The 115,343-nt window shown below is 72.9% G+C and carries 98 protein-coding genes and 1 riboswitch (2 of these 99 running past the window's edge); of the genes, 37 read left to right on the top strand and 61 right to left on the bottom strand.

The genetic code is table 11. The features are described from left to right. The 3 genes from rocD to QP090_RS08365 form a co-directional block, all read left to right on the top strand. A protein-coding gene (gene rocD / locus QP090_RS08355) for an ornithine--oxo-acid transaminase (protein ID WP_285937957.1) crosses the window boundary here: on the top strand, positions 1–158 show its end. 1,036 nt of this gene lie to the left of the window's left edge; 158 of the gene's 1,194 nt are visible here — the last part of the coding sequence; its start codon lies off the left edge, out of view; the stop codon is at positions 156–158. A gap of 113 nt (positions 159–271) precedes the next feature. Beyond that, complete coding sequence (locus tag QP090_RS08360; protein WP_285937959.1) at positions 272–925, top strand: PadR family transcriptional regulator; 654 nt, start codon at positions 272–274, stop codon at positions 923–925. Continuing rightward, on the top strand, positions 922–2,559 hold the full coding sequence (locus QP090_RS08365) for a DHA2 family efflux MFS transporter permease subunit (RefSeq protein ID WP_285937960.1): 1,638 nt from the start codon (positions 922–924) through the stop codon (positions 2,557–2,559). The genes QP090_RS08360 and QP090_RS08365 overlap by 4 nt, the downstream gene beginning before the upstream one ends. 19 nt (positions 2,560–2,578) lie before the next feature. On the opposite strand, the gene QP090_RS08370 is transcribed toward QP090_RS08365, so the two are convergent. The 4 genes from QP090_RS08370 to QP090_RS08385 form a co-directional block, all read right to left on the bottom strand. Beyond that, complete coding sequence (locus QP090_RS08370; RefSeq protein WP_285937961.1) at positions 2,579–3,139, bottom strand: flavin reductase family protein; 561 nt, start codon at positions 3,137–3,139, stop codon at positions 2,579–2,581. A 14-nt stretch (positions 3,140–3,153) separates the two neighbouring features. After that, complete coding sequence (locus QP090_RS08375) at positions 3,154–3,789, bottom strand: DUF6113 family protein (RefSeq protein ID WP_285937962.1); 636 nt, start codon at positions 3,787–3,789, stop codon at positions 3,154–3,156. Positions 3,790–3,811: 22 nt separating this feature from the next. Further along, positions 3,812–4,711 carry an N-acetyl-1-D-myo-inositol-2-amino-2-deoxy-alpha-D-glucopyranoside deacetylase gene (gene mshB, locus QP090_RS08380; RefSeq protein WP_285937963.1) on the bottom strand — a complete coding sequence of 300 codons (900 nt, stop codon included), beginning with the start codon at positions 4,709–4,711 and terminating at the stop codon, positions 3,812–3,814. A 229-nt stretch (positions 4,712–4,940) separates the two neighbouring features. Continuing rightward, positions 4,941–6,398, bottom strand: coding sequence for a serine/threonine-protein kinase (locus tag QP090_RS08385; protein ID WP_285937964.1), 1,458 nt, complete (start codon positions 6,396–6,398; stop codon positions 4,941–4,943). 259 nt (positions 6,399–6,657) lie between these two features. Between QP090_RS08385 and QP090_RS08390 the strand changes: the two genes are divergently transcribed. Beyond that, positions 6,658–8,739 carry a S9 family peptidase gene (locus QP090_RS08390; RefSeq protein ID WP_285937965.1) on the top strand — a complete coding sequence of 694 codons (2,082 nt, stop codon included), beginning with the start codon at positions 6,658–6,660 and terminating at the stop codon, positions 8,737–8,739. Positions 8,740–8,848: 109 nt separating this feature from the next. On the opposite strand, the gene QP090_RS08395 is transcribed toward QP090_RS08390, so the two are convergent. Both QP090_RS08395 and QP090_RS08400 read right to left on the bottom strand, forming a co-directional pair. Further along, on the bottom strand, positions 8,849–10,657 hold the full coding sequence (locus QP090_RS08395; RefSeq protein ID WP_285937966.1) for an ABC transporter ATP-binding protein: 1,809 nt from the start codon (positions 10,655–10,657) through the stop codon (positions 8,849–8,851). A 130-nt stretch (positions 10,658–10,787) separates the two neighbouring features. Then, the gene (locus tag QP090_RS08400) at positions 10,788–12,494 is read right to left on the bottom strand and encodes an ABC transporter transmembrane domain-containing protein (protein ID WP_285937968.1); all 1,707 of its coding nucleotides are present in this window, start codon (positions 12,492–12,494) and stop codon (positions 10,788–10,790) included. 362 nt (positions 12,495–12,856) lie between these two features. Here QP090_RS08400 and QP090_RS08405 point away from each other — a divergent pair, with 362 nt between their 5' ends. The 6 genes from QP090_RS08405 to QP090_RS08430 all read left to right on the top strand — a co-directional run bounded on the left by QP090_RS08405 (position 12,857) and on the right by QP090_RS08430 (position 21,183). After that, a complete protein-coding gene (locus QP090_RS08405) occupies positions 12,857–14,068 on the top strand; it encodes a PP2C family protein-serine/threonine phosphatase (RefSeq protein ID WP_285937969.1) in 1,212 nt (403 codons plus the stop codon). Positions 14,069–14,295: 227 nt separating this feature from the next. Beyond that, positions 14,296–14,985 carry a succinate dehydrogenase cytochrome b subunit gene (locus QP090_RS08410; protein ID WP_285937970.1) on the top strand — a complete coding sequence of 230 codons (690 nt, stop codon included), beginning with the start codon at positions 14,296–14,298 and terminating at the stop codon, positions 14,983–14,985. A 2-nt stretch (positions 14,986–14,987) separates the two neighbouring features. Then, complete coding sequence (locus QP090_RS08415; protein ID WP_285937971.1) at positions 14,988–16,925, top strand: fumarate reductase/succinate dehydrogenase flavoprotein subunit; 1,938 nt, start codon at positions 14,988–14,990, stop codon at positions 16,923–16,925. 2 nt (positions 16,926–16,927) lie between these two features. Further along, a complete protein-coding gene (locus QP090_RS08420) occupies positions 16,928–17,680 on the top strand; it encodes a succinate dehydrogenase/fumarate reductase iron-sulfur subunit (RefSeq protein ID WP_285937972.1) in 753 nt (250 codons plus the stop codon). 237 nt (positions 17,681–17,917) lie between these two features. Beyond that, positions 17,918–19,840, top strand: coding sequence for a glycine betaine ABC transporter substrate-binding protein (locus tag QP090_RS08425; RefSeq protein ID WP_285937973.1), 1,923 nt, complete (start codon positions 17,918–17,920; stop codon positions 19,838–19,840). Between the two features lie 215 nt (positions 19,841–20,055). Beyond that, a complete protein-coding gene (locus tag QP090_RS08430; protein ID WP_285937974.1) occupies positions 20,056–21,183 on the top strand; it encodes an SMP-30/gluconolactonase/LRE family protein in 1,128 nt (375 codons plus the stop codon). Positions 21,184–21,248: 65 nt separating this feature from the next. Here QP090_RS08430 and QP090_RS08435 read toward each other — a convergent pair whose 3' ends face one another. The 6 genes from QP090_RS08435 to QP090_RS08460 all read right to left on the bottom strand — a co-directional run bounded on the left by QP090_RS08435 (position 21,249) and on the right by QP090_RS08460 (position 27,960). Further along, the gene (locus tag QP090_RS08435) at positions 21,249–22,277 is read right to left on the bottom strand and encodes a LysR family transcriptional regulator (protein WP_285937975.1); all 1,029 of its coding nucleotides are present in this window, start codon (positions 22,275–22,277) and stop codon (positions 21,249–21,251) included. Positions 22,278–22,408: 131 nt separating this feature from the next. After that, entirely contained in the window at positions 22,409–23,098 is a 690-nt protein-coding gene (locus QP090_RS08440) for a Crp/Fnr family transcriptional regulator (RefSeq protein ID WP_285937976.1), read from the bottom strand. Positions 23,099–23,408: 310 nt separating this feature from the next. Further along, positions 23,409–24,179: a succinate dehydrogenase/fumarate reductase iron-sulfur subunit gene (locus tag QP090_RS08445; protein ID WP_285937977.1), complete on the bottom strand. Its 771-nt coding sequence runs from the start codon at positions 24,177–24,179 to the stop codon at positions 23,409–23,411. After that, positions 24,176–26,161: a fumarate reductase/succinate dehydrogenase flavoprotein subunit gene (locus QP090_RS08450; protein WP_285937979.1), complete on the bottom strand. Its 1,986-nt coding sequence runs from the start codon at positions 26,159–26,161 to the stop codon at positions 24,176–24,178. Before QP090_RS08450 ends, QP090_RS08445 begins: the two co-directional genes overlap by 4 nt. Positions 26,162–26,174: 13 nt before the next feature. Further along, a complete protein-coding gene (sdhC, locus tag QP090_RS08455) occupies positions 26,175–27,005 on the bottom strand; it encodes a succinate dehydrogenase subunit SdhC (RefSeq protein ID WP_285937980.1) in 831 nt (276 codons plus the stop codon). A gap of 343 nt (positions 27,006–27,348) precedes the next feature. Next, positions 27,349–27,960, bottom strand: a complete 612-nt coding sequence (locus QP090_RS08460) for a helix-turn-helix domain-containing protein (protein ID WP_285937981.1) — start codon at positions 27,958–27,960, stop codon at positions 27,349–27,351. Between the two features lie 155 nt (positions 27,961–28,115). On the opposite strand from QP090_RS08460, the gene QP090_RS08465 reads away from it, so the two are divergent. The 3 genes from QP090_RS08465 to QP090_RS08475 are packed head-to-tail and all read left to right on the top strand — an operon-like array spanning position 28,116 to position 30,510. Continuing rightward, on the top strand, positions 28,116–28,766 hold the full coding sequence (locus QP090_RS08465) for a hypothetical protein (protein ID WP_285937982.1): 651 nt from the start codon (positions 28,116–28,118) through the stop codon (positions 28,764–28,766). After that, a complete protein-coding gene (locus QP090_RS08470; protein WP_285937984.1) occupies positions 28,763–29,329 on the top strand; it encodes an OmpA family protein in 567 nt (188 codons plus the stop codon). Before QP090_RS08465 ends, QP090_RS08470 begins: the two co-directional genes overlap by 4 nt. A 5-nt stretch (positions 29,330–29,334) precedes the next feature. Then, complete coding sequence (locus QP090_RS08475; protein WP_285937985.1) at positions 29,335–30,510, top strand: OmpA family protein; 1,176 nt, start codon at positions 29,335–29,337, stop codon at positions 30,508–30,510. 132 nt (positions 30,511–30,642) lie between these two features. Here QP090_RS08475 and QP090_RS08480 read toward each other — a convergent pair whose 3' ends face one another. Continuing rightward, positions 30,643–31,008, bottom strand: coding sequence for a hypothetical protein (locus QP090_RS08480; RefSeq protein ID WP_285937986.1), 366 nt, complete (start codon positions 31,006–31,008; stop codon positions 30,643–30,645). A gap of 130 nt (positions 31,009–31,138) precedes the next feature. Continuing rightward, entirely contained in the window at positions 31,139–31,993 is an 855-nt protein-coding gene (locus tag QP090_RS08485; protein ID WP_285937987.1) for a serine/threonine-protein kinase, read from the bottom strand. 206 nt (positions 31,994–32,199) lie between these two features. On the opposite strand from QP090_RS08485, the gene QP090_RS08490 reads away from it, so the two are divergent. After that, positions 32,200–33,684, top strand: a complete 1,485-nt coding sequence (locus tag QP090_RS08490; protein WP_285937988.1) for an LCP family protein — start codon at positions 32,200–32,202, stop codon at positions 33,682–33,684. Between the two features lie 6 nt (positions 33,685–33,690). On the opposite strand, the gene QP090_RS08495 is transcribed toward QP090_RS08490, so the two are convergent. From QP090_RS08495 to QP090_RS08520, 6 genes are all read right to left on the bottom strand, one after another. Further along, positions 33,691–34,323 carry a prepilin peptidase gene (locus QP090_RS08495; RefSeq protein ID WP_285937989.1) on the bottom strand — a complete coding sequence of 211 codons (633 nt, stop codon included), beginning with the start codon at positions 34,321–34,323 and terminating at the stop codon, positions 33,691–33,693. 25 nt (positions 34,324–34,348) lie between these two features. Next, positions 34,349–36,130: a substrate-binding and VWA domain-containing protein gene (locus QP090_RS08500; RefSeq protein WP_285937991.1), complete on the bottom strand. Its 1,782-nt coding sequence runs from the start codon at positions 36,128–36,130 to the stop codon at positions 34,349–34,351. Between the two features lie 1,075 nt (positions 36,131–37,205). Then, positions 37,206–37,811 carry a hypothetical protein gene (locus QP090_RS08505; protein ID WP_285937992.1) on the bottom strand — a complete coding sequence of 202 codons (606 nt, stop codon included), beginning with the start codon at positions 37,809–37,811 and terminating at the stop codon, positions 37,206–37,208. Beyond that, entirely contained in the window at positions 37,808–39,418 is a 1,611-nt protein-coding gene (locus QP090_RS08510) for a hypothetical protein (RefSeq protein ID WP_285937993.1), read from the bottom strand. Before QP090_RS08510 ends, QP090_RS08505 begins: the two co-directional genes overlap by 4 nt. Before the next feature lie 171 nt (positions 39,419–39,589). After that, positions 39,590–39,988 (bottom strand): hypothetical protein, encoded by a 399-nt coding sequence (locus QP090_RS08515; protein WP_285937994.1) that lies wholly within the window; start codon positions 39,986–39,988, stop codon positions 39,590–39,592. 108 nt (positions 39,989–40,096) lie between these two features. Next, on the bottom strand, positions 40,097–41,605 hold the full coding sequence (locus QP090_RS08520; RefSeq protein WP_285937995.1) for a hypothetical protein: 1,509 nt from the start codon (positions 41,603–41,605) through the stop codon (positions 40,097–40,099). Between the two features lie 467 nt (positions 41,606–42,072). Here QP090_RS08520 and QP090_RS08525 point away from each other — a divergent pair, with 467 nt between their 5' ends. Then, positions 42,073–42,774 (top strand): hypothetical protein, encoded by a 702-nt coding sequence (locus QP090_RS08525; protein WP_285937996.1) that lies wholly within the window; start codon positions 42,073–42,075, stop codon positions 42,772–42,774. A gap of 59 nt (positions 42,775–42,833) precedes the next feature. Here the strand turns inward: QP090_RS08525 and QP090_RS08530 are convergent, their stop codons facing one another. The 11 genes from QP090_RS08530 to QP090_RS08580 form a co-directional block, all read right to left on the bottom strand. Continuing rightward, positions 42,834–44,387, bottom strand: coding sequence for a C40 family peptidase (locus tag QP090_RS08530; protein ID WP_285937997.1), 1,554 nt, complete (start codon positions 44,385–44,387; stop codon positions 42,834–42,836). Positions 44,388–44,474: 87 nt separating this feature from the next. Next, a complete protein-coding gene (locus QP090_RS08535) occupies positions 44,475–44,816 on the bottom strand; it encodes a hypothetical protein (protein WP_285937998.1) in 342 nt (113 codons plus the stop codon). Between the two features lie 74 nt (positions 44,817–44,890). Beyond that, the gene (locus tag QP090_RS08540) at positions 44,891–45,649 is read right to left on the bottom strand and encodes a response regulator (RefSeq protein WP_285937999.1); all 759 of its coding nucleotides are present in this window, start codon (positions 45,647–45,649) and stop codon (positions 44,891–44,893) included. Continuing rightward, entirely contained in the window at positions 45,646–46,911 is a 1,266-nt protein-coding gene (locus QP090_RS08545) for a sensor histidine kinase (RefSeq protein ID WP_285938000.1), read from the bottom strand. Before QP090_RS08545 ends, QP090_RS08540 begins: the two co-directional genes overlap by 4 nt. After that, positions 46,895–47,797 carry a type II secretion system F family protein gene (locus QP090_RS08550; protein WP_285938001.1) on the bottom strand — a complete coding sequence of 301 codons (903 nt, stop codon included), beginning with the start codon at positions 47,795–47,797 and terminating at the stop codon, positions 46,895–46,897. Before QP090_RS08550 ends, QP090_RS08545 begins: the two co-directional genes overlap by 17 nt. Continuing rightward, a complete protein-coding gene (locus QP090_RS08555; RefSeq protein ID WP_285938002.1) occupies positions 47,797–48,729 on the bottom strand; it encodes a type II secretion system F family protein in 933 nt (310 codons plus the stop codon). Before QP090_RS08555 ends, QP090_RS08550 begins: the two co-directional genes overlap by 1 nt. 2 nt (positions 48,730–48,731) lie before the next feature. Further along, positions 48,732–50,090: a TadA family conjugal transfer-associated ATPase gene (locus tag QP090_RS08560; RefSeq protein WP_285938003.1), complete on the bottom strand. Its 1,359-nt coding sequence runs from the start codon at positions 50,088–50,090 to the stop codon at positions 48,732–48,734. 3 nt (positions 50,091–50,093) lie between these two features. Next, on the bottom strand, positions 50,094–50,462 hold the full coding sequence (locus QP090_RS08565; RefSeq protein WP_285938004.1) for a TadE/TadG family type IV pilus assembly protein: 369 nt from the start codon (positions 50,460–50,462) through the stop codon (positions 50,094–50,096). 82 nt (positions 50,463–50,544) lie between these two features. Then, the gene (locus QP090_RS08570) at positions 50,545–52,149 is read right to left on the bottom strand and encodes a CpaE/TadZ family protein (RefSeq protein WP_285938005.1); all 1,605 of its coding nucleotides are present in this window, start codon (positions 52,147–52,149) and stop codon (positions 50,545–50,547) included. Further along, positions 52,146–52,841, bottom strand: a complete 696-nt coding sequence (gene cpaB / locus QP090_RS08575) for a Flp pilus assembly protein CpaB (protein ID WP_285938006.1) — start codon at positions 52,839–52,841, stop codon at positions 52,146–52,148. Before cpaB ends, QP090_RS08570 begins: the two co-directional genes overlap by 4 nt. Beyond that, on the bottom strand, positions 52,838–53,911 hold the full coding sequence (locus QP090_RS08580) for a hypothetical protein (protein ID WP_285938007.1): 1,074 nt from the start codon (positions 53,909–53,911) through the stop codon (positions 52,838–52,840). The genes cpaB and QP090_RS08580 overlap by 4 nt, the downstream gene beginning before the upstream one ends. Before the next feature lie 372 nt (positions 53,912–54,283). On the opposite strand from QP090_RS08580, the gene QP090_RS08585 reads away from it, so the two are divergent. The 5 genes from QP090_RS08585 (at position 54,284) to QP090_RS08605 (ending at position 61,314) form a co-directional block, all read left to right on the top strand. Further along, positions 54,284–54,769, top strand: coding sequence for a DUF4282 domain-containing protein (locus QP090_RS08585; RefSeq protein ID WP_285938008.1), 486 nt, complete (start codon positions 54,284–54,286; stop codon positions 54,767–54,769). A 231-nt stretch (positions 54,770–55,000) separates the two neighbouring features. Next, positions 55,001–57,313: a protein kinase domain-containing protein gene (locus tag QP090_RS08590; protein ID WP_285938009.1), complete on the top strand. Its 2,313-nt coding sequence runs from the start codon at positions 55,001–55,003 to the stop codon at positions 57,311–57,313. A gap of 84 nt (positions 57,314–57,397) precedes the next feature. After that, complete coding sequence (locus QP090_RS08595; protein ID WP_285938010.1) at positions 57,398–58,567, top strand: response regulator receiver protein; 1,170 nt, start codon at positions 57,398–57,400, stop codon at positions 58,565–58,567. A gap of 78 nt (positions 58,568–58,645) precedes the next feature. Continuing rightward, the gene (locus tag QP090_RS08600) at positions 58,646–60,562 is read left to right on the top strand and encodes an AAA family ATPase (protein WP_285938011.1); all 1,917 of its coding nucleotides are present in this window, start codon (positions 58,646–58,648) and stop codon (positions 60,560–60,562) included. Next, on the top strand, positions 60,559–61,314 hold the full coding sequence (locus tag QP090_RS08605; RefSeq protein WP_285938012.1) for a 4Fe-4S single cluster domain-containing protein: 756 nt from the start codon (positions 60,559–60,561) through the stop codon (positions 61,312–61,314). Before QP090_RS08600 ends, QP090_RS08605 begins: the two co-directional genes overlap by 4 nt. A gap of 74 nt (positions 61,315–61,388) precedes the next feature. On the opposite strand, the gene QP090_RS08610 is transcribed toward QP090_RS08605, so the two are convergent. After that, complete coding sequence (locus QP090_RS08610; RefSeq protein ID WP_285938013.1) at positions 61,389–62,105, bottom strand: hypothetical protein; 717 nt, start codon at positions 62,103–62,105, stop codon at positions 61,389–61,391. 39 nt (positions 62,106–62,144) lie between these two features. Between QP090_RS08610 and QP090_RS08615 the strand changes: the two genes are divergently transcribed. Beyond that, positions 62,145–62,537, top strand: coding sequence for an FHA domain-containing protein (locus QP090_RS08615; protein ID WP_285938014.1), 393 nt, complete (start codon positions 62,145–62,147; stop codon positions 62,535–62,537). A gap of 188 nt (positions 62,538–62,725) precedes the next feature. On the opposite strand, the gene typA is transcribed toward QP090_RS08615, so the two are convergent. Beyond that, on the bottom strand, positions 62,726–64,579 hold the full coding sequence (typA, locus tag QP090_RS08620; protein ID WP_285938015.1) for a translational GTPase TypA: 1,854 nt from the start codon (positions 64,577–64,579) through the stop codon (positions 62,726–62,728). 190 nt (positions 64,580–64,769) lie between these two features. Then, positions 64,770–64,902, top strand: a riboswitch (cyclic di-AMP (ydaO/yuaA leader). 46 nt (positions 64,903–64,948) lie between these two features. Between typA and QP090_RS08625 the strand changes: the two genes are divergently transcribed. After that, the gene (locus QP090_RS08625; protein WP_285938016.1) at positions 64,949–65,959 is read left to right on the top strand and encodes a C40 family peptidase; all 1,011 of its coding nucleotides are present in this window, start codon (positions 64,949–64,951) and stop codon (positions 65,957–65,959) included. Here the strand turns inward: QP090_RS08625 and QP090_RS08630 are convergent, their stop codons facing one another. After that, entirely contained in the window at positions 65,960–67,165 is a 1,206-nt protein-coding gene (locus tag QP090_RS08630) for an MFS transporter (RefSeq protein ID WP_285938017.1), read from the bottom strand. Between the two features lie 104 nt (positions 67,166–67,269). Here QP090_RS08630 and QP090_RS08635 point away from each other — a divergent pair, with 104 nt between their 5' ends. Further along, on the top strand, positions 67,270–68,250 hold the full coding sequence (locus QP090_RS08635; RefSeq protein ID WP_285938018.1) for a LysR family transcriptional regulator: 981 nt from the start codon (positions 67,270–67,272) through the stop codon (positions 68,248–68,250). Here QP090_RS08635 and QP090_RS08640 read toward each other — a convergent pair. Then, on the bottom strand, positions 68,247–68,669 hold the full coding sequence (locus tag QP090_RS08640; protein WP_285938019.1) for a (deoxy)nucleoside triphosphate pyrophosphohydrolase: 423 nt from the start codon (positions 68,667–68,669) through the stop codon (positions 68,247–68,249). The genes QP090_RS08635 and QP090_RS08640 overlap by 4 nt on opposite strands. 24 nt (positions 68,670–68,693) lie before the next feature. Further along, positions 68,694–69,470: a Mut7-C RNAse domain-containing protein gene (locus tag QP090_RS08645; protein ID WP_285938020.1), complete on the bottom strand. Its 777-nt coding sequence runs from the start codon at positions 69,468–69,470 to the stop codon at positions 68,694–68,696. Between the two features lie 252 nt (positions 69,471–69,722). Between QP090_RS08645 and QP090_RS08650 the strand changes: the two genes are divergently transcribed. Continuing rightward, positions 69,723–70,181: a guanyl-specific ribonuclease gene (locus tag QP090_RS08650; protein ID WP_285938021.1), complete on the top strand. Its 459-nt coding sequence runs from the start codon at positions 69,723–69,725 to the stop codon at positions 70,179–70,181. Between the two features lie 126 nt (positions 70,182–70,307). On the opposite strand, the gene QP090_RS08655 is transcribed toward QP090_RS08650, so the two are convergent. The 9 genes from QP090_RS08655 to QP090_RS08695 all read right to left on the bottom strand — a co-directional run bounded on the left by QP090_RS08655 (position 70,308) and on the right by QP090_RS08695 (position 84,680). Continuing rightward, positions 70,308–71,369: a C40 family peptidase gene (locus QP090_RS08655; protein WP_285938022.1), complete on the bottom strand. Its 1,062-nt coding sequence runs from the start codon at positions 71,367–71,369 to the stop codon at positions 70,308–70,310. Next, positions 71,366–72,001 carry a hypothetical protein gene (locus QP090_RS08660; RefSeq protein ID WP_285938023.1) on the bottom strand — a complete coding sequence of 212 codons (636 nt, stop codon included), beginning with the start codon at positions 71,999–72,001 and terminating at the stop codon, positions 71,366–71,368. The genes QP090_RS08655 and QP090_RS08660 overlap by 4 nt, the downstream gene beginning before the upstream one ends. Continuing rightward, positions 72,001–74,487, bottom strand: a complete 2,487-nt coding sequence (locus QP090_RS08665) for a type IV secretion system protein (RefSeq protein ID WP_285938024.1) — start codon at positions 74,485–74,487, stop codon at positions 72,001–72,003. The genes QP090_RS08660 and QP090_RS08665 overlap by 1 nt, the downstream gene beginning before the upstream one ends. After that, entirely contained in the window at positions 74,484–76,973 is a 2,490-nt protein-coding gene (locus QP090_RS08670; RefSeq protein WP_285938025.1) for an ATP-binding protein, read from the bottom strand. Before QP090_RS08670 ends, QP090_RS08665 begins: the two co-directional genes overlap by 4 nt. 193 nt (positions 76,974–77,166) lie before the next feature. Then, a complete protein-coding gene (locus QP090_RS08675) occupies positions 77,167–80,547 on the bottom strand; it encodes a TcpE family conjugal transfer membrane protein (protein ID WP_285938026.1) in 3,381 nt (1,126 codons plus the stop codon). A 161-nt stretch (positions 80,548–80,708) separates the two neighbouring features. Next, positions 80,709–80,993, bottom strand: coding sequence for a hypothetical protein (locus QP090_RS08680; RefSeq protein WP_432763019.1), 285 nt, complete (start codon positions 80,991–80,993; stop codon positions 80,709–80,711). 72 nt (positions 80,994–81,065) lie between these two features. Continuing rightward, a complete protein-coding gene (locus tag QP090_RS08685) occupies positions 81,066–82,073 on the bottom strand; it encodes a conjugal transfer protein (RefSeq protein ID WP_285938027.1) in 1,008 nt (335 codons plus the stop codon). A 447-nt stretch (positions 82,074–82,520) separates the two neighbouring features. After that, on the bottom strand, positions 82,521–83,612 hold the full coding sequence (gene ychF, locus QP090_RS08690; RefSeq protein ID WP_285938028.1) for a redox-regulated ATPase YchF: 1,092 nt from the start codon (positions 83,610–83,612) through the stop codon (positions 82,521–82,523). Positions 83,613–83,672: 60 nt separating this feature from the next. Then, on the bottom strand, positions 83,673–84,680 hold the full coding sequence (locus QP090_RS08695; RefSeq protein WP_285938029.1) for an alpha/beta hydrolase: 1,008 nt from the start codon (positions 84,678–84,680) through the stop codon (positions 83,673–83,675). Positions 84,681–84,815: 135 nt separating this feature from the next. Between QP090_RS08695 and QP090_RS08700 the strand changes: the two genes are divergently transcribed. Both QP090_RS08700 and QP090_RS08705 read left to right on the top strand, forming a co-directional pair. After that, positions 84,816–86,162 (top strand): DNA recombination protein RmuC, encoded by a 1,347-nt coding sequence (locus QP090_RS08700; protein ID WP_285938030.1) that lies wholly within the window; start codon positions 84,816–84,818, stop codon positions 86,160–86,162. A 56-nt stretch (positions 86,163–86,218) separates the two neighbouring features. Then, complete coding sequence (locus QP090_RS08705) at positions 86,219–86,773, top strand: DUF6542 domain-containing protein (RefSeq protein WP_285938032.1); 555 nt, start codon at positions 86,219–86,221, stop codon at positions 86,771–86,773. A gap of 21 nt (positions 86,774–86,794) precedes the next feature. Here the strand turns inward: QP090_RS08705 and QP090_RS08710 are convergent, their stop codons facing one another. Beyond that, positions 86,795–87,760: a 4-hydroxy-3-methylbut-2-enyl diphosphate reductase gene (locus tag QP090_RS08710; RefSeq protein WP_285938033.1), complete on the bottom strand. Its 966-nt coding sequence runs from the start codon at positions 87,758–87,760 to the stop codon at positions 86,795–86,797. Between the two features lie 245 nt (positions 87,761–88,005). On the opposite strand from QP090_RS08710, the gene QP090_RS08715 reads away from it, so the two are divergent. Next, complete coding sequence (locus tag QP090_RS08715; protein ID WP_285938034.1) at positions 88,006–88,683, top strand: DUF8129 domain-containing protein; 678 nt, start codon at positions 88,006–88,008, stop codon at positions 88,681–88,683. Between the two features lie 141 nt (positions 88,684–88,824). On the opposite strand, the gene QP090_RS08720 is transcribed toward QP090_RS08715, so the two are convergent. Continuing rightward, positions 88,825–90,054, bottom strand: coding sequence for an MFS transporter (locus QP090_RS08720; RefSeq protein ID WP_285938035.1), 1,230 nt, complete (start codon positions 90,052–90,054; stop codon positions 88,825–88,827). A gap of 19 nt (positions 90,055–90,073) precedes the next feature. Next, positions 90,074–90,499, bottom strand: coding sequence for a MarR family winged helix-turn-helix transcriptional regulator (locus tag QP090_RS08725; protein WP_349666478.1), 426 nt, complete (start codon positions 90,497–90,499; stop codon positions 90,074–90,076). A gap of 128 nt (positions 90,500–90,627) precedes the next feature. On the opposite strand from QP090_RS08725, the gene xseA reads away from it, so the two are divergent. Further along, on the top strand, positions 90,628–91,842 hold the full coding sequence (gene xseA / locus QP090_RS08730; RefSeq protein WP_285938036.1) for an exodeoxyribonuclease VII large subunit: 1,215 nt from the start codon (positions 90,628–90,630) through the stop codon (positions 91,840–91,842). A 212-nt stretch (positions 91,843–92,054) separates the two neighbouring features. Further along, positions 92,055–92,282 (top strand): exodeoxyribonuclease VII small subunit, encoded by a 228-nt coding sequence (locus tag QP090_RS08735; RefSeq protein WP_329519584.1) that lies wholly within the window; start codon positions 92,055–92,057, stop codon positions 92,280–92,282. Positions 92,283–92,351: 69 nt separating this feature from the next. On the opposite strand, the gene QP090_RS08740 is transcribed toward QP090_RS08735, so the two are convergent. Together QP090_RS08740 and QP090_RS08745 are read right to left on the bottom strand one after the other, a co-directional pair. Continuing rightward, complete coding sequence (locus QP090_RS08740) at positions 92,352–93,107, bottom strand: DUF4245 domain-containing protein (RefSeq protein ID WP_285938037.1); 756 nt, start codon at positions 93,105–93,107, stop codon at positions 92,352–92,354. 20 nt (positions 93,108–93,127) lie between these two features. Beyond that, a complete protein-coding gene (locus QP090_RS08745; RefSeq protein WP_285938038.1) occupies positions 93,128–93,796 on the bottom strand; it encodes a TetR/AcrR family transcriptional regulator in 669 nt (222 codons plus the stop codon). Between the two features lie 180 nt (positions 93,797–93,976). On the opposite strand from QP090_RS08745, the gene glpX reads away from it, so the two are divergent. Continuing rightward, positions 93,977–95,011 (top strand): class II fructose-bisphosphatase, encoded by a 1,035-nt coding sequence (gene glpX, locus QP090_RS08750; protein WP_285938039.1) that lies wholly within the window; start codon positions 93,977–93,979, stop codon positions 95,009–95,011. Between the two features lie 125 nt (positions 95,012–95,136). On the opposite strand, the gene QP090_RS08755 is transcribed toward glpX, so the two are convergent. After that, complete coding sequence (locus QP090_RS08755) at positions 95,137–95,745, bottom strand: DUF1707 SHOCT-like domain-containing protein (protein WP_285938613.1); 609 nt, start codon at positions 95,743–95,745, stop codon at positions 95,137–95,139. 167 nt (positions 95,746–95,912) lie between these two features. Here QP090_RS08755 and QP090_RS08760 point away from each other — a divergent pair, with 167 nt between their 5' ends. Further along, positions 95,913–97,142 carry an MFS transporter gene (locus QP090_RS08760; protein WP_285938040.1) on the top strand — a complete coding sequence of 410 codons (1,230 nt, stop codon included), beginning with the start codon at positions 95,913–95,915 and terminating at the stop codon, positions 97,140–97,142. A 108-nt stretch (positions 97,143–97,250) separates the two neighbouring features. Here the strand turns inward: QP090_RS08760 and QP090_RS08765 are convergent, their stop codons facing one another. After that, entirely contained in the window at positions 97,251–97,484 is a 234-nt protein-coding gene (locus QP090_RS08765) for a hypothetical protein (protein WP_285938041.1), read from the bottom strand. A gap of 30 nt (positions 97,485–97,514) precedes the next feature. Beyond that, on the bottom strand, positions 97,515–98,993 hold the full coding sequence (gene pdxR, locus QP090_RS08770; protein WP_285938042.1) for a MocR-like pyridoxine biosynthesis transcription factor PdxR: 1,479 nt from the start codon (positions 98,991–98,993) through the stop codon (positions 97,515–97,517). Positions 98,994–99,106: 113 nt separating this feature from the next. Between pdxR and QP090_RS08775 the strand changes: the two genes are divergently transcribed. From QP090_RS08775 to QP090_RS08790, 4 genes are all read left to right on the top strand, one after another. Next, the gene (locus tag QP090_RS08775) at positions 99,107–100,057 is read left to right on the top strand and encodes a DMT family transporter (RefSeq protein WP_285938043.1); all 951 of its coding nucleotides are present in this window, start codon (positions 99,107–99,109) and stop codon (positions 100,055–100,057) included. Between the two features lie 38 nt (positions 100,058–100,095). Then, complete coding sequence (locus QP090_RS08780) at positions 100,096–101,736, top strand: fumarate hydratase (RefSeq protein WP_285938044.1); 1,641 nt, start codon at positions 100,096–100,098, stop codon at positions 101,734–101,736. Positions 101,737–101,837: 101 nt separating this feature from the next. Then, a complete protein-coding gene (locus tag QP090_RS08785) occupies positions 101,838–103,115 on the top strand; it encodes a serine/threonine-protein kinase (protein WP_285938045.1) in 1,278 nt (425 codons plus the stop codon). Between the two features lie 79 nt (positions 103,116–103,194). Further along, a complete protein-coding gene (locus tag QP090_RS08790; RefSeq protein ID WP_285938046.1) occupies positions 103,195–104,595 on the top strand; it encodes a class II fumarate hydratase in 1,401 nt (466 codons plus the stop codon). 258 nt (positions 104,596–104,853) lie between these two features. Here the strand turns inward: QP090_RS08790 and QP090_RS08795 are convergent, their stop codons facing one another. The 6 genes from QP090_RS08795 to abmR form a co-directional block, all read right to left on the bottom strand. Then, positions 104,854–105,378: an aggregation-promoting factor C-terminal-like domain-containing protein gene (locus QP090_RS08795; RefSeq protein WP_285938047.1), complete on the bottom strand. Its 525-nt coding sequence runs from the start codon at positions 105,376–105,378 to the stop codon at positions 104,854–104,856. A 194-nt stretch (positions 105,379–105,572) separates the two neighbouring features. Next, positions 105,573–106,586: an aggregation-promoting factor C-terminal-like domain-containing protein gene (locus tag QP090_RS08800; RefSeq protein ID WP_285938048.1), complete on the bottom strand. Its 1,014-nt coding sequence runs from the start codon at positions 106,584–106,586 to the stop codon at positions 105,573–105,575. Between the two features lie 561 nt (positions 106,587–107,147). After that, positions 107,148–108,464, bottom strand: coding sequence for an RNA 5'-3' helicase PhoH2 (phoH2, locus tag QP090_RS08805; protein WP_285938614.1), 1,317 nt, complete (start codon positions 108,462–108,464; stop codon positions 107,148–107,150). 141 nt (positions 108,465–108,605) lie between these two features. Continuing rightward, a complete protein-coding gene (locus QP090_RS08810) occupies positions 108,606–109,478 on the bottom strand; it encodes an isoprenyl transferase (protein WP_285938049.1) in 873 nt (290 codons plus the stop codon). 153 nt (positions 109,479–109,631) lie between these two features. Next, positions 109,632–110,180, bottom strand: a complete 549-nt coding sequence (locus tag QP090_RS08815) for a hypothetical protein (protein WP_285938050.1) — start codon at positions 110,178–110,180, stop codon at positions 109,632–109,634. A gap of 140 nt (positions 110,181–110,320) precedes the next feature. Continuing rightward, positions 110,321–110,842: an ATP-binding transcription factor AbmR gene (abmR, locus tag QP090_RS08820; RefSeq protein ID WP_285938051.1), complete on the bottom strand. Its 522-nt coding sequence runs from the start codon at positions 110,840–110,842 to the stop codon at positions 110,321–110,323. Positions 110,843–110,957: 115 nt separating this feature from the next. Here abmR and QP090_RS08825 point away from each other — a divergent pair, with 115 nt between their 5' ends. Beyond that, on the top strand, positions 110,958–112,532 hold the full coding sequence (locus QP090_RS08825) for an MFS transporter (RefSeq protein WP_285938052.1): 1,575 nt from the start codon (positions 110,958–110,960) through the stop codon (positions 112,530–112,532). Beyond that, entirely contained in the window at positions 112,513–113,151 is a 639-nt protein-coding gene (locus QP090_RS08830) for an acyl-CoA-like ligand-binding transcription factor (RefSeq protein ID WP_285938053.1), read from the top strand. Before QP090_RS08825 ends, QP090_RS08830 begins: the two co-directional genes overlap by 20 nt. Positions 113,152–113,198: 47 nt before the next feature. On the opposite strand, the gene QP090_RS08835 is transcribed toward QP090_RS08830, so the two are convergent. Continuing rightward, on the bottom strand, positions 113,199–114,413 hold the full coding sequence (locus QP090_RS08835) for a C40 family peptidase (protein ID WP_285938054.1): 1,215 nt from the start codon (positions 114,411–114,413) through the stop codon (positions 113,199–113,201). 215 nt (positions 114,414–114,628) lie between these two features. Continuing rightward, positions 114,629–115,343 carry the 3' portion of a thioredoxin domain-containing protein gene (locus QP090_RS08840; RefSeq protein WP_285938055.1) on the bottom strand. The gene runs 1,271 nt beyond the window's last position, so 715 of the gene's 1,986 nt are visible here — the last part of the coding sequence; its start codon lies off the right edge, out of view; it ends in the stop codon at positions 114,629–114,631.

Genomic DNA, 115,343 nt, shown 5'->3' on the forward strand with positions numbered 1-115,343 from the left:
GCGGCAGGGCGCGGCCGGTGAGCGAGCGGCTGATGGAGCTCGGCGTCCTCGCCAAGGAGACGCACGAGACCACGATCCGGCTGGCGCCGCCGCTGGTGATCAGCCGGCAGGACCTGGACTGGGCGCTGGACCAGCTGGAGATCGCGCTCAAGGACTGACCCGGGGGGGGCCGGCCACCTCCCACTCTGTCCTGGAATGCAAAATAGGTGATGGGTTCCGTCGGGATGGATTAGTCTAAGTGGATTAATCCGTCCCGACCATAAGGCTGCCCGTGTCCAAACCCCTCACCCCGCTCGGGCTGACCGTGCTGCGGATGCTCTGCGACGGGCCGATGCACCCGTACGAGATGCAGCAGCGCATCCGCAACCACGCCTACGACGTGGCGGTCAAGATCACCCACGGCTCGCTCTACCACTCGGTGGAACGGCTCGCCGCGGCCGGGCTGATCGAGCCGCTGGAGACCAGCCGCGAGGGCCGCCGCCCCGAGCGCACCGTGTACGCGGTCACCTCGGCGGGCCGCGACGCCGCGCGCATCCGGCTGGCCGAGCTGCTGTGCAAGCCGGCCGAGGAGTTCCCGCTGTTCGGCACCGCGCTCGCGTTCATCAACCTGCTGCCCGAGGCCGAGGTGGCCCGGCAGCTCCGCGGCCGGCAGGTCGCACTGGAGGCGTTCCTCGCCGGCCAGCAGACCGCGCGCGACTCGCTCATGAAACGCGGGATCCAGCGCTACAAGCTGATCGACCAGGAGCTGAGCATCGCGCGCGTCCGCGCCGAGCTCGACCTGGTCCGCGACCTCGCCGACGACCTGGACTCCGGGCGGCTCACCTGGAAAGACGACGCGACCTTGAACACCTGCGACCCCCACCACCAGACCGCGGACCGGTCACCGCACGACGCGGGCGCGTCCACCGAGGAGAAGAACCTGTGAGCAGATGGCGCGGCAACCCCTGGGCGATCCTGATCACCCTGTCCCTGGGGTTCTTCATGACCCTGCTCGATCTGACGATCGTGAACATCGCGATCCCGAACATGATCGACAAGCTGGACGCCTCGCTGGACCAGGTGCTCTGGGTGAACAACTCCTACATCCTGGTGCTGGCCGTCCTGCTGATCACCGCCGGCCGGCTCGGTGACCTGTGGGGCAAGCGCAACCTGTTCATCGCCGGCGTGGTGCTGTTCACCCTGGCCAGCCTGGCCTGCGGGATCTCGCAGGACCCGACCCAGCTGATCGCCGCGCGCGCGGTGCAGGGGCTCGGCGCGGCGCTGCTGATGCCGCAGACGATGTCGATGATCATCGACACCTTCCCGGCCGAGCGGCGCGGCGCGGCGCTCGGCATCTGGGGCGCGGTGGCGGGGGTGTCCACCATCGCCGGCCCGACCATCGGCGGCCTGCTGGTCACCTCGCTGGACTGGCGCTGGATCTTCTTCGTGAACCTGCCGATCGGCATCCTGGTGCTGTTCATGGCGGTGCCGATCTTGCCCGGCAACGCGCGCTCGGTCCGGCACCGCTTCGACCTCGTCGGCGTGCTGCTCGCCTCGGCCTCGCTGTTCTGCCTGGTGTTCGCGCTCACCGAGGGCCAGAAGTACGAGTGGAACGGCTGGATCTGGGGCCTGATCGGCGTCGGCGCGGTACTGCTGGCGGCCTTCCTGCTGCACCAGCGGACCAAGCAGGCGGGCGAGCCGCTGGTGCCGTTCGCGCTGTTCAAGGACCGCAACTTCGCCATCCTCAACGTCGTCGGCGCGATCGTGTCGATCGGCATGATCGGGATGTTCCTGCCGATGACGATCTACCTCCAGTCGGTGCTCGGCTTCAGCGCGCTGAAGGCCGGTCTGGTGATGGCGCCGTCCTCGCTGATGTCGATGTTCCTGGCGCCGGTCGCGGGCAAGCTGTCGGACCGGATCGGCGGCAAGTTCATCCTGATGACCGGGCTCACCCTGTACGCGGCGAGCATGCTGTGGATCATCGCGATCGCCGAGGCCGGCACGTCGTGGACGGCCTTCATCGCGCCGCTGGCCGTCGGCGGCCTCGGCATGGGCGGGGTGTTCGCGCCGATGGCGACCGAGGCCACCCGCAACGTCCCCCGGCACCTGGCCGGGGCGGCCTCCGGGGTCAACAACACCGTCCGGCAGATCGGCTCGGTGCTCGGCAGCGCGGCGGTCGGCGCCGTCCTCCAGAACCGGCTCGCGTCCTCGCTCAAGGACGAGGCCGCCGCGCGGGCGGCGGGGCTGCCGCCGGACGTGCGGCCCCAGTTCGTCGACGGGTTCGCCGGGGCAGCCAAGGGCGGGCTGGAGGTCGGCGCGAGCCAGCACGGCGCCGCGCAGCACCTGCCTCCGGGTGTCCCGCCGTCGGTGGCGCACCATGTGCAGGAGGCGGCGGCGCAGGTGTTCGGCCACGGGTTCGTGTCCGCGATGAAGCCGACCATGGCCCTGCCGGTCCTGCTCGTCTTCCTCGGCGCCGCCGCCTGCCTGGGCATGAAGGCGTACCGGGCGCCGTCCGCCCCCGTCGACACGCCCGACACGCCCGACATCGCCGACACCGCCGGCGCGACCGCCGCGGGCTGACCGCGGGCTGACCGCGGGGTCAGCCGAAGGTGCGGTAGCCGTCCCGGTAGACGATCAATGGCCCGCCCTGGACGTCGGGAGCGTCCAGGGCGAGGACCTCGCCCACCACGAGGCTGTGGTCGCCGCAGTCGTGGACGGCGTGGGTCCGGCACTCCAGGGCGGCCACCCCGCCAGTGAAGATCACCGCACCGGTGACCGCCCCGCGCCCCTGCCCCGGACCGTCGACCTCCGGACGACCGACCTCAGGGGCGCTGGCGTCCGGGGCGGCGGTGTCCGGGGCGGCGGTGTCCGGGGCGGCGGTGTCCGGGGCGGCGAAGCGCTCGGCGATGGCGCGCATGTCCTCGGACAGCACCGAGACCGCCCACCGGCCGCCGCGCAGCACCGCGCCGTGGAACGGCGCGGCCTTCGCCACCGAGACCATGACCAGCGGCGGGTCGAGCGAGACCGAGGTGAAGGCGGTCACCGTCAGCGCGTGGTCGGCGCCGCCCGCGACGGTGGTCACGACCGTGACCCCGGTGGCGAACCGCCCGGCCACCTGCCGGAGCAGCTCCGCGTCCACCACGGGCGGTCCGGGACGCATCGGGGGAACGGCGCTCACGGGCGGCGGGCGTCGCGCGGGGCGCCTGCCGTCAGCCAGGCCCCCGACGGGTTGCGGGCCGGGACCAGCGACACCGCGACCACCGCCGCGACCAGGCCGCCCACGATGTAGACGTATCCGGCCGTGGTCCCGGGGACGACCAGGTCGCCCTCGGGCTGCTGCATGGACATGACGAACGTCACCACCGCCCAGACGATCGCCGGGATCAGCGCGCCGAGCCGGGTGCCCATGCCCCAGCCCGCCGCGCGCACCATCACGAAGACCAGCCCGACGAGCACGATCGCCGCGACCGGCACCGATCCGGACGACCAGTCCTGGGAGAACGACCCGATCAGGCCCGCGATGCCGCCCAGCAGGCCGAGCGCCGCGTAGGCCGCGCCGGACACGAACGCGTCGAGCGCCACCTCGCCCGGCGGCCCTTCGGGGGCGTCGGCGGGCGAGGCCCCCGGCTCGGCGGCGCCCCCGGAGCCGGGGGCGGAAGCGGAGGCGGGGGGCGCCCCGGGGTCCGCGGCGTCGCCGCGGGAGTCGTCCGGACGGTCGTCCTGGGCCGGCCGCGCCGCGCTCCGGTCCGGGTTCGCGGCCCGGTCCGGTTCGGGCGCCCGGTCCGTCGAGGGTTCGTCGTCCTTGTCCACGGACGTCAGCGTATCCAGCCGGTCAGCCCTGCGGGCCCGCCAGCCCGGCGAACAGGTCGGTCTCCCGCTTGGACGCCCCCACCGGGCCGCGCTCGCCCGCCTGGAGGATGAAGTACTCGGTGCCGAACGCCTGCTGGCCCAGGTTGTTGGACAGGGCGAAGTACGGCCCGACCCGCTCGGGCGCCACCACCACCTGGGTCCGGTGCGCGCGCAGCGCCGCGAGCTTGGCGGGCAGGTGCGCGCGGGCGTCCACCGCCGTGGTGACCTGCCCGTCGGCCACCCCCGAGCCCAGCTCGTCGAGCCCGGCGACCCGGGCGAACGGGAGCCGCGCCTCGCGCATCACCGCGATCGCGCGGGCCAGCACCGTCCGGGGCGTGGCGTAGGCGTAGAACTTGGCGGCCTGCCAGGGCTCGGCGCCGTCCTCGTGCGCGGGGTCGGCGGCCAGCTCGAACGCACGGGTGGCGACCCGGTGCGCCTGGATGTGGTCGGGATGCCCATAGTTGCCGCGCTCGTCATAGGTGACGATCACCTGCGGCCGGACCTCCCGGACGACCGCGGCCAGCGCCCCGGCGGCCTCGTCGACTTCGGCGCGCCAGAAGCAGCGCGGGTCGTCGTTGGTGGGGGCGCCCATCATCCCCGAGTCGCGCCAGTGGCCCGGCCCCCCGAGGAACCGGTGGTCGCGCACGCCGAGGGCCGCGCACGCCTCGGCGAGCTCGCCGATGCGGTACTCGCCCAGCCGGTCCTCCTTGCCGGAGGCCAAGTGGCGCAGCTCATCGGGGATGATCTCGCCCTCCTCGCCGAGCGTGCACGTGACGAGACAGACCTGGGCGCCCTCGGCGGCGTATTTGGCCATGGTCGCCCCGGTCCCGATGGACTCGTCGTCCGGATGGGCGTGGACGAACAGGATCCGCGGCTCCTTCATAGTCGACGAGCCTACTCAGCGCTGGGACCGGGACGGATGACCACCCTGCCCGGCCTAGGGTCTGTTTCAAAAATGCCTCGGCCGTCGCGCGAGCGCGTTACCCGCACGGTGGGGCGATGCCGGAGGCGGGCCTCAGCGGGCGGATCGCGAAGCGATGCCGCGCTCGCCAAGGCCCGGTAAGGCACGAGCCGCCAGGCGAGCGCCGTAGGCCGGGACTTTGAAACACGGCCTAGTCGCCGTCCCCCGGAAGACCGCCGTGCCCACCGCCGCCATTGCCGCCACCGCCGCCGCCGGAGCCGGGGCCGCCGGTGCTGGTGCCGCCGGTGGACGGCGGGGTGACCGGGCCCGACGACGGGGGCTCCGGCGAGGTCGGCGGCTCCGTGGTCGGCGCGGACGTCTCGGGCATGCTGGTCCGCGGGGTCGTGGTCCGCGGGGTCCGGGTGGGGATCTTGGTGGGCTGGGGCTCGGGCTCGGTGCCCTCGTCGGTGGTGGGGGTCTCCGAGGGGGACTCGGATTCGCTCACCGAGGGCGAGGTCGGCGTTTCGGGGGTCTTCCCGCCGCGATTGGCCAGCACCACGCCGCCGATGATCAGCAGCGCGAGCACCGCCAGGACGCCGATCACCAGCGGCGCCTTGGACCGGTGCTCGGGCTCGTACGGGGCGCGGTGGCCGCCGCCGGCCGGACGCCTGCCACCGCCACCGCCGCCGCCTCCGGGACCGTAGCCGGGCGCCGGGGGCAGCGAGCCGCCGTACTCGGCCGGCGAGACCCGCTGGGTGCGCGCGACCGGCTGCGTCGAGCCGGGGACCGCGGCACCGCCCGCCATGTGCGAGCCCTCGGCCAGCAGCGCGGTGGCCTGCGCCGGGTCGTCCATCCGGGTCTGCGCGGCCGGGCCGCTGCCGATCAGGGCCATCATGAGCTGCTGCGCGGTGGGCCGCCGCTCGGGCTCCTTGACCAGGCACGCCGCGATCAGCCGGTGCAGGTCGGCCGGCACGCCCTCCAGCGACGGCGGCTCGTTCATCACCCGGTTGATCACCGCGACCACGGTGTCGTCGCCGAACGGGGGGCGCGCGGTCGCCGCGTACACGATGGTGGTGGCCCAGGCCCAGACGTCCACCGCCTCGGTGAGCGTCGCGCCCGCCACCTGCTCGGGCGCCATGTAGGACGGGGTGCCGATCGCCTTGGTCGCGGCGGTCTGCCCGGTGTCGAGGGCCCGCGCGATCCCGAAGTCGATCACCCGCGGCCCGTCCGGCGCCATGATCACGTTGTGCGGCTTGAAGTCGCGGTGCACGATCCCGGCCTGGTGGATGGCCACCATCGCGGTCGCGGTGCCGATCGCGAGCCGGTCGAGCGCGGCGCCGGTGATCGGCCCGCTCTCGGTGATCTGCTGGTAGAGCGAGGGGCCGGGGACGTACTCGCTGGCGATGTAGGGCTGGTTGCCCGCGGCGTCGGCCTCCAGCACCTGCGCGGTGCAGAACCGGGCGACCTGCTTGGCCGCCTGCGCCTCGCGGACGAACCGGTTGCGGGCGGAGGTGTCCTCGACCAGGTCGGCGCGCAGCAGCTTGATGGCGGCCTTGTTCCCGGAGGCGTCGGCTCCCAGGTAGACGACGCCCTGGCCGCCCTCACCCAGCCGTTCGAGGATCTCGTAGGACCCCAGCCGCCGGGGATCTCCCGGTTGCAGCTCCGGCATGGACCCACTCCTTAGCGCGGCGACAAGTTGTTTCGGGGGAAGCTTTGAGCTTACGCGAGCGAACTCTTGAGCACGGGTCGTTCCCCGCCCCGGGGCACGATTCGTGATCAAGACCTCGCCCGGCGTGCCCGGCCGCGCGGGACCCCCTCCACGCGCGGCACCGCACTGCACGACACGCGCGGCGCCATGCGGCGCCGCGCCGTGCAACACACGGCACGCGCCGGAATCATAGGGGGTCCGGCTGACAGACTCGGCTGTCATGAGCATCAGCTATCCGCGGCAGAGCGCCCGCACCCGTCGGTTCACCCTCGGCGTCCCGCGCGCCTTCCAGATCGCGCCGGACGGCACCCGCGTCGCCTTCCTGCGCACCAAGGCCGGCGACGACCCGGTCACCTGCCTGTGGAAGCTGGACACCGCGACCGGCGAGGAGCGCCTGGTCGCCGACCCCACCACGCTGGACGTGCCGGGCGAGGAGAACCTGCCCGCCGAGGAGCGGGCCCGCCGCGAGCGCGCCCGCGAGCAGGCCGGCGGCATCGTCGGCTACGCGGCCGACCGGGACCTGCGGCTCGCGGTCTTCACCCTCGGCGGCCTGCTGTTCGTCGCCGACCTCGAGTCCGGGAAGGTGCGGGACCTGCCCGCGCGGGCGCCGGTGTTCGACCCGCGTCCCGACCCGGCGGGGCGCCGGGTGGCGTACGTGTCGGGCCGGACCTCGCGGGTGATCGAGATGGACGGCTCGGACGACCGGGCGCTGGTCCAGCCGGAGACCGACCAGATCTCCTACGGGCTCGCGGAGTTCATCGCGGCCGAGGAGATGGGCCGGATGCGCGGGCACTGGTGGTCCCCCGACGGCGGCACGCTGCTGGCCGCCCGGGTCGACGAGACCCCGGTACTGCGCTGGCACATCGCCGACCCGGCCAACCCCGAGCGGACCCCGGTGGAGATCGCCTACCCGGCGGCGGGCACGCCCAACGCGATGGTCTCCCTGGTGCTGCTCAAGGTCGACGGCGGCCGGCTCGCGGTGGCGTGGGACCGCGGCGAGTTCCCCTACGTCGTCACCGCCGCCTGGGACCGGCACGGCCTGCTGATCGTCACCCAGTCGCGGGACCAGCGGTCCCAGCGGATCCTCAAGGTCGACCCCAGCAACGGCGCGACCACCCTGCTGCACAACGCGCACGACCCGGTGTGGACCGACATCGTCCCGGGCCTGCCCGCCCGCACCGGCAAGGGCGGGCTGGTCTGGGTCGCCGAGGACCGCGAGACCGGCACCCGCCGGCTCACCGTCGCGGGCGAGCCGGTCACTCCGGCCGGACTGCAGATCCGGTCGGTCCTCGGGGTGGAGGGCGACACCGTCCTGTTCACCGCCTCCGAGGAGCCCACCGAGACGCACCTGTGGTGGTACGCGCCGGAGAAGCTGGTCCGGCTGAGCGAGGGCCGGGGGGTGTTCGGCGGCGCCCGCTCCGGCGAGGTCACGGTGGTGACCGGGTCGCGGCTGGACCGTCCCGGCGCCACCACCGAGGTCCGGGCTCCCGGCGGCACCCACCTGGTCGCCTCGCTCGCCCAGACCCCGGTGATCACGCCGCGGGTGGAGCTGCTGCGCGCGGGCGACCGCGAGATCCGCACCGCCGTGGTGCTGCCGACCGGGTGGGAGCCCGGCGCGGGCCGCCTGCCCGTGCTGCTCGACCCGTACGGCGGCCCGCACGCGCAGCGGGTCGTCGCCGTGCAGCGCGCCTACTACGAGGCGCAGTGGCTGGCCGACCAGGGCTTCGCCGTCGTCATCGCGGACGGCCGCGGCACCCCCGGGCGGGGCCCGATCTGGGACCGCGCCGTCCGCGGCGACTTCGTCGAGCCGGTGCTCCAGGACCAGATCACCGCGCTGATGGAGGCGGCCAGGCTGCACCCGGCCGCGCTCGACCTGGACCGGGTCGGCATCCGCGGCTGGTCGTTCGGCGGCTGGCTCGCGGCGCTCGCGGTGCTGCGCCGCCCGGACGTGTTCCACGCGGGCGTCGCGGGGGCGCCGGTGACCGACTGGCGGCTGTACGACACCCACTACACCGAGCGCTACCTCGGCCACCCGGACGAGGACCCGGAGTGCTACGACGCCAACTCGCTCATCGGCCTCGCCGGGAAGCTGGAGCGCCCGCTCCTGCTCATCCACGGCCTCGCCGACGACAACGTGGTGGCCGCGCACAGCCTGCGGCTGTCGTCGACCCTGCTGGCGGCGGGACGCCCGCACACCGTGCTCCCGCTCTCGGGCGTCACCCACATGACCCCGCAGGAGGTCGTCGCGGAGAACCTGCTGACCATCCAGGTCGACTTCCTCAAGAACGCCCTCGCGCGCTGAGCGGCCGGGCCGCTGCGTCGCCGCGCCGTGCCGCCCGCCCGCCCGCCCAGGATCTTGGGCGGGCACGACGCAGCGGCGGACAGCGGCGGACGCGGGTCCCGGGGGGCGCTCAGCCGTCGGTGGCGGGTGCCTTGCCGCCGTGCCAGGACGACCAGAGGGCGGCGTACGAGCCGTCCGCCGCGATCAGCTCGTCGTGCGTGCCGAGCTCGGTGATGCGGCCGTCCTCCACCACCGCGACACGGTCGGCGTCGTGCGCGGTGTGCAGGCGGTGCGCGATGGCCACGACCGTGCGGCCGTCCAGCACGGCGGCCAGCGAGCGCTCCAGGCGGCGCGCGGCGCGCGGGTCGAGGAGGGCGGTCGCCTCGTCCAGCACCAGCGTGTGCGGGTCGGCCAGCACCAGGCGGGCCAGCGCGAGCTGCTGCGCCTGGGCCGGCGACAGCGTCTCGCCGCCCGAGCCCACCACCGCGTCCAGGCCGGGCCCGTCGAAGCCGACGGCCTCCAGCACCCGCGTGATCGCGGCGTCGGCGGCGTCCGGGCGGGCCATCACCAGGTTCTCGCGGAGCGTGCCGCGGAACACGTGGTGCTCCTGGGTGACCAGAGCGACCTGGCCGCGCAGCTCGTCCAGCGGCAGCTCCACCAGCGGAACCGGCCCGCCCTGCCCGCCCTGCCCGTCCCGCTCGTCCCGCTCGTCCGGCCCGCCCGGGGGGACGGGATCGGAGCCGACGGCGACCGAACCCGAGCGGGGGCCGTCGACGCCCGCCAGGAGACGGCCGAGCGTCGACTTGCCCGCGCCGCTCGGCCCGACCATCGCCAGCCGTTCCCCCGGCCGCAGGTCGAGGTCGACGCCGTGCAGCACGTCCTGGCCCGGACGGTAGGAGTAGCGCACGTCGCTGGCGGTCAGCCGCTCCCCCACCGGACGGCGGCCGTTCGGGACGCGGTCGGGCGGCACGTTGCCCACGCCGAGCAGCCGGGCCAGCGACGCGCCGCCGAGCTGGAGCTCGTCCAGCCAGTCCAGCAGTTGCTCGACCGGTCCGATGAGCTGCTGCACGTACAGCGTCGCAGCCGTCACCTGCGCCAGCGACGCCATCCCGCGCGTGTAGAAGTAGCCGCCGATCAGCAGGGTGGACGCCACCGGCAGCACGAAGCTCATCCCGATCACCGGATACAGGACGGTGCGCAGCCCCAGCGTGTAGCGCTCGACCGCGTAGCTGCCCGCGATGTCGGCGTCGCCGCGCCGGTGCCGGCGGTCCGCGAGGCCGAACGCCTCGACCGTCCGGGCGCCGTGCACGGTCTCGGCCAGGCCGTCGGCCAGCTCGGCCCACGCCTCGTTCTCCCGCAGGTACCCGGAGTGGGCGCGGCGCAGGTACCAGCGCATCACGCCCCACAGGAACGGGACGGCGATCAGGCACGGCAGCGTGACCAGCGGCCCGGTCAGCAGCAGCGCGCCGAGCGTGAACACCGTCGCGACCAGCGCGACGAGCGTCTCGGGCACCGCGTACCGGACGGACGTGCCCAGCGTGTCGACGTCCCGCGAGGTGCGGCTGACCAGGTCGCCGGTGCCCGCGCGCTCGACGGTCGACAGCGGCAGCGCGAGGACCCGGTCGACGAACTCCTCCCGCAGCTCGGCCAGCACCCCCTCGCCGAGCCGCGCGGACGCGTAGTAGGCGTACCGGGTCAGCACGCCCTGCGCGATCACGAACACCGCGATGGCGAGGCCGACCGCGTTGATGTCGGCGCCTCCGTCCCGGACGCCCTCCACCAGGTCGCCGAGCAGCCGCGGCGCGACCAGGCCGGTCACTGTGGCCAGTCCGTGCAGCGCCAGCGCGCCTCCCAGCGCGCGCGGGTGCCGCAGCATCAGCCGCCGCGCGTACGCGCGCACCTGCGCGGACGTCGCCACCGGCAGGATCTCCGTGCTCACCGCTCCCCCAGTCCCTGGTATCGATCGGATGATGAACGGGCGCGGCGTCGCGATCGCCGGCGCCTCGCTCATGGGTGCCTCTCCATAGGCACCTCTCCACAGGCACCTCTCCACGGGCACCTCGCCGCGGTCATGGACGGGCCGCGGCCTCCTCCCTCGTGACGGTGGCCGCGTAGCGCGGCTCGGTGTCCAGGAGGTCCCGGTGCGCGCCCTCCGCGACGACGCGTCCGCGCTCGACGAACACGACGTGGTCGGCGCGGTCGAGCACGAGCGGGCTGGTCGTGCACACCACCGTGGTGCGGCCCGCCCGCGCCGGGCCGAGCCGGCCCGCGATGCGCGCCTCGGTGTGCGCGTCGACCGCGCTGGTCGGCTCGATCAGGACGAGCACCTCGTGGTCGGCGGCCAGGGCGCGCGCGAGCCGGAGCCGCTGCCGCTGCCCGCCGGAGAACTCCCGCCCGGCCTCGGCGACGTGCCCGTCCAGCCCGGACGCGGCCACGATGTCCTCGGCGCTCGCGGTGCGCAGCGCCCGGCCGAGCAGGTCGTCGCCGGACGCCTGCGTGCCGGTGCCGGTGGCCAGCGAGTCCCTGAGCGTCCCGGAGAACAGGCGGTCCTCGTTGACGGCCACCAGGATGCGCTCGCGTATCCCGGCGACGTCGGCGAGCGGCACGCCCCCGTAGGTCACCTCGCCGTCGGCGTACCGGCCGAGCCGGTCGGCGATCGCCTGCGCGTCGCGCGGCTCGGCCGCCGCGACGGCGGTGAACACGCCCGGTCGGACGACCAGGCCGGACGCGACGTCGACCAGCTCGGCCGGGCCGTCCGGGCGGGCGGTGCCAGTACCGGGCAGCTCGGGGTCCATCGCCAGCATCCGGACGACCCGCGCGGCCGACACGTGGGCCTTGGTGAACTTGCCGGCGGCCTCGCCGAACGTCTTCAGCGGCTGGATCAGGAACACCGCGTAGCCGTAGAACGCGACCAGCTGCCCGACGCTGAGCGTCCCGTCCGCCGTGAACCGGGCGCCGACCCAGGTGACCAGCGCGACCAGCAGGCCGGGGAGCAGGATCTCGGCGCCGCTCAGCATCGACTCGGCCCGCGCCACGTCCACGCCGGCCCGCCGCACCCGCTGCGACTCGGCCCGGTAGCGGCCCGCGAACAGCTTCTCGCCGCCGACGCCGCGCAGCACCCGGAGCCCGGCGACCAGGTCGGTCGCGTGGGTGTTCAGCTCGCCGATCAGCTCGCGGTGGCGGTGCTCGCGCTCGCGCAGGGGGCGCAGCAGCGGGGCCGCCGCCAGCAGGATCAGCGGCACACCGACCAGCACGATCAGGCCGAGCGGCGGCGAGGCGGCCAGCAGGATGATCGCCACCACCACGACGGCCACGACCGAGCCCGCCCCGCGCGCCAGGATGTCGAGCGCGTCCCCGATGTGCGCGACGTCGGAGATCCCGACGCTCACCACCTCGCCGGCGCTGAGCCGCCGGTGCAGCGACGCGCCCAGCCTGGTCGACTGCCGGGTGACGACCTGGACAGTGCGGTACGCGGCCGACAGCCAGTTGAAGACCGCGACGCGGTGCCGGGCGACGCCGCTCAGGGCCTGGACGACGCCGAGCGCGACCATCGCCCCCGTCCAGGCGAGCAGCGCCCGGGTGTCCTTGGCCGCCACCCCCTGGTCGATGGCCCGGCCGACCGCGGCGGGCATGAGCGCCTGGCTGAGCATCCAGACCACGCCGAGCAGGCCGCCCCAGGCGACGCCGCGCCGCTGGACACGGGCCAGCCAGAGCAGGTAGCGCGCCGGCGTCCGCTGGTCCGGCGTCCCAGGATCTTCGACCGGCAATGGCTTCACGGCTCGCAGACTATTTCGCCGCGGCCTGGGAACTCGACTGGTTTTCCGGCCCGGCGGGCGGGCCGGACCACGGCCGCCGCGGCCCCCCGAGCAGGGCCGGAACGGATGGGGATCAAGGGACGGGAGAGCTGGCGGAACGGTCCGGGTTCACGGTCCCGGGGGTGCGGGGGCACGAGCGGAGGCGCTAGGGTCAGAGCGTACGGAGCGACGCTCCTCCGCTCCTTGAGCCGGGACCACAGGCGGCTAGGCAGATGCCGCTGCCCGGCGCGGTCCGGCCCGCCGGACCCGCTCCGCGCGGGTCCCCACGGGACGGTCCGGCCGTTGCCAGTGCCGCCGCCCAGCCGACAGTCCGGAAGCTTTCTGTGAGCACCACCAGCCATCAGGCGCATCCCCTCACTCCGGGGACCGAGGACAGGATCGACCTGCTCCTCATCGACGAGGACCCCTCCGACGTGTTCCTCGTCGAGAAGATGCTGGCCGAGAGCGGCATGGACATCACGATGACCATCGCCGACGGCCTCGGCGCGGCGCGGGCCAAGCTGACCCGCCGCACCCAGTGCATCATCGTCGACCTGTCCGCCCCCGACACCGACCGGCTGGAGGGGCTGCGCGAGGTCCTGGCCATGTCCGGCTCCGCCGCGGTCGTGGTGCTGACCGGACTGAACGACAGCCACCTGGGCGTCCGCGCGGTCGCCGCCGGCGCCGAGGACTACCTGGTCAAGCAGGAGGTCGACGGGCCGCTGCTGGCCCGCGCGATCCGCTACTCGATCGAGCGCAAGCGGGCCGAGGAGACCGAGCGGCGGCTGGTCGAGGCGCGCATCCTGGGCCGCGAGAACGCGCGTTTGGAACGTGGCCTGCTGCCCGTCCCGCTGATCGACGACCCGACGCTGCAACACCACGCCCGCTACCGGCCGGGCCGTCGCCGGGCGCTGCTCGGCGGCGACTTCTACGACACCGTGCAGACCGAGGGCGGCGCGGTGCACCTGATGATCGGCGACGTGTCCGGGCACGGCCCGGACGAGGCCGCCCTCGGCGTGCAGCTCCGGATGGCCTGGCGCACGCTGGTGCTGGCCGGGCACGGCGGCGAGCAGCTCCTGGGCACCCTCGACACCGTCCTCGGGCACGAGCGGCGCAGCGAGGAGATCTTCACCACGCTGTGCATGATCACCATCGCGCCGTCCGGCCGCACCGCGCGGATGCACCTGGCCGGGCATCCGGCGCCGCTGCTGTTCCGCGACGACGGCGGCCCCCTAGTGGCCGCGCTGCCCGAGTACGCGCACGGCCCGGCGCTCGGCCTGGTGACCGGCGCCGAGTGGCCCACCACCGAGATCGACCTCGGCGAGGACTGGGGCCTGATGCTCTACACCGACGGCCTGATCGAGGGCCGGATCGGCGCGGGCGCGGCCCGGCTCGGCACCGACGGGCTGGTCGGGCTGGCCCGCCGGGCCCGCGAGCGCGGCACCCGCGGGCGGGCGCTCATCGACGAGCTGGTCGCCGAGGTCGAGCAGCTCAACGGCGACGCCCTCACCGACGACCTGGCCGTGCTGCTGCTCACCCGGCGGCCCCCGTCCTGACGGCCCGGCCGGGTGTCCGGGGCGTCCTGACCCGGGCGCCCTGACCCGCGAGTGTGCCGCGCGTCACGGAAAACCCGAGTTCCCGATGGAGTTGTGAGGTCACTCACCTCCGCCCTCGTCCCTGGTGGCGCGGCACCCCGTACTGCACTGCTCATAGCCTGCGGCTATCGGATCAAGTGCTGTGATGACTTGGAACTCTTCACCGGGGCGGACATAACGTTCGCGACGTGGCTATAGCGATACCTGCGATCTACCGCTCGACCGTCGGCAAGAAGGCCGTCATGGCCGTGACCGGCGGCATCCTCGTGCTCTTCCTGCTCATGCACATGATCGGGAATCTCAAGATCTTCCTTGGTGCCGAGGACTTCAACCATTACGCGCACTGGCTGCGCACGGTCGGCGAGCCCGCGGTCCCGCGCCGCACGGTGCTGACCGTCACCGAGATCGTGCTGGGCCTCGCGGTCGTGCTGCACATCTGGTCGGCGGTGTCGCTGGGCCGCCGGGCCCACGAGGCGCGGCCGGTGAAGTACCAGGCGAAGAAGAAGTCGCACGCGCAGGGCTACGCCATCCACACCATGCGGTACGGCGGGGTGACCATCCTGCTGTACATCATCTGGCACCTGCTGGACCTGACCTTCTTCGTGGTCAACCCCAAGGGCGGCGACGCCACCCCGTACGAGCGGATGGTCGCCGACTTCGACCCGTCCCGCTGGTTCATCACCGTCTGGTACGTCGTGGCGATCCTGCTGGTCGGGCTGCACCTGCACCACGGCGTCTGGAGCGCGTTCCAGACGCTGGGGCTGCGCACCCCCCGCAGTGAGCGGGCCCTGCGCGGCCTCGCCGTCGCGGTCGCCGCCGTGGTGACCGCCGGCTTCATCTCCGTCCCCGTCTCCATCACCGCCGGATGGGTGAGCTGAACATGAGCGAGAGCTTCTACGAGCCGGGCGAGCCGCTGCGCGACGCCAAGGCGCCCGCGGGCCCGATCGAGGACCGCTGGACCACGCGCAAGTTCGAGGCCAAGCTGGTCAACCCGGCCAACAAGCGCAAGAAGAAGATCATCATCATCGGCACCGGGCTGGCCGGCGGCTCGGCCGGCGCGACCCTCGGCGAGGCCGGCTACCAGGTCCAGCAGTTCTGCTTCCAGGACAGCCCGCGCCGCGCCCACTCGATCGCCGCGCAGGGCGGCATCAACGCCGCCAAGAACTACCGCAACGACGGCGACAGCGTGCACCGGCTGTTCTACGACACCGTCAAGGGCGGCGACTTCCGCGCCCGTGAGTCCAACGTGCACCGGCTCGCCGAGATCTCCACCCAGATCATCGACCAGTGCGTCGCGCAGGGCGTCCCGTTCGCCCGCGAGTACGGCGGCCTGCTCGACAACCGCTCGTTCGGCGGCACCCAGGTCTCCCGGACGTTCTACGCCCGCGGCCAGACCGGGCAGCAGCTCCTGCTGGGCGCCTACCAGGCGCTGATGCGGCAGGTGGACGCCGGGAACGTGGAGCTGTTCGCGCGGCACGAGATGCTCGACCTGATCATGGAGGACGGCCGGGCCCGCGGCGTCGTCGTCCGCGACCTGATCAACGGCGAGATCAAGCACTACACCGCCGACGCGGTGGTGCTGGCGTCCGGCGGCTACGGGAACGTGTACTTCCTGTCCACCAACGCCATGGGGTCCAACGTCACCGCGTCCTGGCGGGCGCACCGGCACGGCGCCTACTTCGCCAACCCCTGCTACACCCAGATCCACCCGACCTGCATCCCGGTCAGCGGCGACCACCAGTCGAAGCTGACGCTGATGTCGGAGTCGCTGCGCAACGACGGCCGGGTGTGGGTGCCGGAGAAGGCCGGCGACACCCGCAGGCCGTCCGACATCCCCGAGGGCGAGCGCGACTACTACCTGGAGCGCATCTACCCCTCCTACGGCAACCTGGTCCCCCGCGACATCGCCTCCCGCGCCGCCAAGAACGTGTGCGACGAGGGCCGCGGCGTCGGGCCCGGCGGCCTCGGCGTCTACCTCGACTTCGCCGACGCGATCGAGCGGCTCGGCCGCAAGAGCGTCGAGGCCAAGTACGGGAACCTGTTCGAGATGTACGAGCGGATCACCGGCGAGAACCCCTACGACACGCCGATGCGGATCTACCCGGCCGTGCACTACACGATGGGCGGGCTCTGGGTCGACTACGACCTGTCGTCCAACATCCCCGGCCTGTTCGTGATCGGCGAGGCCAACTTCTCCGACCACGGCGCCAACCGGCTCGGCGCGTCCGCGCTGATGCAGGGCCTGGCCGACGGCTACTTCGTCCTGCCGAACACCGTCGGCGACTACATCGCCCGCACCTCCCTCCCCCCGGTCGGCGACGCCGCCGTCCAGGAGGCCGCGGAGCGCGTCACCGGGCAGATCGACAAGCTGCTCTCGATCGACGGCGACCGCACCGTCGACTCCTTCCACCGCGAGCTCGGCCACATCATGTGGGAGTACTGCGGGATGGAGCGCACCGACGAGGGCCTGCGCAAGGCCCTGGAGCTGATCCCCGCGCTGCGCGCGGAGTTCTGGACCCGGGTCAAGGTCACCGGCAAGGGCGAGGAGCTCAACCAGCAGCTGGAGAAGGCCGGCCGGGTCGCCGACTTCCTGGAGCTCGGCGAGCTGATGGTCATCGACGCGCTGCACCGCTCGGAGTCGGCCGGCGGCCACTTCCGCGCCGAGAGCCAGGACGAGGACGGCGAGGCCAAGCGCGACGACGACAACTTCGCCTACGTCGCCGCCTGGGAATGGGGCGGAACGGGCGAACGGCCCGTCCTCCACCAGGAGGCCCTCGAGTTCGAATACGTCAAGCCCACGCAGAGGTCGTACAAGTAATCATGAAGCTCACACTGCGCGTCTGGCGCCAGCAGGGCCCCGAGGACAAGGGGTCGATGGTCGAGTACAAGATCGACGGCATCTCCGCCGACGCCTCGTTCCTGGAGATGCTGGACGTCCTCAACGAGAAGCTGATCGCGGACGGCGCCGACCCCATCGCGTTCGACCACGACTGCCGCGAGGGCATCTGCGGCATGTGCTCGCTGGTCATCAACGGCACCCCGCACGGCCCCGAGCGCGCCACCACGACCTGCCAGCTGCACATGCGCAAGTTCAAGGACGGCGAGGTCATCGACGTCGAGCCGTGGCGCGCCAAGGCGTTCCCGGTGGTCAAGGACCTGGTGGTCGACCGTTCGGCGTTCGACCGGATCATCCAGTCCGGCGGCTACATCAGCGCCGCCACCGGCACCGCGCCCGAGGCCCACTCGACCCCGGTGCCCAAGCCGGACGCCGACGCCGCGTTCGAGGCGGCCGAGTGCATCGGCTGCGGCGCCTGCGTCGCGGCGTGCCCGAACGGCTCGGCCGCGCTGTTCCTCGGCGCCAAGGTCACCCACCTCGGCCTGATGCCGCAGGGCCAGCCGGAGCGCTGGGACCGCGTGGTCGGCATGCTCGACACCCACGACGACGAGGGCTTCGGCGGCTGCACCAACACCGGCGAGTGCACCATCGCCTGCCCGAAGGGCATCCCCCTGGACGTCATCGGCCGCCTCAACCACGACTACCTCAGGGCCACCGTGGGCGGCAAGAAGAAGTAGCCGCCCGACCCCCAGAGCAGCCCCGCCCGGCGATGCCGGGCGGGGCTTCCACGTTCCAGGGCCCCGGGCCTGGCCCCGTGCCTGGCCTTATACCCCCACCTGCACGTGTCGTCATGCTTCGTGTGCGTCTCGGCCGGTCTGCGTACGGCCGAATACGGTCGCAACCGGTCGGCCCGGGAACCAACCCCTCACGGACGGTGTCCAACAGAGCACACTCCGAGGAAGAGGTGGTCCGCGATGACGGTCGAACCCCTGCGATCGGGAGATCCCGAGAGCATCGGCGGCTACCGCCTGGCCGGCCGTGTCGGCGAGGGCGGCCAGGGCGTCGTCTACCTCGCCGAGCCGGCGGAGGCGCCCGGGAGGCGGGTCGCGCTGAAGGTCCCGCACAGCGCTCCCGGGGGCGGCGCCTCGATCGACCTCGACGAGATCGCCATCATCCAGCGGGTCGCGCGGTTCTGCACGGCGAGGGTCCTGGACGCCGGGATCGACGGCGACCGTCCCTACCTCGTCAGCGAGTACATCGACGGCCCCTCGTTGCAGAGCGTGGTCGAGTCGGGCGGCGCGCTGCGCGGGTCCGAGCTGGAGCGGCTGGCCGTCGGCACGATCACCGCGCTGGCCGCCACCCACGGCGCGGGGGTGGTGCACCGGGACTTCAAGCCGCACAACGTGCTGCTCGCCGCGGACGGCCCCCGGGTGATTGACTTCGGCGTCGCGACCACACTGGGCCGCTCCGGCGAGGGGCGGTCGGGGCCGTCGGGGACGCCTCGGTACATGGCGCCGGAACAGGTCCGGGGCGCGGCGGTCGGCGCGGCGGCGGACGTGCACGGCTGGGCGGTCACGATGACGTTCGCGGCCATCGGCAGCCGGGCGTTCGACGACGTCCTGCCGACCGGTTCGCACCGGCCCCTCCAGGTGGACCGGTTCCTGGTGGACCTCCCCTTGTGGCTGCGCACCGTGGTGGCGCCGTGCCTGGACGAGGATCCCGAGCAGCGCCCGCGCTCCCGCGAGCTGCTCCTCCACCTGCTCGGGCACGACCAGGAGGCGCTGCGGAGGTCCTCCGAAGAGCGGTCCGAACCGCCGGTGCGGCCCCCGGTGCCGGAGGCGGCGCCCCCGCTTCCGCGCGCGCCCACCGTCGGCCGCCGCCGGGCGGCCTCACCCCCGCGCCCGCCACATCCGGGCCCGGCGGACATGCTGCCGGGGCTGTGGCGGAGGTATCCGGCGGTCACGTTCGTCGCCGCGCTGGTCCTCGCCGGTGCGCTCGCCGCCGGTGTCGGGGCGCGGCTGGGGTCCCCGCCCGCCGGCCACCGGACGCGGGCGGCGGGCGCGGCCCCGGCGACCGCCCCGTCCCCGCGGCTGACCGTGGGATCGGCGGACTTCCCCGAGAACGTGCTGCTGAGCGAGATCTACGCGCAGGCCCTGGTGACCGCGGGCTTCAAGGTCACCCGGATGCGGAACATCGGCCCCCGCGAGGTCTACTTCCCCAAGGTGCTCTCCGGCGAGGTCGACGTCGTCCCGGAGTACAACGGGGCGCTCGCCTCGCACCTGGGCGGCCTGGGGGGCGACACCCGCGAGCCGATGACCACCGGGCGGGTCAACGGCAAGCTCGGGCGCGTGCTCCCGGACTCGCTGAGGGTGCTCGACTCGGCCAGGGCCGAGAACAACGACGCGATCGCCGTCACCCGGGAGACCGCGCGGAAGAACGGACTCCACTCCCTCGCCGACCTCAAGGGCGTGTCCGGGGACCTCGTGCTGGGCGCCGCGCCCGAGTTCGAGACCCGGCACCAGGGGCTGGTCGGGCTGAGAGAGGTCTACAAGGCGGCGTTCAAGGACTTCCAGCCCGTCCGGCCGGAAGACCACACGATGCTCGCGGAGCAGCTCACCAAGGGAACGCTGGACGTGGTGCGGCTGTTCACGACCGATCCGGCGATCCGCACCAACGACCTCATGGTGCTGACGGACCCGAAGCACATGTTCAGCGCGCAGAACGTCACGCCCCTGGTGGCGGCCGACGTGGGCGCCAAGGCAGCGGCGGCGCTCAACGCGGTCTCCGCGAGGCTGACCACGGAGGACCTGCTCTACATGAACACGCGGATGGCGGTCGACAGGAGCCGGGTCGAGGCGATGGCCAAGGCATGGCTCGTCCAGACCGGTCTCGGCTGAGCGCGGCACGGGGACCGGGCCGGGGCGGTCACCGCTCTGGGCGGCCCTCGGATGGGAGCGCCGGTTCGATTGCATACAACTCCCTGACAATTTGCCGCCAAAGACTGGATTTTGCCCCGAATTGCGTGCAATCTAGCGCGTGGTGGGTGACGCGCTCCGCGGACGAGTCCGCGTGGCCGGCCCCGCCTGCGCGACGGCATGAAGGGTGGCTGGACATGAGCACCGGCGTATCCACGCCAGACGACACCGCGGAACCGCCACAGCGGCGGTTGACGCGCCGAACGATGATCTCCGGGCTCGGCCTGACCGCCGCGAGCGCCACCATCATGGGCGCCGCCGGCGGCACGGCCGCCGCCGCCACCCGGCCGGGCGATCGCCCGGACCCCCGGCACCACCCGCGAAAGGCGAAGAAGATGAAGCTGACCACGCTGGCCGACGGCCTGCTGTTCCCCGAGGGGCCGGTCGCCCTGCCCGGCGGCGACGTGCTCGTGGTGGAGATCCACCGCGGCACGCTCACCCGGATCAAGCCGGACGGCACCACCTCGGTCGCGGCCCAGGTCGGCGGCGGCCCCAACGGCGCCGCGCTCGGCCCGGACGGCCGCGTCTACCTCGCCAACTGCGGCGGCCTGCGCCGCTTCGAGGTGGGCGGCTTCGTCTTCGCCGGCGGCATCCCCGACGACTACGAGAGCGGCAGCATCCAGGCGGTCGACCTGACCACCGGCGCGGTCGAGACCCTCTACACCGAGGCAGACGGGCAGCAGCTCCGCGGCCCGAACGACCTGGTCTTCGACGCCCACGGCGGCATCTACTTCACCGACTACGGCAAGAGCGACGGCGTCACCGCCGACAAGGGCCGGCTGTACTACGCGAAGGCCGACGGCTCGTCCATCAAGATGATCGCCGGCGGGATGGAGGGCCCCAACGGCATCGGCCTCTCCCCGGACGGCAAGCGGATGTACGTCAGCGAGACCTACACCGCGCGGGTCTGGTGGTGGGACGTCACCGGCCCGGGCCAGATCGAGGGCGGTAGGTCGCTCGGCGGGTCCGGCGGCGGCAACTTCCTGTACACCGCGCCCGACTACACCAACTTCGACTCCCTCGGCGTCGACGGGCACGGCAACGTCTGCGTCGCCTCGATGATCCACTCCGGGATCTCCGTGGTGAGCCCGAAGGGCAAGCTGGTGGACTTCGTCGAGATCGACGTGGACGACGACCCCGGGATCACCAACATCTGCTGGGGCGGCCCGGACATGCGCACCGCCTACATCACCGCGTCCAGCACCGGGAAGCTGCTGAAGGCCGAGTGGCCCCGTCCGGGCCTCAAGCTCAACTACGGAGGCTGACCCCGCCGGGACGGCCACCCGCGGGGAGACCAGGGCGGAGCGGCCGGGGCGGAGGCCCGCGAAGGTCAGGCGCTGACCAGGGTCTCCACCCCGGCCGGGAGGCTGCCGGCCAGCGCCGCCTCGACGAGGAAGGTCATCAGGGTGTCCTGAAAGGCCCGCGCCGCATGGGTGGGCTGGACGTCCTTGCGCCGCGCCAGCGCGATCGTGCGCAACAGGTCGGGCGGCGGCTGCGCGCGCCGGAGCTGCTGCCCGCCCACGGCGCCGGCGTCCGCGGGGACGTCCGGGCCGGGGCCGTTGGACCGTTCGGTCAGGACGAGCGGGGTCCCGCGCAGGCCGGGGCGGCCGGCGAGCACCATGCTCGGCACCACCGCGATGCCGAGGCCCGCCTCCACGAAGCGCAGCACCGCGTCCATCTCGCCGCCCTCGACCGCGAACCTCGGCTCGAACCCCGCCGCCCGGCACGCGCCGATGGTCGCCTCGCGCAGGTCGTAGCCCGAACGGAACATCACCAGCGGACGGTTCCGCAGGTCCTCGATCCGCAGGTGCGCGCGGCGCGGCACCTGCGCGGGCGACGTCCCGGCCGGGGACGCCACGACCAGGTGCTCGCGCAGGATCGGGGTCGTCTCCAGCGGCGGATCACCGTGCAGCGGCAGGATCACCAGCGCCAGGTCCAGCGACCCCCGGGTCAGCTCCCGCACCAGGTCGCGCGAGCCCCCCTCCTCCACCAGCAGCCGGATCCCGGGGTAGGCGTCGTGGAAGCGGCGCAGCACGTCGGCGAGCAGCCCCGCGCACAGCGAGGGCGTCGCGCCGAGACGGACCCGTCCGCGCCGCAGTCCCGCCAGCTCCTGCACCTCAAGCCGCGCGGTATCGACGTCGGCCAGTATCCGCTTGGCCAGCGGGAGCAGCGCCTCGCCCGCCGGGGTCAGCGTGATGTTGCCGCGGGCTCGGCTGAACAGCGAGGCGCCCAGCTCGGTCTCCAGCGCGCGGATCTGCTTGGACAGCGAGGGCTGCGCCACACGCAGGATCTCCGCCGCCTGGGTGAAGTGCCGCACCTCCGCGACCGCGACGAAGTAGGAGAGCTGCTGTAGCTGCATCCTGCACAGGGTACGGCCCCCGTCCCGGCCCACTTTGCGGCGCCCTGCCGTTACGCCAGGTCAGACACGCCCGTCTGCATGTCCGGCGCGGAGGCCCGGCCGGCCCGCGCCCCGGGAGGCGCGAGGCGGGGTCAGCGGGCGTGGCGGCGGAGCGCCTGGAGGTCGTGGACGATCACCCGGCGCCGGCCGGTCTCGATCCAGCCGTATCCGCGCAGGGTGCGCAGCGCCTTGCTGACCGCCTCGCGGGACGCGCCGACCCAGCCCGCCAGCTCCTCCTGCGACAGGTTGAGCGTGATCCGCACGCTCTCCTCGCCGGTGGTGCGGCTCCGGTACGGGGCGCCGAAGCGCTCGGCCAGCTCGACCAGGCGCTCGGCCACCCGCCCGGTCGCGTCGAACATGCCGAACTCGATCCGCTTGCGGTCGGCGTCCCGCCACCGCTGGCACAGCATCTGCATGATCAGGATCGAGACCCGGCCGTGTGCGCGGAGGAAGGCCATGAACTCGTCCGCGGTCAGCACGAGCGTCTGCACCGGCTCCAGGGCGGCCACCGTCGCCGAGCGGGGCAGCCCGTCGATCGCCGCCACCTCCCCCAGAAGCGAGCCCACGCCGCGCACCGCGAGCAGTGCCTCGCCGCCGTTCTCCCGGTAGGAGAACGCCTTCACCCGGCCTTTCAGCAGGACCGCCACCCAATTGGACTCCTCCCCCTCGCCGAAGAGGGTCTCTCCCCGATCGAAGTCACGGACCCGGGCGCGTGATTCCAGGTCGTCGCGTTCCACCGGGGTCAGCTCGGTGAGGAACGAGCCCGGTTCGAGGGCGCTCATGCCGACCACGCTAAAGGGAACCCAGCCGCCCGGGGCGCGGACCGCAATCACGAATGCATCACGCGTTGTGTGCACTTCTCCCTATTCACCGCTTGTCGGACGCGCGAGAGTGAATCGCGACGTATGGGGCCGTGAGGCCGTTAGCGTCCACGGCGTTCTGGGGAACGGCGGTACGGCGGGCGGCGGTGACGGGGGCACGCCGCCCGCCGTCATCATGGGGGAACGACCACGCCCCCTGCCACCGGGGGCGGCAGGGGGCGCGATCGTGCGGCGGGCGTCCGGACGCCCTCGGGCGGTTCCGGGGCGGCCGTCAGGCCGAGGGGGTGTCCTGGCCCTTCTTGACGATGCCGAGCTTGCTGCCGAGCCACACCACCGGGTCGTACTTGCGGCCGACCACCCGTTCCTTCAACGGGATCAGCGCATTGTCGGTGATCTTGATGTGCTCGGGGCAGACCTCGGTGCAGCACTTGGTGATGTTGCAGAAGCCGAGACCGTGGTCCGTCTGCGCGATCTCACGCCGGTCGCCGACGTCGGCCGGGTGCATCTCCAGCTCGGCGATCCGCATGAGGAACCGGGGCCCGGCGAAGTCGGGCTTGTTCTCCTCATGGTCGCGGATGACGTGGCAGACGTTGTTGCACAGGAAGCACTCGATGCACTTGCGGAACTCCTGCGAGCGCTCGACGTCCACCTGCTGCATGCGGATGTCGCCCGGCGCGACGTCGCCCGGGTCGAACGAGGGGATCTCCCGCGCCTTCTCGTAGTTGAACGAGACGTCGGTGACCAGGTCCCGGATCACCGGGAAGGTGCGGATCGGGGTGACGGTGATCGTCTCGTCCGGCTCGAACGTCGACATCCGGGTCATGCACATCAGCCGCGGCATGCCGTTCACCTCGGCCGAGCACGACCCGCACTTGCCTGCCTTGCAGTTCCACCGGACGGCGAGGTCGGGGGCCTGGGTGGCCTGGAGCCGGTGGATGATGTCGAGGACGACCTCGCCCTCGTTCACCTCCACGGCGTAGTCGGTGAGCTCGCCGTCGCCGTCGTCGCCGCGCCAGACCTTGAACTTGGCCTCGTAGCTCATCGGTCGCCCTCCTGGTTCTCGGCTCCGGCGGCCGTCGCCCCGCCGCCGTCCCCCGCGGCCCCGGCCTCGGCGGCGGCTCCGGCCGGCACCTCCTCGGGGGTGAGGTACTTCTTCAGCTCGTCGTTCTCGAACAGCCCGAGCAGGTCGCCGCGCATCGGCTCCATCGGCTGGTGCTTCAGCTCGACGTGCGGGGCGGCCGGGTCGCCGGCGAGCCGGCAGACCAGGTTGACCTTGCGCCACTCGGGCGACATGCCCGGGTGGTCGTCGCGGGTGTGCCCGCCGCGGCTCTCCTGCCGCTCCAGCGCCGCCTTGGCGATGGCCTCGGAGACCAGCAGCATGTTGCGCAGGTCGAGCGCGAGGTGCCAGCCCGGGTGGTAGCCGCGGCCGTCGTTCACCGCGACCGGGTCGACGCTGACGTTCGCGACCCGCTCCCTGATCTTCTCCAGGGCCTCCAGGGCCTGCTCCAGCTCGCCCTCCTTGCGGATGATGCCGACCAGCTCGTTCATGGTCTGCTGCAACTCGGCGTGCACCGCGTAGGGGTTCTCGCCGCCCGCGCGCTCGAAGGGGGCGAGCGCCTCGGCGGTGGCCGCCTCGACCTCGGCCCCGGGCACCGTGGGACGCTCCGGCAGCGAGTCGACGTACTCGGACGCGCCGAGCCCGGCCCGCCGGCCGAAGACCAGCAGGTCGGTGAGGGAGTTGCCGCCGAGCCGGTTGGAGCCGTGCATCCCGCCCGCGACCTCGCCCGCCGCGAACAGCCCGGGGACGAGCGCGGCGGCGGTGTCGGGGTCGACCTCCACCCCGCCCATCACGTAGTGGCAGGTCGGGCCGACCTCCATCGCCTCGGTGGTGATGTCGACGTCGGCCAGCTCCTTGAACTGGTGGTGCATCGACGGCAGCCGCCTGACGATCTCGGCGGCGCCGCCCGGCATCCGGTCGACGACGGTGAGGAACACCCCGCCGTGCGGCGAGCCGCGGCCGGCCTTGACCTCGGAGTTGATCGCGCGGGCGACCTCGTCGCGGGGCAGCAGCTCGGGGGGCCGCTTGTTGTTCTCGGGGTCGTCGTACCAGCGGTCGCCCTCCTCCTCGGAGGTGGCGTACTGGGTCTTGAAGACCTCGGGGATGTACTCGAACATGAACCGCTTGCCGTCGGAGTTCTTGAGCACCCCGCGGTCGCCGCGGACCGACTCGGTCACCAGGATGCCCTTGACCGACGGCGGCCAGACCATCCCGGTCGGGTGGAACTGGACGAACTCCATGTTGAGCAGCGTCGCGCCCGCCAGCAGCGCCAGCGAGTGACCGTCGCCGGTGTACTCCCAGGAGTTGGAGGTGACCTTGAACGCCTTGCCGATGCCGCCGGTGGCCAGCACCACGGCCGGGGCCTCGAACACCACGAACTTGCCGGTCTCGCGGACGTAGGCGAACACGCCCGCGATCCGGTCGCCGTCCATGAGCAGCCGCGTCACCGTCGTCTCGGCCCACACCCTGAGCCGCGCGTCGTAGTCGCCGTGCTCGGCGTGGTCCTGCTGCTGGAGCGCGACGATCTTCTGCTGCGCGGTGCGGATCAGCTCCAGGCCGGTCCGGTCGCCGACGTGCGCCAGCCGCGGGTACTCGTGCCCGCCGAAGTTGCGCTGGCTGATCTTGCCGTCCTTGGTGCGGTCGAACAGCGCACCCCAGTGCTCCAGCTCCCAGACCCGGTCGGGGGCCTCCTTGGCGTGCAGCTCGGCCATCCGCCAGTTGTTGAGGAACTTGCCCCCGCGCATGGTGTCGCGGAAGTGCACCTGCCAGTTGTCGTTGGGGTTGACGTTCCCCATCGCGGCGGCGGCGCCGCCCTCGGCCATCACGGTGTGGGCCTTGCCGAACAGCGACTTGGAAATGATCGCCGTCTTCTTGCCCTGGAGGCGGGCCTCGATCGCCGCGCGCAGCCCGGCGCCACCGGCACCGATCACCACGACGTCGTAGGAGTGCCTTTCGATCTCGGTCATCTTGCGCCGCCTCTTAGTTGAAGATTCGCAGGTCGGAGATGGTGTTGCTGGCGACCAGCGCGACGTACAGGTCGGCCACCACCAAGGACCCGAGGGTGATCAGGGCGTAGCTGCCGTGCTTCTGGTTGAGCTTGGAGACCTGGCCCCACATCCAGTAGCGGAACGGGTGCTTGGAGAAGTTCTTGAGCCGTCCGCCGACGACGTGCCGGCAGGAGTGGCACGAGAGCGTGTACAGCCACAGCAGCACCACGTTGGCGACCAGGATCAGCGTGCCGAGCCCGATGCCGAACCCGCCGTCCTCGCCGTGGAAGGCGCGGATCGCGTCATAGGTGTTGATCAGGGAGACCAGACCCGCGGCGATCCAGAAGTACCGGTGCAGGTTCTGGCCGATCAGCGGGAACCGCCGCTCGCCGGTGTACTTCGACCGCGTCTCGGCGACGCCGCACGCCGCCGGCGAGCGCCAGAACGAGCGGTAGTACGCCTTGCGGTAGTAGTAGCAGGTCAGCCGGAACAGCAGGAGGAACGGCAGCGACAGCGCCGCGAACGGGATCCAGCCCCTGGTGGCCGCCGGGAGGAACGTGCCGAACTCCGCCGCGTCGCCGGTGTGCCCGTCGAGCGTGACACTGCTACAGATGTCGTTCAGGCAGGGGGAGTAGAACGGCGTCAGGTAGTGGAACTCCGGGACGTAGAACGCGGCGCCCCAGAAGGCGCGCACGGTCGCGTAGATCACCCACGCCGAGAAGATGACGACCGTGGTGGTCGGATAGAGCCGCCAGTCGTCCTTGCGGAGCGTGCGTTCCTTGATTTGGGCGCGAGCTTGGGCCGGCGCCTCCACAGTGCTCATCGATCGCTCTCCTGAGCTCGGGTCATCGGGATCCCCCGTCACACGGGCGAGCGCACTCTCGCGGCCGTCGCGCCCCGGCCGGAGACGGCGCCGCATGCGGGCGGTGACGCCTCGTGTGCGCTTCCAGCGAAGCGACCCTATTCCACCCGCGCGGCACTGTGACATACATAACAGCCACACCCGGCTGTGACCCTGACCACAGACTTTGTCCTCGTGAAGCCCCGTATACACGGCGGGACTCTCATAACCAGTCGTTATGGCCGAGGAGAATCGACACGAGCGTGAACGGGCATGAATGGATCACGCCGCCCGCGCCCCGGCGCCGGCCCGCCCCGCCCGGACGTCACCTGCCGAGCGTCCGGAGGAAGTGCGCCTCGGCCTCGCTCGTGCGGCCGTTCCCGTAGATCCGGAGGATCTCGGCGAGCTCGGGGAAGTCGGTGTCGATGAGGCCGGCCGCCGCCTCGATCTCGGTCGCGGAGGCGACCTCGCGCAGCAGCGCCTGCACCTGGCGGGCGGTGGATTCGCCGGCGGGACCGGCCGCGGGCCGGCCGCCGCCGGAGGCGCCGGCGGCGGCACCGACGGCGACCGGGCGGGCGTTCGACGCCTGATCGGAGGTGGCCATCCGGACGCCGGAAGTGGTCGCCGCCACCTCGGCACGGATCGTCCGGAGCCGCTCCTTCACCTCGGCGGCGGGCAGCGCGTCGAACTCGGGCCCGCAGGCCAGCTCCTCGGCGGCGAGCAGCCGGTTCAGCACGACCGGATTACTGATCTTCGCCCGCTGGGCGGACATCAGCTGGGAGAGCATCGGCGGCGACAGCCCGAGCACGCCGGCCAGGCCCGACTGGGACAGGCCGAGCCGGTCGAGGAGCCGGCGCACCCGGTCTCCGAGCGGCTCTCCGTACCACTCCGTCTGCAACGCGCGATTCCGGACGATCGTGTCCTCGGGCACAGTCACCCGGACACCCCCTTGACGATTCGCATTTGCAAACACTATATTCTCGCTTGCACAGGATCGTTCCCCTTGATCCATGGTGCCACGCACGCAGAGATTTGCACATGCGACGCTCCGGTTCCCATCGGCGTCCATCTCCGACCGGAAGGAACGAACCCATGCGCCTGAGGTACCGCGCGGCCACTCTGACGGCCGCCGCGCTGATGCTGACCGGCGGGCTGACGGGGTGCTCGATGTTCGACGACTCCGGCGACGGCGGGTCCAAGTCCGGCGGCTCCAAGACGGGCGCTTCCACGACGGGCGGTTCCACAGCGGGCGGTTCCACGGCGGGCGCTTCCACGGCGGGCGGCGCCGTGTCCGGCGGCATCGGGGTCGAGGGCGGCAAGCCGAGCGTGGACGGCACCGGCGCCGCCGTCGTCAAGGCGACCTTCGACTCCCCCATCTACCCGGGGGCCAAGGTCGACATCGCCGTCATGGGCCTCAAGGCGAGCGGCAAGCTGGCGACGCTGACCGTGCAGTTCGCCCCGCACATCCCCGCCGGCGGGCCCGACAACCCCAACCCCTACAACCTCAACGGGGGCAACAGCCTGGGCACCGCGCTGATCGACCCGGTCAACCTCAAGCGGTACGTGGTGGTGGCCGACTCCGACCACAAGAAGTTGGAGAGCGACGACATCTTCACGCACATCGCCAACAACCAGACCGCCACGCTGGCGTACACCTACGCGGCGCCGCCGGAGAACGTCAAGGCGGTGGACGTCCAGATCGGCTCGTGGCCGACCTTCCGCAACATCCCGGTCGCGCGATGAGCCTCCCGCGCCGTCCGGCCGTCGTCGGCGCCGTGCTCGCGCTCGCCCTCGGGATCCCGGGCGTCGCGGGCGCCGACCCGACCGTGCCCGACGTCAACATCGCCCAGGCCGTGCACTCCCTCAATCCGGACGCGCACGTGTTCGACATCCAGCTCGCCGAGAACATCCTGCCACTGGAGACCGAGGAGAAGAGCGGCGCCGGGGTCACCGTGCGGCTGTCCTCCGACGTGCTGTTCGACTTCGACAAGGCGACGCTCACCGACTCCGCGCGCCGCCGCATCGCCGAGCTGGCCCCCCGGCTGCGCGGCACCGGCGACCCCGTCCAGGTCTCCGGCCACTCCGACAGCATCGGCGCCGCGTCCTACAACCTGCGCCTGTCCGAGCAGCGGGCCGAGGCGGTCAAGGCCGAGTTGCAGCGCGCGCTGGGCGGCGCGAGCGTCCGCATCGAGGCCAAGGGCTACGGCTCCACCAAGCCGGTCGCCCCCAACCGCGAGGGCGGCAAGGACAACCCTGAAGGCCGTGCCAAGAACCGGCGCGTCGACATCACCTTCCAGAAGAGCTGACCACCATGAAGCACAGCGTGCGCGGCCGTACGGCGGCCCTGTCCGTGGCCCTGTCCACCGTCCTGCTCGGCGCTGCCTGCGGCGGCGACCCCGAGCCGGTCGCCGGGCCTCCCAGCACGGCCCGCACCGCCTCGTCCGCACCAGCGCCCGCATCGTCCGCGCCGTCGACGCCGTCGACGCCGGAGCCGACCTCCTGTCCCGGCGGAGGGCAGCTCATCCAGGCGGTCGAGATCCCCGCCGTGCACACCGCCCCGGTGCACATCCCCGAGGCGACGGTCGGCGACCAGAAGGTCCCGGCCGCCACCGTTCCCGGCGTCGACATCCCGGCCCAGCGCGTCCCCGCGCAGTGCGTCCAGGTCTCGCCGGCGCCCGGCGGCTGCCTGGGCGCGCTGGCGATCCCGGCGACGGGCATCCCCGGCGTGACGATCCCGGAGGCGCGGCTGCCGGCCGTCCATGCCCCCGGCATCGACGTCCCCGAGATCATCCGTCCCGAGGTCTCCCGGCCTCCGTTGCAGCGCGCGGGCGTCACCCGCAACGAGGTCTGCCAGAGCAAGCCCTCCGGCGACGGCCGGTACATCGAGGCGGTCACCCGCGACGGCCTGATGCGCGACGGCGTCGTCCGCGACGCCCTGGTCCGCGACGCCGTAATCCGCGCAGCGGCCTGCAACGACCGGCGGCAGTGCGTCCCCGCGGTCAACGTGCCCGCCGTCAGGGTCCCGGGCGTCGCCGTCCCCGGCGTGCGCATCCCGAGCAGCGTCCTGAAGGGCTACCAGTCCGGCCGGAGCCAGGTGTTCAAGGGCGACGACCAGGTCGCCTACAACATCGAGGCGGACGTACTGTTCGACTTCGGCAAGGCCGACATCAAACCGGCCGCCGCCGCCGACCTGGCGAAGGTCGCCGCCTCGCTCGCCCAGGAGGCCCCCGGCGGCGGCATCGTCCAGGTGGACGGCCACACCGACGCCAAGGGCGACCCCGGCCCCAACCAGCGGCTGTCCGAGAAGCGCGCCCAGGCCATCGTCGACTGGCTGGCCACCAAGGGCGGCATCGCCCGCGCCCGGCTGAAGGCCACCGGCTACGGCGAGACCAAGCCGGTGGCCTCCAACACCAAACCGGACGGCTCCGACGACCCCCAGGGCCGCGCCAAGAACCGGCGCGTCGTGATCTCCACCGCACAACACTGATCCCGGCGACCCACCCGATCCCGGCCGTCCCCGCCCCACCCGGTCCCGCCGTCCCCCGCCCCCGCCCCCGCCCCCGGCCCTCGTCCGCGTTCCTCGTCTCCTGCGGCCGTGGCTCGTGGGCGGGGCGAGGGGTCAGTTCGAGATCTTGCGCCACTCACAGTCGTCGGGGCCGTAGGAGGAGATGCACAGGTTCATGTACTTGATGTCGGGATCCAGCGGGCCGCCCCACTCGCAGCCCTTCTTGGCGCCGTTCGTGTCGCGGTGCTCGGTGTAGCTACCGCCCGACTTCCAGCTGAACCCGCCGTAGACCTTGCGGCCGTCGGCCTTCTCATCGCACACCTTCCAGTCCTTCTCCTTGGTGTCGAACACGATCCGGCCCCAGTTGTGGTCGATGGTCTGGTAGCGGCTGGCGGCGGAGGCCGACGTGGCACCCCCGGCCAGGAGGACGGTGGCGGCGGTCACCGTGCCGGCAGCGAGGGCGGCGGCGCGTAGCTTCACTGGTTTCTCCCCTGTGCGTCCTACGGACTGGTGGAAGTCACCGTACGAAGAACCCTTATCTCCCGGTTATCGTCCGCTTATCGCCGACTAATCGCCCGCTAATCACCCGGGCACGTACGGACGGTGGCCGTCAGCGGGGCGCGGGGGGCGGGCCCAGGTGGTCGAAGATTTGCAGGGGTTCGCCGTCGAGCGTCCGGGCCGGGAGCCGGAGGGGGAACCGGGGGGCGGCGAGCGCCCGCCGGGCGGCGTCGGCGTCCACCGGGCGGTCCCGGGGGTCGGGCGCGCTGATGTGGGCCACCACGGTCCAGAGCACCGGAGGGACTCCCGGCGGCGGGGCGCCGATCCGCTGCCGCGGCACCGGGTCGCCGGCGCCGGTCAGCATCCGCCAGCAGACCATGCCGGCCGCGTAGAGGTCCTGGCGCGGTCCGGGGCGGTTCCACTCCAGTACCTCCGGGGCCAGGTAGCCGGGTGTGCCCACGGTGAAGCCCGTCGTGGTGAGGCGCACCCCGTCGTCGCCGAGGGCGATCCCGAAGTCGGCCAGCCGGACGTGCGGCGCCCCGACCGGGCTGGGTTCCAGGAGGAGGTTGGCCGGCTTGACGTCGCGGTGCACCACGCCCGCCCGGTGGATGTGGCTCAGCGCCGCCAGGAGCTGGTCCAGCACCTCGACGGCGTAGGCGGGCGGCAGGCGGCCGTAGTCCCCCAGCAGCGTCTCGAGGGATCCGCCGCGCACCAGGTCCATGGCGAGCAGCACGTCCTCGTCCGCGGCGCACGACGCGTACGGGGTCAGGACGTGCGGGTGCGCGAGCCGTAGCGCCCGTTCCCGCACGGCGCGGAGCATCGAGGTCGGGCCGCGCCGGCGGACGAGCTTGGCGGCGCAGTACCGCGCCTCCGCGTGATCGTAGGCGCGCCAGACGCGGCTCGACCCGCCCGCCCCGATCCGGTCGAGCATCGTGAACCGCCCGTCGATGACCCACCCCGTGCTCACGACAGAGATCGTACGGAAACCGCGGACGCGCCACGTCCGGAGGGCCACGGTGGGCGGCAAAGGGGAATTTTGGGGGCCGTGTCAACACTTTGGGCGGATTAAGCATCCAACTAGGGGTGGCGCTCCCAGCGGGTGGTGGTGGGTGCGCGGCCTTGGTGAACACGCAGACCATGTGCCTCGACAGGGGCCGGCCGAGACGGGACCGGATGAGCGACGAAGACCCCGCGAGGGACACCGATGCCCCTGGCGGCGATGCCGGCGCGGTCCCGGCGGAGAAGGCCGGCGGCGATGCCGGCGACGTCCCCGCGGAGAAGCCTGGCGGCCGGAAGAAGTGGACGCGGCGGCAGAAGGTGGTGCGGGGTTCCGCGCTGGGGGCGGCCGTGGTGCTGCTGGTCGCGGGGGCCGGGGTCACCGGGCTCTACTTCGACTTGATGGGCGGCATCTCCCACGAGGACGCCGCCGGGCAGCTCGGGCACGACCGGCCCGAGAAGCTGAACAAGTCGCTCAACGTCCTGCTCATCGGGTCCGACACGCGGGACGGCGAGAACGCGCGGTACGGGGCCTCGGCGGGGATGACGGGGGCGCGGTCCGACACCGCGATCCTGCTGCACCTGTCGCCGAACCGGGACCAGGCGGTGGGGATCAGCTTCCCGCGCGACTCGATGGTCAGGATCCCGGCGTGCAAGAAGACGAAGGGCGGCACGATCCCGGCGCAGTTCGGCATGCTCAACGCCGCGTTCGCGTTCGCGGGCCCGACGTGCACCTGGAAGACGCTGGAGTCGCTGACCGGGATCCACATCGACCACTTCGTGCAGGTCGACTTCACCGGGTTCAAGCGGATGGTGGACGCGCTCGGCGGTGTGGAGATCTGCGTCGACAAGCCCGTCAACGACCCGCGGGCCGAGCTGTCGCTGAAGGCCGGGAAGCAGACGGTCAAGGGCGACGACGCCCTCGGCTACGTGCGGGCGCGCTACTCGCTCGGCGACGGATCGGACCTGGAGCGGATCGAGCGGCAGCAGAAGTTCATGGCCGCGGTGGTCGACAAGGCCACCAGCGGCAGGGTGCTCGCCGACCCGGCCAAGACCTACACATTCCTCAAGGCCGCCACCAAGTCGATGACGACCGACGACGACCTCGACCTGTCCGCCATGAAGAAGCTGGCGGAGGGGGTCAAGGGGATGAGCGCCGGGCAGGTGCGGTTCGTGACCGTCCCGGTCAAGGGGTACGCGCCCGACCCCAACCGGGTCCAGTGGGACCGGGAGAGGGCCGAGCCGCTGTTCGAGGCGATCCGGCACGACAACGACCTGCCCGCCGAGCCGGCGGCGCCGGCCGAGGAGCGGCAGAAGCCGGCCGAGCCCGGCGACGTCCGGGTGACGGTGGTCGACGCGGGCGGCTCGGACGAGGAGGTCGAGCGGACGGTGAAGCAGCTCGGGCGGCGCGGCTTCCGGGTGGCGAAGAAGGTCGAGGCCGGACCCGACGTCCCGGAGAGCCGCATCGTGTTCGCGCCGGTGGCCGAGGGGCAGGCGTCCGCGCTCGCCCGCGTCCTGCCGGACGCCCTGCTGTCGCCCGGCGGCAACGGGCCGGAGGACGGGGTGCGGCTCGTCATCGGCAAGAACGGGGCGCGGCTCGCGCCACCGCCCATCAACAAGATCACCGGCGGCGTCGCGGCCGGGCGGAACCCCTGTGCCTGAGGGCGGTCAGGGGGTGGCGAACAGGAGCGCCAGCAGGGCGCCGGCCAGCATGTACGGGCCGAACGGAATCGTGCTCCGCTCGCGCCGGACGATCAGCCGGGCGGTGCCGGCGACGCCGCCGAGGACGAACCCCAGGAGCATTCCCGCCACCCACGTCGACGACCCGAACCAGCCCAGGTACAGGCCCAGCACGCCGGACAGCTTCACGTCCCCGGCGCCCATTCCGCGCGGCACCAGCCAGTGCTGGACCAGGTAGATGAGCCAGAGCGCGGCCATCCCCGCCAGCGCGTACCCGAACCTGCGGAGGCCGTCGTCGGTGAACGGCACGGCGAGCGCGAGCAGCGCGGCGCCGATCCCGTACGACGGGAGCGTGAAGCGGTCCGGCAGCCGCTTGACGGCGGCGTCGACGAAGGCGAGCAGCGTGCCCACCGCCGCCAGGTACAGCAGCGCCACCAGGACGGGCGCCGGGCCGAACCGCCAGCCGAGCACGCCGCACGCCGCGGCCAGGACCGCCGCCATCGCGAACCCGCGCCGGCGGGACGGCTCCCCCGCGTAGGGGGCCGTCATCGGCGCGAGCCGCAGCCCGAGCAGCAGTCCGGCCGGGAGCGTCACCACGGCGGTCCAGAGATGCGCGTTCATCAGGCGCTCAGCGGACGGGTCCGCATCACTCCGCCGCCGGGCAGTTGGCCGGGTCGTCGCACATCTTGAACGCGGCCGACCGCTGGAACAGCGTCCGGATCTCCATCGGCTTGTTGATCCGGTACGCGGCGCCGCCGGTCGACCTGGCGATCCGCTCCAGGGCGGCCATGTCGACGTCCGGGCCGAACGCCAGGCCGACGACCTGGACCGGACGCGACGGGTCGTACTCGCGCTTCAGCCCGGCCAGCAGCGTCTGCTCGTCGATGCCCCCGGCGAAGTCGTTGCGGCCGTCGGTCAGCACCAGCGCGATGTTGATCATGTCGTCGCGGTAGCCGGACTTCACCTTCCGGTAGGCGGCGAGGACGGTGTCGTACAGCCCGGTGTCACCGTCGGGCTTGGCCCGGATCCGGCCGAGGGCCTGCCCGACGCTCGCGCGGTGGGTGCCGCCGTCGGTGGTCTGGCCGAGCGGCGCGATCGGCGCCAGTTCGCGGTACGGGCGCGGCCCGTCCATGCCGGTGGAGAACGACCACACGCCGATCTCGGTGCCGTCCGACAGCATCGCCATGCCGTGCTCGACCTCGCCGGCCGTGATCTGCATCCGGGTCCTGCCGGTGCCGGGCACCTGCTCCAGCATCGATCCGGACACGTCGATCACGGTCAGCATCCGGGTGCCGAGCCGCATCCGCCGCCACATCTCCAGCGACTGGACCGCCAGGCCCGGAGTGGCCCCGGACGGCCCCGACACCTGCGGGGCGACGCCGGTGACCGCCGAGACGGTGCGCGCGGGCGGTTTGCCGGCCGCCCGGAGCCCCACCTTGGCGAGCTCCGCCGCGCCGCGCTCGGTGCCGATCGCGCGGAGGAACGCGCCGGCCGCCTCGGCCTTGCCGGGGGCGGGGACGATCAACGGGTAGTCGAGGCTCATCGTGCCGTCCGCCGGGATGACCGGCGTGATCGGCGCGCCGCCCGCGCGGGCCTGCTTCCAGAGGGCCTGCTCCGACGCGGCGAGGACGGGGGTCCGGTTGCCGGCCTGGGCGAGCGCGGCGAACCCGCTCGCCACGTCCGGCGCCACGGCGTCCTTGCCGCCGTCGAGGATGCTGGCGAACCCGGACGCGGACCGCTCGCCGCCGCCGGCCGCCTCCCGCACCTTGATCAGCGCGGCGAGCCCGGTGGCGTCCCGCTCGGGGTCCACGATGCGCAGCGCGTACGGCGAGCCGCCCGGTCCGGGTTGCAGGCTGCGCCAGCTCAGGGCCGCGCCCGCCGAGGCCGCGTTCTTGGGCCGGACGAGCACGACGGGCGAGGTGGCCACCGAGCCGGCCGGCTTCGGGACCGCGATCCGGTTCCGTTCGGCGGCGCGGGCCGCGGGCTCCAGCCAGAGCGAGGAGTCCGGGACGTAGACGTCGGCCGCGAGCCGGACCGCCGGGCCGTCCCCGCCGATCGCCATGGCGATGGACGGTGAGGGCGCGGCGTTCACCGTGACCTCGACGCACTTGCCGTCGACCTTGTTGCCGTCGTCCTCGTTAAACCGGCGGCTCAGCTCGGTGAGCGCGGGCGCCACGCCGGAATCGGCGGCGATGCTCAGCCGCATCCGGGAGCCGCAGCCGCCGCCCAGGGTGGACACACCGATGAACGCGCCCGCCGCCAGCAGCAGCGCGGCGACCGTCCCGACCAGCAGCGGCATCGACGCCCAGGTCGGGACCTTGATCAGCCAGCCCGACACCTCGACGGACTTCGGGCGGTTCTTCGGCTTCCGCTCCTTCGGGCGCTTCTGCCGCTTGACCGCCCCCGAGGGCGGAGCGCCGCCTGGCATGGGGGGCCCGAACGAGGGTCCGGGTGGGGCTCCGGGCGGGGTCGCGGACGTCCCAGGCACGCCTGGCATCCCGTGCATTCCCGGCGTTCCTGGCGTCCCCTGATGAGAGGACGGGGCCCCGGGCCCGGCTTGGGGTCCCTGGCCGGGTCTCCGCATTGGGACTGGTGGAGGGACGGCCTGCGGGCGGGGCCGCGAGCTCGGGTGAGGAGTGGGGGCGGGGCTCGGTGGGGGTGGGGGCGTAGGGGTGGGTGCAGCCATCGGTGGCGGTGGCGGCGCGGGCGGCGGGCGGTTGGGACCTGCGGCACGCGCCGGCGGAGCGAGCGGGGGCACGGGCGCAGGCCCCCGCGGGGGCGCGGAGTCCTGCGCGGGCGCGGAGTCCTGCGCGGGCGCGGGCGTGGATGCCTGCGGAGGCGTGGGGCCTTGGCCCGGCTCGGGCGCAGGCGCGGGTGCTGGGGCTTGCGGGGGTGTGGGCGGCTGCGGGGATGCGGAGCCTTTCCCCACGGGGAAGGAGAGGGTCGGGGTCCGCGTGGAGCGCGGCGGCGGAGCAGGCGGCGGGGCGGAGGCCGCCGGTGCCTCGGGCGCGGCGGGCGGCGATGCCTCCGGGGCGGCGAGCGCCGGTGGTTCCACGACGGGGGGCGCCGGTGCTTCCACAACGGGGGCCGCTGGTGGTTCCGCGGCAGGAGGCGCGGGTGGTCCCGCGACGGAGGGCGCCGGTGGATCTGCGGCGGGGGCGCCGTACGCCGGGGCCGGCGGCTCGTCGTCTCCGGAGTCACCTTCGTCGGACGGCGGCCATGCCTGGGGGGCGGGGGGCGGCTCCGCGGACTCCGGGCGTGGGGGCTCTTGACGTGCGGGTTCTGGACGTGCGGGTTCTGGCGATGGCGCGGCAGGCGCCTCGCCGGGCTGCTCGGCGCCGCCCTGGCCAGCGGGGCCGCCGGGCAGGTTGAACGGCATGGGCGGGATATCGGCGCCGTCGTCTCCGGTGGACATGATGCTGATCATTGAAATGGCCACCGGCGTCCGACACAAGGGCCCCGAGGTCCTTGACCGAGCGGCTTGACAGCCGTTCGGACAGACCTCACCTGGGTCGGAAGGAGGAAACGATCGACCGGATGAGCGGAGCGGTGTCGTTGTAGCGGTCGGCGGTGACGGTGACGCGCACATCCACGAGCCGCTTCTTCGCCGTCACCGCGAACACGTCCACCTGGCGGACCGGCAGCGTACCGCCGCCCTTGCGCTCGATCCGGTAGGAGGTCCGCACCTCGTAGGCGATCACGTCGCTGACCAGCAGTTGTCTCTTGGATTCGAGCTTGAAGTCGGCCAACCGGGTGCCCACCTCGAGCCAGTCGTCGACGAGGACCGACAGCGGGAACGCGGCGTTCCCGACGAGCACGTCCAGCGAGGATTCGGGCCCGAACTCGGGCGAGCGCAGCACCCCGACCTCGAACTGCGCGTCCTGCACGACGGTCAGGCCGCTGAACTTCCGCCAGCCGCGCGGATAGCTCACGCTGAATCCATCGCCCTTGTACGGGACCAGCGTCGTGTCCAAGGTCACAGCGGCCGGACGCTGTTTCGAGGGCTCGTCGTCACCGCCCGAGCACGAGACGGCCAGCACCGCCGTCACGACCAGCACGACCACGGCCGCCACCGCGGCCACGATGACGCGGCGGCGCCTCCGCGTCATCGTCCGCAGTCCTTCCACGGAACCTTCTTCCCCGTCACCGGGTCGATGAAGAAGGCGTCCCGCTTCTTGAGGTTCTCGATGTCGTGCAGCTCCACCTTCTTGTAGAGCGTGACGTCCCAGCCCTTCTTACCGCCGTTGAGGGCGAACTCGGAGCCGTCGTGCTCGTTGTAGCGGTCGAACTCGGTGACCGCGACCCGGCCGGTGTCACGGAACGCCTTCCGGAGCACCTCGGCCTCCTTCGGGGTCAGGTCCTGGCCCGCCGCGGGATCGCGGGTGCTCACCCCGCTGACGTTGTTGATCTTCTCGGCGATCTTCGCGAGCTCGGGGTTGCCGGTGAGCGGGATGTCGGTCTGCTCGAACGACATCTTGCCCCAGGAGAGCGGGATCAAGGACTTGCCCCCCGAGCCGCTGCCCTTCCCCTTGCCCTTCGGCTGCACCTGACCGTTGAACTTCGCGCTCCCGCTGACGGACAGGTTGACCGTCCAGCCGTCTTCCCGGTAGAGCATCAGGTTGACCGGCTTGCCCAGCTTGTCGCGCTGAACGCCGACGATGTACCGCTTGGTCGTGTCGTAGCGGCCCGACGCGCTGAAGCCCACCCCGGGCTCGATACCGGCCGGCGCGAGCAGCTTCCCCAGGTCGAACTTCTTCTGCGTGGTCAGCTTGGCGTCCTTGCCGAAGCCCACCTCGATCGAGTTGCCGCCGAAGTAGCGCTTGTAACCGGTGTAGGAGCCGTCGGTCTTGCCGTCCGGTGCGAGCAGGGCGTCGCCGTCGATGTAGTACCCGTCCATGGCGCCGCCGGCCTGCCCGGACTTGTAGCTGGCACCCGCGTTGAAATGGGGGTTGGTCCCCTCGCCGTAGTACCGCTTGTACGGGATCTTCATCCGCTTGGCGACGTTGTACGCGGCCTCGTCGGGGTCGATGACCTCTTCCTTCGGGCTTCCGTCCGGCCGGAGCTGGAGCCCCCGGTACTGCTGGCGGGCGCGGGCGCCTTCGAGCTTCTTCCGCTCCACCTCGGTCTCCCGCTCGAACTCGTCGCGCTGCGCCTGGTTCTTGAACATCCACTCGTCGTAGTCGGCGGCGACCCACTTCTGCCCGACGCCGATGGTGATCCCGCCGTCGCCCTTGCCGAAGCCGCCCTCGATCCCGGCGCCGTTGCCCACGCCGTCCCAGCTCTGCACCGCGATGGACTCGCCCTTGTCGTCCGGGGAGTCGTCGTTGGGGTCGTTCGGGTCGTCGTTGGGGTCGTCGGGGTCATCCGGGTCGTCCTTGAAGCGGGTGGCCAGCTCCCACTTGTCCTTTTCCCGGTTGTAGAAGAGGTACTGGCTGCTCACCATGTCGGTGTTGAAGGTGCGGCCGGAGATGCAGGGCAGCGGGGCGAGCTGCGAGGGTCTCTGCCCCGGCGCCGAGACGGGGTCGCCCACGTCCCCGTTGCCCGACTCGCAGTCCTCGCTCATGCCGCCCGCGCTCAGCAGCTTGCACACCGCGACGTTGATCCCGCCCTTGAAGGTCCCCGGCACCGCGGCGGTCACCACCACGCCCGTGATGGCCAGGACGAGCATCAGCACACCGATGTAGCCGGCTCCCGCACTGCCGCGATCCCGGTACACGAATGCCTCCGCGGTGTTAATGGCGCACGAATATCAGTTCACACCATCGAATCCGTGAGCGACATCGGGGCGCGCGAGCCTCAGGACCCAAATGTGGACGGTTCCAATAGGGTCTCGGGTCCTGGAGCCCCGGACCTGGGAGGCGCGGGCCGGAGGCACTGCCCGCGAGTCTCAGCCCCTGGGCCGCTTCCGGCGCGGCGCGGGGAGGATAAGGGCCGCGGCGGCGCCGAGCACCGCCGCGCACATGGGGAGCACCCCGGCCGTCACCTCGCCCTGGACCGCGAGGCCGAGGTGCGCCGCGACCGCGACCAGCACGGGCCCGGCCCCGGCGACCGCGCGGGGCGGCTCGTACAGGTCGGACGCCGAGTACCGCAGCGGCCGTCGGGTGCCCGCGTAGCCGAGGCCGAGTTGGAGCAGCACGGCCGCCACCGCCGAACCCCACCAGAACCCGTCGGACACCGCGAGGCCCGGCGCGGCGACCGCGACCAGGACCACGACCGCCGCGGCGACCGCGAGACCGGCGAGCGAGATCGCCGCACCGCGCGCCACCAGCCCGGCCGCGCGCCGCAAGGACGAGTACCGCCCTGACGAGTACCGCCCTGACGAATGCCGCCTGGATGAGCGCCGGTTCGTCATGTCAGCCTCCGGGCCGCTGCCGGGGACCGGGGATCCGGTCGCTCAGTGGCAGCGCGTCCATGGCACCCACCCCCGGTCGGGCTTGTAGTACTCGGCGCTCTGCACTGTGTGCTTCTCCCGTTCGCGGGCGACCTCGTAGACCCCGAGGTGACTGCGCCGCTTCCCCTTGGCCGCGCCCTTGGTCCCGCCCTTGGCCTCCTCCTTCTCGGTCTCGCCGGTGTTGTCGTAGGTCAGGCGGGACATCGTGCCGCCACCGACGGCGAAGTAGGCGTCCAGCATCCGCTCGTCCCCGGTGCGCCCGTACTCCTCGATGACCCTGCGGTCGGCGGGGTCGGAGTAGGACAGCGCGCGGTCGGTCTGCGTCCGCTGCGCGTGGATAATCCACTGCCGGCCGGCGGTGCCCTCGGCGTGGACGCCCTCGCCGTCGACCTTGGCCTTGCCGTCCGCCCTGAAGTAGACGACGTCCTGGCCGTAGGAGGTCCTGACCAGCCGGACCGGGCGGCCCTGCCGGTCGACGGTGAACGACGCGGTCGCCCCGCCGCGGTGCTTGTAGTTGAGGCCGCCGCTCGGGTTCACCCTGATCGCCTTCTTGATCTCGGCGCGCTGCCGGGGCGGCATCACGAACCCGTCGCCGAGCTCCTGCCCGAGCCGCTTCACGATCAGGGTCATGGCCAGGTCGAGCGCGTCGTCCATCCCGGCGGCGGCCCGCTCCTCCACCCCCTTGGGCAGCCCCCGCCAGATGCTCGCGAGATCGATGGAGACCCCGATCTCGGCCTCCCCGCGCTGGGTGACGTAGGTGGTCTTCTGCCCGCTCTCACGGTCGTTCTGGGTGCCCTGCACCCACCAGCCCCGGCCCTTGAAGGGGAACTTCACCGGGCCGAGGTCCAGCTCGCCCTTGCCCCCGCCGGTGATGCCGCCGTCCACGTAGTCGATCGCGGCCTCGCCGTCCGGCTCGCTCCCGCCGATCCAGCGGTCGTAGGCCTTCCCCACCTTCGGGATCTTGCCGAGCAACCAGGACAGCCCGCCCGTGATCGGATTGGTGCGCACGGTGAACTTGGCGGCGTTCCCGATCCGGTGGCCGGTCAGGTCCTTGAGAAACGCGCGCGCGGCGGCCTCATCGGTGAAGCGGTAGCCCTTGCCGTTGGTGACGTCGAGCCCGCCCCACACCCCGTACTTGAACTTCGAGTCGCCGATCTCGGGGCTGGACACCCCCGCCTCGCCCCAGGTGAAGTCCATGACGTCCCAGAACCGCCGGCCGTCCGGCCCGACCTTCTCGATCAGCTGCACGGTGCCGCGGCTGTTGGTCCGCACGTCGATGCGCTTGGTCGGGACCGTCAGCGTCTCCTCCAGGTACGCCGACTCCATCCCGGCCACGCAGGGGGTGATGGGCTCGTCCGGGTCCCGCGCCGCGCCCGAGGGGCGGGACGGGCCCGTCCCCGCGTCGCAGACCGCGTCCAGGCCGCCGACCTCCAGCAGGCGGCAGATCGCGACCTGGATGCCGTGGGCGAGCCGGATGCCGACGGCGCCCGAGACGAGAGTGACAGTGATCACAACGACGAGGAGGAGGAGGGCCAGATATTCGGCCTGTCCGGAACCCGAATCCGGCGGCCCTGGCGGCTGCTTCTCGGTCGTCTGAAGGGCGTGCACGCGAAGCAGGCTCGCATGATCATCGCGGTCGGCCATGGGCCCAGGGACCCAAGCCGGCCCGCCGCGCCAAGGGTTAATTCCCAGTTAAGAGGCTGTTTTCAGGACGTTAATCGGCGGCCACCTGTGCCACTCACCCCCGGGATCCCGGCACGAACCGGCACACCCCCGCCTCTTGCTCACTGATCATGTACTCACCTACATTGGTTTCATCCATCTGTAAACAGGTCATTTCTGGGTGAAGGCGGGTGGCCCCTATGGAATCCTCTGCCCCGCTGGATGAGGTCCCGCCGGCCCCGTACCAAGTCGGCGGCGATCCGGCGCCGCCCCAAGTGCCGCGGCCCGCGCCGGTCCCTCCCCTGCGGCCGTCCGCCGTGCCCGAGCCGGTGCCCGAACCGGCGTCCGCGCCCCAGCCGGCACCGGCGTTCGCGTCCGCTTCGGCGTCCGCGCGCACGTTGACGGCGGCCGGCGGCTCGCGGCCGGTGAGACCGCGCCGTCCGGGCTCGCCGTCCGGGCTCCCCGCCCGCAGGCCGGACCTGGAGGGCAGGCGGGAGCGGACGAGCATCGCGGTGGCCGCCGCGCTCACGGTCGGCGTGCTGATCGGGTCAGGTGGCTGGGCGCTGCTCTCCCACGGCTCCGGCACCGGGGAGGACGGCTCCGCCTCGAAGGGCGGGCCGTCCGGGTCCGCGGCCCCCTCGGGCGGCGCCCCCTCGCTCGCGGGCGCGCAGCAGGCACCCGTCCCCTGGCCGGGGGCCGGGTCCCAGTCCGGTGACATCCTTCGCACGCCCACCCGGGTGCGGGCCATGGCGACCGGCGGTGCGACCATCACCGTCTCTTGGGCGGAGGTCCCCGGCGCGATCAGCTACCTGATCGTCCCGATCGGCGCGGGCGCGGCCCGACTGGAGCCGCGCACGGTGCCCCCGGGCGACCCGACGGTCATCGACGGCGCCGCCGTCCAGACGACCGTCTACCCGGGCGCCCGGAGCGGCGTGCAGTACGGCTTCACCATCACCGCGATCGACGACGCGGGCCGCAGGAGCGCGCCGAGCACTCCCGCCGTCACTCCCGCCCGCTGACCCGCGCCCGCCGGACCCACCTGGCCCCGCCGTCACCCGCCGTCCCGCGTCCCCCTCGGTCATGCGGCGGCGGAACGGGTCAAGGGGCGGGTGAAGCCGACGATGTGGGAGTTGCCCTTGTACGACGAGAGCTGGACGTTCTTGCCGGGACGCGGCGCCTCGATCATCTGGCCGTTGCCGATGACCAGGGCGACGTGGCCCGGGTAGATGCTGCCGCCGTAGTGCAGGAAGATCAGGTCGCCGGGCTGCTCGGTGCCGTTCGGGATGTGCGGGGTCTGGTTCCACTGCGGCGTGGTGACCCGGGGGATGGCGATGCCCGCCGCCCGGTACGCCTGCATGACCAGCCCCGAGCAGTCGAAGGAGTTGGGACCGGCGGCGCCCCACACGTACGGCTTGCCGAGCTGCGCGCGGGCAAAAGCGATGATCCTGCCGGCGATGCCCGGCGGGATCTTCACGTCGGCGCCGACGAACCCGCCTGAGTCGCCGCACTCGACCGCGACCGGCGTCGCCGGGGACACCCCGAACCCACCGCCGCCGTAGCGCCTGGCCCAGGACAGGACGTCGTCGGCGTACTTGGTGGAGTGGTTGTAGGCCCACAGGGCCTTGCGCTCGTTCTGCGGCGCGCCGGACGCCTTCAGGTAGTTCGCGGCCCCGGGGATCGCGTCCGCCGGGTCGTAGCGGTTCTTCTTCCCGTCGTTGTTCCCGTCGACGCCGTACGACGACCAGGTCGGCGCGAGGAACTGCATGGGGCCGCCGGCGCCGGCGTAGTTCTCGCCGCCGTGCACGCCGGGCAGGTTCGACCGGCCGTGGTCGGTCTCGATCTTCCCGACGCCGGCCAGCAGGGTCCAGGGGATGCCGGACCGCTTACCGGCGTCCCGGTAGATCTTGAGGTAGTCGGCGGGGATGTCGGAGGCGTCGCCGCCGGCCGCGGGCTGCGCCGCCGAACCACCGAACGAGCAGTCGTCCTCGCGCTCCACCAGCCGCACCTTGAACAGGGGGGAGACCGCGGAGTAGTTCGTGGGACCGACGTCGGACCGCCAGACCGTGACGCCTCCGCACACCAGCGCGGTCGGGTCGATCTGGTTCTCGTCCTTGTGCTTGCGCGGACGCGCCTCGTACATGCAGCCGGGCAGGGTCAGCCGGGCGATCGCCGCCGCCGCGCCCCTGCGGCCCTTGCCGTCGCGCCCGTTCTCGTCGGCGCACCGCACCGACTCGGACGACTTCTCCCCCCGCTCGAGGGGCTGGCAGTCCTGGGTCACCACCGTGGCCTTGGCGGTGTGCCCGAGGACCCCCGACACGAGCGGCTGGCCCACCAGCGTCGTGCCGTTCCGCCAGGCGTACTCGCGCGACTTCGCCGCCGAGCCGTCCGCCGCCCAGAACCCGATCCCGGCCGGATCGGTGCCGCTCCGGGCCAGCCTGATCGCCTCGTCGCGGAGGGGCGCCAGCGCCCCCAGCGCTGCCGCGTCCGCCCCCGTCTGAGCCTTGGACCGCATGTCGTTCGCGTGCGCGACGCGGACGACGAGAAGGACGAGGAAAAGCACCCCCACCATGGCGAGAAGGAGGGTCAGCTGAGCGCCGCCCTCGTCCTCACCACGCAGAATGCGTCGTCTCACTACGCCCACTCTTGCTTCTTTGTATCCCAGGTCTTCGGCCGGCGTTCACAAGGCCGGACGGCGGCCGCCGTTCAGGCCGCCGGTCCGCTAGTTGGTCGAAGAAGGCGAGGGCTTGGGCGTGGCCGACCCGCTCTCCGCCGGCGCGGGCTTGTCTCCGCCGCTGTTGACGATCTTGTCCACCGCGCCGCCGATCCCGTTCTTGAACTTCTCGCCGATGCTGCCGGCGCCCGTCGTCACGACCGCCGTCGTGATGGCCACGACCAGCAGGAGCACACCGAGGTACTCGCCGAAGGCGCTGCCGCGGTCACCGGCCGCCCGGAACACCCGTGCGCACTGGCCGGCCAGGCCACGTGCACGACCGCCGCATTCAGCCAGGAGATTTCCCATGTCATCCTCCGCTTTCCCGAACCCGTCCAAGTCCGCTTCCAACTGGACTCAGAGTAGAAAAGATGGGAAAAAGTCCCCAGAGTCCCAGGACCCACTTCCGGGCCCAACCTCGGGACCTAGCCATGGCGTCTCCGCAGGTCCCTCATGGAGCCCCCGGAGAGTCCCTTCCAGCGGCCCCGCGACGCCGCCGCCGACCGCTCCGGAATATTGCCCGCGGTGCCGAGCCAGTGCGCCACCGCGGCGGCCCTGTTCTGCACGCCGAGTTTCGCGTAGATGCGGTTCACATGGTTCTTCACGGTCTTCTCTGAAAGCACCAGCAGGCGGGCGATGTCGCCATTGGAGTGGCCCTGGGCGATCAGGTCCATGACGTCGGTCTCCCGGGCCGAGAGCCCGAGCGAGTCCTGCTCCCGGCGCGGGTCGCCCGGCTCCTCGACCGAGTCGTGGATGGCCGAGACCACCGCGCGGCTCGCGGCCGGCGACAGCGGGCTGGACGCGCCCGACACCGCGTCCCGGACCGCGCCGGCGAGGTCCTCCCCGGCGAACGAGCCGTGGATCAGGTACCCGACCGCGCCGTTGCGGATCGCCGACCTGATCACCACCGGGTCGTCGGTGTAGGAGAGCATCAGCACCTGGGTGAACCCGCTGAGCAGCCGGGCCGCCTCCACCCCGTCGACCAGCGGCATCCGGACGTCCAGCAGGACCAGGTCGGGGCGGAGCCGGCCGGCCAGGTCGACCGCCCGGCGCCCGTCGGCGGCCTCGCCCGCCACCTCGATGCCGTCATCGATCTCCAGCAGGGCCACCAGCCCCGCGCGGACGACCGGGTTGTCGTCCACCACCATCACCCGCAGGACGGCCCGGTCGGCGGAGGCGGTCATGCGCCCGCCGCCCGGCGGAGGCCGCCGCCCGGCGCGCCGCCGCCCAGAGGCACCGAGACCATGACCGTCGTGCCCCGTCCCGGGAACGACGACACCGCCAGGTCCCCGCCGGCGCGGCGCGCGCGCTCGGTCATGCCGACGACCCCGTAGTGCCCCGCATCCGCCAGCGCCTCCAGCCGCTCGGTGGTCGCCCCGAGCGAGCCCGATCCGTGCCCGTCGTCCCGCACCGCCAACGTCATCAGGTCTCCTTCCATGCCGATCCACACCTCGACCTGGGCGGCCTCCGCGTGTCTGGCCACGTTCTCCAGCGCCTCCTTGAGGATCGCCACCACCTCGTGCCGCGCGTTCGGCGGCGGCTCGACATCGCCGTCCGGCAGCTCGGTCCGGACCGGCACGCCCGTCGCCCGCCCCCACGCGTCCGCGATCTGCGCGACGACCACGCCGAACGGCCGGTCGCCGGGGTCGTCGCGGAGGTCGGCGATCAGCGCGCGGGCCTCCTGCCCGGCGACCCGCACCGCGGACGCGATCGCCTCCGCCTGCTGTTCGGCGCGCTGCGGCGACTTGCGCAGCACGACGGGCAGCGCGGTCGCGGTCAGCCCGATCCCGTGCAGGGTCTTGGCGAGCGAATCGTGCATCTCCCGGGCCAGCCGGGCCCGCTCCTCGGCCGCGGCGACCCTGGTCTCGGCCCGGTGCCGCGCCTCGATCGCCACCGCGTACTGCTCGAACAGGCGGTACAGCCCGACGCCCGCGCAGACGGCGAACGGATAGAAGATCGGCAGCCCGATCATCGTCTCGGCGCCGGGCGGCGGGTCGGTCCGCGCCGCCGCCATGAAGAACAGCGACATCTGGAGGGCGCACACGCACAGCAGCGCCCGCCACTCGTACAGCACGCCCGCCACCGCGGAGGTGATCACGGTGAAGAGGAAGAACGGGCCGGAGACCCCGCCGAGCGCGAGCACCGCGTAGGCGACGAACGCGTCCAGGCAGAGCAGCACCGGATGCCGGGCCACGCGCGGCAGGAACCTCTCCCACGCGTGCGCCACCAGCCACGACAGGACGCCGACGACCGCGAGCAGGAACAGCAGCGCGGGTGTCACCCGGTCGTGCGGGATCAGCACGGTCGTCATCGCGACCAGGAAGACCCGGAACTGCATCAGCATGCGGAAGGTGATGCCGACCCGGGACCACAGGGTGAGGTCGGCCTCGCCCGGCGCCTCCGCCCCGTCCGGCGGGGCGGGCCCGCGCTCAGCCGCCGAAGACATTGCTCAGTTCCTTGGCGGATCCGAAGGCCAGCGCCCCCACCAGCAGGATGAGGACGGCCGGCATGATGACGAACGCGGTGACGAGGGTGAGCCGGGGCTCCACTCGCTGCGCCCGCCTGCGGGCGAACTGCGCCGACTCCCTGCGCATGTCGATGCTGATGTCGGCCAGCGCCTGCACCAGCGACGCGCCGAGCTCCTCGGCCTGGAGGATCGCGGTCACGAAGCTCGACAGCGGGTCGCAGTCATTGCGGCGCCGCAGGTCCTCGAACGCCTCGCGCCTCGGCGTGCCGATCTCCATCTGCCGCAACGTCACCCGCATCTCCTCCGCCAGCGGCCCCGGCATGCTCTCCACCACCCGCTCGAGCGCGTGCCGGAAGCTGAGGCCCGCCGATACGGTCACGGCGAGAACGTCGAGGAAGTCGGGCAGCGTCCGCTGAATCTGCTCCTGCCGCGTCCGCCCCTGTCCCCAGAGGGTGACGTCCAACTGTAGACAGCCGACGACGATCAGGGCCACCCCCAGCAGGCCCTGCCCGCTGAGCAGCATGAACAGCCCCACACCCCCGAAGATCACCACGTTGCCGGCGAGCTGCCGCGCGTACCGCTCGACGGTCAGGCCGCCCGGACGCCCGGCGAGCTCGATCCGCCGGCGGACGCCCTCGCGCAGCGCGCCGCCCATCGCCCGGAGCAGGTAGGGCGCCATCGGCGTCCCCACCCGCTCGGCCGCGGCCGACAGCCGCGCCGGCACGCCGCCCGGCGACGTCCGGCGCGGGTTCTTGACGGCGTCCATCGTCACGGGCCGGTCCCCGGTCACCAGGTTCCAGCCCCAGATCAGGGCCAGCACGCACAGCGCCGCCAGCGCCGCCATGAACAGCGGTGAGCCGGGCATCAGGGCTCGATCCGGCTGAGCATGCGGGTCAGCACCACGCCCACCGTGAGGAGCAGGAACGCCACGATGAGCAGCACCTGGCCGAGCAGGCTGGAGGCCATCCGGCCGAGCACCCCGGGTTCGACGAAGTTCATCCCGAACATCGACACCAACCCCATCCCGACCACCGAGTAGGCCGACACGACCGAACCGCCGACGATGGTCCGCACCTCGCGTCTGGTCTCCTTGCGCTGCTCCAGCGCGTCGACGATATTGCGCAGCGCGGTGACCAGCGAACCGCCCGAGCGGGACGCGACCACCAGCGTGCTGACCAGCACCGCCAGCTCCCTGGACGGCATCCGGTCCGACAGCTCGCGCAGCGCCTCGTCCAGCGGCTGGCCCACCCGCAGCGCCTCGGCGGTGCGGGTCAGCTCGGTCCGGGCGGGCTCCTCCAGCTCCTCGGCCGCCATCTCGATCGCGGTGCGGATGACCAGCCCGGCCGCCGTCGCGTTGGTCAGCACCCGGGTCAGCTCGGGGAGCTGCGCGATGAACTCCTCGCGGCGGCGCCCCTCCTCCCGGCGCAGGTAGCCGAAGAAGCCGACCACCACCAGGCCCGCCGAGATGAACCCGAACAGCGGCGCGAAGACCCAGCTCATCACCAGGATCGCGAGCAGCACCGCCAGGACGAGGCCGATGACGAACGTCGACACCCGCACCGGCACGCCGGCCGTGCTCAACTGCCGGGCCACCCGGCGTCCGACCGCGGTGCGGCGCAGCCGGGCGTCCAGCCGGTCGTGCAGGCCGTGGCCGCCGTCCACCACCCCGCCGAGGGTGCCGCGGGCCGACAGCCGGCGCCGCTGGTCGGCGCCGCCCACAATGTCGCGGAGCCCGAAGACGGCGAAGCCGAGCACGACCGCGAGGACGCACAGGATCACCGGATAGGGGACCGCCATCGTCAGGACACCTCCCGGACCGGGGTGAACTCGTCCATCGCGTTCTCGCGTCCGGCGCCGTCGTCCGCGGCGACCTGGACGCCCGCGGGGATCGCCTGGCCCGCCGCGATCACCCGGGACGCGACCTTGGCGGGCAGCGCCGCCGACAGCCAGCGGCCCCGCACCACCCGGTCGGCGCCGAGGGGATCGGCCTCGAACCGGACCAGCGGCTTCAGCCGGAACCGCTCGCGGCGGGTGGACACGACCACGGCGATCTCCACGACGCGGCGCGACCCGTCCTCGCCGCGGCCGAGCTGCACCACCGCGTCGACGGCGTTGTTGATCTGGTCGCGGATCGCCTCGAACGCGATGTTGACCTCGCTCATGCTGGCGAGCGTCTCCAGCCGGTACACCGCGTCGTCGGGGCTGTTGGCGTGCACGGTCACCATCGACCCCTCGTGGCCGGTGTTCATCGCCTGGAGCATGTCGAGGGTCTCGGCGCCGCGGACCTCGCCGACCACGATCCGGTCCGGGCGCATCCGCAGCGCGTTGCGGACCAGATCGCGGATGGTCACCGCGCCGGCGCCCTCGATGTTGGACGGCCGGGACTCCAGCGAGATCACGTGCTCCTGCATGAGCTGGAGCTCCGCGGAGTCCTCGATCGTGACGATGCGCTCCCGGGACGGGATGAACTGCGACAGCGCGTTCAGCAGGGTCGTCTTCCCGGTGCCGGTACCACCGGTGATCACCAGGTTGAAGCGGGCCCGGACGAACGCGCCGAGCAGCTCGGCGGTGGGCCCGTCCAGCGCGCCCATCCCGACCAGGTCCTCCAGCCGGTAGGCGCGCGGGAAGCGGCGGATCGTCAGCACCGGGCCGACCAGCGACAGCGGCGGGATGATGACGTTCACCCGCTCGCCGGTGGGCAGCCGGGCGTCGACCATCGGGGTCGACTCGTCCACCCGCCGGTTCACCCGCGACACGATCCGGTCGATGGTCTGGTAGAGCTGATCCTCGGTCGCGAACGTGACCCCGACCCGCTGGAGCCGCCCGTCGCGCTCGACGTAGACGCTGCCGGGACCGTTCACCATGATCTCGGTGACGGACGGATCGGCGAGCAGCGGCTCGAGCACGCCGAGCCCGAGCGCCTCGTCGACCACCCGGCGGATCAGGTCGATCCGCTCCCGGGTCGACAGCACGGGGCCCTCGCGGCCGATGATGTGCCCGATGACCTTCTCCAGCCGGGCCCGCCGCTGCGGCAGGTCCAGCACAGCCAGGTCGTCCAGGTTGATCTCGGCCAGCAGCCGCTGCCGCCAGTACGACACGCCCCGGTCGGCGCCCGGCGCGGGGACGGGCTCGCCGGCCCGCCTGTCCTTCAGTCCCATCGGTCAGCCCACCGGCATCTCGACGCGGCGCGTGACACCGAAGTCAACGGGGATCCCCTTCCACAGCAGCGGCACCTGGGCCCGGACGGTCACCTGGATCCCGCCGCCCCTGGACCAGCCGGCCTGCACGGACTCGTCGTTGACCCAGCCCGGCATCGCCTCGCCGGCCGCCGCCCGTCCCGCGTCGGTCGACCCGCGCATGCTCGCCACCCGCGCGCCCGCGCGGGCGGCGTTCTCGACCCGCTCGACGACCATGAACGCCACGATCGCCTCGAAGCACATGCAGATGACCAGCATGACGAACGGCATCGTCGCCATGAACTCCATGGCCGCGGCCCCCGCGTCCCGCCGCAGGTCCGGCCGCGCTTTCACCCGAACCTCCGGCCGCGCGTGCGACCGGGCGCCCAGGCGCCCGGGCGTGCGCCGAGCCGCGTGCCGGGCCGCGCCGGCCGGTTCATGCCGGGACTCCCACCGGCACGTCCCGCTCAGAAATGATTTTGGAGCGGGAGCCGATCGTCCAGGGCAGGAAGACCCCGGGGAACAGCAGCGGCGCCTTGATCTCGACGCGGACGTAGCCGTAGTCGGGGTTCTTCGGGTTGGTCGTGTAGTGCACCTTGGCGTGCTTCGCGTCGCCCCACATGCCGGTCATCCGGCCCAGCGAGTCCTTCTCGATCCGCGCCCGGTCGCCGCTGACCGCCGCCGTGCGGGCGCCCTCATTGGCGCCGTGCGAGGCGTAGGTCGCGCTCATCCCGAGCACGAAGATCTCCCAGACCGCGACCAGGACCATGCCGATCAGCGGCAGCATCCCGGTGAACTCGACGAACCCCCCGTCCCGCGCGCCGTCGCCGCGGGCGAACAGCCCGCCCTTCGGGAACCGGCCGCCGCCGCCCGCCGGCGCGGTCTCCTTCACCGCCGGGGCCGCGTCCGCCGCGAGCCGCTGGACGGCGCGCCGGAAACCGCCGTCGGTCACCGCGCCCGGCGCCCCGGTGTTCGCGGCCTCCTCCAGCGCCCGGAACGCCGCCGGGACGGTGACGTCCGACAGCGGGATCCCGAGGATCTTGCGGGCCAGGTCCGGCTGGATCTCGTTCTTGCGGCTGTGCCGCACCAGCACCGCGGTCACGTCCTCGGGGTTGCGGACGTCCAGCCGCTCCCACAGCCCGGCCAGCCGCTTGGCGCCGCGCAGCGCGGGCAGGTCGGGGGTCACGGTCACCAGCACCCGGTCGGCCAGCTCGACCCCGGTGATGCTCGCGGCGGTCATCAGCGTCCCGCAGTCGACCACCACCAGGTCGTAGCGGGCCCGCAGCGCGCCGAGGACCAGCCGCGCGGTCTGCCCGGTCACGTCGTCGGCCCGCTCGCCGTCGGCGGGCGCGAGCAGGATGTGCGGCCCGGCCGGGTGGACGTAGAGCGTCTCGGCGAGCATCGAGCCGCCGATGTCGCCCGCGGCCTCGGCGAGGTCGGCGATGCTGCGCCGGTGCGCCAGGTCCAGGTAGGCCGGGACGTCCCCGGCCTGGAGGTCCAGGTCGACCAGGCAGACCGACCGGCCGGGGCCGACCGCCGAGAGCGCCAGATGGACCGCGAGCGTCGTCGTCCCCGTCCCGCCCTTGCCGCCGCTCACCGCGAGGATCTCGCCGCGGCGGGACGACAGCGCCGCACCCGGCGGGCCGTCCGGCGAGGGACGCATGCTGCGGGTCCACTGCGCGGCCGAGGCGATCCGGGACCGCAGCTCCTCCAGCGACGGCCGCCGCGACAGCACACCCCGCGCGCCGACCTCCATCGCCAGCGCCAGCACGTCGGCGCTCGCGGTCTCCGCGATCATGACCACGGCCAGGTGCGGGCGGGCGAGGGCCAGCTCGCGGATCAGGTCCCGGGCCGGCAGCGGCCCGAGCCGCTCGTCGATCAGCACCGCGTCCAGCTGCGGCTCGCCCGCGACCAGGCCGATCAGCGCCGCCGAGGTCGTCTCCACGCCCGCGATCCGGACGTCGGGGAGCTCCTCGACCTGGGTCCGCAGGCCGGTGACGAGCTCGTGGTCCGCGGCGCCGATGAAGATCTCGAAGCTCATCGCGCGGCCTTGGGCGTCTTGCAGAGCTGGTTGGTTGGCGGTTTCGCGTCGCTCTGCCCGCCGACCAGCGCCAGCCGCACCTTCCCGGCGAAGCTCTCGGCGTAGGTCAGGCTGAGCGTCGCGTCCGGATCCAGCGCGAACGTCACCGGGACGACCGTGGCGCCGCCGCCGCCGGCCTCCTTGCCCTGCTCGGTGCGGAGCTGCCCCACGTCGATGATCTGCACCCGGTTGAGCACCCGGACCGCGCAGGACGCGCTGTTGCCGCCGCTGAACGTCGCGTAGACGTCCACGATCGCGCCCGGGTACACCTTGCCCGCCACACCGGTCTCCGCGTCGATCGTGATCGCGATCTCGCGCTGGCCGGGCTTGAGGTCGGGCGCGTCCGACAGCATGCCCTGCTGGAGGTAGGCGCCCTTGGGGAGCACGGACGCGGCGACCTTGCCCTGGATCTCGGCCGGATCGGCGATGAACGTGGCGGGCAGGTACTTCTCCGGCACCTGCACCCGCCGCAGCATCCCGTCCTGGATCGGCTGGAACGGCTCGACCTCGGACTGGAGCTGGAGGACGCCCGTCATCCGTCCCACCTCGGAGCGGACCTGGTTGACGTATCCGAGCACCATCACGAAGACGGCCGCCGCGCCGACGACCGCGACGGTCATCAGCAGCACCCCCCGCCGCTGTCGCGGGTTCATGACACTCCACTCCTCGCCTCGGACGGCGACTCTGCGTGCGTCCCGGCCCCGCCCACACGAGACCCGGCGATCTGGGGCCCGACGGCCCGCGGCCGGTCGAGCTTGGACTCGGCGGCGGGCCCCGTCACGAGCGACATCGTGGCGGCCCTCTCGTCCCGCGCCATCTGCACGACCCCGCCGGAAGCGGGCGCGGGCCGACCCGCGTCCTGCACGATGCCCACCGCCTGCTCCTGGGGGACGCCGCCCGGCCCGGGCGGCGGACACGTTCCGCAGAAGGGGCATCCGGCGGGCCCGCTCGGCTCACCGCACCACGCGCAGGGTTCGCACCGGGTCGCGGCCACCGCCCGCGGCATCGCCTTGGGATGCCCGCTGAGGACGACGAACTCCACGTACTTGCCGCTTCCCCAGAACTTCCTGCCGAGCGGCTGCGCGTCCACGAACGTGACCGTCGCGGCAGCCGCGGCTGGGACGAACCGCTCGTTGAACCACTCGCCGTCGGCGCCCTCGCGCGCGGCCAGGATGTGCACCGGGTCGGCGGGACGGAAGGCCGCCGGGGGCACGGGCCCGTTCTTGACCAGCCGCCGCACCTCCTGGTGGGGCGAGGCCGACACGAGGAACCCTCCCCCCGGAACGTACGACGCCACATGCTGGCCGAGCCCCGTCGGGATGTGCTCCAGCCCCGCGACGCTCCGGAGCCAGGCCCCCGAATGGATCTCCTGGCCCAGCCGTCCCGCCAGGGCCGCCAGCTTCCCGGGCGCGATGTAGGGGGCGACGAAGGTGAGCTGGTCGCCGATCAGGGACAGCGCCAAGGGCGGCAGGTTCAGAGAGATCCCGGCGATGCGGTCGGTCGAGAGCGCCAACCGGGCCATCCGCACGGCCTTCGCGCCGAGACCGTCCAGCCAGGCCGGACGGAGCACCAGCACGGCCTCGTTCGTCTCGGACAGCCGGCACAGGCGCTCGACGGCGTCGTCCAGGGGCTCCCGGGCGGCCGGTGGGGCGATCCGCTCCGCCTCCTGCCCGGTGAGGAACCCGGTGCTCGGAATGTCGGCGAGCACGACGACGGCCGTCACCCTCTCCCCCGGGCTCTCGGTCTGCTCCGTGTCCCCATGTGCCCGACTGTGCCAACCCGGGCCAGGTCGTCCCTAGGGCCCAAGAACCCAAACCCTTGCGGATTCGACTGGGCCCCAGGACCTACCGTCGACATAGGCCCAGGTCAGCCGTGCCGGTGTTTCCCCCTCCGACCCCCGGTGAGCCCTCTGGGCGGCCCAACCGCGCCCGGGTCTAGCCCACCGCGACCGCCCGTCCCGCCCATGGGCCAGCGGCAGGGTCCTGCACCAAAGGCCCGAACCACCGTAGAGGCGTTCCCGCGTCCCACGGGGGAACCGTTCTAGAGTCGCTTATTGCCCTTCCAGCGGACGGTCCCCAAGCACCAGGAGACGGCGATGACGAACCCACCGGCCCCCGGTCAGCCACAGCGCCCGCCGGGTCCCGGCGGACCGGGCGGACCCTACGGCCCGCCTCCCCCACCCCACCCGGCCTCCGTCCCAGGCCCCCGCCCCCAAAGCCCCGCTCCTCCCCCGCAGTACCAGCAACCGCAGCAACCCGAATGGGCCCCGCCGGAGCGCACCGATAAGGGGCTCGTCGGGGCACTGTTCGACGCCAACTTCAACTACATGGTGACGCCGAAGCTCATCAAGCTCTGGTACATCCTTTCGATGCTGCTGGTCAGCTTTCAATGCCTGGTCTTCTTCTGCATCGGGCTCTGGATCGCCGCCCAGGACGACTTCTGGGCCTGGGGCATCCTGATGGTGGTCGCGTCGCCGCTGGTCTGGCTCTTCGAACTGCTGCTGGTCCGGATCCTGATGGAGGCGGTGGTGGTGCGGTTCAAGGGGGTCGAGTACCTCCGGATCATCAAGGACAAGATCTAGAGGTGGCGTTAGGCTCGCCGGGAGTCACGCGACACAGACGGGGCAGCGCAGGTGGCCGACTTCGAGGAGCCAGGGCCGGGAGACGGCGTCCCCCCGCGGGAGACGCGGCGCGATCCGGGTGTGACGCGGCGCGATCCGCGCGTCCCGCCGCCGCGGCCTCCGCAGGGTGCGCCGCCCTCAGGCGGGACGACCCGGCGGGACGTGCCGGGGCAGGTGCCGGGGGGTCCGCTGATGCGGCTGCCCGCGGTGCTGGCCGAGCGCTACGAGGCGGTGGCCGAGCTGCCGGTGCAGGGCGCCGAGTCGGATCTGCTGCTCGTCCGGGACGCGCTCGGTGGCGAGTACGTGGTGAAGGTGTTCCGCCGCGGCTACCACGCCGACCGCGAGGTGTGGGCGAAGCTGCCCGCGCTCGACTCGCCGCACGTGCTGCGGATCCTAGAGACCGGGCACGCCGACGGCCGTGACTACGAGGTCACCGCCTACGCGCCGGACGGGAGCCTGCGGGCGCTGATGGCGGGGCCGCTGCCGGTGGAGGCGGTCGCCGAGATCGTGGCGCAGCTCGCGCGGGGACTGTCGGCGCTGCACGGGACGGGGGTCGTGCACCGCGACCTCAAGCCGGAGAACGTGCTGGTGCTCGGGGCCGATCCGCTGCGGCTGGCGATCGCCGACTTCGGGTTGAGCAAGGCCGTCGACCAGAGCATGGTGTTCGCCTCGTCGTCGCGGACGCTCGCGTACGCGGCGCCGGAGTCGCTGTCCGGGCAGGTCTCGCCCGCGCGCGACTGGTGGTCGCTGGGCATCATCGTCCGGGAGCTGCTGACCGGGCGGGCGCCGTTCCTCGGGCTGAGCGAGACCGCGGTCGTCGACCACCTGGCGACGCGGCCGGTCAGCGCCGACGACGTGCCCGATCCGCGGTTGCGGCTGCTGTGCCGGGGGCTGCTCGCGCGCGATCCGCGCCGCCGCTGGACGGGCGCGCAGGTCGCGGAGTGGCTCGACGGGGCGTCGCCCGCAGTTCCCGAGGAGGCGCCGGCCGCGCCGCTCCTGCCGGGGACGGGGCTGCCGTTCAACGGGCGCCGCTACGACGACCGCGGCGAGCTCGCGCGTGCGCTGGTCGGAGAGTGGGACTACGCGGCGCTGTACTTCTTCGGACGCGGCGAGGCCGGCGAGGCGTGGCGCAGCCTGCGCGACTGGCTGGCGGCGGTCCCCGACGACAGCCGGATCGGCCTGGTCGACGGCTACCTCACCACGGGGCTGGCGCCGGACGTGAAGCTGCTGCATCTGGTGCGGTGGCTGGATCCGGCGCTGCCGCCGCACTTCCTCGGCCGCCGGGTCACCGCCGGGGACCTGCCCGGCCTGGCCGCGCTGGCGGGCGACGCCGCGCATCCCGATCACCGCACCGCGTGCCTGCTCGGCCGCGAGCTGTGGGAGCAGAGCCTGCTGCGGATCCTGGCGGGGTTCGACGGCGGCCGGGAGCTGGCCCGGGTCGACGATCAGTGGCGGGCGCACGTCGGGGCGTGGAACGACCTGGCGGGCTGGCTGCGCGGCCACGAGTCGACGCCTCCCGGCCTCGCGGCCCGCCTCCCGGACGCGGGGTCGGGTCCCGGCGGTCCCGCCGTCCGCGCGGCCGGTGAGCCCCCGGACGGCACGTGGCCGCGCCGGGCGGGATCGGGTGGGGGCGACTCCCGGGTGGCGGGTGGACGGGCGCCGGTGCCCGCCGACGACCCGCCGGTCGTCCTGCTCACGCTGCTGGCGCTCGCCGCGCGTCCGGCCGAGACGCGGCGGGCGCTCGCGGACGCGGCTGCGCGGGCCCGCGCCTCGGTCGCGGAGCGGGTGCCGTGGTTCGAGTGGCTGGCGGACGGTGCGGGCGACGATCCGATGCGGCTGCTCGCCGTGACGCGGGCCGCGCCCGAGGCCGTACTGGAGGTGGAGGCCCGGACGCGTGACGTCCGCGCCGCCGAACAGCGCTCGGAGTCGCTGCGCGCGCAGTGGGCCGAACGGGAGGAGCGCCGCCTGGCCGGACGGGGCGGCGCCGTCGTCCGCGCCGTCGCCTGGTCGCTCCCGCTGCTGGCGTTCTGGCTGCTGGGCGGCTGGGTCTTCGGCACGTTGCTCAACGGGACGACGCAGAACTCGCGCACCGCGCAGGATCCCACCGGGCTGTTCATGGTGTGCTCGTTCGCCGCGTGGGCGGTGCAGTGCGGCAGCGAGGTGGTGCTCGCGCGCGTGCAGGGGGCCGACTACCTTCCGCACGGGCCGTGGGCGGGGCTGTCCAAGCTCTTCGGTGTGAGCAGCCGCGGTCTGTCCACGGCCTCGCGGACCATGTCCTCGGCGGCCGAGCGGACGGGACGGCGCGGCTGTGCGGTGCCGGTGGCCATCGTCGTCGTGATGCTGCTGCTCATCGGTTTCCTGACGATCCTGCTCAGCACGGTGCGGATCCTTCTGTGGATGCTCCTGCTGGTGGCCGGTCCCCTAGCGCACGCCGTCGCCGCCGGAGTGCGGCTGCACCGCTGGCGGCAGGTCCACGCGGACGCCGGACGAAAGGCCGTAGCGTGATGGACGGCCCGCTGTGACGGGTGATGGAACAGCACGCACCAAGGCACGGCGGCGGGTCCGGCCCGTCCGCCTGGGGAGGAGACCATGAGCACCGGTGTCGAGGCCGACATCGCGCTGGACGCGGCGGTGGTCCTCACGCTCGGTATGAACCGGGTGCTGGGCGGTACCGCCGGGCTGGCCGGACGGGGCGCGGAAGTCCTCGCCGCCCTGGCGGCGGAGCGGGCCGAGGCGCGTTCCGCCGCACTGGCAGAGGCCGAGACCTACGAACGGGCGCTGCGCGAGGTGGTCGAGCGCAACGCGCGCATCGCCGCCCTGGCGGGCACGAGGGAGAAGGTGCACGCGGAGAACGCGGTCGCGTTGCCCTCTCCGCTGGTCCTCGCAGACCAGGCGCCCGACGAACTGACCGACTGGTGCGCCGCGACCGACGCGGCCCTGGACGAGTCCGAGCGGCGGCTGTCGGAGCACCTCGCCGCCCAGGTGTCCGCCCGTGTCTTCACGGCCCCTGCGGAGGGCCTGCGCGCCGACATCGGCCAAGGGGCGTCCCCGTCGCCCCTCCACGCGGAACACCGCGCCGAGCGCTCTGCCGCCGGCCCCGCCGAGGCCCGGAAGAAGCTCGAACGGGTGTTGGCGCGGCTCCTTCCCGACGCGCCCGAGGACGAGCGGCGCGCGGTGGCGGACGCCGCGGCGCTGCTCACCGGTGTCGGCACCGCGGAGGAGGCCGAGACGGCGATCACCGAGGTGCGGCTGCGCATCCAGGAGGCCAACCGGCGCACCGAGGAGCAGCGCGCCGAAGACCGCCGGCGCGCCCAAGAGCGGGAGGCCGCCGAGCAGGCCGAGGCCGAACGCCGGTACGTGCTCGGCTCCATCACCTCCGCCTTCGAGGAGATGGGGTACGAGGTCGACGCCGGGTTCGAGACGCTGACCGCCGACGACGGCGCCGTCGTGCTCACCAAGGGCGCCTGGCCCGACCACAGCGTCAAGATGCGGGTGGACGACGCGAGCCAGGTGCGGGCGGCGATGGTGCGGGAGCGTCCGGCCGAGAGCGAGGACGACCGGCGCGTCGACGCCGAGCGCGAGCGCGAGTGGTGCGACGCCTTCGAGGCCGCCCGCGCCCGGCTGGCCGGCGCGGGGATCCGCTCCGGCGTCACGTGGCGGCTCGACCCCGGGGTGCGCGAGCTCCCGGTCTCCCCCGGGGCGCGGCAGACTGGGGCCCGATCCGGACGGCGCGAGCACCGACGGGAACGTGAGAAGTGAACGCGCGGGCCGCAGAGCGGGGGCCGGTGCGGGACCAGAGCGGAGTTGAGCACGTGAGCCGCGAGCGGAGCAAGCCCGATGAGCATTGATTCACCGACCCTCGGGGGCCGGCTGCCCGGCTGGCCGCCGTTCATCCGGGAGCTCGACGCGACCCTGTCGGTGCACTCCCAGTACGTCCTGTCGGGCAACCTGTACGACAGTTTCCTCGCCCCGCCAGCGCAGGTCGGCGGCCCGGCCCGGCTGCTGCCGCTGCGCGATCTGCTGTGGGAGTCGCTGCGGTCCAGCGGGAGCTCCTGCATGGTGGTGTACGACCCGGTGGACGGCCTCCAGATCCATCCCGAGCCCGGCGACGAGATCGGCGACGAGGCGGCGCGGGCGGCCGAGCAGCTGCTCGGCAAGGTGAAGGCCGACGAGAAGCCGTCCCTGGAGGCGCTGACCCGGCACCTGGCCGCGGTGGCCCGCCCGCAGGAGAACGTGCGCGCCGCGTTCGTGATCGACTCGGCGTCCCGCATCGCCCGCACGCCGACGGACCTGGAACCGGCCGAGCGCGACTTCTTCCGGTTCTGCGCGAAGCTGTCGCGCACCGCCCGGCCGGTGCGGGTGGTGGGCGCGCGGCCCAAGCCGCTCTACAACCCGGTCATGTGGCTGGTGGAGCGGCCCGGCGACCTGCCGCCGTGGCTGACCAACGACAACGAGAACATCCGCGAGATCACCATCCCGCGCCCGCATCTCGGCGACCGGCAGGAGACCGCGCGGCTGCTGGCCCGCGCGTTCGGGGTGAGCGACGCGGGCGCCGACGACGCCGCCGCGGAGGCGTGCGACGCGTTCGCCGAGCAGGCCGACGGCCTCACCCTCCAGTCGATGATCGAGGTGACCCGGCTGGCCAAGGAGCGCAACGTCAGCCTGGCCGACCTGCCGGACGCGGTGCGCACCTACAAGCTGGGCGTGCTCGACAACCCGTGGAGCCGCGGGCACCTGCGCCGCCGCGTCCTGGAGGGCGAGAAGAAGGTCCCCGAGCGGGTGATCGGGCAGCCGCAGGCGGTCACCAAGACGCTCGACATCCTCAAGCGCGCGGTGCTCGGGCTGTCCGGCGCGCAGGCCACCCGGTCCGGGAGCCGGCCGCGCGGCGTGCTGTTCTTCGCCGGGCCGACCGGCACCGGCAAGACCGAGCTGGCCAAGGCGATCACCGAGCTGGTCTTCGGGGACGAGTCGGCGTACCTGCGCTTCGACATGAGCGAGTTCTCCGCCGAGGGCTCGGGCGACCGGCTGATCGGTTCGCCGCCCGGGTACGTCGGGCACGAGGCGGGCGGCGAGCTGACCAACGCGGTCCGCGCCGACCCGTTCCGGGTGATCCTCTTCGACGAGATCGAGAAGGCGCATCCGCGGATCCTGGACAAGTTCCTCCAGATCCTGGAGGACGGCCGGCTCACCGACGGGCGCGGCAACACCGTGCACTTCTCCGAGGCGATCCTGATCTTCACCTCGAACCTGGGGATGTACGTGCGCGGCCACGACATCACCGCCCGCGACGACGGCCCTACCGGCCCGGCCGCGCGCGTGCGGAACATCACCCCGGGGATGACCTACGAGGAGATCGAGCAGCGGATCAAGGGGTCGGTCGCCGACCACTTCACCGAGGTGCTCAACCGGCCCGAGCTGCTCAACCGGTTCGGCGACAACATCGTGGTGTTCGACTTCATCGGCGGCGCCGCGGCCGACAAGATCTTCGACCTCCAGTTCGCGAACATCTGCCGCCGCGTCACCGACGAGCACCGGCTGATCCTGGCGGTCAAGGGCGAGGCGCTGCAAACGCTGCGCGACTGGTGCACCGCCGAGCTCGACAAGGGCGGGCGGGGCATCGGGATGGCCCTGGAGTCCCACTTCGTCAACCCGCTGGCGCGCGCGCTGTTCGACCGCGAGCTCGTCCCGGACGAGCGGGTGACGGTGTCGGCCGTCCGGCGCGAGGGCGGCATCGTCCACGTGGACCTCCAGTGACCGATCCCGCAGCACCCGTCGCCGAAACGTCCCCGGGCGGCGCCTCGCTGCTGCTCGCCAAGGCGCACTACCCGGTCACCACGCTGGGCCCCGGGACCCGCGCCGGGATCTGGACGCAGGGGTGCACGCTGCACTGCCCCGGCTGCCTCTCGAGGGACACCTGGGAGGCCGATCCGGGCAGATCCGTGCCGGTGGAGGCGGTGCTCGGATGGCTGGCGTCCCTGCCCGGCCCGGTGGACGGGGTCACCATCTCCGGGGGCGAGCCGTTCCAGCAGCCGGAGGCGCTGGCGGCGCTGCTCAGAGGGATCCGCGCGTGGCGGGACGCCCGGCAGCGTGAGACGATTCCGTTGGACATTCTCGTCTACAGCGGATATGTCTACACACGGCTCTCGCGTTCCGGTATCACGCGCGAGATCCTTGGCATGTGCGACGCCGTCATCACGGGGCCGTACGTCGACCGGCTGAATCCGGAGGGACGGCGCCCCCCGGACGACTCCCTACTCTGGAGGGGGTCGGCCAACCAGCGCGTCGTTCCGCTGTCCCCGCTCGGGGACGAACGGTACGCGGCACCGGCCGGCATCGTGGAGACTGAGGAAGACGCAGGGCCCCGAGTACAGGTGTCCGTGGACGAGGGGCCGGAGGGAAGGCGGGTGTACTACATCGGGATCCCGCGAAGGGGTGACATGGATCACCTCTCATCGACGCTCGAACGCGCCGGGGTGCGCTCGGGGGATGTGTCATGGCGACCATGAACTGTCCTGTCTGTGACGAGCCCGTCCAGCCAGGCGATCTGCTGTGCCTGAGCTGCGGTGCCAACCTGGCGCGTTCAGGGGGCGGCGCGCGCCGCCCGGGCGGGTACGACGAGCAGCAGCCGCCGCGGATCCCCCCGCCGCCGGGCCCGCAGCACGGCGGTCCCCCGCAGCAGGGACAGCCCTACCAGCAGGCGCCCCAGTACCCGCCGCCGCAGCACCATGCCCCTCACCAGCAGGCCCCACACCAGCAGGCGCCCCACCAGCAGGCACCGCCGCAGCACCAGGCACCGCCCGGTCCGTCCTCGGACCCGTGGGGCCAGCCACAGCAACCCCAGCAGCAGGGTCCTGAGTCGTGGGGGCCGCCTCCCCAGCAGCACAGCGGCCAGCAGCAGGCACCGGCCGACCAATGGGGGGCTCCGCCGCCGCCTCCGCAGCAGCAGGCGCCGCACCAGCAGGCGCCGCACCAGCAGCAGGCTCCCGACAGCCAGTGGGGCGCTCCGCCGCCACAACAGCAGGCGCCGCCGCCACAGCAGCAGGCTCCCACCGACCAGTGGGGCGCTCCGCCGCAGCAGGCACCGCACCAGCAGGCACCGGCCGACCAGTGGGGCGCACCGCCGCCCCCGCAGCAGCAGGCACCGCACCAGCAGCACGCTCCTGAGCACTATCAGGTGCCCCCGGGGCCCGGCGACCACCAGTTCCCGCCGCCTCAGCAGCACGACCAGCGCCCGCCGATGCCGCAGCCGCAGCACGGACAGGCGCCGCTGCTCCCACCGGACCAGCAGGGCCAGCACGGCCAGCAGCGTCCGCCGGCGAGTGACAGCACCGCGTTCATGTGCCCGTACTGCGAGGCGGTGCTGAGCAATCCCGCCGCCGCGCAGTGCGACTCCTGCCTGCGCCCGCTGCCGCAGCAGGGCACGCCGGTGCTGCGGGTGATGTTCCCCTCGGGCGAGCTGAAGATCTCGATCGGGCAGCACCTGGTGCTGGGCCGCGACGCCGGGCAGTCGCCGGTGGCAGCCACGTTCACCCAGTACGACAACGTCTCGCGGCGGCACTCGACGGTCTGGCTCGACCCGTCGGGCACCGCGTGGGTCCGCGACGAGGGGTCCACCAACGGGACGTTCGTCAACGGCGAGCGCCTCCCCCGCGGCGTGGAGGCGCCCCTGCGCGACGGCGACCAGCTCCGGCTGGCCGCCGACGTGACCGGCACCGTGCAGCTCAACTAGCGCCAGGCACCGCCAGACGCGAAACGACGGCGGCCCGGGGATCTGATCCCCGGGCCGCCGTCGTCTGCTTTCCCGTCTGCGTTCCCGCCCGCGCACGGCCGACGTGCTCGCGCGGGCGGTACGCGCCCCGCCCGGCACGCCCGTGCGCGCCGGCGCGCACGGGCGGTGTCAGCCGGTGTCGGCCGGTGTCAGCCGGCGCGCTTGGTCCGGGCGCGGGTGCGCTCGCGGTCCTTGGCGTCCAGCACGACCTTGCGGATGCGGACGGCGGTCGGGGTGGTCTCGACGCACTCGTCCTCGCGGCAGAACTCCAGCGCCTCTTCCAGCGACAGGTTGCGGGGCGGGGTGAGCCGCTCCAGCTCGTCGCCGGTGGAGGAGCGCATGTTGGTGAGCTTCTTCTCCTTGGTGATGTTGACGTCCATGTCGTCGGAGCGGGAGTTCTCCCCGACGATCATGCCCTCGTACACCTCGGTGGTCGGGCCGACGAAGAAGGTGCCGCGCTCCTGGAGGTTGGTGATCGCGAACGCGGTCGCGACGCCGGACCGGTCGGCGACCAGGGAGCCGGACGGGCGGGTGCGCAGCTCGCCGAACCAGGGCTCGTACGCCTCGAACACGTGGTGCGCCATGCCGGTGCCGCGGGTGTCGGTCATGAACTCGGTGCGGAACCCGATCAGCCCGCGGGCGGGGACCAGGAACTCCATCCGCACCCAGCCGGTGCCGTGGTTGGTCATGTGCTCCATCCGGCCCTTGCGGACCGCCATGAGCTGCGTCATCGCGCCGAGGTACTCCTCGGGGATGTCGACGGTGAGGCGCTCGACCGGCTCGTGCTTCTTGCCGTCGATCTCGCGGGCGACCACCTGCGGCTTGCCGACGGTCAGCTCGTAGCCCTCGCGGCGCATGTTCTCGACCAGGATGGCCAGCGCCAGCTCGCCGCGGCCCTGCACCTCCCAGGTGTCGGGACGCTCGGTCGGCAGCACCTTGATCGACACGTTGCCGATCAGCTCGCGGTCGAGCCGGTCCCGGACCATCCGCGCGGTGACCTTGGTGCCCTTCTCGCGGCCGGCCATCGGGCTGGTGTTGGTGCCGATGGTCATCGAGATCGCAGGCTCGTCCACCGTGATGAACGGCAGCGGGCGCGGGTCGTCGGGGTCGGCGATGGTGTCACCGATCATGATGTCCGGGATGCCGGCGATCGCGATGATGTCGCCGGGGCCCGCCTCGTCGGCGGGCTTGCGCTCCAGCGCCTCGGTCATCAGCAGCTCGGTGATCTTCACCTTCTCGACGCTGCCGTCGTGCCGGCACCAGGCGACCTGCTGGCCCTTCTTGATCACGCCGGCGTGCACCCGGCACAGCGCGATCCGGCCGAGGTAGCTGGAGGCGTCCAGATTGGTGACGTGCGCCTGGAGCGTGTGGTCGGGGTCGTAGGACGGCGCCGGGATGGTCTCGGTGATGACCTGGAACAGCGGCTCCAGGTCCTCGGCGTCCGGCATCTCGCCGTCGCCCGGCTTGGTCAGCGACGCGCGGCCGGCCCGGCCCGAGGCGTAGACGATCGGGAAGTCGATCTGGTCCTCTTCGGCGTCGAGGTCCATGAACAGCTCGTAGGTCTCGTCGACGACCTCGGTGATGCGGGCGTCGGGCCGGTCGGTCTTGTTGACGACCAGGATGACCGGGAGCCGCGCCTCCAGGGCCTTGCGGAGCACGAACCGGGTCTGCGGGAGGGGCCCCTCGCTGGCGTCCACCAGCAGCACGACGCCGTCGACCATGGACAGGCCGCGCTCGACCTCGCCGCCGAAGTCGGCGTGGCCCGGGGTGTCGATGATGTTGATCGTCATCCCGTTGTGCCGGACCGCGGTGTTCTTGGCGAGGATCGTGATCCCCTTCTCGCGCTCCAGGTCGTTGGAGTCCATGACGCGGTCGTTGACGTCCTGGTTCTCGCGGAAGGCACCGGACTGCCAGAGCATGGCGTCGACCAGCGTCGTCTTACCGTGGTCGACGTGGGCGACGATCGCGACGTTCCGGAGATCGTCGCGCGTGGAAGTAGGCATGCGGATTCGCCTTGCGTGAGAGTTCGGAGGTCGCCGCAGACGCGCGGCTATAGACCATTCTACTTCGCCGCGCGCCGCACCCCGGACGGCCGGCCGTCCGGACGGCCCCGAAGGGGCTTATTTGGCCCTCTTTGCCCATCCTTTGTAGTCTCCACCAGATCCGACCGTTCGAGGTCCCGCCCCCGGGGCCGCGGCCGGACCGCCGAGTCCCCTCCGCGAGGGGAACCGGGGACCCAACCCCTGGGGTGAATCGACGCGAGTCGTAGGGCGGCTCCTGGCCCGAACCCGTCAGCTAACCCGGTAGGCGACGAAGGAGAGGAGAACCCCGGCTTGGTTCCGGACCCCCATCGACGACGACGCGTCACCCCCGTGGCCACCGCGGCGACCGTGATCGCGGTCGTCCTCGGCACCGCGGCCCCCGTCACCGCGCACGCCGCCCAGCCCGCCGCGCCGCAGGCCGCGGCCCCACAGGCCGCGCCGGCCCCGGCCCCCTCCCCCGCGGGCAAGCCCAGCGAGGGCGAGCTGCGCAAGCGGCTGAACGCGCTGAACACCGAGGCCGAGAAGCTCACCGAGAAGTTCAACAAAACCCGCGTCGAGCTGGGCAAGGCGACGAAGGCCGCGCAGGCCACCGCCAAGACCGCCGCCGGCCTGGAGGCGCAGGCGGCGCCGGCCCGCCAGCGGCTCGGCAGCCTGGCCGCCGCCAGCTACATGAACGGCGGCGCCGACCCGATGTTCGGCGCGGGCGGTGGCGGCGACGACTCCAGCGGGCTGACCGACACCGCCTACCTGGCGCAGAGCCGGGCGGCGTCCGTCGCCGGGCTCCAGGGCCAGATCGACCGGGCCAACAAGGCGGCCAAGGCCGCCGCCGCCCAGGCCGCCCAGGTCGAGCGGGCCACCGCCGAGGCCAAGACCGCGCGGCAGGCCGCCAAGACCAAGGTCGGCCAGGTGCTCAAGCAGCTCGACAAGCTGACCACCACCCACATCAAGGACCCCAAGACGGGGCTGAGCGCCACGGTGAAGGGCTCCGGGCTGCCCGCCAAGATGACCCGCGTCGCGCTCACCAAGCTCGGCAGCCCGTACGTCTGGGCGGCCGCGGGGCCGACGACGTTCGACTGCTCGGGCCTGGTCATCTGGGCGTACGGCAAGGTCGGCAAGCCGGGCCTGCCGCACTACACCGGCGACCTGTTCGGGATGGGCCAGAAGGTCGACCGCGGCTCGATGCGCTCGGGCGACCTGGTCTACTTCGGCAGTGACCTTCACCACATGGGCATCTACCTCGGCGGCGGCAAGTACCTGCACGCCCCGCAGACCGGCGATGTCGTGAAGATCTCCAACCTGTCGGACCGGTCCGACTTCGCGGGCGCCAACCGCATCTCCTGATCAGTTCCGCTCTTCCGCGACGGCCTCCCGCCCCAGGTGGGGGGCCGTCGCCGTCCCTGTCGCCGCCGCCGGCCGGTCCCGGACCCCGAACACCTGGAGCAGCAGCCCGAGCGCCGCGACCGCTGCCGCCGCCCAAGGCAGCGCCCCGGCCGTCAGGCCCGCCGACATGGCGACACCACCGAGGGCCGAGCCCGCCGCGCTGCCCAGATAGAGGGCCGAATTGTTCATCGCGACGGCGACACCGCCGCGCCTCTCGCCGCCGAGTTCCAGCAGCCGCTGCTGCTGTGGGACCTGCGTCGCCCAGCCGACCATGCCCCACACGACGAGGGGCAGGACCGCCAGCGGGGCGGCCATGTGCGCGAACAGGGGCAGCAACGCCTGGGAGAGGGCCAGCCCCCCGATTATCACGACCATGAGCCCTCGCACCCGTCCGATTCTGTCCACTATCGGCCCCACCGCGACGCTCCCGACGACGCCGCCGATCCCCCACGCCCACAGGTAGGGGGCCACGTCGCGCACACCGCCCGCGTCGGCGAGCACCGGGGCGAGGTAGGTGTAGAGCCCCAGGCTCGCGACCGCGGCCAGGAAGGAGACCCCGGCCACCGGCGCGATCCTCCGGTCGACCAGCACGGTGAGCCGCTCCCGCGCGCTCGCCACCGCGCCGGCCGGGACGGGCGGGAGCCAGGCCATCGCCGCCAGGACCGCCGCGCCCAGCGCCGTGATCAGCCACAGCGTGGCCCGCCAGCCCGCGTGCTCGGCCAGCAGCACGCCGAGCGGCACCCCGAGCACGGTGCCGGCGCTCATCCCGCCCATGATCGTGGCGAGCGCGCGGCCCTGGCGGCCCGGCGCGGCCAGCGCCGCCGCCGCGGTGCTCGCCTGGGACGAGTACAGCCCCGCCCCGGCGCCCGCGATCACCCTGGAGACGATCAGCAGCGGGAGCCCGGTGGCGACGGCGGTCATCCCGTTCGCCACGGTGAAGACGGCGAGCGACAGCACCAGCACGGTGCGGGTCCCGGCTCCGGCGAGCGCCGCCGCGCTCAGCGGCGCGGCGATCGCGTAGGCGAGGGTGAACGCCGTCACCATCTGCGCCACGACCGGCACGGTCGAGCCGGTGTCGCCCGCGATGACCGGCAGCAGCCCGGCCATCACGTAGGCGTCCAGCCCGAGGGCGAAGGCCCCCAGGGCCAGCACGAGTATCTTGCGCACGGTCCCTCCAGTCACGACCTGCGGAAACGAAGATCAGCCGGAGCGTAGGCAGCGGGACCGGGCGAAGAGAAATGTTCCGGGCGCGGCATTTATGCTGCGGAAGCATGGATCACTTCGGCGGCGCGCCCGCCCCCTTCGACGGGGTCGCGGGGGTCGAGCTGCGGCATCTGCGGGCGTTCATGGCGGTCGCGGACGAGGGCGGCTTCACCCACGCGGCGGCACGGCTGCGGATCGGGCAGCCGACGCTGACCCGCACCGTCCGCTCGCTGGAGGAGACGCTCGGCGCCCGGCTGTTCGACCGCACGACCCGCCGGGTGGAACTCACCCCCGAGGGGCGGCGCCTACGCGACGACCTCGCCGGACTGCTGCCCCGGCTGGACGAGGCACTGCGCGCTCCCTGCGCGGGCTCGCTGCTGAGGCTCGGGTTCACCTGGACGCTCCCGGACGGCTGGGCGCGGGTGAGCCGGGCGTTCGAGTCGGAAACGGGCGCGCGCGTGCGCCTGGTGCGCCGTGACGCCCCGCTCGCCGGACTCGACGCCGGGGACTGCGACGTGGCGGTACTGCGCGGCGAGGCGTCCGAGAACGTCCCCGGGCTGGCGACGTCCACGCTCCTGCACGAGCGGCGGGTGGCCGCCGTCGCCACCGGCTCCCCGCTCTCCGCCCGCCGGGTGCTCGATTGGACGGAGCTCGCCGACTGGCCGCTGGTGGTGAACACGCTCACCGGGACGACCCGTCTGGACCTCTGGCCGGAGGCGCGGCGCCCCCAGGTCCGCTGCACGGCCGACAACGTGGACGAGTGGGTGGAGGCGATCGCCGCCGGACACGGTGTCGGTGTGGCGCCCGAGTCCGTGCGCCGGTACTCGCATCCGGGCGTGCGGTACGTGCGGTTGAAGAACGCCCCGGCCGTCCCCTTGGTGATCGCGATTCCCGCGTCCGGCGCGCATCCGCTCGCCGCCCGGTTCGCGGCCACCGCGCGGCGCCTCACCGCGCCGCATCTCAGCGGGCCGCGCCGCGCCGCGCCGGGCCCCACCGCGCCGAACCCCACCGGGCGCACTCCCGCGCGGCCCCGCGGCGCGGCCTCCTAGCGCGGGGCGCCGAGGTCCGCGGCGAGGACGTCGATGACGGGGCGGTCGCCCGGGAGCCAGTCGACGTCGTACAGCTCGTCGGGGGCCAGCCAGCGGAGCGCGAGGTGTTCCAGCGCCCGCGGTTCGCCCTCCAGCAGCCCGGCCGTCCACACCCGCAGGACGGCGGTGTCGCTCAGCCGCCAGTCACCGCCGACCTGCCGGTCCAGCCGGACCTTGACGCCGAGCTCCTCCTCGCACTCGCGGACGAGCGCCTCCTCGTCCGACTCCCCCGGGTCGACCTTTCCGCCCGGGAGCTCCCAGCCTCCGGCCATCCGCGGCGGCTCGGCGCGCTGCGCGGTCAGCAGCCGCCCGTCCGAGATGATCGCCGCGCCCACCACAACGAGGTCGATGGCGAGTCCCCTCTCCTGGTCGTCCATCATGCTGCGGACATCATGCCGGGTGGTTCACGTCCCGGCGGGGCCGCCGTTCGGGACGGCCTCCGCAGCCCCCTGCGCCGCGCGGATCCCCTCGACGGTGCGGACCGCCTCCTCGACGATCTCCTCCAGGTGCCCGCCATGCGCCCCGCGCCAGTAGACCTGCCCGCAGTCCTCGCAGCGCCCGTACACGTCGTAGCTGTCGCGGGTGCCCCTGCGCAGTTCCCGTTCGACCTCCTGCTTGTCGACCGCGACGAGCCGTCCGTTGCAGGCGGTGCACCGGGTCCAGGGCCGCAGCACCGGCGCGAACCGGCCGAGCAGGTCGGCGAGCTGGTCGTCCGGCCGGGAGCCCCGGACGTACGCGCCGAACCACAGCGCGCGGCGGCGCAGCAGGCCCCGGTCCTGCGTGAGGAGCACCCGCCGCTCCGCGTTCGCCTGGACGACCAGCGCGGGGTCGTCCATGTCGTTGTGGTAGGCGGTGTCGAGGCCGAGCAGCCGCATCCGCCGGGCGAGCGTGCCGAGGTGCACGTCGAGCAGGAAGGCGGGCGCGTCCTCGCCGGGCTCCAGGGGCACCGGCTGCGGCCGGGGCACCGCCGCGACCCGGGCCTCGTCACCGGCCACGGGCCGGGCGGACGGCTCAGCCGGGGCGCCCCCGAGCGTCATCGGACCGGCCTCGGGCAGCGGGACTCCCAGGGCCTCCACCAGGTGTCCCAGCGTCGACGTCCCGTCGCAGGCCACCCGCTGTTCCAGAGCCCGCCGGCTCGCGGGCAGGAAGATCAGTAGTTCGTCGGCGATCCGGATGCTCATCTCGGGTTCCACAGGCTCAGCTTGCCACGCGTCCCCCGGCGACTTCACCGGATTTGGGACGCTCCGCGCCGAGCTCGGACCGACCGACGCCGAGTTCGAGGCGCCGGCCATGCTGGGCCGGGCGCACCCGCCGGAGGCCCGGCGGGCGAGGCGTGCGAACCGTGCCGAATTCGCGGCGGCGCGATCGGCAACTTCAACTGAATTACCGTTCGGCATCGTGACTGCGAGGGCGTCCGGGGTGACACTCGGCCCATGAAGACCCCCCGCTCACACAGGTACCGCACACTGCTCCTGGTGCCGCTGCTGGCCGCCGGCCTCGCCGGTCCCACCACAGCCCAGGCCGCCACCACCGGCACCGCCCCCACCGGCTCCGTCGCGGCAGCTCCCGCCGCGGCCCCGGTAGCGGCCCCGGTAGCGGCCATCCCGCCGATCTGCGAGACCGCGCTACCGCCCGAGGCCGGCGACACCGTCGCGCTCATCGACAAGGGCGGCCCCTACCCCTACCCCCAGGACGGCACCGTCTTCCAGAACCGCGAGGGTCTGCTCCCGGACGAGCAACAGGGCTTCTACCACGAGTACACCGTCAAGACCCCCGGCAGCTCGAACCGCGGCGCGCGCCGCATCATCACCTCGGGCGACCAGGGCCACGACGGCATGTACTGGACGTCCGACCACTACGCACACTTCTCCGACATCAACTTCACCTGCTGACCCGCTGACCCGCACGCCAGGGCCGTCCCGCCCGCCCGCACGGGCGCGGGACGGCCCTCCCCGGCGCGCTCCCCCGGCAGGCGGCCACCGGCCTCGGCCGACCGCCGGGCGCCATGGTCCCGGCGGTCAGCCGCCAGGCTGCTGGACGGCCAGTTCGGAGAGTTTCTTCTTGAAGTCGGGACGGGCCAGCGGGCGGGTGACGCCGACCCAGTCGGCCCGCTTGTACGGCTTGACGCCGATGTTGGGGGTACAGGTCGAGCAGCTCGCGACGATCATCTTGCCCTTGCCGATGACCATGCCGACGTGGCCGGGATTGTCGCTGGCGGTACCGGGCCCGGAGTTGAAGAAGACCAGGTCGCCCGGCTGCTCCTTGCCCTTGCCGACCTTCACCCCGAACGGCCACTGCTCGAACGTGGTGCGCGGGATGGACAGGCCCACGCTGCGGTAGGCGGCCTGGAGGATGCTGGAGCAGTCCCAGGCGTCCGGGCCGTTCGCGCCGAAGATGTAGCGCTTGCCCCGCTGGGCCAGCGCGAACGCGATGATCCGCTGGACCAGGCCGCCGGCGTTCGCGGGCAGGTCGTTGTCCTGGCACTCGACGCCCGCCGACTGGACGACCTTGAAGTCCCCGCCGACGTACTTCTTCGCCCAGTCCAGGACGAGGTTCACGTAGTCCGTGGAGTGGTTGTACTGGAAGATCGCGGTCCGCATCCGCTGCGGGGCGCCGTTGTGCTTGAGGTAGCGGGCGGCCGACGGGATCGCGTCATCGGGGTCGTAGCGGTCCTTGTGGCCGTCCTTGTCCCCGTCGACCGCGAACGCATCGAAGGTGGCGGCGAGGAACTGCATGGGGCCGCCCGCGCCGGCGTAGTTCTCGCCCTTGGCGACACCGGGGAGCTTGGAGGTGCCGTGGCCGGTCTCGACCTTGCCGATCCCGGCCAGCACGTTCCACGGGATGCCGTACTCCTGCCCCGCCTTCTTGTAGAGGTCGAGGTAGTTGGCCGGGATCGCCCTGGCGTCGGTCGCGGCGGCGGGTTGCGCGCCGGCCTTCGAGACGTCCACGCAGCCGCCGCCCACGCCGCCGCCGAACATGAACTGGCTCGCCCCGAACAGCACGGGGACGACCATGAGCGCCGCGAACAGCATGCCCGCCGCCCCCAGGGCCCCGGCTATCAGTACGCGGCGCCGGTTCATCCGGTGTCTCCGTCCTGTCCCGTGTCGGCCGGCTGGAAGGCGTAGACGCGGAGCGCAGAGCCGTCACGGGCCACCGTCACCGCGTACTGCCGGCTCTCCTGGCTCTTCTTGCCGTTCTTGGTGACGTCCTGCTTGCCGGTGACCAGGAAGATCACCGAGTTGTCCTCGATGTCGCGGACCCGGTCCAGCGTGGCGGTGCTGGAGGCGACCACCTGCTCCTGCCGCCGCGCGTCCTGGATGCCCGGCGCCGCCACGCCGCGCTCCAGCTCGCCGCGCAGCTGGTCGGTGACCAGGCCGGACAGCCGCCCGACATAGGCCGGCGGCGCCTCGTCGAACCGGTAGGTCCCGTACGCGGCGGTGAACCGCTGCGCCAGGTCGGCCGCCAACGCGAACTCCTGCTGGGAGAACGGCAGCAACCGGTAGATGTCGAACCCGCCGGCCGTCACGGCCGCCGAGATCCCCGGCGGCGGCGACGCCGGACCGGTCGGCCCGGCCGGCGTGACCACCGGCTTCGCGGCCCGGCGGCCGGACTCGTGGTCGGGGTTGGCGACGGTGAGGTAGATGCCGACGGCCGCGAGCACCACCACAAGTCCTCCGAAGACGATTTTGCGCTGGCGGTCGTTCAGGTTCATCACTCGTCCCGTTCCGGCTGGTCGACCGGACGCAACCAGAACGGGATCGGCGGGCCCTCACCCGAGCCGCGCTTGTCCCACAGCGGCGGAGGCTGCCGGTTCGCCGCGCCGCCACCGGAACCGGACGACCCGCTCGGGCCCGTTCGCGGCTTCGGCACGTTCGACGCCGGATCACGTCCGCCGCCCCTCGCCGGAGAACCACCGCCCGAACCGCCGTTGCCGCCGCCGGATCGGCCACGGCCGCGTTCAGTGCCCCCGGACGACCGGCCGCCGCCACCGAACCAGCCGCCACCGCCACCGGAGGCGCCACCGCCGGCGGCTCCGCCGCCTCCTCCGCCACCGGAGCCGGACGAGCCGCCGCTACCGCCTGAACCGTTGCCGCCACCGCCGCCATTACCGCTGTTGCCACCACGGCCCGTCCACGAGGTGGGGCGGCCGGAACCGCTGCCGGACGGCTTGCCGCCGTTCGCCCCCCGGCCCGATCCCGCGGCGCCGGGAGCCGCCGCACCCGTGCCACCGCCGCCACCCGAGCCTGAACCGGCCGCCGCCGAGCCCGAACCCGAGCCCGCCGATCCGCCGCTGGACCTGGCGGACGAGCCTGCACTGGCGTCGCTGAGGGCACCGGCGCGCGACGGCAGGTTGAGCGGCGGCGCGCCCTTGAGGGGACGTCCCTGCGCGGCTGCCGCACCGGCCGTGCGGGGCTTGGCGGCCAGCACCGGGGCCGTCTCCGGCGACGGCCCGTCGCCGGCACCGGCGCCCGTGCCGTTGCGCCGCTCGGCGGCCGTCCCGGACGCCGCCACACCGTCGGCGAGGGCGCCCGCCGCACCGGCCTCCGCCGCGGAGTCGCGCTTGCCCCAGCGTCCGAGCCGGGCACTGGCCGCGCCGGGCACCGCCGCGCCCGCGAGCGCCATGGTGTTCTTGCGCGCCTCCATGACCGACTTGTCGAGGTGCGCCTCGCTCTTCTCCCGCGACCCCACCGCCGAGTAGCCGACGGCGGAGAACAGATGCTGGAAGGGCTTGCGGTAGACGAACGCCGCGCCCGTGACCAGCGCGATGAGCAGGATCTGCAATCCCCAGGGCAGCGTCTCCCCGAGGATCAGCCCGTACGCCCACAGCAGCAGCGACAGCACGCCTATCAGCGCCGCCTGTTTCAGCAGCATCGACAGCAGCAGTTCCAGCCAGCGGATCGCGATCACCCGGCCGATGCCGGGATGGATCCCGATACCGAGGAAGACCGGCCCGGCGACCAGCAGCAGCAGGAAGGCGATCTTGACCACGATCAGCGCGATCGCGATCACCAGGATGAGCAGGCCCGCGACCAGCGCGGCGAAGAGGCCGCCGAACGCGACCGCGAGCCTGCTGGTCCAGTTCTTGCCCTGGAACAGCGGATAGACCCCGGCGTGGTCGTCCTTGATGCTCTTGGTGACCGACTTGTAGGCGTCGGCCTTCTTCGCCATGTCGGCCTTCTGCCCACCGTACGTCTCGGGCAGGTCGACCGCCTGCGACCACAGCAGCTTGTCGGCGTTGTCCTTGACCACCTTCGCATTGGGGTCGGTGGTGCCGAACTCGCCCATCAGCCACGGCTTGCAGACCAGCGCCACCCACAGCCCGTTGGCGTTGCGGGTGGTGGCGTCCATGTTCGGATTGGCCGTCGGGCTCTTCTGCCCCTCCGGCGGCGGGATGCACGTGCTGCCCTTGGTGTCGCTCTGCGGCAGCGCGGCATTGAACGCCGCGCTCGTCGCCTCCGACACCTTCGTCCCGAGCGTGGTGAAGTCCGCGGGGCGCGCCACCAGCCAGATCAGCGCGACCATGGCCGCGACCATCCAGATCACGCCCTCGGTGACCTTGCTCGCCCGCTTGCGGACCAGCCCCCACCACGCCAGCCACATCGCGCCGAGGATGACCACCCACGACCAGTAGCGGGCGTTGAACGTCTTGCCGATGCCGCTGATGACCCCGTCGACGGTGTTCTTCAGCCAGCTCAGCAGCGACTCCGACGCCGCCGCCTGGTAGACGCTGATCGTCGTGCGGTCGATCGCGCGGACGAGGGTGAAGGTGGTGTTGGCGAGGGCGTTGCCCATCATCGCCATCGCGTCCGAGCAGCCCATGTCGACCGCGTACCAGGTCTGGCCCGCGGTGCCGAACCGGTCGTAGTAGGTGAGGTCCTGGACCTCGGTGCGCTGGAGCTTGTGGTCCGGGTAGTCCGGCGGCTTGATCATGCCGTCGGCCCCCGACCCGTACTGCTCCGGCGCCGGACTGTCGGCGGGCCGGCAGGGATCACTGCCGAACGGCCCCGCCCCTGCCATCGGGGAGAGGCCGACCATGAACAACGCCAGTACGAGCGCGAGCAGCACCGAACGCCGCCCGGACGGCCGGTGGCGCCGGCGGCGCCGGCCTGAGCGGCCGGGGGGCTCGAGGCAGGCGGGATCGAGCCCTTCGCCGGGGGAGCGCTGGACGCGCATCGTCCGGTGGCGGGGACCTGTCATCGTCGGACCTCCTCGACCTCGGCCCCCGCGGTGGTGAGTTCGGACGACTCCGGACGGGACCGGGTCGGGTTGGTGTCCAGCCAGCGCTGGAGCTCCTCGGAGATCAGGTCGACGCCGATGCGGCCGGCGCGGCCGTCCAGGTCGCGGAAGATGCACTCCCCGTTGCCCAGGTTGCGCAGCACGGCCTTGTGCTCGTCCGACGCCTCCACCCCCAGAAGAGACATGACGTTCCCGACCTCGACCCGTTCGGAGGAGCGGAAGGAGAACACCGACGACAGGCAGTTGGTCACCTGCTCATTCAAGAGGTCCCCGGCGTTCTGTGACACCAGGATCAACGCAGTGTTGCGAGAACGCCCCATGCGCGAGACTTCCGGAATCAGTTTGGCGCCCTCGGGTGTCGATGTGATGGCCCACGCCTCGTCCAGGAAGATGGCCTTGGGGAGCCGCCGGTCCAGGCCGTGCATCAGCCGCCGCGCGAACTGCGACACCAGGTACATCAGCGCGACCGAGAGGCGCTGCTCGTAGGAGTAGTCCTCCCGCGAGATCGTCACGTCGGGCAGGGTGAGGCCGCCGAGGGTGAACACCGTCGTCCACCCGGCGGTGTCGATCCGGTCGCCGCCGGACGGGTCGAAGCAGAGCCGCGCGAGCCGCATCTCCGACATCGAGCGCAGCACCGCGCCGAGGTTCTTGGACGCGGGGTCGGCCGAGCCCTCCAGATGGTCCACCACCCGGCCGAGCGAGGGACGCTCGGCGTTGGCGACCGCGCCGACCGCCTGGATCATCGCCGACTCGCGCTCCTCCGACATCCGCGGCAGCAGCAGCCGCAGCGTCTCGGTCGCCATCGTCTTCTTGGCCGCGAGGTCGTCGCCGAACGAGAACGGGTCGAGCAGGCCCGGCGCCGCGGACCCGAGCGGCAGGATCCGCGCCTTGCGGCCCCGCGCCTTCAGCAGTTCGACCAGCGACTCGGCATCGCCCTTGGGGTCGATCGCGGCGATCGTGACACCGCGCAGCGCCATCTGGTAGATCAGCATCAGCGCGAGGGTGGTCTTGCCGCCGCCCGGCTCCCCGGTGATCGCGACGGCGGTCGGCCGGTTGCGGGCCGCGGCGACCAGCGGGTCGAAGTGCACGATGGAGCGGGCCCGGCCGAGGGTCTCGCCGATGTAGGGGCCGATCCAGCCCTCGCCGTTCTCGTCGGGGCGGTCGCCGAGGTCGACGGTCGCGACCGGCATGCCGCCCGCGATGGTGCGCAGCGGCTGCCGCTGCGCGTAGGCGTTGAGCCGGAGCCGGTCGCCCGGCAGCGACTCCAGGAACAGCGAGAACTGGTCGCCGGTCGAGTTGACCACGTCGATGCCGATGTCGCGGTAGTGCTCGACCACCGCGTCCACCCGCTGCGCCAGCAGGTCCTCGGTCGGCGCGGACACGATCAGCCGGTTCCAGCCGTACACGAACGGCAGCCGTTCCTTGGTGATGCCGTGCTCGAGCATCCGCGCCGCGTCGATCTGCTCGGCCAGCGCGATCGGCGCCTCGGCGCCCGCCTCCCGGATGTGCTGGTCCATGTCGCGGGCGTGCGCGAGCTTGCGCGAGACGTCCTTGGACGCCTTGGCCGGCGGGATCAGCTTCATCCGCGCGCTGATCTCCACCGGGAACGGCAGCGCGTCGGCGTAGTGGAACCACGGCTCGCCGTCGGGGAAGGCCATCATGTCGGGGAACCGGGCGAACGACAGGTACGCGACGTAGGACTGCGCGATCGCGCCCCGGCCCGCCCCGGTGAAGTTGGGCTGCTCCACCCGCAGGTACGAGCGGCCGTTGTGGATGGCGCCCTCGACGAGCGCCTCGATCTCGCCCTTGCCCCAGGTGCGGCGCGGCACCGCCGACGGCGGCGGGTCGGCGAGCGACCCCGTCACGGCGTGCTGGAACAGCCAGGCCACCTGGGTGGACGTGGCGTGCCTGGCGTACAGCGCGGACCCGCCGAGCGCGCGGCCGATCCGTTCGGCCTGGTCGGTCCAGCGCGAGATCTCCTTCTTGTCGATCGCGTCGTCCTCGACGCCGAGCGCCTTCTCGCTGCGCTTGTAGAAGGTCAGCAGCTGCGACAGGGCCCCGCCGGACAGCTGCGCGCCCATCCCGCGCGGGCCGAGCCGCACGCCGAGGTAGACCTCCTTGGTCCAGAAGTCCTTGGCCCAGACGTGCGCGTACGTCTCCTCCAGGTACTCGCGCCACCCGGCGCCGCCGTCGGAGGTCTTGTCCAGCGCGAGCGCCCAGTCGGCCGCCGGGTAGGTGCGGTGGGCGATCCGCAGGTGGATCTCGGCGTCCTGCATCCGGATGCCGGCCAGCGCGATCGTGATGTTGGTGGCGAGCGCCTCGCGCTCCTCACCGGTGGTGAACTCGTACGACACCGTCGGCAGCCGGAAGTAGGCCCAGGCGGAGTTGTCGGTGAGCAGCACGCGGTCGTCGAAGTAGCGCACGGCCAGGCGGCTGGACTTGCTCATGCCCGCCTCCCGGCCCCGGTCCGAGCCATGGGGTCTCCCGAAGCGCGAGTGCCGTCGTCGAACCGGTCAGGGGGGTCGTGAGGGAGGTCCCGGGCGCGGTGCCGGACGTCGCCGGCACCGCCGTCACGGGGGTCGTCGTCCTGGGGGTCGTGGGTCCCGCTCCGCGCGGCGCCGCGTGGACGCGTGGGGGCGCTCATCGGGTGGCCTCCTGCTCCTGCTGAAGCTCCTGGTAACGCTCGGGCACGACGGTGAACCCGCCGGCGACCACACCGGCGAGGGCAAGATAGGCACGCCGCGTCGGCGCGCGCAACGATCGCAGCTCATTGCGGGGCGCGCGGTCCATGCTGAGGTGATCGTCCCACGGGATCCGTACCAGCGCCCGGCACCGTCCCCGGGCGACGGCCTCGGCCTGCTCGACGTCGTCCATGCTGCGCCGGCTCACCCCGTTGATCACGGTGACGGCGCGGGACCGCAGCTCCTCGTAGCCGTGCCCGTCGAGCCACTCGAACGTCATCGCGACCGCGCGCGGCGCGTCCGAGCTGGCGGGCGCGACCAGCACGACCTGGTCGGCGTACGGCAGCACCCGCGCGACCACGGCCGCCGCCGCGTCCAGCAGCGTCACCGAGTAGAACCGGTCGATCGTGCGGATCGCCAGCGCGTAGTCGCGGTCGTCGAGCGCCTGGAGCGGGTTCTTGCCCGCCGCGATGACGTCGAGCCCGGACTTGGCCTGCGAGGTGTAGCGGCGCATCGCGGTCAGGCTGGTCACCTGGTCGGCGCGCGTGATGAGGCTCGTCAGCGTCTCGTTGGTCTCGCTGCGCGTCCGGCGGGCCAGCGCGCCCGGCCCCGGGTTGACGTCGATCGCCACGACCGGCTCGCCGTTGTGCTGCGCGAAGGTGTGGCCGAGCATCAGCCCGGTGACGGTCTGCCCCGCGCCGCCGGTGCAGCCGAGCACCACGACATGGCGGGTGCCCTGGAACGGCTGCTGCAACCGCAGCTGGTACTCGGCGTCGGCCTCGCCGTGCCCGCCGCCGACGGCCTGGATGAGCCGTCGCAGCCCCCCGCCGGTGACCTCGTGCTCGGGATCCGGCGGCGTGATCGCGGGTCCGGACGGCGGCGCCGCCGGGGGCGGCGGCAGCGGTCTCGGCCGGACGGGCGACGCGGGCCCCGACCGCACCTCGCGCGGTGGCGGCTGCTCTTCGGGGGCGAACTGCGGTGGCGGCTCGATCGGAATGCCCTCAGGCGGCAACCCTCCCTGCACCGGGCTGCCCTGCGGCGGGACGCTCTGAAGAGGAACACCTCGTGGAGGCGTCCCCTGCGGGGGCGCGCCCTGCTGCGGCGTGCCCTGCACGGGGGTGCCCCTGGGGGGCGTGCCCTGTGTCGGCGCGCCCCCGGACGGGGGGCCCTGCAACGGCGTGCCCCTGGGAGGCGTGCCGTGCGTTGGTGTGCCGTGCGTTGGTGTGCCCTGCGTTGGTGTGCCGCTGGGCGGGGTGCCCTGTGGTCGGGATCCCTGTGGTTGGGATCCCTGTGGCGGGGTGCCTTGCAGAGGAGTGCCCTGCGGAGGTGTGCCGGGTGCGGGGAACCGTCCCTGCCCCAGGGGCGCCGTCCTGCCGGGCTGTTGCGGCGTCGCTCCGGGCACGTCGCGGCGGGGCTCGGGGAGGGGCGGCCACACTGTGGCGTCTGTGGAAGCCGCGCGCGGGGGCTTGGAGAGCCCCTCGGACCACGGCTTGGGCGGATCCTTACGCACCGGCGGCTCAGCGGGCGGACCACTGCCCGCCCCTGCGGGCTTCCCAGCGGACGGACCGGCGACGGGCCGGTCGGCGTTGGGGCGCCCGGCGGGCTGTTGCTCGGCGGGCCGCCTTTCGGCGTCCTCGGGCCCCTTGCCCGTGGACGCCGCCGCGGGTGTGGGCGCGGGCGCGCCGAACGCACCGGGAACCATCGGGATATCGGGCCGGGTCGGTGGCGGCGGCCCGGGAAGTCCCGGGGTGGGCCGCTGCGGGCCCCTCACCGGCGCCTGAGGGACGTGCGAACGGGTCGCGGCGGGACGGGCCCTCTCGCGCTCCTTCGGGGCCTCTCGCTCACTCTCAGGCCGTCGCTGCTCGGGCGGAGCTCCCGCCCCCCGCGTCCCGGGACCGGACTTCTCGCCGACGGGCACCACGGGCTTCTGCTCGACCGGCTCGGCGGCGGGCTTCGGAACCTCGGCGGAAGGCGCCGCGGCGGCAGGACGGCGGGGTGCGCCCTCCTGCGCGGGCGGGCTCGGCTGCGGATACCCCACCTGCGGGACGGGGGCCTTGGGCTGCTGCTGCGGCGTCGCGGTTCTGGGATCGGCCTGCTGCGGGATGTCACGGCGGGTCGCCGGAGCGGGCGAAGACGCCGGCGTGGAGTTGGGCGAGGACGCGGGCCTGCGCACCGGAGTGGCGGCGGGCGCTTCCGGACGGTCCGGCTGAGTGGGCTGGTCGGCGGCCTGCCAGAACTCGGGTGCCGCACCGGGACGGCGCACGCCGGAGGCCAGCGCCCGCTTGCCGGACCCCTGCGCGGGTGCGGCGGGCTCTGGGACTCCCAGGGACGGAGGCGCTTCGAGCTGTGGCGTGGCCGGTGGGCGCTCGAGCTCTGCGGGCGACTGCTGCGCGGTCTCGAACCGGACGTCGTCCTCGTGGGAGATGTCGCGGTCGGTGCGCCGCCAAGGCTTCGTCGTACGCCCCGCAGGGGGTGCGCCTTCGACTGGGCCGGCGGCCGGGCCTGTGGCCGGACCGGCGACTCGGACGTCGTCCTCGGTGCCGAGAGTGCCGGGGGCGGCCTGAGGTAGGGCGGTGGCCTGGGGGGGGACGGTGGCCTGAGGCGGGACGGTTTGGCGGGAAGGCCCGGCGTACGCGGCCAGCGGTTCCTCACGCTGCGCCGCGTATTCGGCGAGCGGCTGCGGCGTGGCCGCGGCGGCGGGGGCGCCCGTCGACATGGCCGGGGCCAGGGCCGGGGCCTGGGGCGCGGGCGGCATCCGGACCGGCGGAGGGGCGAAGGCCGGGGACGTGGCCGGACCCGCGAGCGCGGCCGGGCCGGGAAGGGCGCCGGGGAGTGCGCCGGGACCGGGGACCAGGGACGCCGCGGTCGGGACGGCCGCCTGCTGCGGTACCGGCCGGGCCTTGCGGGCCTTCCTCGCCTTGCGCCCCGACTTGATCGCGGCGCGTTCGGGGGCGGCCACCGGAGCGGGGGCCTGGGGCCGCCGCCAGACGCGGGCGACGATCGTGACCTCGCGGGGTTCGCGGATCGGGGTGAGCCGGCACCAGGTGCGCGGCTCGGACAGGTAGCGGCTGTGCGAGAGCAGCAGCTCGGTCAGCCGCTTGCCCTCGATGACGGGCCGGGTCGCCAGCCAGGTCAGCACGCCGGGCGGGACGATGTAGAGCACGTGCCACGGCGATTCGAACGGAATGCCGACGATCTTCAGCAGCACGATCCAGGGCACGAACACGCCCGCGAACACGCCGATCTGCACCAGCGGCAGAGGCATCGGGAGCCGCAGGTCGTACAGCTTGTACAGCCGCTTCTCGATCCGCCAGATGTTCGTGTACGTGGGTAGATCCACGCCCCTACTCCCCTAACTGTGCACGCACAGTGCCGCCTGCCGGCCCCGCCTCGGGCCGTCCGACCTCGGTGACCGCCGCGCCGGGATCGGCCGGACCCCGGCGGAGCCGGGACCGCCTGACCCCTGACGCGGGCCCGGGGGTCGCCCCCCGGACGAACGGGTCAGGTGATGTCCACGCCCAGGGCCTTGGCTATCGCCCTCGCCGTGGTCTCGATGATGTTGGGTACGTAGAAGACCACTCCAATGCCGATCGCCAGGACGATGAATTGAACGAACCGCGTGATCTCGCGGGTGAACAGAAAAAAGATCGCCACGATCGAGACGATCACCAGGAACAGCGGACCGAAGATCTGACGCAGCCAGTCGGCGAGGTCGTCGGTCTTCAGTTCGTCGTTCGGTGCCGCCAGGACCTCATGCGGTATCGACGCCATAATGTGTTGCAGCATCGACGGACTACCTTCCTGGATCTGCGGGTGTTCGGGGGGCGGGTGCCCGCTGTGGTTTCACGTCGCGGCCTCTCATGACGCGCTCGGCTCCGTGCTGCCGCGAATATCTCTCACGTACCAGGTCGCACCCTTCTTGACCATCTCGAGCTGGTAGGTCTGGCCCAACTCGCCTCCGTTGCCCGCGGCGGCGCTGCCCGGGACCTGCCAGGCCACCGTGGCGGTGACCGTGCGCTCGCCCACGGCCCCCTTGGGGGCGATGACCTCGGAGACCTTGACGAAGGTCACCGAGTCGGCGAGACCGCCGATGGCGGTCCCGTCGGAGAAGCGTGACAGGACCGTCTGGTCGCCGTGGGCGTACGCCTGGAAGAAGGTACCGAGGAACGGCTGCAACTCCCCTTCGAGGGCGGTGTCGCGGTCGCGGACGCCGCCCTGGGGCAGCGCGGCCTTGGTCGGCGGTGGCAGCAGGGCGGGCCGGCCGGAGATGACCAGCGACCCGTTCTTGGCGTAGACGGGCACGGCCAGCCGGAACCACTTGTCGGCATTGCGGGCCAGCAGGGTGACGGTGGCGTTGTTCGCGTCGCGGGCGTCGACGCCGGCGACCTGGACCGACTGCATCTGCAACTGCCCGACGCGGTTCCAGCCGAACTGCTCGTCGGCGCCGTCGGGCAGGAAGCTGCGCAATTGCTCGGCGCGCGCGGGCGCGGATTTCTGGTCGTAATTGAGATAGACGTTCGCGAACTGCAGCGCGAACGCGCCGGCGGCGCTGCTGGGGAACTGCGCGGACTTGCCCGGTCTGGCCGGCCCGGACGGCGCCTTGTCGGCGGCGGTGAACCGCTCGAACGGGGCGCGGATCCCGTTGACCAGGATGACGAGGATCAGCGCCCAGAGGACGGCGCGGCCGACCCACACCCACCAGCGCCCGCCGGACCCTCCCCAGCGTCCGCCGCCGCCCTTGCCGCCGCCGGACCGGCCGCGGCGGCCGGTCTGCTCCGGCGGCTCCCACGGATCGACGGCGGAGCCGAGCGCGCGGCCCGGCGCCGGAGCCTCCTCGGCTACGGCGGTGCCACGGCCGTGTCCCACGGCCGACCTGCGAGCCATCATGCCTCCGCTCGCGCCTAGCCCCCGGTCGGCGCGGTCATCTGTGCCCGGTCGTGTGCTGGTGCGGTTCCTTTCTGAACCGACCTCGGCCCAGCGTAACCACGAGCGTCAATTCTTCCAGCGCATCGGGGCGAAGCACACCCCCGGCGCGCGGTTGTGGATAATGCAATCCACCTCAGCAGGAACGGGGAGGATTGCCAAACGGTGACGATCCCGTATCGGAGACTCCGAACGGCGCGCCTGACCCGGTTTCCGACAAGCACCCCGAACTCGGACGGTACTTGCCGACCAGGTGGCGGGTCGGACCGCAACATCTTCCCAAGGAATCCGGCACCGTGTCGCTTTAGCGACAGAACACCCAAGAACGGCTCGCATCCGGACAAGCACGGAACGCAACCCCGGACGGAACACGCCTCTCCGCCGGATCGGCTAGACGTTGTGGCGGAACTCCACCACGTCGCCGTCCGCCATCACGTAGTCCTTGCCCTCCATGCGCACCTTGCCGGCGGTGCGGGCGGCGGCCATGGACCCCTCGGCGACCAGGTCGCCGAACGAGACGATCTCGGCCTTGATGAAGCCGCGCTGGAAGTCGCTGTGGATGACGCCGGCCGCCTCGGGCGCGGTGGAGCCCTTGCGGATCGTCCAGGCGCGGGACTCCTTGGGGCCGGCGGTCAGGTAGGTCTGGAGGCCGAGGGTGTCGAACCCGATCCGGACGAGCTGCGACAGCCCGGACTCCTCCTGGCCCATGCCCTGGAGCAGTTCGAGCGCCTCGTCGTCGGGCAGCTCGATCAGCTCGGCCTCGATCTTGGCGTCGAGGAAGATCGCCTCGGCGGGGGCGACCAGGTCGCGCAGCCGGGCGCGCAGCGCCTCGTCGGTGAGCTCCTCCTCGTCGAGGTTGAACACGTACAGGAACGGCTTGGCGGTGAGCAGGTGCAGCTCGCGCAGCAGCTCCGGGTCGATCCCGGCCGCGGCGGCGCCGGCGAACAGCGTCGTGCCCTCGTTCAGCAGCTTCTGCGCGGCGTTGACGGCGTCGACGACCGCCAGCTTGTCCTTGTCCTTCTTCGTCCGCGCCTCCTTGTCGAGGCGGGGCAGGGCCCGCTCGATCGTCTGGAGGTCGGCCAGGATCAGCTCGGTGTTGATCGTCTCGATGTCGCGCAGCGCGTCCACGTCGCCGTCCACATGGGTCACGTCCGGGTCGTGGAAGGCCCGGATGACCTGGCAGATCGCGTTGGTCTCCCGGATGTTGGCCAGGAACTTGTTGCCCAGTCCCTGCCCCTCGGAGGCGCCCTTGACGATGCCGGCGATGTCGACGAACTCCATCGTCGCCGGGAGGATCTTCTGCGAGCCGAAGATCCCGGCCAGCGCGGTCAGCCGCTGATCGGGCACCCCGACCACGCCGACGTTGGGCTCGATGGTCGCGAACGGATAGTTCGCGGCCAGCGCGTCGTTCTTGGTCAGCGCGTTGAACAGGGTGGACTTGCCGACGTTGGGCAACCCGACGATTCCGATGGAGAGGCTCACGGCGGAAAGTTTATGGGCCCGCCGGACCCGCCACGGACGCCCCCTGGACGAACACTCCGGTCAGGCGCGGGCGGCGCGCAGGAACTCGGCCATGTGCCGGAACGCGGCCTTCCCCTCCGGCATGAACTCGGCGAACATCGGGAAGACATGCGCGAGGCCCTCCCACTCCTGGTAGAGGACCCGCACTCCGGCGGCGCGGGCGCGTTCGGCGACGTCCAGGGTCTCGTCCCGCAGGATCTCGGTGCTGCTGGCCGTCAGCATCAGCGGCGGCAGCCCGGCCAGATCGCCGTTGCGGGGCGACAGCAGCGGGTCGTCGTGCCGCCTGCCTCGGCTGAAGTGGCGTCCGAGCCAGGCGATCCGCTCCGCCGGGACGAGCACCTCGCTGCGCCGGTTGAGCCGGTGCGAGTCCGATTCGCACAGCAGGTCGGCCCACGGCGACAGGACGATCGCCGCCGCCGGGAGCGCCGTGCCGCGTTCCTTGAGCGCGAGGAGGAGGGCGAGGGTCAGGTGACCGCCCGCCGAGTCGCCGCCGACCACGATGTCCTCCGGCGCGTACCCCCGCGCGCGCAGGAAGTCGTACGCGGTGAGCGCGTCGTGCAGGGCGTCGGCGGGGTGGTGCTGGGGCGCGAGCCTGTAGTCGAGCGCCAGTACCGGACGTCCAGTGGCGGCGGACAGGCGCCAGTTGAATCCGCGGTAGAGGCGCGGCCCACCGAAGAAGTAGCCGCCGCCGTGCATCTGGAGGAAGACCTTGCGTTGGTCGGGCGCCCCTGCCCGGACCCATTCGGCCGTGCAGGTACCGAGATCCTGTGGGGTGATGGCCACGCCGCGTGGGACGCGCTGCACCGCGCTCATCAGTTCGGTGACGCGCTGGAAGCGGGCCAGCCCGGCGTCGGTGTCCGGCGTGCGCTGCCATACCGACTTCACCACCATGCGGATGACCTGCCCCGTGACGCGCGCCTGTAGGGACGGCGGGCCGCCCGGCTCCAACGCGAGGGCACGGGCGATCCGGCGTTCCGTCGCGGTGGTCGCGACGGGCCGGACGGCTACGGGCCGGATGCTGGCTGTCATGTGCACTCCTCGGGGGCGGAGGCCGGGACGTCCCGGTTCAGAGCATTGGTCAACGGTGAGGCTAATTGCACCGGTCCGCCAGCAGCCTCGGCGCGTCGCGGCGGCGCTCTCCGCGTCCGCTGTCACGATGAACGGATGGACCTCGCGCTGCTCGCCGGCCTCGCCATCGGGGTCGCCATCGGAGTGGTCCTCGGTTTCGCGGTCGCCACCGCCCGGCAGGGCGCGCTCATCGCGCGGGCGCGGGCGGCCGAGGAGAAGCTGGCCTACGCCGAGGAGCGGATGGCCGGGCACTTCGAGAACCTCTCCGCCAAAGCCCTGGACGCCAGCAACCAGCGGTTCCTGGAGCTGGCCGACGCCCGCCTCAAGACCGCCGGGGCCGAGGCGGCGGGCGAGCTCCAGCGCCGCGAGCAGGCGGTCGAGCATCTGGTCGCCCCGCTCCGCGAGACCCTCGCCAAAGTCGAGGAGCAGCTCCGCGAGGTCGAGACCGGACGCCGCGAGTCGCACGCGATGCTGGCCAAGCAGGTCGAGTTCGTCCGGCAGAGCTCCGATCAGCTACGCGGCGAGACGCGCACGCTCGTCCGGGCGCTGCAACGCCCCGAGGCGCGGGGCCGCTGGGGCGAGCTCCAGCTCCGCCGGGTCGTCGAGCTGGCCGGGATGACCTCCCACTGCGACTTCGAGGAGCAGGCGAGCGCCGTCACCGGGACCGGCACCGTCCGGCCCGACATGGTCGTCCGGCTTGTCGGCGGCAAGAACATCGTGGTCGACTCCAAGGTCTCCCTGGCCGCCTACCTGGAGGCCGCCGAGACCGGCGACCCCGTCCGGCTGGAGGCGCACGCGCGGCATGTGCGCGACCACGTCGACCGGCTCGCCGCCAAGTCCTACTGGACGGCGTTCAGCCCGGCGCCCGAGTTCGTGGTCCTGTTCATCCCCGGTGAGGCGTTCCTGGCGCCGGCGCTCGACCACGACCCGGCGCTGCTGGAGTACGCGATGCGCAAGCGGGTGCACATCGCCACGCCCACCACGCTCATCACGATGCTGCGCACCGCCTCGTACGCCTGGCAGCAGGCCGCCCTGTCGCGCAACGCCCGCGCGGTGTTCGAGCTGGGCAAGGAGCTGTACGAGCGGCTCGGCACGATGGGGCAGCACGTGGACGAGCTGGGCCGCTCGCTGACCGGCGCGATCAAGTCCTACAACCGCACGGTCGGCTCGCTGGAGTCGCGGGTGCTGGTCAGCGCCCGCAAGCTGAACGAGCTCGGGGTGGTCGAGACGTCCCTGGACGGGCCGCGTCCGGTCGAGGAGAGCCCGCGCTCGCCGTCGGCCGCCGAGCTCACCGCCCACGAGGAGGGGCCGGGCGAGCCCGGAGACGGCGCCCCGCCTGTGCTCGGCGGCCCCCGGCCGGCGCCTGATCCGGCCGCGGAACCGGTAGGTTTCGGCGGACGGGCCATCCCTGATCAGATTGATCGGCGAGAGAGGTGGCAATGAGTACATCGACGGCAAGCGACGCGCCCGGCGGCGCCTCGCCGTCCCCTGGGGGTCCTGTGCGACGTCGGCGCGGCGCTTCGACCTCGCGGAAGCGCCCGGGCTCCGCCGCGGCGGGAGCCGCCGCGCTGACCGGCCGCGGCGGCATCGTGGTCATGTTCGGCGTCGGGCTGCTCGGCGGGCTGCTGTCGCGCTGGCTCGACGTGGGCCTGCTCGCCGGGGCCGGGTTCGTGCTCGGCTGCGTCCTGGCCGCGTTCGCCACCCGCCCGGCCGACCTGCTCACGATCGCGGTCAGCCCACCGCTGATCTTCCTCGCCGCGACGATCGCCACGGTGTTCCTCACCACGCTCGGGGACGGATCGCTGCTGCGCGGCGTCGCCGTCGGGGTGCTGGCCGCGCTGGCCGCGACCGCGCCGGGGCTGTTCCTCGGCACCGCGCTGGTGCTGGTGATCGGCGCCCCCCGCGGGCTGATCGCCAACGTCCGGGAGCTGCGCGGCAAGCTCGCCGGAAGCCGGCTGTTCGAGAAGGAGGAGAACGAGGACCCGGTCCGCTGGGACGAGTCACCCGCCGCGACCCGCGAACGCCCCCGCCTCCCCCACGGCGACGTCGACTAGACGTGCTCCGCGGTCGCGGGATCAGACCGGCGTGATGCGCAGGTCCTTGCGCAGTTCGTGCGGGAGGGCGAAGCGCATCTTCTCCTGCACCGACTCGATCTCCTCGACCTCGCCGTAGCCGCGGGCCGCCAGCCACGCGAGGACGCCCTGGACCAGCTCGTCGGGCACCGAGGCGCCGCTGGTGACGCCGACCGTGGTGACGCCCTCCAGCCAGGCCGGGTCGATCTGGTCGGCGTAGTCGACCAGGTGGGCGTCGTCGGCGCCGTGCTCCTTGGCGACCTCGACCAGCCGGACGGAGTTGGAGGAGTTGGTGGAGCCGACCACGATGACCAGCTCGGCCCCGGCCGCCATCTCCTTGACCGCGGTCTGCCGGTTCTGGGTGGCGTAGCAGATGTCGTCGGACGGCGGGTCCATCAGGTTGGGGAACCGCTCGCGCAGCTTCTCGACCGTCGCGACCGTCTCGTCCACCGACAGCGTGGTCTGCGACAGCCAGGCGACCTTCTCGGGGTCGCGGACGTGCACGTTGGCCACGTCGTCCGGGCCGTCGACCAGGTGGATGTGGTCGGGGGCCTCGCCGGTGGTGCCGATGACCTCCTCGTGCCCCTCGTGCCCGATCAGCAGGATGTCGTAGTCCTGGTCGGCGAACCGCACGGCCTCCTTGTGGACCTTGGTGACCAGCGGGCAGGTCGCGTCGATGGTGCGCAGGCCGAGGCCGCGCGCCTCGTCGTGCACGGACGGCGCGACGCCGTGCGCGGAGAACACCACGATGGCCCCCCGCGGGACCTCCTCGGTCTCGTCCACGAAGATCGCGCCGCGCTCCTCCAGCGTCTTGACCACGTGCACGTTGTGGACGATCTGCTTGCGCACGTAGATCGGCGCCCCGTACTTCTCCAGGGCGATCTCGACCGCCTCGACCGCTCGGTCGACGCCGGCGCAGTAACCGCGCGGCTTGGCGAGCAGGACACGACGCTGGCTGTTCGAGGTCATCCCCCCATGGTACGAGTCGAGCTGGCCCTCCCGCACCGCGCGGGCGCCCGGCCGCCGGGACCGCGAAGGCCCGCGCCACCGGGCCCGAAGCACAGGTGAAGCCCGCCATGTGACCCACCGCACGCATCTTTTGGACAGAAATCCATTAACCCGGGGTGACCGATATCGCACCAGTGCGGCAGAGTGAGGTTCGATAGACGGTGCCGACTCGGCCCGGTCCGGTGGTCAGGCCAGCAGGGAGAGGGATGTCGATGACGAAATCGCCGCGCCGCCTCAAGCAGCAGGTGCAGGACACGGTGGGCGAACAGGTTCGCGACCTCCCGCTGCACGCCGTCCGGCTGGCCATGTTCGGGGTGGGCCGCGCCCTGCTGCTGAGCGACCGGGTGACCAAGGACTACAGGGAGATCACCGAGGGCGGCGGCGTCCGCCCGGTCCTCGACCGGCTCCGCACCGACGTCCAGAGCACGGCCGAGAAGGTGGTCGGCCAGGTGGTGGAGCGGGTCAAGGGCGGCGAGGACGAGCCCGAGCCCGCCCCCCGGCCACGGCCCCGGCCCCGGCCCCGGGCCACCGAGCGTCCGGCCCGCCCGAAGTCCAACTCCGAGATCGCGGTCGGCAAGCCCGCGGCCCCCGAGCCGGCGGCGAAGGCCGAGCCCGAGGACCGGCCGGACCCGGCCGGCAAGCCCGCGTTCGAGCCGAAGCCCGAGGTGAAGCCCGCCGCGCAGGCCGAGGTCGAGCACCTCACCGCCGACCTGCCGGTGCCGAACTACGACGAGGCCACGCTCCCGCAGCTCCGCGCCCGCCTGCGCGGCCTGTCCACCGACCAGGTCAAGCTGCTGCGCGAGTACGAGCGCAAGCACGCCGCGCGTCCCGACGTCATCAAGATGTACGAGAACCGCATCGCCAAGCTCAACGGCAACGGCTGACCCGCCCCACGGAAACCCTGCCGACCAGGGCCCGTCCCAAAGTGCCCAGCCGTCGCGCGAGCGCGATGTCGCGCTCACCCCGAGCGCGGTCGGCGTCCGGGCCGCCAGGCGAGGAGGCCGGGCCGGGCTTTGAAACACGCCCTAGCCGCGGGCCGGTTCGGGGGTGTCCTGGAAAGCGTGGTCGATGTCGACGCGGTCCAGCGTCCCCAGGTGGCGGCGGCGCGTCACGAGGATGGCGATGCCGACGGCGCAGCAGGCCGCGCCCGCGTAGTAGGGCACTGAGGAGTCGACCTCTTCGGCCAGCTTGGTGGCGATGTAGGGGGCGAGGGCTCCGCCCAGCCAGCGGACGAAGTTGTAGCCCGCCGAGGCGACCGGCCGCGGGTGGTCGGAGACCTCCATGGCGGCCTCGGTGAACGCGGTGTTGTTCAGGCCGATCGGGATGCCCGACAGGATCGTGCAGATGATGATCCCGGTGTGCCCGGAGACCGCGAGGCCGAGCTGGAACACGATCAGCAGGGCGAGCCCCGTGTGCATCACCCGGACCGTCCCGAAGCGGCGTTGCAGCGGCGGGGCGCCGAACACCGAGGCCAGCGCGACCATCACGCCCCAGCCGAAGAACACCAGGCCGATGCCGTGCGCGTCCATGTCCAGGACGAACGGGGTGAACGCCAGGATGGTGAAGAAGGCGTAGTTGTAGAACAGCGCGGTGAACGCGGTGGTGGCCAGGCCGCCGTGGGCCAGGGCCCGGATCGGGGCGCTCAGCCGGGTCTTCTCGGCCGGCTTCGGCGTCGGTCCGAGCAGGGTCGCGATGAGCAGGAAGCCGACGGCCATCAGGACCGCGGTGCCGAAGAACGGGTAGCGCCAGTTCATGTCGCCCAGCAGGGCGCCGACCAAGGGGCCCATCGAGATGCCGAGGCCGAGCGCGGCCTCGTACAGGATGATGGCCGATTCGGCACCGCCGGAGGCGGCGCCGACGATGACGGCCAGGGCGGTCGCGACGAACAGCGCGTTGCCGAGGCCCCAGCCGGCGCGGAAGCCGATCAGCTGCCCGACCGAGTCGGAGGTGCCGGCCAGCGCGGCGAAGGCGACCACCAGGGTCAGCCCGATCATCAGCGTCCGCTTGCCGCCGATCCGGCTGGACACCCAGCCGGTGACCAGCATCGCCACCGCGGTGATCAGGAAGTAGCTGGTGAACAGCAGCGACACCTGGCTCGGTGACGCCTCCAGGTTCTTGGCGATCGCGGGCAGGATGGGGTCGACGAGCCCGATGCCCATGAAGGCGACGACCGCGGCGAACGCGGTCGCCCAGACCGACATCGGCTGCCGCAGGATCCCGCCGCCCTTGGTTCGTGCGGGGGGCTGTGCGTGCATGGGGACCTTCCTCTCAGGTTCAGGAGGCGGCGAAGAGCTTGTCCAGGGCGGGCAGCGCCGCGGCGACGGCCGCGCGCTCCTCGTCGCTGAGGACCGCGAACCGCTCGGTGAGGAACTCCAGGCGGCGTTCCCGTCCGGCACGCAGCCGTTGCGCGCCAGGTGCGGTGAGCCCGGCGGTGACGACGCGGGCGTCGGTGGTGTCCCGGCCGCGCGCGACGAGCCCGTCGCGTTCGAGCCGGTTGATCTGCGCCGTCATGGTGGGCAGGCGGACGCCGTGCTCGGCGGCCAGCTCGGTCATCCGGCGCGGACCGGCCTCCAGGGAGCCGAGCACCGACAGCTGCTGGGTGGTGATCGGCTGGTCGGCGTTGACCCGCCGGAGCATCAGCACGACGTCGCGCAGGCGGCCGTTCAGCTGCTGGGCCAGGGCACGGTCGGTGTCGGTCACGGTCGTCTCCTCGAATTACTTAGCCAGTCTAAGTTAGGTCAGCTAACTATCCAAATCGCCGCCCCGGCGGTCCCCACCTCCGGGCGGTGCGACCGTACCGCCGCCACCGCGCCCTTAGGCTGCCTGACATGGCAATGGAGACCTCGGCGGAGTCCCCGGTACCGGTCCGGACCGTGCTGCAGGCGGTGGGCGGCTGGATCGGCAAGCTCGGCCGCATCTGGGTCGAAGGGCAGATCACCGACCTCAACGCGCGCGGCGGCACCGTCTACATGACCCTGCGCGACCCGGTCGCCAACATGTCGGTGCGGGTGGTCGGCCCGCGCGCGGTCGTCGAGGCCGCCGGGCCCGCGGTGACCGACGGCGCCCGCGTGGTGGTGCACGCCAAGCCCGATTTCTGGATCAACCGGGGCACGTTCTCGCTCAGCGCGCTGGAGGTCCGTCCGGTCGGGGTCGGCGAGTTGCTGGCCCGGCTGGAGCGGCTCAAGCAGGTACTCGCCGCCGAGGGCCTGTTCCGGCCCGACCGCAAGCGCCCCCTGCCGTTCCTGCCCGGCCGGATCGGCCTGATCTGCGGGCGCGACTCCGACGCCGAGCACGACGTGCTCCAGAACGCGCGGCGGCGCTGGCCCGCGGTGGCGTTCCAGGTCGAGAACACCGCGGTCCAGGGCTCGTACGCGGTCGGCGAGGTGATGGAGGCGCTGCGCAGGCTGGACGCCGATCCGGAGATCGAGGTGATCGTCATCACCCGCGGCGGCGGCGCGATGGAGGACCTCCTGCCGTTCTCCGACGAGGCCCTGGTCCGCGCGGTCGCCGCGGCCCGCACGCCGGTGGTCAGCGCGATCGGGCACGAGCAGGACGCCCCGCTGCTCGACCTGGTCGCCGACGTGCGCGCCTCCACCCCGACGGACGCGGCGAAGAAGACCGTCCCGGACGTCCGCGAGCAGCTCCAGCTCGTCCGGCAGCTCCGCGACCGCGGCCGGCGCTGTCTGGCGGGCGGGCTCGAACGGGAGGCCGCCTGGCTGAAGGCGGTCCGGTCGCGGCCCGCGCTCGCCGATCCGGTCCGGGAGGTCGAACGGCAGTCCGAGCGGGTCCTCGCCCTGCGCGACCGGACCAGGCGCTGCCTGGCCGGGGCGCTCGACCGGTCCGGCGACGAGCTGTCCCATACGCGCGCGCGGCTGCTGGCCCTGTCCCCCGCGGCGACGCTCGAACGCGGATACGCGATCGTGCAGCGCGCGGACGGGGCGGTCGTCCGGGAGGCGGCGGGCGTGCCCGGCGGCGAGGAGCTGCTGCTACGGCTGGCCGACGGCCGGTTGACCGTGACCGTGTCGGGTCCCGCCGAGTCCTAGGTCTGTTCAAAGTGGCCTCAGCCGTCGCGCGAGCGCGTCACCTGACCGGCGGGGCCTGCCGGAGACGAGCCTCACCGGCCAGATCGCGAAGCGATGTCGCGTTCGCCCGAGCGTGGTCGGCGCCCGAGCCGCCAGGCGAGGAAGCCGGGCCGGGCTTGGAAAACACACCCTAGGGTGGACCCGACGGTGGGCGGGGAAGAGGAAGGGTTCGCGTGGCCGAAGAGAGAATGTCGTACGAGCAGGCGCGGGACGAGCTGACCGACGTCGTCAAGCGGCTGGAGGCGGGCGGACTGACTCTGGAGGAGTCGCTGAGCCTGTGGGAGCAGGGCGAGAAGCTCGCGGCGACCTGCGAGGAGTGGCTGGAGGGCGCGCGCGCCCGGCTGGCCGCCACGATGGCCGCGCCGGAGGGCGGAGACCAGAACGCCCCCACCCCCTTCTGACCTGCCGGGGAAGGGCGGAACCGCACGACCGAGGGCTCACGCCCGCTCGGCGCGTCCGCGGGGATCCGCTCAGGAGCCGGGCGTGGCCGAAGGGCTCAGCGGGGCGGCCTTCTTCGGCTGCGGCTTGAGGGCGGCGACCAGCACGGCCAGCTCGTCGTAGGACGCGGTGCCGGTCACGACCAGGCTCACCCCGTCCGGCAAGGTGCGGGCCAGCGAGTTGGCCTTCTTGTCCTTGCGGTAGTACTTGGCCCAGCTCACGCCGCCGATCTGCTGGGTGCCGAGCGAGTTCTTGTTGTTGGTCATCCGGGGGACGTACTCGGACGCCTTCTCGTTGCTCTGCTCCAGCGCCGCGTACTCGTCGGTGGGCGTGACGAACCCGAGGTGCCAGGCGACCGGCGCCTTGCCGCCGCCGTCCAGGCCGTGCAGCCGCGAACTGGTGGGCCGCCAGCCGACCGGCAGCCCCTCGGGCGCGTACGAGGTGTAGGGGGCGTCATTGCGCAGCGCCCACTGCTGCGAGCTGTAGTCGACGGTCGGCAGGACCTCGTTGTCGCTGCGCGGCGTGATCAGGTAGATCACCGCAACGAGCGCCAGGCAGGCGCCGATCGCGAGGCTGAAGCCGCCGAGCCCGCTGGTCAGCCGCTTGTGCACGGCCGGGCTCACCGGGATGGGCGAGGGCCGTCCGGCCGCGCCCTCCGTCGGCTCCGGACCGCCCCGGGCCTCCGGGACGCTCTCGCCGCCCCGGCCGTCGCGCGCCTCCGGGGCGTCCGGGCCGTCCTGAGCCTCCGGCGCGGGGGCGGGGACGGGGGAAGGGGTCTTGTCGGTCACCCTTCCAGGATCCCGCACGGTCAGCGCTGCTCCGTACCGGGGTTCCGGATCGTCCCCACGATCGCCATGATCTTGTCGGCGAGGCGGCGCGAGGCACCGTCGTCGTCCATCAGCGAGACCTCCGAAACCGCGCCCGCCATCGCTCCGGTCAGCACGATGACCAGCGGCTCGTCCACACCGCCGTCGGAGGTGTGGAAGAGCGCGGCGTTGCGGCGGGCCCACCGGTTGAGCCGCTGGCGCATCACCCGGTCGAATCCGGGCGGGCCGTCGCCGGAGATGAACAGCCGGGCGACGTCGCGTTCCTCCAGACAGCCGTTGAGGTAGGCGCCGGCGCCGGCGATGAACTGCCGCATCGGGTCGGTCTCGCCGGCGTCCCGGACGGCGTTGATCGCCTCGCGGGTGCGTTCCTGCTGGCGGCCCTGGAACTCCTCGAACAACGTCAGGTACAGGTCGGCCTTGCCGTTGAAGTGGTGGTAGAGGCTGCCGACGCTGGCCCCGGCCTTGGCGACGATGTCGGTCACGGCGGCCTGCGCGAAACCGGCCTCGCAGAAGACGTCCCGGGCCGCCGTCAGCAGCGCGCCGCGGGTCGCGGCCCCCCGGTCGGAGGTGCGGACGGGCGCGTCCGGCGTGGGCGCGCCGTCGCCCGAGGCGGCCGTCCCGTCGGACGAGACATCCATGTCGCTGCTCATGAGTGCTGAGATTACGCCCTCTTCCGCGTGGGAAACGATCCCTTGCGCGGGCAGCCGGCAAAACCGGCCGCGTCCGGGTGTCGGAGCCTCGCCGCCCACCCGCTGGTCTGGTCCAATTTGTGGCCCGGTACCCGGCCCACGGAGAATCCGGGTCATCGACGACGAAGGGACTGCATCGCCATGTCCGACGAAACCACTGTTTCCTCCCCGCTGACCACCGAGCCCTCGGCACCGGACCGCAACCTCGCGATGGAGCTGGTCCGGGTGACCGAGGCCGCCGCCATGGCCGCGGCCCGCTGGGTCGGCCGGGGCGACAAGAACGGCGCCGACGGGGCCGCCGTCAACGCCATGCGCCAGCTGATCAACACCGTGTCCATGCAGGGCGTGGTGGTGATCGGCGAGGGCGAGAAGGACAACGCCCCGATGCTGTTCAACGGCGAGGAGGTCGGCGACGGCAGCGGGGCCGAGTGCGACGTCGCGGTCGACCCGGTGGACGGCACCCGGCTGACCGCGCTCGGCATGAACAACGCGGTCGCGGTGCTGTCGGTCGCGCCGCGCGGCTCGATGTTCGACCCGTCCGCGGTGTTCTACATGGAGAAGCTCGTCACCGGCCCCGAGGCGGCCGACGTGGTCGACATCGAGCGGCCCATCGCCGACAACATCAGGGCGATCGCGCGGGCCAAGGGCTCGACGCCGAACGACGTGACCGTGGTGATCCTGGACCGGCCCCGGCACGAGGGGATCGTCAAGGAGGTCCGCGAGGCCGGCGCCCGGATCAAGTTCATCCTGGACGGCGACGTGGCCGGCGCGATCATGGCGGCCCGCGCGGGCACCGGCGTCGACCTGCTGCTCGGCATCGGCGGCACCCCGGAGGGGATCATCGCGGCCTGCGCGATCAGGGCGCTGGGCGGCGTGATCCAAGGCCGGTTGTGGCCGCAGGACGACGCCGAGCGGCGGAAGGCGATCGACGCCGGGCACGACCTGACCCGGGTGCTGACCACGGACGACCTGGTCACCTCCGACGACGTGTTCTTCGCCGCCACCGGAATCACCGACGGCGAGCTGGTCGACGGCGTGCGCTACAACAAGGGCAGGGCGTTCACCCACTCGCTCGTCATGCGCTCGCGCAGCGGCACCATCCGCACGGTCTCCAGCGAGCACCAGCTCAGCAAGCTGCGGGCCTACAGCGCGATCAACTTCGACACCGCGAGCTGACCCGCCGCACGAGCCGAGCCATCGCCGGGGGGGGCGGTCCGGACGACCGCAGGATCAACGCCGATCTTGTGGGCGTCCCGCAGGCCGGGCGGACGGCCGACCGGAGGGACGGACGGACGGGGCTGTCAGCCGCGGCGGCCGAGACGGCCGCGGACGCGTTCGCGGAAGCCGCGCTTGGGCGCGCGGGCCCGCACGGACCCGAAGATCAGCGTGCCGCCGATCTCGATCGTGGGGCCCTGGTCCGCCGGCCGGGTGCGCACGTCCCTGGTGGTGAGGACGGTGCGGCCGGTCACGTCCACCCGGACGCCCTCGGGCACCAGCAGCCGGACCCGGCCGCCGAGCAGCATCGTGTCGATCACGATGTGCCGCCGCTGGAGCACCGCCTCGCGCAGGTCGAGCTCGACCGTGCCGAACAGCGCCAGCACCGGCAGCTTCACCGGGACGACCCAGCGGCCCTCGCGCCGGGTGCGGCCGAAGAAGACCGAGACCGGCCGGTCGTCGACCAGGATCGGCTGCGACTCCTCGGGGCTGAGGTCGCCGGTCAGCCCGGTCAGCTCGCCGAGCGTGCGGGCCGCGTAGGCGTGCGAGATGCGCTCGGAGTGCTCGGCCATGCTCAGCCGTCCGTCCGCGAGGGCCTCGCCGAGCACGGCCACCACGCGTTCCCGGTCGGCGTCGGAGGCGCGCAGGTCGCGTACGCGCGTCGCCTTTTCCGCGGGCGGGCGCCGATCGGGCATTTCCACCCCTCAAGGTTAGCGGCCGGCACCGTCGTCGCGACGGGCGAGAATGGCGGCCGGACGGCCGTGCCCCCGTCCGGCCGTGATTGACCTGCGCGGCGAGTTGTCCCTACGCTGACGCGAATCTTCTTCACATTCTTCCGCAGCGCAGAGAGGGTGGATGCCTCATGGCCGAGGGCATCACCACGCGGGACCGTCAGGCGCGGTTCGCCACGTACGCCGGTTTCGCCATCCAGGGGCTGTGCTTCGCCTCGCTCGTCACCCAGGTCCCGCAGATCCAGAAGACCCACCATCTGAGCGACGCCACCCTGTCGCTGGTGCTGCTGATGGTGCCGCTGATCGCGGGCCTCGGCAGCGTCCTGTCGGGGTTCCTGTTCGCGCGCGTGGGCAGCGGCCCGGTGCTGCGGGTGGCGCAGCCCGGCGTCGCGGTCACCATCATCCTGATCGGCCTGACCGGCGACAACGACCCCGCGCTGTACGGGGCGGTCGCGCTGTTCGGCCTGTTCGTCGGCGCGGTCGACGCCTCGATGAACGCCCAGGCGGTCGCCGTCGAGCGCCGCTACGGGGTCAGCCTGATCACCGGGTTCTACGCGATCTGGAGCGTCGCGGGCATCGCCGGCGGGCTGTGGGCCTCGCTGAGCAACAAGCTGGACCTGTCGCTGCTCACCGGGTTCGCGATCGCGGCGGTGATCGGCCTGGCCGCCTCGCTGGTGACCGGCCGCCGGCTGTACCGCCGGGACGAGGAGGGCGACGGCCCGACCGCCGCCGAGCTCAAGGCCGCCGGACGGCACGTCCCGTGGCGCCCGATCCTGGTGGTGGGCGCGGCGATGGCCGTGGCCTACCTCGCCGACTCGGCGATCTCCAGCTACGGCGCCAAGTACCTGGACGACGAGCTGGCCGGCAGCGACTGGATCGCGCCGCTCGGCTACGTCGCCTACCAGGTCGCGATGGTGATCAGCCGCGCGGTGGCCGACCTCGGGGTGCGCCGCTCGGGCGCGGTGCAGGTGGTCCGGCTCGGCGGGCTGGTCGGCATCATCGGCATGATCGGCGTGGTCGCGGCGCCGAACGCGGCGCTGGCCATCGCGGCGTTCGCGGTCGCCGGCCTCGGGCTGAGCGTGATCGCGCCGGTGGCGTTCTCCGCCGCCGGACGGGTCGACCCGACCGGGCTCGGGGTCGCGGTGGCCCGGGTGAACATCTTCAACTACGTCGGGTTCGTCCTCGGCGCGGCCGTGGTCGGGGCCATCGCGCCGGTCAGCGACACGCATGGGCTGCGGCTGGCCTTCATCGTGCCGACGGTGCTGATCCTGGTCGTGTTCTTCACCGCCAAGGGCTTCGCGCCCGCCCCCGTGCCTGGTACCCGCGTGAACGTCCCGGTGGCGGAGCGTCCCACCGCCTGACCGCGTCCCACCGCCCGGCCGTGCCGCGGCCCGGCCGTGCCGCGGCCCGACGCGGCGCGCCCGCCTCCCGGGCCCTGAAGGACGGGCGCCGGGCGGGCGGGCGCGGGGTCAGACGTTCTCCTCCAGGGCGCTGACGGCCTTCTCACCCGCGCTCTGCGCCTCCTCCGGCGTCAGATCCTTGAGGGCCTGGGCCAGCGCGACCTCCGCGGCGTCGGCGGCGGCGCGGGCGGTCACCGCGTGTTCCTGCGCCCGATCCAGGTCGCCGAGCCCGACGCAGTCGAAGGCCACCTGCCCGTCGTGAACGGCCATCTTGAGCTGCCGTGCGGCCTCGTCCAGACTCATTCCGTACCTCCTACACCGGGGAACGTTCCCCTACCCCTGGGCAGGGTGGGTAATCACCGTGCCCAGGAGCTCGGCGGCCTGCGCGAGGCGGGCCTCGCCGAGCCGGGCGTACCCGAGCACCAGCGCGGGCGGCGCGTGGGCGGACCGCGCGCCCGACCACATCGGCGCGGCGCCCGCCACGGCCACGCCCGCCTTCGCCGCGTCGGTGACCACCCGGCGCTCGTCGCAGCCCGGCGGCAGTTCCACGTAGAGGTGGATGCCCGCCGCGACGCCGTGGACCACGGCATCGGGGATGTGCGCGCGCAGCGCCTCGGCGAGCGCGTCGCGGCGCGACCTGTACTGCCGCCGCATCTGGCGCAGATGCCGGTCGTAGGTGCCGGACGCGAGGAACTCCGCCAGCGCGTACTGCTCCAGGACGGGCCCGCCGAGGTCGGTGCGGGAGCGGTGGGCGCGCAGCCGTTCGGCCACGCCCGGGGGGGCCACCACCCAGCCCAGCCGCAGCGCGGGGGCGAGCGACTTGCTCACCGAGCCGAGCAGCACCACCCGCTCGGGGTCAACGCCTTGGAGGCAGCCCACCGGCTCGCGGTCGTAGCGGAACTCGGCGTCGTAGTCGTCCTCCAGCACCAAGCCGTCGACGTCGCGCGCCCAGGCGATCAGCGCGGCCCGGCGGGCGGGCGACAGGACGACGCCGGTCGGGTACTGGTGTGCGGGCGTGACCAGGACCGCGCGGGCCCCGGTGCGGGCCAGCGCCGCGACGTCCAGGCCCTCGGAGTCGACCGGGACGTGGGCCAGCCGGACGCCGGCGGCGTCGAGCATCGGGAACTGCCGGTCGCTGGTCGGGTCCTCGACGGCGAGCAGCCGGTGCCCGTCGCCGGCGAGCTGCCGCACCAGGACCGACAGCCCCTGCGCCACCCCGTTCATGATCACGATCTGCCCGGCCCCGGCGTGCGCGGCGCGGACCCGGCGCAGGTACCCGGCCAGCTCGGCACGGAGCGCGCCGGCGCCGCCCGGGTCGGGGTAGGCGAGCGCCTCGTTCGGGAGCGTCCGCAGGACCGCGCGGACCGCGGTCAGCCACCGGCCGCGCGGGAACGCGGCGAGGTCGGGGGCGCCCGGCCACAGGTCGAGGTGGAAGCCGCCGGGCGGGCCCCCAGGCGATAACCCGGACGGGTGCCCGGACGGGCCCCCGGACGGGTGCCCGGACGGGTCGGGGCCGCCGGGGGGACGCTCCGTCCCGGCCCGCGGGGGCGCCGGTTCGTCCGGACGGGCCAGCGGCGCGACCCGGGTGCCGTCGCCGCGCCGGGACAGCAGGAACCCCTCGGCGACGAGCTGCTCGTACGCCGCGACCACGACGCCCCGCGAGACGTCCAGGTCGCGGGACAGGTCGCGGCTGGACGGCAGCCGGGTCCCCGCGGCCAGCCGGCCGGACCTGACGGCCGCGCGGAGACCTGCGGCGATCTGCGCGGCGAGCCGGCCGGCCGCGCGGTCGAGAGGGAGATGGAGATCGGTCACATCAGGTCAGCGCTGCGAGGGGCGGCGGGCGTCACAGACCACGCATTGGTCCACAGAAGGGACGAGTCATTGGCTCTGTCCCAGAGACCAAGCCGCTCATAGCGTTCGCTGTCATGACCCGCCCCACGAACCCCCGCGGAACGCTCGGCGCCGCGACCGCGATGACCTGCGTCGGATCGCTCACCGCCGTCTCCGCGACCATCGCCGGCTACCCCGTCTTCGGCGGCCAGGCCGTCCGCTACGCGGTGGCCGCGCTGATCCTCTTCCTCGTCGCCCGCTTCGCCGCCCGGGACGGCCGCCGGACCCGGCCCACGCCGCGCGAGTGGGCGTACCTGACCGCGCTGGCGGCGACCGGGCTGGTGGCGTTCAACGTGTGCATCGTGCTGGCGACCCGCGACACCGGCCCGGCCACCATCGGCACGGTGATCGCGACGGTCCCGATCGTGATGGCGCTGGCCGGGCCGCTGCTGGAACGCCGCCGTCCCGCCCCGGCGGTGGTCGTGTCGGCGTGCGTGGTGACCGCCGGAGCGGCACTGGCGAACGGGCTCGGCGGGGGCACCGCGCGCGGGCTGCTGCTGTCGCTCGGCGCGCTCGGGGGCGAGGTGTGCTTCTCCCTGCTGGCGGTGCCGGTGCTGCCGCGGCTCGGCCCGCTGCGGGTGTCGGCCTACTCCGCCGCGATCGCGGCCCCGATGCTGCTGGTCGCGGGCCTCGTCGCCGACGGGCGGGGGGTGCTGCGCGTCCCGACCGGCCCCGAGTTCGCCGGGCTGGCCTACCTGTCGGTGGTCGTCACCTCCATCGCGTTCCTGATCTGGTACGACGCGCTCGGACGGCTCGGGGCGGACCGCGCGGGGCTGTTCGCGGGCCTGATCCCGGTGAGCGCGGTGGCCACCACCATGGCGCTCGGCCTCGGCCGTCCGAGCGCCGCCGACCTCGCGGGCGCGGGACTCGTGGCCGCCGGGGTGGTGATCGGCGTCCGCTCGCCCCGTCCGGCGGCGGCACCCGCGCCCGAGCCCGTACCCGAGCCCGTGGAGGCGGGCGTGCCGGAGGGAGGTCGTACCCTGTAGGGCGGCCCCATCGGATGACGCGCGAGGATCTGCCAGAGATGCCTGAGTTCTCCTACACCGACCTGCTGCCGCTCGGCCCCGACGACACCGAGTACCGGCTGCTCACCGCCGACGGCGTGTCCACGTTCGACGCGAACGGCCGGACGTTCCTCCAGGTCGAGCCGGAGGCGCTGCGGCTGCTGACCGAGACCGCGATGCGCGACATCTCGCACCTGCTGCGGCCCGCGCACCTGGCCCAGCTCCGCAGGATCCTGGACGACCCGGAGGCCAGCCCGAACGACCGGTTCGTGGCGCTCGACCTGCTGAAGAACGCGGGCATCGCCTCCGGCGGCGTGCTGCCGATGTGCCAGGACACCGGCACCGCGATCGTGATGGGCAAGCGCGGCCAGCACGTGCTGACCGACGGCCGCGACGAGGAGCACGTCTCGCGCGGCGTGTACGACGCCTACACCAAGCTCAACCTGCGCTACTCGCAGATGGCGCCGGTCACGATGTGGGATGAGAAGAACACCGGCGACAACCTCCCGGCCCAGGTCGAGCTGTACGCCGCTCCCGGCGACGCGTACAAGTTCCTGTTCATGGCCAAGGGCGGCGGCAGCGCCAACAAGTCGTTCCTCTACCAGGAGACCAAGGCCGTCCTGAACCCCAAGCGGATGCTGGCCTTCCTCGAAGAGAAGATCCGCTCGCTCGGCACCGCGGCCTGCCCGCCGTACCACCTGGCGATCGTGGTGGGCGGCACGTCCGCCGAGTACGCGATGAAGACGGCCAAGTACGCCTCCGCGCACTACCTCGACGGGCTGCCGGCCGAGGGGTCGCCGCTCGGCCACGGGTTCCGCGACGTCGAGCTGGAGGGGCAGGTGTTCGAGCTGACGCAGCGGCTCGGCATCGGCGCGCAGTTCGGCGGCAAGTACTTCTGCCACGACGTGCGGGTGATCCGGCTGCCCCGGCACGGCGCGTCCTGCCCGGTGGCGATCGCGGTGTCGTGCAGCGCCGACCGGCAGGCCCTCGCCAAGATCACCGCCGAGGGCGTCTTCCTGGAGCGGCTGGAGACCGACCCGGCCCGGTACCTGCCCGAGACCACCGAGGAGCACCTCGACGACGCGGTGGTGCGGGTCGACCTCAACCGGCCGATGGACGAGATCCGCGCCGAGCTGACCCGGTACCCGGTGAAGACCCGGCTGTCGCTGACCGGCCCGCTGGTGGTGGCCCGCGACATCGCGCACGCCAAGATCAAGGAGCGGCTGGACGCGGGCGAGGCGATGCCCCCGTACCTGCGCGACCACGCGGTCTACTACGCCGGGCCGGCCAAGACGCCCGAGGGGTACGCGTCCGGGTCGTTCGGGCCGACCACGGCCGGGCGGATGGACTCCTACGTCGAGCAGTTCCAGGCGGCCGGCGGCTCGCTGGTCATGCTGGCCAAGGGCAACCGGTCGCAGCAGGTCACCGACGCCTGCAAGGCGCACGGCGGCTTCTACCTCGGCTCGATCGGCGGCCCCGCCGCGCGGCTCGCGCAGGACTGCATCAAGAAGGTCGAGGTGCTGGAGTACGCCGAGCTCGGCATGGAGGCGGTGTGGCGGATCGAGGTCGAGGACTTCCCCGCCTTCATCGTCGTGGACGACAAGGGAGACGACTTCTTCGCCGACACCAGCGGCCCGGTGCTGACGATCGGTCGGCGATAACGGACCGACTAGCACCAATAGGTCACAGTATTAAACCTAAATCCAAGTTGGTGCCTTGGTCTCCCGGATGACCACATGTTCACTCCGGTATCTTTTCGGCCATGTCTCAGTCAGAGCGCCTCGTGCTCGCGACGCGCTACCGGCTGGTCTCCGAGATAGGCCAGGGTGCCAACGGCACCGTGTGGAGAGGGCATGACGACCTCCTCGACCGCCCGGTGGCGATCAAGGAACTGCGGCTCCCCGAGGACCTGACCGAGGCCGACCGGGTCGTCTTCTACCGCCGTACCCTCCGCGAGGCGCGCGCGCCGGCGCAGCTGCGCACGCACTCCATCGTCGAGGTGTACGACGTGGTGATCGAGCAGGGGCGGCCCTGGATCGTGATGGAGCTGATCGAGGCGCCCAGCATCGAGCAGCTCATCGAGGAGTCCGGCCGGCTCCCGCCCGACCGCGTCGCGCACATCGGGCGCAAGCTGCTGGACGCCCTCGCGGTCGCGCACCGCGCCGGGATCGTGCACCGCGACCTCAAGCCGAGCAACGTGCTGCTGGACGGCGACCGGGTGGTGCTCACCGACTTCGGGCTGGCGTTCTCGTCCGGCTCGGTGAGCCTGACCAAGACCGGGCACTTCATGGGGTCGCCCGCCTACGTGGCCCCCGAGGTCGCGGCCGGCGACACCGCCACCCCGCGCTCGGACCTGTGGTCGCTCGGCGCGACCCTGTACGCGGCGCTCGAGGGACGGCCTCCGTTCGAACGTGACAACGTGATGGCCACCCTCAGCGCGCTCGCCAACGAGTCGCCGCCGGCGCCGCAGAACGCGGGGGCGCTCGGGCCCGTCATCACCGGGCTGCTGGAGAAGAACCCGACCCGCCGGCTCAGCCACGCCCGCGCGGTCGACCGGCTCGAGCGGGCGATGTCGGGGCCGCGCTCCGGGCGGCGCCCGGCGACGCCGCAGCTCCGGATGGCCGCCGTGATCGCGCTCATCTGCGCCACCGTCGCGTCCTGCGGGATCGGTGCCACCGCGCTGATCGTCGGGATGACCCGGGAGAGCCCCGGGCCCTCCCCCACCGGCGGCTCCGTCCGCCAGGCCGCCACCGCCCCCGCGTCCGCCGCACCGCCCGCGGGCACCGAGACCAGCACGCTGACGGTCCGGGCCCGCACCGCCGACTGCAAGATATTCGTGTCGGTGCCCGGCGCGGCGACCAACGTGCTGAGCGACGAGACCCTGACCAGGGGCGACGCCCGCACCTACGACCAGGTCCGGCTCAACGCGGTGATCTACGACGGCGCGGCCTGCGACGTCTGGGTCAACGGCAAGCCGAGACCGGTAGGCCCGGCCGGCGAGCGCAAGACCTACACCGTGCGGCGGACCGCCGGGCGCTGAGCGGCGGCGGGGGAATGCGCGGGCCGCCCGCGGGGCTGCCATCAGGGCAGGGTTACATTCGTGGCGGAGGTGGCTTCTCATGACCGAGCAGGAGTTCCGGGTCGAGCACGACTCCATGGGCGAGGTGCGGGTCCCGGCGGCGGCCAAGTGGCGGGCCCAGACGCAGCGGGCGGTGCAGAACTTCCCGATCTCGGGACGGCCGCTCGAACCCGCGCACATCGCCGCGCTCGGCCAGATCAAGGCCGCCGCGGCGACCGTCAACGCCGAGCTCGGCGTGCTCGACAAGGACCTGGCCGGGGCCGTGGCCGAGGCGGCGCTGGAGGTCGCGGCGGGCCGCTGGACGGCGGAGTTCCCGATCGACGTGTTCCAGACCGGGTCGGGGACCTCGTCCAACATGAACGCCAACGAGGTCGTCGCGACGCTGGCGCAGGAGCGGCTGGGCCGCCCGGTGCATCCGAACGACCACGTCAACGCCTCGCAGTCGTCCAACGACGTGTTCCCGTCCTCGATCCACATCGCGGCCACCGGGGCCGTCCTGAACGATCTGATCCCCGCGCTGCGGCACCTGGAGGGCGCGCTCACCCGCAAGTCGGTCGAGTTCGCCGCTGTGGTGAAGTCGGGCCGCACCCACCTGATGGACGCCACGCCGGTGACGCTGGGCCAGGAGTTCGGCGGGTACGCGGCGCAGGTCCGCTACGGCGTCGAACGGCTCCAGGCCGTCCTGCCGCGGCTGGCCGAACTGCCACTCGGCGGCACCGCGGTCGGCACCGGGATCAACACGCCGGACGGTTTCGCCGCCCGCGTCATCGGCGAGATCGCCCGCGCCACCGGGCTGCCGCTGACCGAGGCCCGCGACCACTTCGAGGCGCAGGGCGCCCGGGACGGCCTGGTCGAGGCCAGCGGCGCGCTGCGCACCATCGCGGTCGGCCTCAACAAGATCGCCAACGACCTGCGCTGGATGGGCTCGGGCCCGCGGGCCGGGCTGGCCGAGATCCGGCTGCCCGACCTCCAGCCCGGTTCCTCGATCATGCCGGGCAAGGTCAACCCGGTGATCCCCGAGGCGGTGACGCAGGTCGCCGCGCAGGTCATCGGGAACGACGCGGCGATCGCGTTCGGCGGTGCGGCCGGCAGCTTCGAGCTCAACGTGATGCTGCCGATGCTGGCCCGCAACCTGCTGGAGTCGATCAGCCTGCTGACCGGGGTGTCCCGGCTGCTGGCCGACCGCTGCGTGGCGGGGATCGAGGCCGACGAGGCGCGGATGCGCGAGTACGCCGAGTCGTCGCCCGCGATCGTGACGCCGCTGAACCGGCACCTCGGGTACGAGGAGGCCGCCCAGATCGCCAAGCAGGCCCTCAAGGAGCGCAAGACCATCCGGCAGGTCGTCCTGGAGCGCGGTCACGTGGAGCGCGGCACCCTGACCGTCGAGCAGCTCGACGCCGCCCTTGACGTCCTCGCCATGACCGGCCACCGCCCCGCCTGAGGGCTGTGTCCCCAACACCCCCGGCCCGGTGTCCTCGCCTGGCGGCTGTGTCCCCAACACCCCCGGCCCGGTGTCCTCGCCTGGCGGCTGTGTCCCCAACACCCCCGGCCCGGTGTCCTCGCCTGGCGGCTCGGACGCCGACCGTGCTTGGGCGAGCGCGGCATCGCTTCGCGATCTGGCCGGTGGGGCTCGCCTTCGGCTTCGCCTCACCGGCCAGGTATCGCGCTCGCGCGACGGCTGCGGCACGTTGAAGCACTACTAGTACCAGCCGGCCGACCTGAAGTGGCTCCAGGCGCCGCAGGGCGTGCCGAAGCGGTGCTTGATGTAGCGCAGGCCCCAGCGGATCTGGGTGCGCGGGTTGGAGCGCCAGTCGGGCCCGGCGCTGGCCATCTTGGAACCGGGCAGCGCCTGCGGAATACCGTGGGCGCCGGTCGCGCCGTTGCGGGCGCGCTCGTTCCATCCGCTCTCCCGGGCCCACAGCCGCTCCAGGCAGCCGAACTGCCGGGCCGAGCGCCAGCGGTACCGGGGCATCATCGCGCGGGCGGTGAGCTTGTTGCGGCGCGCGCGACCCCAGGCGCGCCGTTTCGCGGCGCCCGCCCGGTACCGCCGCCCTTCGTGGACGCGCGCGGTGCCGGTGGACGCTCGCCGGACGTCGGTGATCTGGGTGCGTGCGGCTCCGTCCAGCCCCGCCTGAGCGGGTGAGGCCGCTGCCGGTACGCAGACCAGAGCGGCGGACAGCCCGAGGGCGATGACACGGAAGCCGTTGCGTATGTGATCGGACACGCCGGGTAGCGTGCTCGCGATCCGGGGCCTTTAGTCGCCCCGTCCGGGCATCATGTGCCGGCGCTTTGCCGATCCCTTGCGTCCCGATGCCGTTCCGGGCGGACGCGGCACCATTCCAGGCAGACGAAGAGGGGCGGGCCGACAGCCCGCCCCTCCCTCCCGGGGAACCCGGGTGCGTCTCACTACCGGCCGGCTCAGTACCAGCCGACGGACTCGGAGTGCGACCACGCCTTGCACGGGGTGCCGTAGCGGTCCTTGATGTAGCCGAGGCCCCACTTGATCTGGGTGCGGGCGCTGGTGCGCCAGTCGGAGCCGGCGCTGGCCATCTTGGAACCGGGCAGCGCCTGCGGGATCCCGTACGCGCCGGAGGAGGGGTTGGCGGCGTTGCTGCGCCAGCCGCTCTCCTTGTTCCAGAGCTTCACCAGGCAGCCGAACTCGCCGGTGCCGCCGAAGCCGAAGCTCGGCAGCATGCCCTTGGCGATCTGCTGCGCCTCGCCGGCCGGGACCGGGTCGCTCGCCGGGGCGCCGCCACCGCCGCCCGTACCGGGCTTGGGCTCGTCCTCGGGCTTCTTGGTCGGGATCGGGGTGCCCTTGGGCCGCAGCACCGGCTTCTTGGTGCTGGTGCCCTTGCGCACCGCCCGGGACGCGCGGTCGAGCGCCTTCTTGCGGCGCTCGGTCTCCATCACCTTGGGATCGATGGGCGGCGCGGCCACCGCGGCGTCGGCCAGCGGGGCGGACTGCACGGTGGTCTTGCCACCGTCCTTGGCACCGGAGTCCCCGGTAAAGGCAAACGCCGCCACCGCGCCACCACCGACCACGACGGCCGCGCCGGTCACGACCACGGCGACCTTGACGCCGGTGCGGCGGGTCGCGCCGCCAGAGCGGCCCGAGCCGCCCGGAGTCGCGGAACCGCCGCCGCCGGCACGGCGCGGGGCACGGGACCGGGAGCCACCACCCGAACGGCGTGAACGGCCCGCTCGCGCCGGACGGGACGGACCGGACGGGGAACCGCTGGAGATCTCGTCATGGGCCTCGGCGGGGCCGTCAGGGCCCACCGGGCCCATCTGGTCCATCGCGCCGGGCTGCGGCGGCCCTGCGGGGAAGGCGGGGAAGGAGGCGGTGCCGCCCTGGGCGGGGCCCTCGGCGGGACCGCCGGCGAACGGACCACCGGCGACCTTGACGTCGTCCTCTGGCCGAGCCGCGGGCATCAGCGGCTCCTGGGAGTCAAAGCTCTGTCGATCGTCTCGCCTAGGGGACCCGTGATGGTCTCCGAACAAGGCGGTCCTTCCGACGGTCGCACGCGCATGGACGCGCATGCGAGCTGGTTCCACCCCTGGACCGGCCACCGCCCGGCTGTGGACGGTCCCGGACCTGGAGGGCGTCGCGCCGGCCGGACGTCGTTCAGGGGTGCCCGGCGGACCCGCACCGCTCTGGGGGTGCTTACGAGGACACACAATGCCCGAGTCGGAGGGATGGTCCGCAACCTGAACGAGACAATTGTTCGCGATGGGGCTGTTGTTACCGTGACGAGAACAATGCCCAATCTGCGATGAGACCTGGGATTCCTTGCCATTCCGGCCAGGTTTGTGACTTTCACCACACTCGCACTCAGTGAGGTTTGATGATCACAGTGCGTGCGGACTCTTTACGCCCTGAGCGGAAACGCCCCGGCGTCCGGCCACAGAACCGGCCGGATCCCCGGGGCGCCGCGCGCGGCCCGGGCCCGCACCGGGGCCCGGGCCGCGCTCAGAACGCACTCAGAACACGTGTCAGCCGCCGACGTCGCCGAGCATGTCGGTGACCAGGGCCGCGATCGGCGAACGCTCCGACCGGGTCAGCGTCACGTGCGCGAACAGCGGATGCCCCTTGAGCCGCTCGACCACCGCGGCGACGCCGTCGTGCCGGCCGACCCGGAGGTTGTCACGCTGCGCCACGTCGTGGGTGAGCACGACGCGCGAGCCCGACCCGATCCGCGACAGGACGGTCAGCAGCACGCCCCGCTCCAGCGACTGCGCCTCGTCGACGATGACGAACGCGTCGTGCAGCGACCGTCCGCGGATGTGGGTGAGCGGCAGCACCTCCAACATGCCACGCTCCAAAACCTCGTCGATCACTTCCGGCGAGGACACCGCGGACAGCGTGTCGTAGACGGCCTGGGCCCACGGCGACATCTTCTCGTTCTCGGACCCGGGCAGGTAGCCGAGCTCCTGCCCGCCGACCGCGTACAGCGGCCGGAACACCACGACCTTGCGGTGCCGGCGGCGCTCCAGCACCGCCTCCAGGCCCGCGCACAGCGCCAGGGCGGACTTGCCGGTGCCGGCCCGGCCGCCGAGCGAGACGATGCCGATGTCCTCGTCCATGAGCAGGTCGAGCGCGATCCGCTGCTCGGCGGACCGGCCGCGCAGCCCGAAGACCTCACGGTCGCCGCGGACCAGCCGCACCGACTTGTCGGGCTGCACCCGGCCGAGCGCCGAGCCGCGCTCCGACAGCAGCCGCAGGCCGGTGTGGCAGGGCAGCTCGCGCGCCTCGTCCAGCTCGGACCGGCCGCCGTCGTACAGCTCCTCGATGTCGCCCGCCGGGACCTCCAGCTCGCGGATGCCGGTCCAGCCGGACTCGACCACCGCCAGCTCGGCCCGGTACTCCTCGGCCGTCAGCCCCACCGCGGACGCCTTCACCCGCATCGGCAGGTCCTTGGAGACCAGCACCACGTCGCGGCCCTCGGCGGCGAGCCAGGCCGCCACCGACAGGATCCTGGTGTCGTTGTCGCCGAGCCGGAACCCGTCGGGCAGGACGGACGGGTCGGCGTGGTTGAGCTCCACCCTGAGCGTGCCGCCCTGCTCTCCGAGCGGCAGGGCCTCGTCCAGCCGGCCGTGCTCCAGCCGGAGGTCGTCCAGCGTGCGCAGGGCCTGCCGGGCGAAGTAGCCGAGCTCCGGATGGTGCCGCTTGGCCTCGAGTTCGGAGATGACGACGATGGGGAGTACGACCTCGTGCTCGGCGAACCGGGTCATCGCCCCGGGATCGGCGAGCAGAACGCTGGTGTCGAGGACGTACGTGCGCCGGTCCGGAACAGGCGTTCCGGAGAGGATCCCAGGGGCGGGACGGCGCGCGGAGGTTGTGGCCACTCGATCTCCCTGATGCTGAGGGAACTGCCGGTGGCGCCGCAGTCCGCCCCCATCCGGCCGCGGACCCCGTGACGGGGACGGCCTGGGGCGGTGATCAGGAGATCGTCAGGTACCGAAGCGCCGGTGCCGCGCGGCATAGGAGCGGATCGCCCGGAGGAAGTCGACCTTGCGGAAGTCCGGCCAGTGGACCTCGCAGAAGTAGAACTCCGAGTGGGCGCTCTGCCAGAGCATGAAGCCGGAGAGACGCTGCTCCCCCGACGTTCGGATGACCAGTTCCGGGTCCGGCTGGCCGCGCGTGTAGAGATGCTCCGCGATGTGCTCGACGTCGAGGACCTCGGCGAGTTCCTCGATGCTGGTGCCACGACTCGCCTGCTCGATGAGCAGAGAGCGCACCGCATCAGCGATCTCACGCCTACCTCCATACCCAACGGCGACGTTCACAATCAGGCCGGGGGCATCGGATGTCGCTTCCGCGGCATCTTTAAGGACTCGGGCGGTTTTGTCGGGGAGGAGGTCGAGCGCGCCCACCGGCTTGACGTGCCAGCCGTCGGTGGCGAGCCGGGTGACGGTGTTCTCGATGATCTCCAGCAGCGGTTCCAGCTCGTTGGCGGCCCGGTTGAGGTTGTCGGTGGACAGCAGCCAGAGCGTGACCACCTCGACCCTGGCCTCGGTGCACCAGTGCAGCAGCTCGGTGATCTTGTCGGCGCCGGCCCGGTGCCCGGTGTTGACGTCGGCCAGCCCGAGTGACCTGGCCCAGCGCCGGTTGCCGTCCAGGATGACGCCGACGTGCCGCGGGGTGATGTCGGTCGGCAGGGACGCCTCGACCCGGCGCTCGTACATCCGGTAGGCGACGTCGCGGACCGCCCCGTACGGCTTGCTGCGGCGGATCGCGGAGGTCAGGCCCCCGCCTCCGGACGGGTCACGGCGTACCCCGTCACGCCGCGAGCCGCGAGCCATCCCACTGCGCCGAACCCCCATGCGGGCTTCCCTTCGAGCGACCGTCCCTGACGGGAACGACCGCCTAATTATGGCCCGGCCGGGACACTTCTCCCACCGATATGGTCAGGTCCGCACTACCCGGACGGTGACCGGATACGCACCGCCCGGCCGGTGTCCACTTCCGGCCGGCGGCTACCGGCCGTGGTGGTCGCGGTAGCCGGCACCGGCCCGCTCGGCCTCGGCGAGGACCTCGGCGAGGAATCCGGCCAGCTCGGACGAGGTGAGCACCGCGCGGACGCCGCGTCCGCCCGCGCCCCAGGCGTCGAGCACCGCCCGCCGCGCCACCCGCCAGCTCCCCGAGGCCGACTGCTGCGGGCCGACCCACATCGACGAGGTGCGCAGGGCGCAGCGCAGTTCGCCGGTGCTCACCAGGTCGCCGCGGTCGCGGTAGCGGAACGCGAACAGCTCGGGCTCGCGCGCCGCGCCGCCGTGCTGGGGGTCGGGGAAGCGGTCGTCGGGATCGGGCCACCGGGTCGCCTGCGGCGAGCTCTCGGCCCTGGCCTCGGCGACCCGCCCGGCGAGCCCGGCCAGGAAGTAGCCGCAGCGCTCCCCCACCGAGCCGAACGAGTCGCCGTCCCGGCGCAGCTCCAGCGTCACCTCGAACGGGTTGCCGCCCCGGTCGACGGAGGCGACCGGCACGACCGCCAGGGACGAGCCGTCCAGGCAGCGCAGGCCCCTCACCCGGGGCCCGCCTCCTCGGCGGCACCGGCGTCCGTGCGGCCCGGTCGGGCCCAATCTGCCATGCATGGCACATTAGGCCAGGTCAACACCATGATCACACCCACGGGTGCTTGTGATCACGTAATACTCCGGGCCCGGGGTCAGGGCGTCGGGCCGGCGGCGCGGGCGCGCTCGACGTACTCCAGGGCGGTGCGCAGCTCGCCGAGCCACTCGTCGGTGTTGGTGCCGACCAGCCGCACGCACCAGGCCAGCGCGTCGCTGCGGCTGCGGGCGACGCCGGCGTCGACGAGGGTGTCCAGGACGCGGCGCTCGGGCTGGCGCAGCCGGGTCATCACCGGCACCGACAGCGTGGTGAACATCTCGCGCTGGTCGCCGCACGCGCCGCCCCAGGAGACCTTGTGGCCGAACCGGTGCTCGGCCTCGCGCGCGATGGCGATGCGCTGGTCGCGGGTGTCCTCGCGGAAGCGCTGGATGTGGCCGGCCAGCACGGCGCTCCGCTCGGCCGGCGAGACGTCCCCGGCTGTGGCGGGCTCGGGCAGGCGGCCGACGACGCTGACCTCTTCGCGGTCGAGGACGACGTCCGGCGGGCCCTCGAACCAGCCTTCGGGAAGCCGGCCGGAGAACCAGCCACGGATCTGCTCCACCGCTTCGGTCGTAGTCATGTAATCAAAATTACAGCCTGCCCGCGCCCCTGAGAAGGCCCGGCCCGGATTGACAGTCCGAATCTTTTGAGAGTTACTTTCATTAGAAACTAGCAATCAAAGGACGGTGACTCCCATGAGCATGCCGGACAACCGGCGGTGGTGGGGCCTGGGCGCGCTCGCGTTCGCCCTGCTGGCCCTCGGGTTCGACATGACGATCCTGAACGTGGCGCTCACCACGCTCTCCGAAGACCTGCACGCGAGCACCAGCCGGCTCCAGTGGATCGTCGACGCGTACGTGCTGGTGTTCGCGGCCCTGCTGCTGCCCGCCGGGCTGCTCGGCGACCGGTTCGGCCGCAAGCGGCTGCTGCTGGCGGGCATGGTGATCTTCGGGGCGGCGTCCCTCGGCGGCGCGCTGGCGGACGGTCCCGGCGGGATCATCGTCGCCCGCGCGGTGATGGGCATCGGCGCGGCGATCATCACGCCGCTGTCGATGTCGCTGCTCCCGGCGGTGTTCCCGCCCGAGGAGCGGACCCGGGCGGTGGCGGTCTGGTCGGCCGCGATGGCCCTCGGGCTGCCGCTCGGCCCGCTGCTCGGCGGCTGGCTGCTCGAGCACTTCTGGTGGGGCTCGATCTTCCTGATCAACGTCCCGGTGGTCGCGATCGCCGCTGTCGCGGTCGCGTTCCTGCTGCCCGAATCGCGCGACCCGTCCGCGCCCCGGGTGGACTGGCCGGGCTCGGTGCTGTCGATGGGCGGGCTGGCCGGGCTGGTGTACGGGGTGACCGAGGGCCCGGCGCGGGGCTGGACCGACCCGGTGGTACCGGGCGCGATCGCCGGCGGACTGGTCCTGCTGGCCTGCTTCGTGGGGTGGGAACGGCGCCTGGACCAACCGATGATGGACGTCGGCCTGTTCCGCGACCGCACGTTCCTGTGGGCGGTCGCCGCGGGCGTCCTCGGAACGCTGGTGATGTCGGGGACGCTGTTCGTGCTCCCGCAGTACCTCCAGGTCATCCAGGGGAACAGCGTGTTCGGCACCGGCCTGCGGCTGATCCCGATGCTGCTGGGGCTGATGGCCGGCGGCCTCGCGACCGACCGGCTGTCGGCCCGGACCGGCAACAAGGCGATCACCGTCGCCGGGCTGTTCGTCCTGGCCGCGGGGCTCGGCATCGGGGCGCTGACCGGCGTCGGCGACTCCTACACGTTCACCGGCGCGTGGCTCGGCGTGCTCGGGCTCGGCATCGGCCTGACCATGGTCCCGGCGATGGACACGGTGCTGGGGACACTGCCCGAGAACCAGATGGGGCGGGGGGCGGGCCTGGTCCAAACGCTGCGGCAGACGGGCGGTGCGCTCGGCATCGCGGGCCTCGGCAGCCTGCTGTCGTCGATCTACCGTGACCGGCTCGAGACCGGCAGCCTGCCGGGGACGGGCACGGGCGGCGCCGCCAGCGAGGCGGCGAACGCGGCGGCGGAAACGGCGCGCGGCTCGCTCGGCGGGGCCGCCGCCGTCGCGGGACGGCTGGGCGACGGCGCGCTGATGGCCTCCGCCCGGGACGCCTACGTCGGCGGGATGGGCGCCACGCTGACGGCGTGCGCGGTCGCGGCGCTGGCCACGGCCGTGCTCGTCTGGGTCTTCGCACCCGGACGGCGGACGGAGCGTGCGGCACCCGCCGGGGATGGCAGAGAATCGATCCATGAGCACGCCGCTTCCTGAGCAGCCCATCGAACGTCTGCACGACCGCCTGGCGCGGCTGCCGCTGCGGGAGCGTAAGAAGCTGAAGACCCGGAGGGCGATCCAGCACCACGCCCTCCGGCTCTTCGACGCCCAGGGCTACGACGCGACCACCGTGGAGCAGATCGCCGACGCCGCCGAGATCTCGCCGAGCACGTTCTTCCGCTACTTCCCCACCAAGGAGGACGTGGTGATCACCGACGAGTGGGATCCGATCATGGCCGAGGTGCTCCGCGGCCAGCCCCCCGGACTCAGCGCGATCGAGGCGCTGCGCGCGACGTTCCGTGAGCTGTTCCCCCAGATGTTCGAGCTGGACCTGGAGGCGATCACGATCCGGGTCCGGCTCACCGCGACGGAGCCCGCGCTGCGCGCCCGCACGTTCATCTCGCTGCGCGAGGGCACCCACGCGGTGCTGCGGGAGATCCTCGCCGAGCGGGTCGGCCGGCCGGAGGACGATTCCGACGTGGAAACGTTCACCTGGGCGGTGCTGGGCGTGCTCCAGTCGGCCATGTACGCGTGGGTGGCCGCTTATCCGGCCCTCGACCTTTCGGAGCTGGTCGACCACAACCTGGAGTTCCTCGGCGCCGGCTGCCCCCTCTGACGCCCGGAGGGACGGCGCCTGAGCGGACGGGCCGGGCCGGGCGAGGGTCAGCCAGCAATCCCGGCGGCGTGCCGCGGGTTGACCCGGACGGCGCCCTTCATGTTGCGCGTGTAGACGTTCTGGATCTGCACGACGGTGCCGCGGCGCGGGGCGGCGAGCATCTTGCCCTTGCCCAGGTAGAGCGCGATGTGCGAGATGTAGCCGGGCGCGGTCGGGTCGTTCGCCCAGATGAGCATGTCGCCGGGCTGCGCCTTGGAGTAGGGCACCACCCATCCGGCGCGGGCCTGGTCGGCGGCCACCCGGGGGAGCTTGATGCCCGCGCGGGCGAACGCGTACTGCATCAGGCCGGAGCAGTCGTAGCCGCCCTCGGCCTCGGACTCCCCGCCCCACACGTAGGGCCAGCCGAGCCGGCTGTAGGCGGCGCGGATCACCGTCTGGACCTGCTGGGCGGTCATCACCTGGCCGCGCGCGGCGGGCGGGGTCTTGCCGGTTCCGGTTCCGGCTCCGGCTCCGCCTCCGGTCGCGGGGGCGTCGATCTCGGGATTGACCTCGACGGCCTTGGCGCCCTTGGGCAGCACCTTGCGGAGCTTCTTGACGAACTCGGCGGGCCGGGTCTTCGGCACACTGATCAGCAGCGCGTTCGAGGTGGGCATGCCGAGCGCCTGCGCGGCGGTATGCGAGATCACCGCGTCCACATCGCCGACGCCCATCGTGGCGTACGCGCCGACGCGCAGCTCGGACTGCCGGTCCTTGCCGCCGACCGGGATGCGGCTGCCGAGCTGGACGCCGCCGTCGCTGCCCATGGTGAAGGAGATGGCCACGTCGCCGCCCGCCACGTTGCGCCACAGCGCGTCGGACTGGGCGGTGGGCTTGGGCGTGTAGTTGCGGAAGGTGGACGGGTCGACGCCCAGCAGGCCGACCCGCTTGCCCGCGACCATGCCCTGCACGGCGTCGACGACCTCGACGCCCTGCACCCCCTTGGCCTTGCGGATCCGCCCGGCCAGGTCGGCGGGCAACGCGGACGGCGCGGCCACCATGACGTGCGGGGTGAGGCGCTTGCCGAGCGGCGCCACCGCGGCCGGCGAGAGCTGGGTGCTGCCGGAGGCGGCCACGAACCGGGCCCGTTTGTCGGGCGTGGCCTGGGGCGGCGTCGCGGGCGGCCCGGATTCGCGCGCCACCAGCACCGCCACGTTGACCGACAGCGTGGTCAGCACCGAAACGCCGATGATCGTCGGAAGCACCCGGCGGTTCGGCTTGCGCACGGCAACACTCCACTCGTTGTTCGGCCTGTCCGCTTGCACGACTTCGACCGAGATGCTCGATCATCGTCCAAATACCCGACGCGTCAGGGGCCACCCCGGTTTACCGGGCTGATTTCAGTCAGCGGCCCCTCAGCTACTCATTGGTAACACCAGCGACCCGGGGAGATCAAGGTCACAGCGCCACAAAGTAGACTTCCGCTCCAATTACTCGCGCCCTACTCGGCCAGCTCGCGAGTGAGGCCGGCCGGGGTCGTGACCGGCAATCGGCAGGTGAAGCCGCGGCAGACGTAAGCCGCCGGGGCGCCGTCGACCGGCCCGCGTCCGTCCAGCAGCGGGACACCGGCGGCGCCGGGCGCGCCGACGCTCACCACCGCTCCGGGGCTCACCGCCATCAGCGCGGTGCGGTGCAGGGCCCGAGTGCGCTCGTCGCCCGGCTCGCCGACGATGGCGATCTCCAGCGGCCCGCTCGCGTACGCCTCGGCGCCCGCCAGGCCCCAGCCTGCGAACCGGGCGTGCTCGGCGGCCAGCAGCGTGGCGGGGGCGAGCGCCGTGCCCGCCGCCTCCCGGTGCGGGATCGAGCCGGTCAGCGCCGCGTACGACAGCAGCGCCCCGGCCGCGGCGAACTGGCCGGACGGGGTCGCGTTGTCGGTCGGGTCCTGCGGGCGCCGGAACAGGCGTTCAGCATCGTCGGCCGTGTCGTAGAAGCCGCCGGCGCCGTCGCCGAACCGTTCGAGCACGGTGTCGAGCAGCGCCCCTGCCAGGTGCACGTGTTCGGCGTCGCTGGTCACGCCGTGCAGGGCCAGCAGCCCCTCGGACACGTCGGCGTAGTCCTCCAGGACACCCGTGTTCGCCCCAGCGGACCCGTCGCGCGACGTCCTGACGAGCCGGCCGCCGTGGGCGTGGAGGTCGGCGATGAGCGCGGCGACCTCT

This window comes from Actinomadura xylanilytica, assembly GCF_030283145.1.
In the GTDB taxonomy this organism is placed as follows: Bacteria; Actinomycetota; Actinomycetes; order Streptosporangiales; family Streptosporangiaceae; genus Spirillospora; species Spirillospora xylanilytica.

What these genes read in the sequence shown, in the direction of transcription:
- QP090_RS08370 (WP_285937961.1), bottom strand. Translation starts at nt 3,139, where the DNA reads ATGCGTCCCGGACCGCCCGTGGTGGACGCGGAGCTGCTCCGGCAGGTG.
- mshB (WP_285937963.1), bottom strand. Translation starts at nt 4,711, where the DNA reads ATGAAGGAGCCGCGGATCCTGTTCGTCCACGCCCATCCGGACGACGAG.
- QP090_RS08385 (WP_285937964.1), bottom strand. Translation starts at nt 6,398, where the DNA reads ATGCCGGAGCTGCAACCGGGAGATCCCCGGCGGCTGGGGTCCTACGAG.
- QP090_RS08390 (WP_285937965.1), top strand. Translation starts at nt 6,658, where the DNA reads ATGAGCATCAGCTATCCGCGGCAGAGCGCCCGCACCCGTCGGTTCACC.
- QP090_RS08415 (WP_285937971.1), top strand. Translation starts at nt 14,988, where the DNA reads ATGAGCGAGAGCTTCTACGAGCCGGGCGAGCCGCTGCGCGACGCCAAG.
- QP090_RS08420 (WP_285937972.1), top strand. Translation starts at nt 16,928, where the DNA reads ATGAAGCTCACACTGCGCGTCTGGCGCCAGCAGGGCCCCGAGGACAAG.
- QP090_RS08425 (WP_285937973.1), top strand. Translation starts at nt 17,918, where the DNA reads ATGACGGTCGAACCCCTGCGATCGGGAGATCCCGAGAGCATCGGCGGC.
- QP090_RS08430 (WP_285937974.1), top strand. Translation starts at nt 20,056, where the DNA reads ATGAGCACCGGCGTATCCACGCCAGACGACACCGCGGAACCGCCACAG.
- QP090_RS08435 (WP_285937975.1), bottom strand. Translation starts at nt 22,277, where the DNA reads ATGCAGCTACAGCAGCTCTCCTACTTCGTCGCGGTCGCGGAGGTGCGG.
- QP090_RS08440 (WP_285937976.1), bottom strand. Translation starts at nt 23,098, where the DNA reads ATGAGCGCCCTCGAACCGGGCTCGTTCCTCACCGAGCTGACCCCGGTG.
- QP090_RS08445 (WP_285937977.1), bottom strand. Translation starts at nt 24,179, where the DNA reads ATGAGCTACGAGGCCAAGTTCAAGGTCTGGCGCGGCGACGACGGCGAC.
- QP090_RS08450 (WP_285937979.1), bottom strand. Translation starts at nt 26,161, where the DNA reads ATGACCGAGATCGAAAGGCACTCCTACGACGTCGTGGTGATCGGTGCC.
- sdhC (WP_285937980.1), bottom strand. Translation starts at nt 27,005, where the DNA reads ATGAGCACTGTGGAGGCGCCGGCCCAAGCTCGCGCCCAAATCAAGGAA.
- QP090_RS08465 (WP_285937982.1), top strand. Translation starts at nt 28,116, where the DNA reads ATGCGCCTGAGGTACCGCGCGGCCACTCTGACGGCCGCCGCGCTGATG.
- QP090_RS08470 (WP_285937984.1), top strand. Translation starts at nt 28,763, where the DNA reads ATGAGCCTCCCGCGCCGTCCGGCCGTCGTCGGCGCCGTGCTCGCGCTC.
- QP090_RS08475 (WP_285937985.1), top strand. Translation starts at nt 29,335, where the DNA reads ATGAAGCACAGCGTGCGCGGCCGTACGGCGGCCCTGTCCGTGGCCCTG.
- QP090_RS08490 (WP_285937988.1), top strand. Translation starts at nt 32,200, where the DNA reads ATGAGCGACGAAGACCCCGCGAGGGACACCGATGCCCCTGGCGGCGAT.
- QP090_RS08495 (WP_285937989.1), bottom strand. Translation starts at nt 34,323, where the DNA reads ATGAACGCGCATCTCTGGACCGCCGTGGTGACGCTCCCGGCCGGACTG.
- QP090_RS08500 (WP_285937991.1), bottom strand. Translation starts at nt 36,130, where the DNA reads ATGCCAGGCGGCGCTCCGCCCTCGGGGGCGGTCAAGCGGCAGAAGCGC.
- QP090_RS08505 (WP_285937992.1), bottom strand. Translation starts at nt 37,811, where the DNA reads ATGACGCGGAGGCGCCGCCGCGTCATCGTGGCCGCGGTGGCGGCCGTG.
- QP090_RS08540 (WP_285937999.1), bottom strand. Translation starts at nt 45,649, where the DNA reads ATGACCGCCTCCGCCGACCGGGCCGTCCTGCGGGTGATGGTGGTGGAC.
- QP090_RS08545 (WP_285938000.1), bottom strand. Translation starts at nt 46,911, where the DNA reads ATGTCTTCGGCGGCTGAGCGCGGGCCCGCCCCGCCGGACGGGGCGGAG.
- QP090_RS08550 (WP_285938001.1), bottom strand. Translation starts at nt 47,797, where the DNA reads ATGCCCGGCTCACCGCTGTTCATGGCGGCGCTGGCGGCGCTGTGCGTG.
- QP090_RS08555 (WP_285938002.1), bottom strand. Translation starts at nt 48,729, where the DNA reads ATGGCGGTCCCCTATCCGGTGATCCTGTGCGTCCTCGCGGTCGTGCTC.
- QP090_RS08560 (WP_285938003.1), bottom strand. Translation starts at nt 50,090, where the DNA reads ATGGGACTGAAGGACAGGCGGGCCGGCGAGCCCGTCCCCGCGCCGGGC.
- QP090_RS08570 (WP_285938005.1), bottom strand. Translation starts at nt 52,149, where the DNA reads ATGAGCTTCGAGATCTTCATCGGCGCCGCGGACCACGAGCTCGTCACC.
- cpaB (WP_285938006.1), bottom strand. Translation starts at nt 52,841, where the DNA reads ATGAACCCGCGACAGCGGCGGGGGGTGCTGCTGATGACCGTCGCGGTC.
- QP090_RS08585 (WP_285938008.1), top strand. Translation starts at nt 54,284, where the DNA reads ATGACGAACCCACCGGCCCCCGGTCAGCCACAGCGCCCGCCGGGTCCC.
- QP090_RS08590 (WP_285938009.1), top strand. Translation starts at nt 55,001, where the DNA reads ATGCGGCTGCCCGCGGTGCTGGCCGAGCGCTACGAGGCGGTGGCCGAG.
- QP090_RS08595 (WP_285938010.1), top strand. Translation starts at nt 57,398, where the DNA reads ATGAGCACCGGTGTCGAGGCCGACATCGCGCTGGACGCGGCGGTGGTC.
- QP090_RS08600 (WP_285938011.1), top strand. Translation starts at nt 58,646, where the DNA reads ATGAGCATTGATTCACCGACCCTCGGGGGCCGGCTGCCCGGCTGGCCG.
- QP090_RS08615 (WP_285938014.1), top strand. Translation starts at nt 62,145, where the DNA reads ATGTGCCCGTACTGCGAGGCGGTGCTGAGCAATCCCGCCGCCGCGCAG.
- typA (WP_285938015.1), bottom strand. Translation starts at nt 64,579, where the DNA reads ATGCCTACTTCCACGCGCGACGATCTCCGGAACGTCGCGATCGTCGCC.
- QP090_RS08635 (WP_285938018.1), top strand. Translation starts at nt 67,270, where the DNA reads ATGGATCACTTCGGCGGCGCGCCCGCCCCCTTCGACGGGGTCGCGGGG.
- QP090_RS08640 (WP_285938019.1), bottom strand. Translation starts at nt 68,669, where the DNA reads ATGATGGACGACCAGGAGAGGGGACTCGCCATCGACCTCGTTGTGGTG.
- QP090_RS08645 (WP_285938020.1), bottom strand. Translation starts at nt 69,470, where the DNA reads ATGAGCATCCGGATCGCCGACGAACTACTGATCTTCCTGCCCGCGAGC.
- QP090_RS08650 (WP_285938021.1), top strand. Translation starts at nt 69,723, where the DNA reads ATGAAGACCCCCCGCTCACACAGGTACCGCACACTGCTCCTGGTGCCG.
- QP090_RS08655 (WP_285938022.1), bottom strand. Translation starts at nt 71,369, where the DNA reads ATGAACCGGCGCCGCGTACTGATAGCCGGGGCCCTGGGGGCGGCGGGC.
- QP090_RS08660 (WP_285938023.1), bottom strand. Translation starts at nt 72,001, where the DNA reads ATGAACCTGAACGACCGCCAGCGCAAAATCGTCTTCGGAGGACTTGTG.
- QP090_RS08665 (WP_285938024.1), bottom strand. Translation starts at nt 74,487, where the DNA reads ATGACAGGTCCCCGCCACCGGACGATGCGCGTCCAGCGCTCCCCCGGC.
- QP090_RS08670 (WP_285938025.1), bottom strand. Translation starts at nt 76,973, where the DNA reads ATGAGCAAGTCCAGCCGCCTGGCCGTGCGCTACTTCGACGACCGCGTG.
- QP090_RS08680 (WP_432763019.1), bottom strand. Translation starts at nt 80,993, where the DNA reads ATGCTGCAACACATTATGGCGTCGATACCGCATGAGGTCCTGGCGGCA.
- QP090_RS08695 (WP_285938029.1), bottom strand. Translation starts at nt 84,680, where the DNA reads ATGACAGCCAGCATCCGGCCCGTAGCCGTCCGGCCCGTCGCGACCACC.
- QP090_RS08700 (WP_285938030.1), top strand. Translation starts at nt 84,816, where the DNA reads ATGGACCTCGCGCTGCTCGCCGGCCTCGCCATCGGGGTCGCCATCGGA.
- QP090_RS08710 (WP_285938033.1), bottom strand. Translation starts at nt 87,760, where the DNA reads ATGACCTCGAACAGCCAGCGTCGTGTCCTGCTCGCCAAGCCGCGCGGT.
- QP090_RS08715 (WP_285938034.1), top strand. Translation starts at nt 88,006, where the DNA reads ATGTCGATGACGAAATCGCCGCGCCGCCTCAAGCAGCAGGTGCAGGAC.
- QP090_RS08720 (WP_285938035.1), bottom strand. Translation starts at nt 90,054, where the DNA reads ATGCACGCACAGCCCCCCGCACGAACCAAGGGCGGCGGGATCCTGCGG.
- xseA (WP_285938036.1), top strand. Translation starts at nt 90,628, where the DNA reads ATGGCAATGGAGACCTCGGCGGAGTCCCCGGTACCGGTCCGGACCGTG.
- QP090_RS08745 (WP_285938038.1), bottom strand. Translation starts at nt 93,796, where the DNA reads ATGAGCAGCGACATGGATGTCTCGTCCGACGGGACGGCCGCCTCGGGC.
- glpX (WP_285938039.1), top strand. Translation starts at nt 93,977, where the DNA reads ATGTCCGACGAAACCACTGTTTCCTCCCCGCTGACCACCGAGCCCTCG.
- QP090_RS08755 (WP_285938613.1), bottom strand. Translation starts at nt 95,745, where the DNA reads ATGCCCGATCGGCGCCCGCCCGCGGAAAAGGCGACGCGCGTACGCGAC.
- QP090_RS08760 (WP_285938040.1), top strand. Translation starts at nt 95,913, where the DNA reads ATGGCCGAGGGCATCACCACGCGGGACCGTCAGGCGCGGTTCGCCACG.
- QP090_RS08765 (WP_285938041.1), bottom strand. Translation starts at nt 97,484, where the DNA reads ATGAGTCTGGACGAGGCCGCACGGCAGCTCAAGATGGCCGTTCACGAC.
- QP090_RS08775 (WP_285938043.1), top strand. Translation starts at nt 99,107, where the DNA reads ATGACCCGCCCCACGAACCCCCGCGGAACGCTCGGCGCCGCGACCGCG.
- QP090_RS08780 (WP_285938044.1), top strand. Translation starts at nt 100,096, where the DNA reads ATGCCTGAGTTCTCCTACACCGACCTGCTGCCGCTCGGCCCCGACGAC.
- QP090_RS08785 (WP_285938045.1), top strand. Translation starts at nt 101,838, where the DNA reads ATGTCTCAGTCAGAGCGCCTCGTGCTCGCGACGCGCTACCGGCTGGTC.
- QP090_RS08790 (WP_285938046.1), top strand. Translation starts at nt 103,195, where the DNA reads ATGACCGAGCAGGAGTTCCGGGTCGAGCACGACTCCATGGGCGAGGTG.
- QP090_RS08800 (WP_285938048.1), bottom strand. Translation starts at nt 106,586, where the DNA reads ATGCCCGCGGCTCGGCCAGAGGACGACGTCAAGGTCGCCGGTGGTCCG.
- QP090_RS08810 (WP_285938049.1), bottom strand. Translation starts at nt 109,478, where the DNA reads ATGGGGGTTCGGCGCAGTGGGATGGCTCGCGGCTCGCGGCGTGACGGG.
- abmR (WP_285938051.1), bottom strand. Translation starts at nt 110,842, where the DNA reads ATGACTACGACCGAAGCGGTGGAGCAGATCCGTGGCTGGTTCTCCGGC.
- QP090_RS08825 (WP_285938052.1), top strand. Translation starts at nt 110,958, where the DNA reads ATGAGCATGCCGGACAACCGGCGGTGGTGGGGCCTGGGCGCGCTCGCG.
- QP090_RS08830 (WP_285938053.1), top strand. Translation starts at nt 112,513, where the DNA reads ATGAGCACGCCGCTTCCTGAGCAGCCCATCGAACGTCTGCACGACCGC.